This is a genomic window from Flavobacterium sp. ov086, from assembly GCF_900187965.1.
In the GTDB taxonomy this organism is placed as follows: Bacteria; Bacteroidota; Bacteroidia; order Flavobacteriales; family Flavobacteriaceae; genus Flavobacterium.
Genome location: NZ_FZNL01000016.1, coordinates 1 through 115343, shown reverse-complemented (window position 1 = coordinate 115343; position 115343 = coordinate 1). Strand labels below are relative to the sequence as shown.

Genomic DNA, 115343 nt, shown 5'->3' with positions numbered 1-115343 from the left:
TTCATTAACCCTAAATACAATTCATCTTCCATATCAAAAATCTTATTGATTTCTTGTTTTGGAATACAAAGTGTGTGTCCTTTAGCATTTGGATTTACGTCTAAAAAAGCCAAATAATTATCGTCTTCAGCAATTTTATAAGAAGGAATTTCTCCGTTTACTATTTTGGTAAATATGCTCATTGTGTAATCGTTAATTTGGTGAATCGTTTAGTTTCTTAACCGATTAAACAAATAAACGGTTAAACATTAAAAAACTTAGTCTCTTGTGATTTCTAATATTTCGAATTTCAAAACTCCGTTTGGCACTGTGATTTCTGCAACTTCACCAACTGATTTTCCAAGTAAGCCTTTTCCAATAGGAGAAGTTACTGAGATTTTTCCAGTTTTCAAGTCAGCTTCACTTTCGGCAACAAGTGTATATTTCATTTCCATTCCGTTGCTTTGATTCTTAATTTTTACATTAGAAAGCACCAATGCTTTTGAAACATCTAATTGTGATTCATCAATTAATCTCGCATTAGAATACACTTCTTCCAGTTTATTAATTCTCATTTCTAACAAACCTTGCGCTTCTTTTGCTGCATCATATTCGGCGTTTTCAGATAAATCACCTTTATCTCTTGCTTCTGCTATATCTTGAGATGCCTTAGGACGCATTACACTTTTTAAATGCTCCAACTCATCTTTCAACTTTTTTAATCCTTCTGCGGTATAATAAGATACTTTACTCATAACTTCATCGTTTATATAAATACAAAAAATCCCATCGGGACGGGATTTTGTATTACAAATATACTATTATTTTTAATAGTACATAATTATATGTTAATCATATAAATTTCAAACCTAAATAATTTATTTTTGTTTCACTAATTCTTATTAAAATAATGAAAAAAATCTGGCTCATAATCGTATTTGTTTCTGTACTTTTCTCTTGTAGCGATAATAACAAAAGCAATAAAAATCCTAATATCCCTAGTTATTCTATTAATTTGTCTGTAGATATGAATCTGCCGGCTTATTCAAATCTTAAATTTCCGAGCAATGCTGTCATCATTCCTAACTATGGAGCAAAAGGTGTTATTATTTTTAATGCCGGAAGCGGCTATAATGCATTTGATGCTGCTTGTCCAAATCAAGCCATAACAGCATGTACCGCTATGACAATAGATGGTATAAATGCCGTTTGTTCTTGTGATAAATCGTCTTACAGTTTATTTACCGGACTTGGCGGCAAAGAATATCCACTGAAACAATATCGTGTTGAAGTTATAGGAACTGTAATTCGCGTTTACAACTAAACAAAAAAAAGCCTGAAAATTTAAAATCTTCAGGCTTTTTTATTTTCCAGAAATCCTCTAGAATTTCAAAGTCAATCCGGCAAGGAAATTAATTCCCGCCTGAGGATAATAATATGGGTAAACATCCCACATATATCCGTTTGAAACATACTTTTTGTCCAGAATATTATTTACTAAACCAGTAATCATAATTGATTTAAAGATTGATTTCGGCTTAATTTCATAAGAAACATTCAAATCATTTACAAAATAGTCTGCTAGTTTTGCGGCAGGCAATTCAATATTATTCATATATTGTTCTCCAACATATTTTTGCAACAAAGAAAGATGTAAACTTTCAATTGGGCTGTAAACAATAATGTTTCCGGCAATAACCGATGGTGAATACGCAATATTTGTTGTTCCGTAATACTGACCTTCTACTGCTAAATCAACATTTTTATTACTGCTTAAAGTAAAATTAGGTCTTAGAATAAATTTTTTTGAAAGCTTTATTGTAGCATCAACTTCTAATCCTAATCTATAACTTTTTTCAGTATTGGCACGTATTGGAGATCCAACATCATCAAGTCTTCCTGTTAAAATCAATTGATCTCTGTATCCCATATAATACACGTTTGAAGTCAATTGAAATTTCTCAGAATTGAATCTCCAGCCTAATTCAAAATCATTTAACTTCTCCGGTTTTGCATGTCCGCCTTCGTAATCTGTTCTGTTTGGTTCACGATTCGCTCTTGCGTACGAAAAGTATAAGGTACTTTTTTGATTGATCTCGTAGTTTAAACCTGCTTTCGGATTAAAGAAATTAAAATTATCATCAACCACACCCGTTTCTGCGCTATTAGCTTTATATTTTACATTTCGATATTGTAAATCACCATAGAAACTCAGTTTTTCAGTGAATTGATAGTTTGCTTTCGCAAAAACATTACCATCAGTTTTGGTTGAGAAATCATCATAATAATGATCTCCCAATTCAGACTGGTCAGAATATCTTGCCCAAATTACTTTACCATAATGGTCTCCTTCATATTTATTCCATCCTCCGCCAAGGATCGCATCAAATTTTTCGTCTTTATATTTCACAGAAAAAGTTGTTCCGTAAAAATCATTGTCCAACCATTTCTGACGAATTAGATCAGTTCCCGGAACTAATTCTCCCAAGTCATTCTCTACCATTTTAGTTGGCTTAATTGGTCCATATCCTTCAACTGGCTCATTATACTTGTAATTTTCGTAATAACCTTTTCCTTTTGTATAATGTAAAGCTAAGTTCGTACTCCATTTATCTGAAAAAGACTCATTCCAATGCAATTGATAATGATCTTGTTGGTAATTATCAGTTTCGTTATTATAGAAATGAACATTTCCTGCCTCGTCTTTATACTTCCCTGCCGAATTATAAGTACGATCTGAATTTAATGTCTCAGCGTCAATTCCGTTCCAGGATTGGTATGTTTTTTCTGTTCCTCCAAAAACCAATGCTTTAATCAAGGTTGTTTTTCCGATATAAGTTCCCTGAAGAAAATATGATTTTAGATCAGAACTTGCACGATCTATATAACCATCAGATTTAAGGGTAGACAAACGTCCCGCTAATTCAAAATGATCATTTAATAAACCTGTGCTGAATTTTACTGTATTTTTGTTTGAATTAAAACTTCCGTAGGAACTCGATATTTCTCCAGTTGGTTTAGAAGCATAATTATCTGTTAGCATGTTCAAACTTGCTCCAAAAGCAGCGGCACCATTTGTAGAAGTTCCAACACCGCGCTGTAATTGTAAACTCTCTACAGAAGAAGCAAAATCCGGCATATTCACCCAAAAAGTTCCTTGACTTTCAGCGTCGTTATATGGAATTCCGTTTATAGTCACATTTACTCTTGTTGCATCACTACCACGCACTCTGATTCCGGTATAACCAAAACCATTTCCCGCATCCGAAGTCGTTACAACTGATGGCAAATAGTTCATTAAAATTGGAATATCCTGACCCAGATTTCTATATTTAATGTCTTTTTTATCCATATTGCTAAAACTTACAGGCGTTTTGGTAGTAACACGAACTGCTGAAACCAACACATCATCAAGTTTATTGACCTTAGTAGAATCCTGCTCTTGTGAAATGGAAGAAAGAGAATAGAAGAAAGAGAATAGAATTAGGAAAAACGTTTTGTGTTTTTTCGCCTTTGTACTTTTGTACCTTTGAACCTCAGCACCTATAAAAGCACCTTTTAAAATAGTTTTCATCCGTAAAAAATTACGAATAAAAGGGGGAATTATTCTTTTTGTTAAATTAGTAAATGTTTCACAACAAAGTATAGTGTATACACTAAATTTGTCGTTTTTTCCCTTAGCAACATTACTTGCTCAGGTTCTTTGGGTATGATCTCAGCTCGTTATTTAGAGCACCCCTTTGAGACAATGCAAATGTAAAGTTAAAAATTCCAAAAATCAAATTCCAAATTCCAAAAATTACAGATTGAGATTAAATTCAAAAACTATAAATTGGATTTTATTCGGAATTAAGATTTTAATCTAGGTTTGGTTTTCTGCGGGATTGCTTTATTTCAGAAATATTCTTTTTATCCTTAATTCGTTTTTTAATTACCGATTTCGGAATCTTAGTAGCTTTACGAATTTTAGGGACAAACAATCCCTTTTTGATGATTTCAAGGAATCTTTTTATAACAATTTCTTTGTTTTTAAGCTGACTTCTGTCTTCGTCACAATTTAAAATCAGAATGTTTTCAGTTGTTAATCGTGATGCAATATTAGTGTACAAAAGTAATTTTTCCTCATCAGATAAAGCCTGAGAAGTATTTAAATCAAAAGTCAAAACTACCTTTGACGAAACTTTATTCACGTTTTGTCCACCGGCACCACTACTTCTAACAGCCTTAAAACTTAACTCTGATATAATTTTATCTATATCCATTATTGTGGCTGGTGTGCTGGTTTTAATAAATCATTTACAGTTTTTACGGGATTAAAAGTAATCAATGGCACGGCCACAAAGACAGTCAGCCAGTTTGCCATTGCACCATTCCATAATCCTGGCAGTTCGTAGCTTTTTACTGTTTTGCCGTCTACATTTTTCTCTACGATAAAACCTGCATTTTGATCTACAAATTGTAGTAAATCAAACTTTTGGTTTTTATAATTCCTAATCCCGCAAACTAAATCTACCGGATTGAAATGTGTAGCTTCAGCTAAAACTTTTTGTTGCTTTTTACTTTCTATATCAACTTGAGAGCTCTCTACAATTTGAAGACTTACTACGCCATGATCATTCATCACCCAGAATGGGCCTCCGCCAGGTTCTCCTTCATTTTTAACCATTCCGCAAACGCGAATTGGCCTATCCAGCAATTCTTTAATTTTATCAATTTTGTTTTCGAAAGTAAACTTATTAAAATCTTCTGTAATTTCGATATTTAACTTTTTGGTCAAAAACTTAACAATTTCAACTAAAGAATCTTCTTTTATTTCCTGCTTATCAATCGCTTTTAAATAATTAAATACTCTTTGTTGATTTTCTATTAAAATTCCGGCTAAAGCCTTCTTGTATAATGTAGTTTCTTCAATATGATTTTGAATCACATTGTCAATATTCTTTATAAAAATAACATCTGAATCAAGATTACCCAAATTTTCAATCAATGCTCCATGCCCTCCCGGTCTAAAAACCAGATCTCCATTTTGATCTCTGAAAAGTTTATTTTTTGAATCAATAGTAATAGAATCAGTTGCTTTATTTTGATAAGAATAACTAATATCAATTTTAGTTTCTGAATGTTCTTCTACCTTATCTTTAACCAATTCTACAGCTTCTTCAAATAAATTTTGATGTATTTCAGAAACAGTAAAATGCAAGTGAGAAACTTGATTTGATGTTGCATAATGCACACACTCATTCAAATGTTCCTCTATTGGGTTTGCAATATGTGTATTGTATTTATGAAAAGGTAAAACTGCTTTTGGTTTATTAGCAAAATTAAAATAGTCCGAAGACATTAATAATTTTATAAAATAATAGTTTTTATAATTTCTATCTAAAGTTTCAAAATCAGAATAAATCTCTTTTAGCTTCTTATCTATAGCTTCAAAAAACGGAAACTTCTCCATTGCAACAATAAAAATTGGCAATTCTTTGTCTTTTTTTCTGTTGATATAAGCATTTATTGTTTCTTTTTCAACTTCGAAATCATTCAAAAATGATTTCAAAAACTTAAACATTCTTGTTGCTGCACCAGAAGCCGGAACAAATTTATTTAATTTTAAATGCTCTCTCTGGCTGTCAAAAAAAGCTGCTTTTTCTTCAAAATCCACATTTAATAATTCTACAATTCCGTTACCAATAGTTGCCGGACTTATCAAACTACTTTTTAAAATTCCTTTCTTTAAAATCTTAAATTGTTTGATTATATTCTGGAACGGAATTCCATGCTCATAAATCTGAATGAAATCGTCTGATGTGAAATTACGCTCTTTAGCCATAGTTAAATCATTGATAATAGCTGTAGCTTTTACCAATCGACATTCTTTATCTCCGGAAAGTGTTATAAAAGGTTTTTTAGTATTAATAAGTGTTTGTTTAAAAACCGAAAACACACTTTCTCTACCATCCGGAGTATCTCTAATATCGTCCTTTTCCCAAGGAACATCAATATCTGTAAGGAAAAACAAATCGTATTCATGCTCTAAGGCCGCTTCATGTAATAACGGATCTGAGAAACCATAATACATTTCAGAAAAAACCTTAGTAACCATTAAATTAGTATCGCAAAACAAATATTTGTTTGCTGTAGTAAGCTTTTCATTTTCTAATGCAACTTGTCCGTATGCAATAGGCATCATATCATCAGCTACACAAATATGCTGATTCTCTTCCCATTTTTCTTGTAAATAATCACGTGCAAATTCCGGAACCCATTCGGTTTCATAGTATTCTGCAAGTTGTTTTGCCAATGTGGTTTTTCCTGTACTTTCAGGACCAAATAAAGCAATTTTTATGATAGCTGTTTTTTGCTGTCTAAGATCTTTCTCCATTCTAAATAAGCTGAAATAGCCAAAATTGTAAAAATTAAATATTGAAGTGACAACATCCCTAAGCCTCGATAAGCATAAAGTGGCACGACAATAATATCACCTATAATCCAAAGTGTCCAGTTTTCGATTTTTTTTCTGGCCATATACCACATTCCTGCAAAAAATATTCCAGACGAAATCATATCAATATAATTGTCTTTTTTTATCTCGTAATCAAAAAATTTATAAATTCCGAAAACTACAAAAACAGTAACAATAAATAGTACGATTCCAATTATTTTTTCATTAAAATTCGTGCGGGTAATTGGTAAATTATCCTCTGTTGTTCCGCCTTTTCCCCAAACATACCAGCCATAAATACTCATAATCGAGAAATACCCATTGATAATCATATCCCCAATATATCCCGCGACATATAGTAGATAAACGGATATTACTGTGGCGATTAAACCTGTAGGATATACCCAAATATTTTCTTTTTTAGCAAACCAAACGCTCAATATTCCGCAAACAAAAACCAAAAATTCTAAAGCAATATGCCATAATGGTGCGTTTTTATAACTATCGAGAAAAAAATCAATCATTTTGGGTTTGTTTTGGTTGTTGTATTACGATTCAAAAAAATGACTATTGTTTTCAAAAGCAGTTCCTATAACTACTAAATCAGCACCGGCATTGTACGCATTTTGAATTCCGTGCAAATCTACAATTCCTCCTCCAACAATTATAGGAATATTAATATTTTGAGCAATTAACTGTATCATTTCCAGCGGAACGGCATTCTTTGCTCCGCTTCCAGCCTCGAGATAGATTAATTTATTTCCTAACATTTCGCCGGCTTGTGCAGTTGCCAAAGCCAAATCAAAATCTTCTCGATTAAGCGGTTTTGTTTTACTAACCCTTGCAACGGCAGTTTCATTGCCACTTTCGATTAAAATATAACCTGTAGAAATAACTTCGAGATTCGTTTTTTTAAGAATTGGTGCTGCCTGAACCTGATACTCTATTAAATAATCCGGATTGCGACCAGACAATAAAGACAAGAACAAAATAGCATCGGCCTGAGGTGAAATCTGCGACGGATTTCCCGGGAATATCACAACGGGCAAATTGGTGTTTTGTTTTAATTGTGCAATTAAATCTTCCAAGATCGTTGATTCAACAATACTTCCTCCCACAAAAATATGTGTTGCAGGAGATTGATTTATCTTCTGTAATAAATGGTCTAAATTTCCCCAGACAATTTTATCCGGATCTAAAAGTATAGCCAATAATTTTTGCCCATTTCTTTTAGCCTCTAAAATCTGCTGGTGTATATTGCGTAATTTTTGCTGCATAATCGGCGTAAAAGTAAAAGATTTTTAATGTAGAAGAACTATTTTGAATAATTATATTTGTGTAATCTCTTTTGATAACCAAGAAACAAAATTATGATTGCAATTGATTTATTGGAGAAATATGGCGCTCTGAAGAAATTTTTCGCTAAAAACGAAATTATTTTTGAAGAGGGAAATCTGCCAACACATTATTATCAAATTGTTTACGGTGAAGTAAAAATGAGCAATTATAATGACGATGCCCGCGAATTTATTCAAGGAATCTTTTACAAAGAACAGTCTTTTGGAGAACCGCCTTTGTTTTTAAATCAAAAATATCCTGCTAACGCCATTGCGGTTGAAGATGCAGAAGTTCTGCTTCTTCCTAAAAGCAGTTTTATGAAATTACTGGAAGAAAACGCTGCAATTAGTATCAAAATCATCGAAAATCTAGCACAACGCTTGTATTATAAATCGGTTATGGCAGCCGAAATGTCTACACAGGAACCGGAACATCGTGTTTTGAAATTAATCGATCACGGAATTGCCTATTTTAATTTTAAAAAAGACGAAAACGGCTACCTCATCAGTTTTACAAGACAGCAAATTGGAGATTTAACCGGCTTGCGAGTCGAAACAGTAATTAGAACCATAAAAGCTTTGGAAAAAAAAGGTGTTTTGAAGATCATAAACAGGAAAGTATACCGATAAAATAGTTCTTGTTTTATGATTAAAATCATAAAATAGAGCTGTATAGCGCATGTACCTTTGTAGTATAAAAATCTCAATATCATGACACTATATCAAACAACATTCGAAAATTTCAATAAAAATTATATGGGTTCTGCTGCAATGGCTGTAATTGGTCAAAGCTGCTTAGGTGGCGCAGCTGCAATGTATATTCTTTCTCACGGAACCTCTATTGGACAAATGATTCAATTGGCAATTATTGTTTTGGCTTGTGTTTTTGCCAACACTTCTATTTTAGCGCAAATGAAACATAAAGTGGTTTTTAACCTTATTATTTTAAGTGCACTATTAAGTGTTTTACTTATATTTCTGAATAGTTTTATATTATGAGAAAACAAATAGAAAATAGAACTGATGTCGAATTTTTAGTACATCAGTTCTATGCTAAAATAAGAGCCGATGAAGAAATTGGTTTTTATTTTAATACAATGATTAAAGACTGGGATTCGCATCTGGAAAAGCTGACTGATTTTTGGGAAACTAATTTGTTTGCCGTTAAAAAATACAAAGGCAATCCGCATGCGGTGCACAATGAAGTCGACGCACATTTTGAAAACTCAATTACTTCGGTTGTATTTGGGATATGGCTGAACTATTGGGCTCAGACTTTAGACGAACATTTTGAAGGCGAAAATGTAGAAACATTAAAAAGACGTGCCCGAAAAATGGGAACTTTCTTGTTTGTGAGCATGTTTGAACATCGACAAAAGATAGCGGAAGCTTCTCTGAAAACTGACTATGGAAACTGAGACTAAAAAATCACTTCTCAAAAGCATAAACCAAAGTAAAATCCTGTCCTGAAGTACTTGATTTTATTTCTTCATAGTGCACATTAAATTCTATTACCAAATCATTAAAATGAAGACTGGCTTCGGTCTGATTTTTATCTAATGAAAAAGCGTCAATGCTAATATGATCTTTAAAACTGATTCCTTTTTCATTTCTAATTTTAAATATGGCTTCTTTTGCACCCCAGATTACAGTAAGCTCTCTAATATAATCGGCAATGTTTTGAGTTGTTGAGTTTCGGGATAAATAACTGTTTTCGGTATCGACAAACTTATCAGCGATTCTAAGAATTTTTTCGCGTTGCAATTCCATATCTATTCCAACTGTTTCGTCGCTGATTATTATCGCTGCAAAATCATGCGAATGTGTGATTGAAATATAATTATGACAATCAAAATACGGTTTCCCAAACTCATCATAATGCAATTCGTGATCTGTAAAACCCATTTCCTGTATTAACATACGAACGCTCAAAAAAGCACGTTGATGCATTTGTGACTTCATGCCGTCTAGACGAAGCTGCGTTTTTTCTTTTAAAACTACTTTGCTCAATAACTCCTCAAAAGATTCGGTTATTTGCCAAACTAAGATTTTGGTAGTTTCATTGAATTGTATGGTTTGAAATAAAGGCATTCTTTTTTAATTATGAATTATGAGTTTTAAGTTATGAATTATTTTCCTGATTTGAAAATGGAGCTTCTAATTTAACGTCTGGTCTTTCTAGCTCTGATGGTCCCGAACTATCGGGAGGCATCCTTTTTCTGTCCTCCGCGGCGGACAGGAAAAGATATAGCGGACAGCAGGAAATAGCTCCTCACTTTCATGATTAGCTTTTGACAACAAAATTATTTAGCTAAAGTTCAAAAGATTAAGAAATTAAACATTTCACAAATCTTACAGAAAGTAGTCAAAATTAAAAACCTATTCCGTAAATTTGCAAAAATTTTACAATATACAAATATACTATAAATGAGTACTACAACTACGCCTTTTGTGGCTTTCAAAGTAAAAGACATCTCTCTAGCGGCTTGGGGAAGAAAAGAAATTGAATTAGCTGAAGCTGAAATGCCAGGTTTAATGGCACTTCGCGCTGAATATAAAGACGAACAACCTCTTGCAGGTGCTCGTATTGCTGGATGTTTACACATGACTATCCAAACTGCAGTTTTGATCGAAACTTTAATCGCTCTTGGTGCAGAAGTTACTTGGTCTTCTTGTAACATTTTCTCTACTCAGGATCAGGCTGCTGCTGCTATTGCTGCTGCAGGAATCCAGGTTTATGCTTGGAAAGGTCTTGATGAGCAATCATTTGACTGGTGTATTGAGCAAACTTTATTCTTTGGTGAAGACAGAAAACCATTGAACATGATTCTTGATGATGGTGGAGATTTAACTAACATGGTTATTGACCGTTTCCCAGAATTGGTTCCTGGAATTAAAGGATTGTCTGAAGAAACTACAACTGGAGTTCACAGACTTTACGAAAGAGTAAAAGCCGGAACTTTACCAATGCCTGCAATCAACATTAATGACTCTGTTACTAAATCTAAATTTGATAACAAATACGGATGTAAAGAATCTGCTGTAGATGCTGTACGTCGTGCAACTGACTTAATGTTAGCTGGAAAAAGAGTTATCGTTTGTGGATACGGTGATGTTGGAAAAGGAACTGCTGCTTCTTTCAGAGGTGCTGGATCTATTGTAACAGTTACTGAAATTGACCCAATTTGTGCTTTACAAGCTGCAATGGACGGTTACGAAGTTAAAAAATTAAACACTGTAATTGCTAATGCTGATATCATCATTACAACTACAGGAAATAAAGATATCGTTCTAGGATCTCATTTCGAGCAAATGAAAGACAAAACTGTTGTTTGTAACATCGGACACTTTGATAACGAAATTGATATGGCTTGGTTAAACAAAAACCACGGTGCATCTAAAATCGAAATCAAACCACAGGTTGACAAATATACTATCGCTGGAAAAGACATCATCATTCTTGCTGAAGGTCGTTTAGTAAACCTTGGTTGTGCTACAGGTCACCCAAGTTTTGTAATGAGTAACTCATTTACAAACCAAACTTTGGCACAAATCGAATTATGGAAAAATAGTGCTGCTTACAACAATGACGTTTACATGTTACCAAAACATTTAGATGAAAAAGTTGCTGCTTTACACTTAGCTAAATTAGGAGTTGAATTGGAAACTTTACGTGACGATCAGGCTGCTTATATTGGTGTTCCAGTTGAAGGTCCTTTCAAACCAGAATACTACAGATACTAGTAATTTTAAGATTTAAGATTGTAGATCTTAGATTTTTAATACATATTTCAAACCCGATAGTTTTTATAAAACTATCGGGTTTTTTGTTTTAGTTGTTTTTGTGTCAAATTTAAAATTCGAGCGTAACGTCAAACCTGAAACCTGAAACAAAAGAATAATTATCTGGGCGTGCCACCATTTAAAAAAAGGCCTTACTATACTTTACGTTCATTGGCCTTTTCTTAAAAGCTGTCGGGCTATCCGTGCTACTTCGGTAGCTTCCTCCTATCCCTCACGCAAACGTTGCTATAAACCCGACAGGTTTTAAAAACCTGTCGGGTTTATTATATAGAAAACATTTCATCTACATTTCACTTTCTACATCTCTCCTCAAAAACCTTAAAATTAATCAGATATTTTAGCATCCATTTTTAAATATTAAGCATATTTTTGAAAACCAAAACCAAAATATGAAAAACCTATTTATTGTATTCACAGTAATGATTATGCCAATTTTTGCGAATGCACAAAGCTTTAATCCATCACAACAAGTACTACTACATGGAACTGTAATGGGAATAGATGAAAAGGCTCCGCAATTAGTTCAACTACCAACCATGAAACCAATTGTTACTCTAAATCACGTCGAAAAAGCAAAAGCCAAACTAGCAAGAGAGGAACAAAAGCTAATAAAAATAGCAAGAAAAGCCTGGGACAAAGAAGATGATTTGAAAAAAGAACAAGACCAATTAAAAACTCTTGAAAATGCTTCACAAAATAACAATGATGCTGATCATCAAAAAAAGATTGAAGCATTAAAAAAGCAAATCGCTAAATCTCAGGAAAAAGTAAATCAAGCAAAAATAGAAGTCGAATTAGAATCAAAAAAAGTTGAAGATCTCGAAAAAGCGATAGACGACGCAAAATATACAAGACACGACTAAAACTAAATAATAATAAAACAAAACCTTGTAGAAATGCAAGGTTTTGTTTTTGTATACTTCAACAAAAAACATTTCTCTCAAAAAATTGCACGTTTATAAATATCTACTTACTTTTAAGAATCAAAATAAGGATCTATTTCTCAAATACTTAAACAGTACAAACTTGAAAAAAACAACTTATTTAATCATCTTTTTCTTTATACTAAGTCTTCCGCAAATTATTTTTTCTCAGGAAAAGAAACCTAAAGTCGTATTAGTATTAAGCGGCGGTGGAGCAAAAGGAATTGCACATATTCCTCTATTGCAAAAACTCGATTCATTGCACATTGTCCCCGATCTTATTGTTGGAAATAGTATGGGAAGCATCATTGGAGGTTTGTACGCCATGGGATACTCAGGTGATAGTATCGAAAAATTAACCAAAAACATCATTTGGGATAAATTATTTGGCGGAGGTCAATCGTTAAAGTCTGTGAGTGTAGAAGAAAAAAGAGAATTTCAAAGATATTTAGTTGGAATAGGTGTTAAGGACAAAAAACTAAACAGCGTTGGCTCTCTTTTAAATGATCAAAACTTAAGAGAACTCCTTTCTGAATTAACCTACCCTGTATACAATATTAAAGATTTTGACAGCCTGCCAATACCGTTTAGAGCCATGGCTACCGATTTGGCCGAAGGGAAAGAAGTTATTCTAAGCAAAGGCAGTCTTGCTTATGCCATGAGAGCAAGTATGTCATTGCCTGGTATTTTCAAACCTATGACATACGAAAAAACAGTATTAGTTGATGGTGGTGTAATGAATAATTTCCCAACAGATGTCGCCAAAGAAATGGGTGCTGACTTTATTATTGGTAGTGATGTCGGCGGTGGATTGGAACCCATAGACAAACTAAACAATCTTATCACTATATTGACTCAAACGAGTATGTTTCCGAGTAATATCAAGAACCCGGCAAACCGAAAACTTTGCAATATCTTAGTCGATCACCTGCCAAACTTACGTTTTTCTACTGCTGATTTTGCAGATAGCGACGAAATATACAAAGATGGTAAAATCGCAACAGCCGAAAATCTTCCAGCTTTAATTGCATTATCCGAAAAATTAAAAGGATACACACAACGAACTCACGAATTACCAAACATCCCTCAGGAATTTGTTCTTGACACTATTGTTTACAAAAAAATCAGTCCGGAAAACCTTGCTTTGGTATTAGGAAGAACAAATCTAAAAACACATGTCAAATATACTACCAAGGATTTATTAGCAGGCATTAACCGGGCAATGGGTACTAATCTTTTTGATGAGATTACATACAACTATTTTGTCAAAGATGGCGACAAACTAGGCGTTACGATATTTGGACATGAACGTGCCAAAAATCAACTCAACACATCCGTACATTACGATACCTACAGAGGAGTGGGAATCATTTTTAATTATACTGCAAGAAATGTCCTGGCGAGAGCATCTCGTCTTCTTGTAACAGTAGATATTGCAGAGCAGCCAAAAGCACGAATCAATTATCAGAAAAATTTTGGAAAAAACAGAGATTGGTGGTGGTCATCTGAGCTTTATGGAGCCTTTTTAAGGCAAGAGATTTATTTTAACGGCAAAGCTTCAGATAATGTCCTTTACAACTCTTTAGAATTCAGTAATGAGATCAACAGAAACATAAATTCACTAAAAAGTTATTTTGGCTATGGTTTAAACTATCAATACGCTCATTTAAAACCAAAATACGACAGAGAATACAATCCTAACTCGATCGATATCACGAATTACTCCTTAAACACAATAGAATTTAACCTGCATTATTCCTACAATGATATGGATAAAGTTTTCTTTGCTGAAAACGGAACAATTATAAAAGCAAATGTAACCAGATCATTGTTATCGGATGTTTATACCTCTTTTAACGACCCAGATAAAACAAGCATATCTGGTGCAACCAATGGTTATACAAAATTGGGTTTTAACTTTGAAAAAAGAGCTCTTCTAAAAAAGAAAATTACAGGAATCATTGGGTTTGATTCTTATTTTATTTTTGAGGATAAACTTAAAGATAGTCAAATCTCATTTTCTGATTTTGGTTATTCTTCAAAATATTTCTTAGGAGGAATTATACCAAGTTCTGGCAGTAATCGTCTTTCATTTCCCGGCCTGAATGAAGACGAACTCAATGTTTCACAATATATGGGCTTAAAAATTGCTTCTCAAATAAATCTTATGGGAAAAATCTATCTAACTCCCCATTTTAATATCGCAACTGTTGGGTTTGAATCTTTTGACAAATACATTAAGAAGGCCTTTAGTCCAAAAGGAAATTGGGATGATGGCTTCGACCCTAGCCTTGTAATATCTGGAGGAGCCTCGATTTCTTATCAATCCATTTTGGGCCCTATTCATTTTGATACTTCCTGGATAAATAATATTGACAAAGTAAGATTGTTTTTTAGCGTTGGACTATCATTTAATCCATAATAAAAACAACTCAATCCTTTAATTAGGTTTAAAAACCTCTATGGTTTTCTTCTATTGGAAAAGTTAACTTTGTAAAAAACTTGAACATGAAAAACTTCTTCTTTTTGGGAATCGCCATTATATTTGAAATCATTGCTACTTCGGCATTAAAAAAATCAGAACAGTTTACACAACTAATCCCAAGTATTGTAACGATTGTGGGATATTTTGCTGCATTTTACTTTTTGAGCTTTGCAATCAGAACCATTCCTGTTGGAATTGCTTATGCGATTTGGTCCGGAGTTGGAATCGTTTTAATTACTATAATTGGAGCCATTTTTTTCAAACAAATACCAGATTTACCAGCTATTATTGGATTGGCTTTAATTATGATTGGTGTTGTTGTAATTAATATTTTCTCTAAAACTACAGCGCATTAATTTCAACTCTAATGGAAATAAATTTCAGAAAAGCGACAATTTCGGACCTGAAAGAAATGCAGGAATTGTATATCGAAACCATTCACCATATTTGTAAAAATGACTATAATCCACCTCAAATTGAAGCTTGGATTTCCGGAGTTCACAATACAGATCGCTGGCTTGAAGTCATCAATACTCAATTTGTTTTATTGGCAATTTTAGAACATAAAATCATCGGTTTCGGAACTTTAAAAGACGGGAATTATATTGATTTTTTCTATATTCATAAAGACTTTCAAAGACAAGGAATCGCTGATAAAATCTTAACCGAATTAGAAATCGAAGCCCAAAAACACCATACAAAAACCTTAGCATCTGATATAAGTATTACTGCAAAACCATTCTTCGAAAAGAAAGGTTTTAGAGCAATAGCCGAGCAAAAAAATATAAGATTAGGAGTCGAACTGATTAATTACAAAATGGAAAAAGATTTATAGTATCAATTGTTTCAAGTTTCAAGTTTCAAGTTGCTGCAGAACGTGAAACCTGAAACAAAAAAAAACACCGCAAGTTTCGGATTTTATACCCGCAAAAAACAATCGATATTTGCATTATAAAATTGAATGAAAATGAACACACAGGAAAACATCAATTATAATCGAATTGCAGATGCGATTGATTATATCAAAGCCAATTTTAAAGCGCAACCCAATCTTGATGAAGTTGCCGAAAAAGTGCATTTAAGTCCGTTTCACTTTCAGCGTTTGTTTACCGAATGGGCAGGAACAAGTCCGAAGAAATTTTTACAATATATTAGTGTTGAACATGCCAAAAAAATTCTGAAAGAAGACAATCAAGCCACCCTATTTGACGCTGCTTTTGACACTGGTCTTTCCGGGACAAGCCGTCTTCATGATTTATTTATAAACATCGAAGGCATGACTCCCGCCGAATATAAAAATGGCGGTAAAAATTTAGAAATCAATTTCAGTTTTGCCGAAAGTCCGTTTGGGAATATTATTGTGGCTTCTACCCAAAAAGGCGTTTGCTTTATGGCTTTCGCCGAAAGTGAAGAAATTGGGTTCGAAAATTTAATACATAAATTTCCGAATGCAGCATTCTTCAGAAAACTGGATTTAATACAGCAAAATGCTTTATTCATTTTTCAGAACGACTGGAGCAAATTATCAGAAATTAAACTGCATTTAAAAGGAACCGATTTTCAGCTGAAAGTTTGGGAAACCTTGCTAAAAATTCCAATGGGACAATTGTCTACTTATGGTTCTATTGCACAGCAAATCGAGAAGCCAAATGCTTCGAGAGCTGTCGGAACGGCAATTGGCAGTAACCCTGTAGCTTTTTTAATCCCATGTCATCGTGTTATTCAATCCACTGGAACCTTTGGCGGTTATATGTGGGGAAACACTCGGAAAACGGCTATAATTGGCTGGGAAGGTGCTCAAATCAATTTATAATTGAGCAAGAAACGGATTTTATTTTGCTGCCTTCAAAAGTAATTTTGTCTTATAATTTTAACTATTTAAGACATGAAAACATTTATTTTAATTCACGGTTCGTGGCATAGTGCATGGAATTGGCATAAAGTAATTCCAATTTTAGAAAGCAAAGGCCATAAAGCAATTGCTGTTGATTTGCCGGGAATGGGAAGAGACAAAACTCCAATTAGTGAGGTAACATTTCAAAAATCTGTAGAATCAATTTGCAAATTAATCGACAGTTTAGACCCTAAAATTATACTTGTTGGTCATAGCAAAAATGATATTATGATTTCGCAGGCGGCAGAATATCGGTCAGCAAAAATCGAAAAATTGATTTATTTAGCCGCTTATCTAATTCCCAATGGTAAAACTCAAAGCGAATATTCTGCTCAAGACGTTAATGGTGTTTTAAAACCTTATGTAACAAGATATCCAGAACTGAATGCTCATACTTTACAGCCCGAAATTTACAAAGAAGGCCTTTACCATGATTGTGACGAAACAATTACGGAACTGGCAAAGTTATTATTAAGCCATGAATCTGTAGAATCTGGTATTACACCTTTAGAACTATCAGAAGAAAAATATGGAAGTGTTCCCCGGTTTTATATCGAATGTACTGAAGACAAGGCAGTAACTCCCTTTATTCAAAGAAAAATGTATGCTGAAACAATTTGTCAAAAAGTATATCAAATGCAAACCAGTCACTCTCCTTTTTTTAGTAAACCCGAAGAATTATCTTCAATTTTCTGCGAAATAGCAACGTCATAAAAATGCAAAATATACCATCAAAAATTGCTTCTCTTAATTGGGACAGCATCACCGAATCTATGCACGAAAATGGATTTGCAATCATTCCAAATGTGCTTAATAACGAACAATGCGAAGATTTAAAATTTGATTATGATAATCCAAATTTATATCGAAAAACAGTTGTAATGGAGCGCTATCGTTTTGGTTTAGGCGAATACAAATATTTTAATTATCCGCTGCCTGATTTAATTCAAAATCTTCGTTCGGCTATTTATCCAAAACTGGCGCCAATTGCAAACGCCTGGATGAAAGCATTAAATATTAATACTGTTTTTCCTGAAACCCACGAAAAACTGTTAGAAGAATGTCACGCCAATAATCAATTAAAAGCAACTGTTTTAATTTTAAAATATGGTAAAAGTGGTTTTAATACTTTGCATCAGGATTTATACGGAGATATTTATTTTCCTATTCAGATAGTCCTTTTTCTGAACGAACCCGACAAAGATTTTACAGGCGGCGAATTTGTTCTAACGCAGCAAACTCCCAGAGCACAATCAAAGGCAATTGTACTGAAACCTAAAAAAGGTGATATATTGATTTTTACCACAAATTTCAGACCTGTAAAAGGCACAAAAGGGTATTATCGTGTGAATATGAAACATGGCGTTAGCGAGATTCATTCTGGTGAACGACATACATTAGGGATTATTTTTCATGATGCGTTATCTTAAGGGACAAAGGCTCAAAGGTGCAGAGACACAAAGCTGTAAACCTTTGAACCTCTGCACCTTTAAACCTTAAAAAAAGAAATGATTCAACACAACAAAATTTCAGATTCAGATCTCCGAAATAAAATTAAAAATGCGGAAATTTGCTTTGGTGGAAACCAAAAATTAAAAATCTACGGAACTTTAAAATGTTCTTCAGGAAAAAGAATGAAACGAGAAAATCGGGCTTTCTTTTTGTCTGAAAGTGAAGCCAGACAAAACGGTTTCAGACCTTGCGGGCATTGTATGAAAACCAAATATCAAAAATGGAAAAATGGACTTATTTAATCCGCATACAGACGAAACGACCAATTTACTTCCGAAAGACGGAACTGTAAATTATTATGGTAAACTATTTTCAAGAGAAGAATCTAATCGTTATCTAGATGTACTTTTAAATACCATTGAATGGAAAAATGATGAAGCTATAATCTTCGGGAAATTAATTTTGACCAAACGAAAAGTCGCTTGGTACGGTGATTCGGGTTTTGAATATACATACTCGAATACTACCAAAAAAGCGCTTCCGTGGACAAAGGAATTACTCGAATTAAAAGCTGTTATAGAACAAGAAACAGGAGAAACATTCAATTCTTGTTTGCTCAATTTATATCATTCCGGCGATGAAGGAATGGCTTGGCACAGCGATGCCGAAAAGGATCTAAAAAAGAATGGAGCAATTGGTTCGGTAAGTTTTGGCGCTGAACGAAAGTTTGCTTTCAAACATAAAGAAACCAAAGAAACTGTTTCTTTAATTCTGGAACATGGTAGTTTATTGGTCATGAAAGATACTACGCAAACATATTGGTTACACCGTTTACCACCAACAAAAATGACCTCAAAACCTCGGGTAAATTTGACTTTTAGAACTATCGTTGAATAACAATAAACATAAAATTTTAAACCATTAAGAGATTAAGTTTCATTAAGCTTAATACTTAATTTTTCTTAATCTCTTAATGGTAAAATATAAATTACTTCTTTTTTGATATTACATTTTCGTACGAACGTATCAATGCATCTTCAAACATTTCGGGTCTTACTTTTGAAAGTTCAACAATTGTCCAGCCTTGTTTTCCCCATTTATTAGGCACTGGATAAAAAATCATTTCGCTTGAAGCGGAAAAAACAGATTGATCGATTTCATTTAATTTCAAAACTGCCTGATTGTTCTTTTCATCAAAACTCGCGAATATTTTTTTATTGATTCTAAAAGATGTTTTCTCAAAGTGTGGTTCTTCAGTTGCATTTGGATAGGACAATGCCAAAGTTCTGAATTTTTCTATTGAAACCATAATCGCTAATTTCAAAATTAAACTTTAATTCTTACCAGCCTTGATTTAGTCCGTTTTTGAGGACTTCTTCGTATTTATCTTTATCAAACGAATATAAATTTGGCGCTTTGTGTGCGACATTGCTTTTCTTTTCGTCGAGTTTTGTCAGGATTCCGATGTTGGTTATTTTTCGGAGAAAATTTCTTCTGTCCAGCTTTTTATCCAAAATGGTTTCATACAATTTCTGAAGTTCGGGCATTGTAAATTTCTCTGGCAATAAATTATATCCAATTGGCATTAAATTCAATTCAATCCTAAGTGTATCTAAAGCTTTATCCAGAATTTCTTTGTGATCTAAAATAAGTTCCGGAACTTCTTTATGATCAATCCATTCTATTACTTCTTCTTTATTTACAGATTTTGGAATCGTTTTAAAAAAATCGACCAGAGCATAATATCCAATTGTTACAAAACGCTGTGTGAGCCATTTTCCTTTTTCTTCTTCAATTTTTAAGTATTCTAAAACTTCTTTCCCAAAATGCTGGTCGTTTCGTTTTATTTTTCCGAAGGTTGCAAATTGTCTCAGAAAAATTCCCTCTACTCCTGTTCTGCTGTTCAAAACAGTTACTGCCGCTGTATCAATATCCTGATTAATCGGAATAAATCCACCGGGTAAAGACCACTTTTGACTGTGCGGAATCTTAATCAATAAAACCTTAAGCTGATTGTCGTGGAAACCAAAAATTACACAATCTATTGAAAGTCCAGGTTGGTAATTTTGATTATTTTCTACAATGTCTTTTAACATCTACTTTTTATTAAATACAACTTTCCAGTTTTGATTGGTACTGCAATTTAATTCATTTTTATAAAACCGGGGCGTTTTTTCGAAATTCCCACCAAATTATTGTGTCGAATCACTCCAAATACAAGTGTTAAAATCACAATTTTTACTTAAAAATAAAAAACAAATTGAAAAAATAAGTACATTGCGTCATAATAACACATTAGACACTTAGCTTGTTGTTTTTGCAACAAAATGGCATTAAAAAAAGTAATTACAAGGGAAAATATATAATTGATTGTTATTAACACTACAATTCTGTAACATAAGTTAAAACACTATGTCTCTTATATAGATAATATAAATTGGTTTAAATATGAGCATTCCAAACCTAGAACAACTGAACAAGAAGTTTATGAAAAAATTATATTCTTCTTTTGGATTAGTATCCAAAAATGATCTTCTGGAGGCTTCTATAAAATATAGCGAAGAACAGGAGAGAATTTTCAATCAGATGATTGTTGAAACTGAAGCGAAGGATAAAAAAGCAAAACGAGAAGCTTTTGACAAGGCCTTATATGCATCTTATAAAGGGATTGGCGCTATGGATTTTATAAATACGGTTTTAAAATAATTCTGATTTTACATCTTGCTGCTACGTTTTAATCTCTTTTATTTTCTGCAAATTGTAATCTCTTTTGCGTAGTTATTGGCGTTTTTACTACTATTGCCTTTTACAACTTTCTCAATTCTTTCAGAATTTCATTAAATTATCTAAGATTAAACTTCTATATAATCAGATAATAAAATCTTTATTGTAAGAAAACCGAACTTATCTCAATAATCAATCTGCCATTATTAGATATTGTCAAAATTCTATATTTTTGTTTTATACGAAAGATTTTACCTACTTCAATTAAAAGCCTTACTATGGAACAAACTCTTCAATCAGAAAATTATAAAATTCAAAAACCGGAACATTGGGCAAGCAATATTAATGATGCTCAACTTATTGAATATATCAAAGAATCTGAATTCTCTCAAAAACAAGCTGATGAGGGACGTGATTATTGTTATTTTTTAGATAAAATATATTATACAAGTGACACTGAAAATAGTGAATATGCTTGTCTTGCTTATACGCTAAATGAACCTGCGAATTTAGAAAGAGCATCTGTAGTAGATGTTGTTCTGGAAGAAAATGAAACGTATCTTATACATAGAATCAGTGTTTTGAGAGATGGTGTTTTGGTAGATAAAATTCCAGACACTAAAATTAAAACTCTGGACAGCGAAAACCAAAGCGGAGGCGGTGTTCTTAGCAGTAATAAGAAAGTCAATATTACGATAAAAGATCTTCGTCTTTATGATATTTTGATTATGGAGGATTCCAGAGTTAAAGTTTTTACCGATCGTGATTTTTTACGCAAAGAGTTCTCTAAATATGTTTGGATAGGTCCGGATAGTTATTGGGCTTACGGAAAATATAAGTTTACTTTTAAGAACGATCGCGAAAGAACAATTGCCTATAAAAAGACTTTTTTTAGAGATGAAGACGGAAATGTTTTGGAACCGGAAATCAGCTATTTGAAAAAAGGAGAAGAATACTTAATCGAAGAAGACAACTTTATCAATTTTGTAGATTCGAATCGAGAGGTTTCTCCCTTTATTGATTTTGCAACAGATGATAATTGGAAAGAATTATCAAATTATATTGCTCCAATTTATGATACTATTTTTGAGAAATCTTCTCTAAAGGAATTTGCGCCGGACTTAATCGAAAAGCTTGACAAAATTGACAATAAAGATGAGCAGCTGCAATTTGCGATAGAATATGTGCAAAACCATATCAATTACATTTACAATGCAGATGAGATGAACGGTCATAAACCGCAGGAACCGTCTATTACGTATGAGAATAAACAAGGAGATTGTAAGGCAAAATCTGTTTTGTTAAAGGTAATTTTAGATTATATTGGTGTTGACTCTTCAATTATTTTGGTCAATTTCAATACGGACTTCTACATGAAATATTATTTGCCATCGTTACTGACTTTTAATCACGTAATTGTTAAGATCAATTACAAAGATGAAAGTTATTTTGTGGATGCTACTCTTCGTGATGAATTTGGATTTATTGAAAATCGCGGTTTTATCTTCTTTATGCATTATCTGGAGGTTAAACCAAATCTGGAATTACAAATTAAACCGCCGCATCGTTTTCCTTATTATGCTGTTGATGAAAAATCAGAACTTATTGTAGAAAACAATATTGGTAAACTAAAGTTAACAACGAAATACAAAGGAAATCGCGCAAATTATATGCGTAAATATTTCAAGAAAACGAACAAAAGGGAAATCATTGACAGCTGGAATAATTTCTTCTTTCATACGCTAAACTATGTTAACGACAGAAACGGAACGGATCTTAGAAATATATTTAAAGATGCTGCAATTGAAATCGCAAGTGATGATAAAAAGGGGAATGAATTTATAGTTGAATACAAAACAACAATTGAAAATCCATATTATACAGACGCTAAAAACAATCGTTTTTTAATGTATTTTGATGGAAATATTGTCAAAAATACTGCCAGAGATTTTATGCATAAGGACATTACTTTCTGGCATAATTTTGACAGCGAGCGATTTGAAATCCAACTTGTGACGGATCAGAAAATAGATGTTACGGAGAAATTTACAATACAGGAAAGCACTATCAACAATCCGTATTTTGATTATACCAGTCGTAAAAAAATCACCAAAAACGGAGGAACTATCAATATTGATTTTAAACCTTTAATTAATTTAGAAATTCCGGAGAAAGATTTTGAAGATTTCAGAGCTGCACACCACGAAGTTGCAGACAGTAATTTTGGAATTGGGGTTGATATTATTGAAGAAGGTATTTTGAATAAACTGAAATTCAATTTCAAAAAGCACTTTAATTAAAAGCTCCGGAGGAGCGCAATATTTATAGCCAATACAATACATTCGTTCAATTAGCTCCAGCGGAGTAATCAAGAAAGTAATTAGAAAAATCCGTTTTTATCCGTGTTTTCGCTTTAGCGAATCAGTAAAATCAGCGTCTAATTTTAACGCGGATAAAACAGATTTACTCCGTAAAAACGCAGATAAAAACGGATTTGATTTTCTAAAAGCTTAACTTAATGACATTACCCGATGGGACTTATGCACCATAGTTTAATTAAATAGATTTAAAATCATATTTGCTTTAATATAAAAAAGCGGAGTCTTACGACTCCGCTTTTTTGGTTAATTACAGTTTTTTGGAGATTGTAATTTTATAGTAATTCAAAGTTTGATCTTAATTTAATATCTGCTGACGAAGTTCCGATCATTAATTCGAAATCCCCCGGTTCAGCTGTCCATTCTAATTTATCATTATAGAAAGAAAGTTTCTCTTTGTCGATTGTAAATTCGATAGTTTTAGATTCTCCTGCATTTAATTTTACTTTTTGGAAATCTCTTAATTCTAAAACCGGTCTTACTACTGAACCAAATTTATCTTTCAAGTACAATTGCACCACTTCTTCTCCAGCAACCTTTCCAACGTTTGATAATTGAAATGAAACTTTAATGGTTTCGTTACTTTTTATTTTAGTCGAAGATAATTTCAAATCAGCATAATTGAATTGTGTATAACTCAATCCGTATCCAAAAGGATATTTAGGTGAATTTTTTAAATCGATATATGCCGAAACATAATTGGTTTGATTTTCATCTTTCGCAGGTCTTCCTGTACTGAAATGATTGTAATAAATAGGCACTTGTCCTACTTCTCTTGGGAATGTCATTGGCAATTTTCCTGACGGATTATAATCTCCAAATAAAACATTTGCAATAGCGTTTCCTGCCTCAGTTCCTAACCACCAAGTATAAACAATTGCCGGAACATTGTCTGCAGTCCAGTTAAAAACAAGAGGTCTTCCTGCATTTATCAAAACTACAACTGGTTTTCCTGTTGCTTGAATTGCTTTTACTAAATCTTCCTGAACGCCCGGTAAACCAAGATTGCTACGGCTTTTTGCTTCACCGCTCATATCGCGTCTTTCGCCAATACTCAAAATAACAACATCAGCTTGTTTTGCGGTTGCAACTGCTTCGGCAAATCCGTCTTTGTTATCTCCGTCTACTTCGCAACCTTTTGCGTAAAGCAATTTAGTGTTTTTGCCTACTTTATTTTGTAAACCATCCCATTGCGAAACTACCCATTTATCATAATTAACGTCCGGTAATTCTACTGACCAAAAGCCCATATTGGCTTTGTATTCTTTTACCATTGGTCCAATAAATGCAATTGTTTTTACGCTTTTAGAAATTGGTAATGTTTGGTTGTCATTCTTCAATAACACGATACTTTTTTGCGCTACTTCAAGTGCTGCTTTTCTATTTTCAGGATTGCTTAAAGCTTTTTCAGCTCGCTTTTCATCTGAATACCTGTACGGATCGTCAAATAATCCTAATTCAAATTTCTTGCGAAGAATACGTTTTACAGCATCATCAATCAAATCAATAGAAACTTTACCTTCTTTTACCAATTCGGCAAGATTGTAACGGTATGCATTACTTTCCATATCCATATCACTTCCGGCTGTAATCGCAGAAAGTGCTGCGGCTTTAAGATCTTTTGAATAACCGTGTGCTACCATTTCTCCAATCGAACCCCAGTCAGAAACTACGAATCCCTGAAAGTTCCATTTTCCTTTTAAGATATCACGTTGTAAGTGTACATTTGCTGTTGCAGGAATTCCATTTAAATCATTGAATGAATTCATAAAGGTTGCTGCACCGGCATCAAGAGCTGCTTTAAAAGGAGGTAAATAAGTCTCAAGCAACATGCGCTCGCTCATATCTACGGAGTTATAATCTCTTCCGCCAACTCCTGCACCATAAGCTGCAAAGTGTTTTACGCAAGCCATAACCGAGTTTAAATCTCCCAATTTATTTCCTTGAAATCCTTTTACTCTCGCATAAGCAATTTTAGAACCTAAGTACGTATCTTCTCCGGCTCCTTCCATTACTCTTCCCCAACGCGGATCACGACCAATATCAACCATTGGTGCAAATGTCCAGTGTATTCCGCTTGCAGATGCTTCTGTAGCTGCAACTCTTGCCGCCAATTCGATTGCTGCCAAATCCCAACTTGCAGCTTCAGCTAATGGGATTGGAAATGTTGTTTTGTATCCATGAATTACATCCTGACCAAATAACAACGGAATTTTTAAACGGGACTGCATTGCCAATTCCTGATATTGTCTGGTATATTTTGTTCCGATAATATTAAGCATCGAACCTACTAAACCCGCTTTTATTTCGGCTTGTTTGTTTGGGTTTATGGTGATTGGTCCCGTTGCCGAATTATCGCCCGTGTATTGATTAAGCTGACCTATTTTTTCTTCAATAGTCATTTTCTTCAATAAAGCATTTACTTTCTGATCGATTGTTTCTTGTTGTGCGACCGCAAAAAACGATACCATCAACAAGGTAAATGTGGTTATTCTTTTCATATATTTAATTTTGATTACCAAACGTAAGTTGCAACTGCACCAGCGTTTAAAGTAGTTGAAATTTGTTTTTGATTGTATTTAACATTGAATGATTCTGTCGAAGTTCCATCATTTTCTACAATTAGAACAATCTGTCCTGTTGGCGTTCTAAACGCAACATTGTATAAATTATTACTAATGTTACTGCCAATTCTAACAGATCCTTCAGGGACAAATTTTGAAGCATGACCTATAATATAATAGCCAACTTCTCTTTTAATATTCTGAGCCTGATCGATCATTAATGCGCCTTTGCAGGTAGAACATCCGCCTGGTGTAAAGGGTTTGTAATACTCATCATTTGCTAATCCCCATGATAATGCATTTACACTCCAGTTACGCATCGAACCAATAACAACATTTTTTACACTCCATTTCAAATCAGATTCAAAACTGCTTTTTGATCCTGTATATTGTTCTGTAAAATATAAATCTTTCTTTGGATATGCATCGTGAACTGTAGACAATGCACTGATATCTCCTTCGTATAAATGAAACGCTGAACCCGCTACAAATGGCAATGCTTTTGGATCATTTAATATCGTTAAAGGATATTCAGGTTTGTCGCAATTGTGATCGTAAACTATTATTTTGGTTTTGATTTTTGCTTTCGCGAAAGCGGGACCTAAATTCATCTTAATAAATTCTGCTTGCGCTAATGCCGGCATAAGCAAACTTGGATTATTTCCGGGATGCAAAGGTTCGTTTTGAGGTGTTATTGCATCAATTACAATTCCCTGCGCTTTCATTGCCTGAATATATTTTACAAAATACTCCGCATAAACCTGATAGTATTTTGGTTGTAAACTTCCTCCTTTTGAGCTTCCGTTGTCTTTCATCCAAACTGGCGGCGACCATGGAGAACCCATAATTTTGATGTTTGGATTTATCGCCAAAATCTCTTTTAAAAGCGGTACAACATCATTTAAATCCGGACCAAGATTAAAGTGTTCCAGTTTTAAATCTGTTTGCCCTTCGGGCATATCATCATACGAAAAAACTTTTTCATTCAAATCAGAAGCACCAATGCTAATACGTAAATAACTCAAACCAATTGCGTCATTATTTCTGGAAAACAGTTCCTGAAGCAATGCTTCTTTCTTTGCTTTGTCCAGTTTCATGATTGCCTGCGCACTTCCTCCCGTTAAAGAAAATCCGAAACCTTCGATGGTTTGAAATTTTTGAGAAGCGTCAACCAAAATTGTTTGATTTGAATTCGTTTCTGAATTAAAAACCAAATCATTTTGCTTTTGCAATTTTGATGTTTCATCGGTTGTCGTAATCCAAGCTTCGGCTTTACCAGAAGTGGCAACTGATTTTTTTGAAGTCCCACATTTTATTTGAACTGCAATAAGTGGCAGTAAAAGTAAAATTTGAAGTTTTTTGTTGATGTTTTTCATTTTTAATCTATTTCTATTAAGACAGGTAAATGATCCGATGGATATCTTAAATCTTTAGAATCACTTAGTACTGCGTGTTTTTGAATTTTTAATCCGCTATTTTTAGAGATAAAAATATAATCTATTAATAACGTTACTGGTTTATTATGCTCAAAATCATTGAATGTTCCTGATGGTCCAAAAGGTTTTTCTATTGAAATATCTTTCGTATCATCCATTACTTTTTTAATTTCTACAATTTGTTTTGTTTCTGGTTCTGAGTTAAAATCTCCCATTAAAAAAACCGGATATTTTTTTATGTTTAGTGCCGCTATTTTCGAAAGCACCAATTCTACTCCTTTTACTCTTGCCACTTCTCCCATATGATCGAGATGCAGATTAAAAACCCAAAATGTTTTTTTAGTTTTTAAATCTTTAAACAATCCATACGTACAAACTCTATTACAGGCTGCATCCCAACCTCTTGAAACTACATTTGGCGTTTCTGACAACCAAAATGTATTTGATTCCTGCACCTGAAAACGATCCTTTTTATAATAAATCGTACAGGCTTCTCCCGTTCCTTTCTCTTCTCTCCCAATTCCAAACCTGTTGTAATTAGGCAAAGCCGAAGCTATATCTGTAACTTGATTTGGAGTTGCTTCCTGAACTCCAAAAATATCCGGACTATAAAATTGTATTTGAGAAGCAAAATAATCTTTCCGATTTGGCCATGCATTTTCCCCGTCAGACGCAACATCTAAACGAATATTGTAGGTCATCAATTTTAAATTTTGACCATAAAACGAACTGCTTACCAAAAGCAGCATTACCACTAAAACAATTGTATTTATCTTTTTCATGTTAAAAAATTTTATTCCGGTAAAGCTAATGTTTCAAAGGCTTTACTGAAAAAAATCAATTTAAAACTTATGTTAATTCTGTTGTTGTCAACCCTGATCTAATTGTTTTGTCCCTACGGGACAATTTTCTTATATATACCAATATTTTTTTCTACCAACCTTTTTTCTACCAACCTTTAATTCCTAACGGAATATTATCTTTTATTTTTTTCTTTCAGAAAAATCTAAATAATTTAGATTAAAGCCTCCTTTTTCGAAAACTACTTTTATTTTATTTGTTCCCGAATTTAGCTCTACTCCTGATAAAACAACTGTTTTGAATTTTTCATTTCCTCCAGTTGCCGGAAGTGTGATCGTTTCTGATTTTTTACCGTTTTCTGTTTCTAAATGAAGCTTTCCTTTTGAGTTTTCACTTGAATAACGAATTGCAACTTTATATGTATTCTGTTTTGCAACCTGAGTTGTAAACTGAAGCCACTCGCCATCTTCTATAAATGAAACCTGATAACCGTTTGATCCTGCATCTTTACATGGCAAAATATCAACACCATCATTTCTCATGGTATTTCCTTTGTTCCACTCATCAAATTTTCCTGTTTCTGATCTGTAGTTTATAAAATCTTTATCTGAATATGCATGCTCATTTGTTCCTAAATCATATTGAGTTGCCGCAATTTTTCCAGGAATTACATGCTTTTTATAAGGTTTTGTATCGTTTGTTTGTACTTGTCTGAACATTGCGTCGATTACATCCGGCTTAACGGTTACGTTTTCCATTTTGTAATTATCTGCCATTTTCATTAATGTTTTCTTGGCAAAATCTGCACTTGGTTTTTGGCCGCCGTCTTTCCAGTATTTCAGTAAAACATCGTATTCCGGAATTTTGGTTACTGATGTTACTCCCGCAATATTTTCGATTTTTTTCATTGGCCAAAAAGCCCATCCAATATTATTGGTTTCTACTAAAGTCAACGCATCTTTAAACCAAACATTAGAGTTTTCTCCACTTTCTCCCAACCAAATTGGAACATTGTATTGTTGTCTGTAATCCAGCATTTTCTGGATAGAAGCGATTGTGTTGTAATTCCAATATTTATGAAAACTCAACGCCATATTCTCATCCCATAAAGGAAAAATTCCGTTGTAATTATTTCCCCAGCAATTTCCTTCGATAAAAATTAAATGGTTTGTATCAACTTCACGAATGGCTTTTGTTACCTGAACCATCAAATCTCTCAAAGGTCCGTTTGAGTTTTCGTCGCAACCGTTTTTATTGGTTCCGGTAAAATTCCAGTTTGGTTCGTTGATGATATCGTAAGCTCCAATCCAGGGATTATCTCTGTAACGAGAAGCCAGCTTTTTCCACAAAGCAATCATCTTTTTCTGATTGGTTTCACTTTGCCATAAAGATGGTTTTGTAGTATCGTAGTCAGAAATTGCAGCGTCATTTCCTTGTCCGCCGGGAGCTGCATGCAAGTCTAAAATAAGATAGATTTTATTTTCGGCACACCATTTCAGTAAATTATCTGTCATGGTAAAACCTTCTTCTATCCACGTGATTTCACCATTTTTCTCTTGTTCGATTGGCAGTGTATATAGGTTGTAATGCATTGGCAAACGAATAGAATTGAATCCCCATTTTGCTAATGAATCGATATCACGTTTTGTAATTCCGTTTGCTTTATAAGCGGCATAAAATTCTTTTGTTCCCTGTTCTCCAACAACGTCCTCAATTTTCTGTTTGATCACATATTGAGGACTTGCAAAAGGCTGGGTTTGCATCATGTAGCCTTCCTGCACCATCCAGCCTCCTAATCCTAAACCTCTTAGTAGTATGTTTTTTCCGTTTCCGTCAACAATCTTTTGTCCGTCTCTGTGTACAAAGCCTTGTCCAAAAGTTGCAATCGAAACCAGTAATTGTAGCGTAATAATTATTTTTTTCATTGTAAATGCTCTAATTATTTCCATGTATAAGTTCCTACAGCTCCTGCGTCTAAAGAAGTTGTAACCCATTTACCGTCAAATTTTATATTGAAAGCAACATTTGAAGATCCGTCATTTTCAACAATCAAAACTTTTGAACCTGAAGGCGTAATGAAGGCAACATTTTGTAAATTACCGTTGATATTACTATCAATTCTTATAGATCCTGCAGGAACAAATTTTGAAGCATGAGCGATAATATAGTAGGCTACATTACGCTGAAAATTGTCAGTCGAAGTAACCGTTAAAGCTCCTTTACATTCTGAACATCCACCATTTGTGTGAGGTCCATAATTAGCGTTGTTTGCCAAGTTCCATTCCAGAGCATTTCTACTCCAATTGCGCATGGAACCAATCACAACATTTTTAAGATGCCATTTTAAATCTCCGTCAAAACTACCTGTAGAAGAAGTCCATTGTTCTGTAAAATAAATATTTTTGGTAGGATAAGCATTGTAAACATCTGAAAGAGCGCTAATATCTCCTGCATATAAGTGAAATGCTGAACCGTCTACAAAAGGATTTGCTGCTGCATCAGCCAAGATTGTTTTAGGATAATCCGGCACATCACAATTATGATCATAAGTAATGATTTTTGTTGCAAGATTTGCTGCCTTAAATGCAGGGCCCAAATTATTCTTGATAAAATTTGCCTGCTCTAAAGCCGACATTTCCATACTTGGAGTATTATATGGATTTAAAGGTTCGTTTTGAGGCGTTATAGCATCAATTGTAATACCTTCCGTTTTCATTTGCTGAATGTATTTTACGAAGTATTTTGCATAAACATCATAATACTTTGTATCTAATCTTCCTCCTTTGAAACTGTTCTCCGTTTTCATCCAAAGCGGCGCTGTCCAAGGAGTTGCTACAATTAAAATTTTTGGATTGATTGCCAGAATTTCTTTTAAAAGGGCAATTACTCCATTTTTATCTCCATCTAAATTAAATTTAGTCAAATCAAGATCTGTATTTCCTGTAGAAATATCATCATAAGTAAAAGTGGTTGAATGCAAATCTGATGCTCCAATACTAATTCTGATATAGCTTATTCCGATTGAAGTTGCTGATGAACCAAATAATTCCTGCAAAAGAGCTGCTTTTTTTGTTGCATTCAACTGATTGATTACATCTGCACTTCCGCCTGTTAATGTGTATCCAAAACCATCTACGGTCTGGTATTTTTGGCTGGCGTTTACCTCAATATTCGGATAACTATTTACTGTAGTTCCAAAACCTAAAGCGCCTGTTTGTTTTGTTAGTAATGCCGTTTGATCTCCTTTTGTCAACCAAAAATCGACATCGTTTTTTACTACAACCGGCGGTACTACCGGAGGGGGATTTTCGACAGCATCATTTGATGAGGAGCATTTTACCTGAGCAAATATGGCTGTCGCAAAAAATATTGCTTTTATAGCGTTTTTAAATTTTGGTTTCATTTTTATAGTTTTTTAGTTAGACACCGGCTAGTTTATAATAGTTTGCAAAGCATGCGCCGGAATAGTGATCGTGGTTTTTGTATCTTGGTTTATGAGCGTATAAACAACTTCTTTGTCTGATTGGTTCATAACAATGGTAACGATCTTGTTATCAGAATTTTTAAATGAAGTGCTTATTAATGTTTTATCGCTAATGGTTTCGATTATCCTTTTGGCATTAGGTCGGATAAATTTGGAAAAATGACCTATATAATAATACATTGGTGTGTAGATCAATTCATCTTTTGTGGTATCTGCGTGAATTGGCGCAAAGCAAAAATTACCTACATGGTTAGGTCCTCCGTTTTGGTCTAAAAGGATGTTCCAATCTGTCCAACCCACAGTTCCGTTATTCAAATCGTTAATTATATTGAGTCCATATCGTTCTGCATTTCCCCAAAACTGAAATTTTGTGGCGTCAAACTTTTCGATACAGCCTTCTGTAAAAAGTAAATTTTTATTTGGAAATTGTTTGTGAACTTCACCTACTGATTCAAATTTTGGAGTTCCGCCATTCCATGTTTCATACCAATGGAATCCAATTCCCCATGCATATTTTGAAACTTCCGGGTCTGAGAAAACAAGATTGGCTCTTTTTTCTAGCTGGTCTCCACGATTGTGATCCCAGATGATAATGTTTTTAGAAGCTAATCCTTCTTTTTCTAAAGTTGGTCCTAGAAAATTTTTAAGAAAATCTCTTTCGACTTCAGGTGTGTAAATGCAAGATTCCCATCTTTGCTTTGCCATAGGTTCGTTTTGAATGGTTAATCCCCAAACCGGAATACCTTCTTTTTCGTAGGCTTGAATAAATTTAACATAGTAATTTGCCCATGATTGTGCAAATTCCGGCAATAAAACGCCGCCGTGCAAAATATCATTATTGTCTTTCATGAAAGCTGGGGGACTCCAAGGACTGGCAAATAAAGTTAATTTCCCGCCGGCTGTTTCAATTGCTTTTTTTATTAATGGAATTCGATATTTTTTATCGTGCTCAATGTTGAAGGATTCTAAATCTTTGTCTCCTTCTGTTATATAAGTGTAACTGTCGCTGCTAAAATCGCAGCTATGTATGTTGGTTCTGGCTAATGTGTAACCAATTCCTTTGTTTTTGTCGTAGTAGGCAGTCAGAAATTCTTGTTGTTTTTTAGGAGATAATTTGGCAAAAACTTCTGCACTTGCATCTGTTATGGCACCACCAATTCCTAAGAAAATCTGATCTGTTTTTTCAGGATCTAAAACAATAGAAACTGTTGAATTTGTTGCTTTCGAAATTAAATTATTCGAGAGCGATAACCTTAAATTTGTGTTTTCGGCGGTGGTATAAACTTCAATTTTTTTGTTTGATTTGGATGCTGAAACCGCTGAACGACTCACAACCTTTGATGAAGAACAACTTAATTGTAGAACTAGTATTGGTGCTATTAAAATTCTATTGATGATTTTCATTGTACTTTCAAAAAACTTTTAAAGTTGAAATTAAATTGAGGGTCAAATTGGATGATTCAATTCGACCCTCTTCTAATTACAAAAAATTAATACACTAATGTTTGTATGGCATGCGCAGGTATTTTAACTACTGTTTTTTCAGCAGCTATAATTAAATTATAGGTAATCTCTTTATCAGATTGGTTCATGACAACTGTTGCCATTGTTCCGTCAGTATTTAAAAATGAAGTACTTAATAATGCGCTTCTGCTCACGGCAGTACTTACTCTTACTGCGTTTAAGCGAATGAATTTCGAAAAATGTCCGATATAATAATAGGATGGTGTATAAATTAATTCACCGGTAGTTGTGTCAGCATGAATTGGTGCAAAACAGAAGTTTCCAACATGATTTGGCCCGCCATTTTGATCTAAAAGAATGTTCCAGTCTGTCCAACCTGCAGTTCCATTATTAAAATCATTAATCATAGAAATACCATATCTTTCTCCGTTACCCCAAAATTGATACTTTGCAGCATCAAATTTTTCGATACATCCTTCTGTAAACATTAAACCTTTGTTTGGATATGCTTCATGCACTTTACCAACGTTATCAAACATTGATGCTCCGCCAGACCAGGTTTCATACCAGTGAAAACCCATTCCCCAAACATACTTTGAAGCTTCAGGATCTGAATAAATTACGTTTGCTCTGTAATTCATTAAATCGCGATTATGATCCCAAACAATGATTTTTACATCCCCTAACTTTTCTTTTTTCAAAGTTGGCCCAAGGAAATTTTTAATAAAATCTCTCTCGTTTTCTGCTGTATAAACGCAAGATTCCCAAGTTTGAATTGCCATTGGCTCGTTTTGAGTAGAAGTTCCCCAAATTGGAATTCCTTCTTTCTCATATGCCTTTATAAACTTGGCATAAAAATTTGCCCATGTTTGATAATATTCCGGTAATAATGTTCCTCCTTTCAGGACACTTTTATTACTTTTCATAAAAGCATTTGGCGACCAGGGTGCAACATAAGTTGTCAATTTTCCTCCAGCAGTTTTTATGGCTTGCTTTATTAACGGAATGCGATATTGTCTATCATGATCAATAGAAAACGTCTTTAAATCTTTATCTCCTTCTTCGATATAAGAATAGCTTCCACTGCTAAAATCAGAACTTTGTATCGTTGTTCTTAGCAAAGAATAGCCTATCCCTTTTTGTTTATCGTAGTAAGCATTTAAAAATTCTGTTTGTTTTTCTTTCGAAAGTTTAGCAAAAATCTCAGCACTCGCATCTGTGATGGCTCCACCAATTCCCATGAAAGTCTGAAACTTTTTAGAGGGTTCTACAAAAACAGCTGACTCTGTTTCAAGAGGTTGTTTTGATGCCGAGAAAGTTAAATTATCTGTAGATGTTAATCTTAAATTTGAATTTTCGGCAGTTGTATAAACTGTTATCTTTTTCCCATTGGTTGTAAATTCTTTTTTTGTTTTTGTTTGTTGCGCAAAAGCTCCAACCGAAAACAGAAAACATAGAATTTTATAACTATTTTTTCTCATTCTTCTGTAATTATTTTAAATTCTATTTGAAGTTTTTTTAAAGAAACTCTTTATCTATAAAAACACATTCCAGCAGCTTAAGGATTTAAAAATAGCCCATACTCATAGTGATTATGGGCTATTTACAACCAAACTTAAACTTAACTTTATTTTCTTATTTTCGACGTAATTCAACGCCTTAATAATACTATTATCACAAAGCAATTAGGGCATTGCTATGGTTTTTTCATCATAACTATGTAGTGCTCCTAATGCTAAAAACAGCATTAGGTTTACACTTCATATTTAGATTTCTATTTGTGTTTTTTTACCCGTTAGTTCTTATTGATAATTAGGGTTTTGTTTCAATTTAGTACCATTAAGTTCTGTGTAAGGAATTGGTAAGATCTCATCTGTTCCTGCATCAAAACCTCTGTCAGATAATGCAGCAGCAGCATCTCCCCATCTTACTAAATCAAAAAATCTATGACCTTCACCAGCTAACTCCATTCTTCTTTCATTTTTAATAGCTGCTAATGTAACCGGTACAGAAGGTAAACCAACTCTGGTTCTAACTGCGTCAAGTAAAGCTTGCGCTCTTGCTCCTGAACCTAAAGCTTCTGCTTCCATCAAATAAGTATCAGCAAGTCTGATTACATAAGAATTTTGTTTGTAGTTTAACTCTTGATTACCACCACCTGTACGAACATCTGTTGCTCTTGGAAGATATTTGTTCAGGAAATAACCTGTATCCTGATAAGCAGGAATGTAATCTGCTTTACCAGCTGCTTTTAAAGCTTTAATATTAAGAATAGTAGCTCCTAATCTTGGATCGTCTTTCATGGCATCAAATAATTTTTGAGTTGCCGGGTTGAAAGCCCATCCTGAAGGAAGATCCGGTGCATCAGAACCTTTTGGTCTTGAATATCCTCTTGGTCCAATCATTTGATTTAGAGAGTTTCCTTCGTCTTTACCTTGTCCCCAGAATGACCAGTCAGTATTACCTGCACTACTATGAGATACTTCTAATATTGACTCTGCATTAAATTTATTTGTAGTTACCCATAAATCACTAAATTCAGGCAGTAATTTATTTCCGTATTGATTTGTTGCTCCCGGTGTGCCATTTACTTGCGCTAAAACAGCAGCAGCATCTGCATTTTTACCTTCAAACAAATATACTTTTCCTAATATTGCTTGTGCAGCTCCTTTATTAAGTCTTCCTGATTCTGTTTTTGCATCAACATTATTTGGCAAAGCAGGAATAGCTTCTAATAAATCTTTTTCTATTTGTGCATAAATCACCTCTGGTTTAACTTGCTCAGGATCATAAATAGTCTGAGCTGTTAAAGGCACTAAAACCAATGGAAGGTTTTTAAACATTCTCACTAAGTTAAAATAGTAAAGTGCACGTAATGCTTTAGCCTCTCCGGCAAATCTAACTTTTGAAGCTTCACTCGTAGGAGATCCAGGAAGCTTTGTCAACAACATATTTGCTCTTGCCACACCTTGAAAATGATCACTCCAGAAACTACCGGGAATACTGATTGAAGTAAGAGAGTGAGTAGAGAAATTTTGAATTCCTGTTCCATCAGTAGAACTTCCTCCACCTGCATAAAAATCATCAGATCCTGCATTTAACATCGCCACCATGTTCTCGAAACCTCCGGTATTTTTTCTCAACGGATCGTAAACTCCAATTAGAGCAGAATAACATTCTTGTTCGCTGGAAAAGTAAGTACTTGAATCAAATTTTCCTTTTGGGTCAATGGTTACAAAATCTTCAGAGCAAGATCCCAGAATAGACAATGCTATAGCAATGTATATATATTTATATTTTATAGTTTTCATAATTCTTTAATTTTTAAAATTGAACGTTAGCTCCTAACAGAATAGATCTTGCTTGTGGATAAACTCCTTTATCTACACCATAAACCTGACCTCCAATTTCAGGATCATATCCCGTGTATTTTGTAATAGTAAATAAATTTTCTCCTGTTAAGTAAAAACGAATTTTATCTGAACCAATTTTAGATGATAAACCAGTTGGAAGTGTGTATCCAACCTGAACAATTTTCAAACGTAAATAGTTTCCGTTTTCAAGATAAAAATCAGACATGTTAGTGAAATTTTTATTTGGATCATTGTTAGTCAATCTTGGATAATCGTTTGTGCTTCCTTCTCCAGACCAGTGACCTAAAGCACTTGTTTGATAGTTTGCATTCAAGATATCAAGTCTTCTCAAACCTTGGAAAATTTTACTTCCTGCTGATCCTTGAGTAAATGCCATAAAATCGAAGTTTTTATAGTCTAAGTTAATCGTAAGACCAAAAGTATATTTAGGGATGTTAGTTCCTAAAAATTGTTTATCATCATCAGTAATAGTACCATCACCATTTGTATCTGTCCAACGGAAATCTCCTGGCTTAGCATTTGGCTGAATTAAACCTCCTGCAGCATTTTTGTAAGCAGCAACTTCGGCATCATTTTGGAAAATACCTGCAGTTTTAAAACCGTAAAACTCGTTGAATGAATGACCAACTTGTGTTCTTGTTACTGGTCCCATAGATTGGAAACTAGCATCTCCAACAATATAGTTTGTAGATGATCCTACATAAGTGATTTCGTTTTTCAGGTAAGCAACATTTGCATTAACTCCTAAATTAAAATCTCCTAATCTTTTCTTGTATCCTAATTCAACCTCAAAACCACTATTATTCATATCAGCAATATTCGCAGATGGTTTATCAACAACCCCTACATATCCAGGAATAACAACGTCTCTTAAGATTCCTTTTGTTCTCTTTTTGTAGTAGTCTAAAGCAAGAGTAAAATCATTAAAAAGTTTTGCATCAAGACCAACAGTAGTTTGAGAAGTTTCTTCCCATCCTAAATCTGCGTTTGGTAAAGTAGAGTTTCCGTAACCTGTTGTGATTGAACCTGTGTTTCCAACAGAGTAATTATATCCTCCAACAACTAAACCTCTATATTTGAAATCATCGATATTATCGTTACCAACAACTCCATAACCTCCACGTAGTTTTAAAGTGTTAACCACATTATTTTCTTTCCAGAATCCTTCTTTCGAAATAACCCATCCTAAAGAGAATGAAGGGAAAACTCCGAATTTCTTATTTTCACCAAAACGAGTTGATCCATCACGACGAACAATTCCTGTGAAAAGGTATTTCTCTAAATAATCATAATTTGCACGTAAAAACAATGAAGCTAATTTATGTTCTACAAAATCCTCTGAAACGTTTACTCTGTCAGTTTGAGGAATGTCAAAATTGAAAGACGCATCTTTATAACTTGTGATTGGCAGACCAAACATAGTTACTCCAATTTTACCACCAATGTTTTCAACATAAGCACCTTGACCTGCCAAAATATTTATGCTGTGATCACCAAATTTATTAGCATAAGTTAAAATGTTTTCAAGAGTCCATGAAAATGATTTATTATTATTCTGGCTATAGCTATTTTTATCCGCTTTCATGTTTGGATTTAAGAAGAAAACCGGAGTGAAGCCCTGGTCTCCCCAATAAGCTAATTTACCACCAAGTGTAGTTCTGAATTTTAAATGACTAGTAATATTAGCCTCTAAATAAGCATTTCCAACAAAATCGTCTGACCAGCTGTATCCTCCTAATCTAGTTTGAGTATAAGCCAAAGGATTTGTCATCTCTTGTTGTACTAAAGAAGAAATTCCGTAAGGATTTCCGTTTGGATCTCTTACAACATTTGGATTTGTATAGAAACCAGTACTAGCAACTGCAGGATCTGTAACCACCAATGGAGTTAAAGGATCTAAGTTAATTGCAGAACTTAAAGGTCCTCCAAATTCACTGTTTGTATTTCCAATACCTTTAGTTTTTTGGTGTGTGTATCCAAAAGTTTGTCCAAAAGTAAAATAGTCAGAAATTTTGTGAGTTGAGTTTAAACGGAAATTTTTCTTTGTATAGTTTGAAATTTCTGTTGCAACAATACCTTCCTGATCTTGTATCCCGAAAGAAGCATAAAAAGTAGATTTTTCACCACCACCACTAATACTTAACTCGTGTGTATATCTAAAAGCATTGTTATTGAAGATTGCATCTTGCCAATCTGTACCTTTACCTAATGAAGATGGATTAGGATATTTAATACCTCCACCGTCTGCAAGAGACTTATCATTCATTACTGAACCGTATTGTGAAGCATTCAATAAATTTAATTTTTTAGCCGGGCCAGAAACACCAGCAAAACCATTATAGTTTACAGAAATTTTTCCTGATTTTCCTTTTTTAGTTGTAACCAGGATAACTCCGGTTGCAGCACGAGTACCATAGATTGCAGCAGAAGCGGCATCTTTAAGAACCTCGATAGATTCGATATCACTTTGATTGATAAAACCAATTGCGTTTGCATCTACAGCAATACCATCAACAACCCATAATGGATCATTACCACCTTCTCTAAAAGTAGTTATACCTCTAATACGTACCTTTGATTTTTCACCAGGCTGTCCAGAAACAGCAGCAACAGATACACCCGCTACTCTACCTTGTAGTGATTGCTCCACTCTACCATTAGGAACTTTCTCAAGATCGGCAGCTTTTACACTAGAGATTGCTCCTGTAACTACTGATTTCTTTTGAGTACCATATCCTACAACCACAACTTCATTTAAGGATTGTGATTCCGGTTTTAATTGAATTGTAATTTTTGTTTTCCCATTTACAGCTTCCGTAACTGGAGCATATCCAATAAAAGTAACTGTTAAAACACCTGTTGAAGGCGACTGAATTTGGAATTTACCATCAAAATCTGATGCCGTTGACTTAGTTGTTCCTTTTAATACAATAGTTGCACCTGGAACTGGCATTCCACTTTCATCTGTTATTACCCCGTTTACCGTGACATCCTGAGCCACAGCGATAACCGAGAATAACAAAGACGAAACACAAAAAATAAGTAATTTTGTTAATTTCATTTTTCTAAAAATTTTGGTTAATTAATTAGTAATTTGATGCAATAATAATCTTATTTTTTTACTATCAGCAATTAAAATTCATTACAAAAACACATCAAACTAAATTTTATTACATTACAAAAACACATCATTTTTTTTATAATACACTAAATAACAACACGTTAAAAAATAAATATTAAATGTTATCAAAATGTTAATTGCAAAAATAAACACTACACTAGTATAAGATTGCTTATTTTTAATAAATAATTACCTTTCTACAACGAGATAGTAGACACAAATAGAGTGTAAACAATTAAAAAACAAGCACTTATATTTAAAATTTTATAACAAATAGAAAAATTCATGAAATTGATAAAATCATATTTTTATATTACTTTTTTTACATTATTCACAATCTCCTTTTTTGGGCAAGTAAAAAACATTGGGCTTCCCGATGTAAGAAATTACAAGCGAAACGAATATAAAGGAGGCACTCAAAACTGGAATATTGGTCAGGATAAAAACGGAAATCTGTATTTTGCCAATAATAATGGTCTTTTGCAATTTGATGGTTCTTCATGGCGCTGCTATCCACTACCAAATCTTACTTCTGTCAGATGTTTAAAGATTGATGACTCCGGAAAGATCTTCGTTGGAGGATATAATGAATTCGGTTATTTCCAACCTGACACTAAAGGAAAACTTCGGTACACATCCTTAGCAAAACATGTAGATAAAAGCAAAATCAAAATAATTGACTTTATCTGGAAAATACATTCTTTTAACAATCAAACCATTTTTCAGTCTTTCGCCAGAATATACATATTCAAAAACGGAAAATTATCAATATTACAAGCCCCTAAACGATTTCAGTTTTCGTTTGTAGTCAATAATAAGCTTTATCTACAAGATGTAGAAAAAGGAATACTGGAATATAAAGACGGAAAACTATACACACTACCCAATACAACCAGTCTAAATAACACGGAGATATGGGGAATGTATTCTCTCGCTAAAAACAAGACCTTAATAATAACATTAGAAAGAGGTTTGTTTATTTATGAAAACAACAAAATAACGCCTTGGGATACTGAAGCCAATAATTTTGTCAAGAAAAACAATTCGCTTGGGGGCGTTACCATAAACAATAGTTTCATTGTTTTAAACACTGTTTTGGACGGTATATTAATTTGTGATTATAACGGAAAGATAATCCAGCATATCAACAGAAAAAAAGGACTACAGAACAATACTGTTTTAACCTCTTTTATAGACAACAAAAACAATCTCTGGCTGGGTCTTGATAATGGTATTGCTTTTGTCAACGAGAGTTCTCCTTTTACTTATTTTGGATTTAGTTATGATATTAGTACCGTATACGCCTCTGTGATTCACGACGGAAATTTGTATGTTGCCACAAACCAGGGTGTTTTTTACCACGCCTGGAACAATAGTTTTAAGGAAGATGTTTTTAAACTTGTTGAAGGAACTACTGCACAATCGTGGAATGTTCAGGTAGTAGACAACGAACTTATCTGTGCAAACAATAGAGGTGCTCTAGTTATAAAAGGCGGAAAAGTAACTCATATAATAGATCCAAAAGGTTATTTTGGCTTTAAGAAAATACCAAATCATCCGGGCTTTTTTATTGGTTCAAATTATGTTGGATTTGCTATATTTCAAAAAACACCAAGCGGATTAGTTTTTAAAAATCAGATTTCAGGTTTTGATAAATCATCAAATAGTTTTGAACTTGATGAATCGTATCTATGGCTTAAAAAAGATGAGTCTATTTACAGAATGTCTCTTAGTGATGACTTGACAAGATTTGCTACAATCAAAAAAATTGATCATTTAACTCCTAAATTTAAGAATATTGGAAGTCTTCAAAAAATAGACAATCGTATTTACTTTCAAACCAACAATCATTTTTACAAGTATTCTAAAGAACAGGATTTGTTCTTTGAAGATAAGAACCTTACCAATCTATTTAAAAACATACCTGTTATTAGTGCATTAAGCGAAGATTCGCAATCTAATTTATGGTACGCATTCAATGAATCATTAGGCGTTTTAATGAAACAAAACAACAAGTACAAGAATATTGTAGCACCATTTTCAAACCTTACAGGTAATTTGGTAAGTAATTATCTGTCTGTAAATACAATTGACTCAAAAAACATATTTATTGGATTAACAGACGGATTGGCGCACTATGATTCGCAATTTCTGAACAACTTCGTAACAAAACCAAAAGCTTTTATTCGTAGTTTCTCGTTTCCCGGCGACACGATTACTTTAGGAAATAATCAGAATAAAATTGAAAATATCCGTATTCCATATTCTTCAAATCATGTTCGGTTTACGTTTTCTTCCCCAACATACGAGAACTTAGAAAATGTCGAATTCTCCTATCAATTAGAACCTTTTGATGACAAATGGAGTAATTGGTCTACCATATCTCTAAAAGAATACACCAATCTTCGTGAAGGAGAATATACAATGAATGTAAAAGTTCGAAACAGTTACGGAATTCAGTCCCTGCCTGCAAAACTGTCTTTTACGGTTTCTCCGCCTTGGTACAGACACTTCCTGGCTTTCATGCTTTATTTTGTATTAATCGTTATAGGAATTTATTTGATTTCTACCCGAATAAAGATGAAGATCCGCAAAAACAAATATTATGAAACTATAGAACAACGAAGACTTTATCTGGAAAAAGAATCAAAAATCAGGCAAGAGCAATATGATCTTGAAAAAGAAATCGAAAAATTAAAAAACGACAAGCTTCAAATAAAAATCTTGGCAAAAGACAAAGAACTGGTAAACAACTCTTTGCAAGTGGTTAAGAAAAATAAGATCCTAAACGGAATCATCCATAAACTAAAAGAGATTGACGTTGAAGCACTCGACGATTCAACAAAGTTTCAGGTTAGCAAACTAAACAAAAGCATTGTAAAAGAAGTAAACACAGATAAAAGCTGGAAAGATCTTGAAAAACACATTAAAAACGTGCATTTTGAATTCTTAAAACGATTAAAAGAAAAATATCCTACGATCTCACCTCGAGAACTCGATTTGTCTACCTATTTATTAATGAATATGTCTACGAAAGAAATAGCCGAGATCATGAATATTTCAACCGGAGGAGTTGAATTAGCCCGATACCGATTAAGAAAAAAACTCGGCTTAAATAAAAAAGAAAATCTAATTGGTTTTCTGATGAGTATCTAGTAAAGATTTTAGATTGGCGATTATTGATTGTTGATTGTTGATTGTTGATTGTTGATTGTTGATTGTTGATTTTCCGCGATCTAGACGTTGCGTTGAAACAAAGCATTACCTAACATAAAAAAATCCGCATTAATCAGCTGAAAACATATTGTTGTGGAGAAACATAAAATATTTTGTAGCTTTAATTATTTTAAACATAAAAATCGTTAGGTTTTCTCTCGAAGATTTTGCAGATAAAGCAGATATATTTTAATCTGCGTAGATCTGCTTAAATCTTTTTAAATCTGCGTGAAACATAAATCCGCATTAATCCGTGTTTTCGCGATAGCGAATCTGCTTCATCTGCGTTCTTACTTCTTACTTCTTACTTAGATTACTTTGTGGCTGCTTTGTACAAAATGGCACACGGATAACACAGATTAAGCGGATTTTTTTTAACCCGACAGATTTTTAAAATCTGTCGGGTTTATTGTTTTACCAAATCCTGTCTTTAAATTTTTATTTAATGACTTTACTATACCTGCAAATAACCCACAGTCAGTCACTTTAACTTTTCTTTGAAGATTAATTTTTTTTTGTATGCTTAAATTTCTCTCCTACTCATACTTGTAAAAAATCACTTGCAAATATCTTATTCTACCAGTTTTAAAACTTTTATTGGTCACTATGAACTAGATATCAAACGGATCTTTACCCCCTCAAACAAATGAAGTTTGAAAGTTTGCAGCTAATATTAATTAAACTCAGGGACTATGAAAAAATAAAAAACAGTATTAACACTTGCAGCACTACTGAATTTAAGCATCTTACCTGCTCAAATACAAAACAGGTAACGAGATTATCAATATTGATACCTGGTGCAATTAAACAGTAATTCTGCAGCAAAAGGTAGATCAATACCAAAGTTTACTTTGCAAAAAACAGCGAATTAAGATTCCTATTACAAAAACTCTTGCAAAAAAACTTTTGATTTACAATACAGCAGCCATCAACGATGTTGTTCCGGGATTTTATTACCGTAATAGTGCCAAATTGGCAAAAACATCAACAGAAAGTGATTCTGCTGCAGGTAAATATTGGGGTACAAGGCAATTAAACAAGTATTGCCAGATGACTGCACTATTGTAGCATCTGGATTAGCAAACAATATTACAATGCCTTTACCAGCGATAGTCTTATAAGTTATTACAATCTGATGAAACGAACTGGCATGTAATTTCATCTTTTCAACTAATAAGCCTCAAACATTCAAAGCTATGAAATTGGACTGGCATCCATTTCATAGTTGTAAGCATCATTACACTCTTACAAGATTTTAAACAATTTAATTATTAAATAATGGAAAAAAAATTATTTTATATATGGCTCTGTTTTGCAGCCATGTTATTTTCAGTAAACATTAATGCACAGGCCTCGATAGGCAGCAAAAAAAATCCCGAGGCGTTTTCTGTGTTAGAGCTTGCAAATATTGGCGGGCTTAGACTGCCTCAAATGACTACAGCCCAGCGTAATGCTTTTGCTGTAAAAGGCAATGCGCTTGGTAATGGTCTTACCATTTACAATAGCACTACCGGTTGTGTAGAGTATTGGAACAGCAGCCGCTGGGTGAGTTTATGTGATGGTACATCACAAACCACTATCAGCCCGACACCTTGTATTGGTGTAGCTGCAGACGGATCTGGCTGTAACCAGACCTTTACAGTAGCAGACGTAGATTGTCCTACAGGGCCATTTACTATCACTATAGTAGCAGGCGGTGATTATGCTGCCTTGTATGATGTAGATAATGTGGGCGGATCATTTAAAGTTGCTTTTAATGAAAATGCAAACGTTAATGCCCGTACTATTTTGGTACGTGTTACAAGTACTTGTACAAGTATGTACAAAGAATTTTTATTCTCTCAAAACGGGGTAAACTGTACTTCTATGTCTTATGCGGTGCCAACAATAAGCCCGGCAAGTACTAACCTGTCATTATGTGCCGGAGGATCTGCTTATTTAGCAGTTCCTGCAACAACAGCAAATCTTGATAAATTAATCTGGACCCGTAACGGTGTAGAGGTAGCTCGCGGCGTTTCTTTTTATATCGCTAATTTGGCTGGTAAATACAATGTTTCTATGGGAGCTGTTGGTTGTAATACCAATGCTGCAAATGAGCGTAATGTTACCACATCTGCTACAGCAGCATCTGGGGCTACATCAATTATTGCTTCTAACAATGGCGTTCTTTGCGGAAGTAACCCTGTAACGCTTACAGCAACAGGAAACACTGCAAATGTAGTATGGTTACAAAACGGTGTAGAAAAACAATCTGGAGCAACAATAAGCTTAACAGGTGATTCAAGTGTAGGAGAATGGTTTGCGGCTATAAAAGACGGAAGCTGTTATTCTAAACCTTCAAATAGTATTACTATTACTAAAAGTGCAGCAACAGGACAGGTAACCCTTAATGATTCTGATGCACTGGTAAACGGAAAGGCTTTAAGCACTTTTAATTCATTTTGTGCAGGCGGATCATTAGATTTAAGTGTTGCCAACCAAAAGAATGGTATTACTTATACCTGGTACAATGGTAATGATATTATCAGTTCTAATCCTTTTATAGTACCAACTAACTTAACTAAAATTACGTTACGTTTAGTGGCTACAGATAATAGCGGTGCAACTTGTTCTAAAGAGGTAAATGTAGTAGATAAAAGTGTTACAACAGGCGGTGCACCGGCGCAGCCTAATATTACAGGAAACTCTGTACTTTGTGCAGGTACTACAGATTTAACTTTGGTGCCGGCTGTGGCAGGAACCTATACCTATACCTGGTATAAAGATGGTATAAAAATGGCTCAGACTACACCAACAATTACTGTAACTACACCAGGTGTAGTATATACAGGTATGGTGACTACTCAGGCTGGATGCTCAAGTACTGTGGCTACAAAAACAATTGCAGCTAATGTTTCTGACTTACCGGTGCTTACATGGGTTTCAAAACCTCCATCAGGTAATTATGGAACTTCTGTTAGTTTGCAGACTGCTATTGAGTTTGGTCCTGCAGTATCTTATACATGGACTGCTGACAGCGGAGCTGTGGTTACAGGTTCAGGAGAAAGTGCTTCAGTCAAGCTTCCTGCTTCAGGAACAAGTGGTGCAACTTTAACTGTTAAGGTAACTGCTGTAAACAGTTGTGGTAAATCTGTTGAAATAGCAGCAACAATTACCATGAACAATGCATGTCCTCAACCTGTGCTTACAGCACAGTCTGATCTTTCTCAAACAGTAACTGCAGGATCAAGTGCTGTTGTATCAGTATCAGTATCGTCTGCGGTAAACGAAACATACCAATGGTACAGCAATGCAACAGCAAGTACTACAGGCGGTACCAAGGTAGGTACTAGTTCAAAAACATATACTTATACTCCGTCTGGAGCAGGTACAACTTATTTTTATTGTATCGTGACTAATGGTTGTACAGGTAACCCAACAGGAACTTCATCGGTATTTACGGTAACAGCAAATGCTAACCCTGCTACATTACCAACAGGTGCAGGAACATTGAGCGGTAAAACATGTTTTGATATTACCGAGAGCAACGATGGTGGTTCTTGCGGACTATTAACATCTCGTGCATCAACTAAGGCAGATTTTAACCAGACAGCTACTAACACGCAAACCTATACGTTTACACCAAGTGGTGCAGTAAGTAAAATTCGTTTTGCTTATGTAGAATCTTTAGGAGGAACTATTGTAAAATCGCTTACTAATAATGGCAGCGAATCAGCTCTTAATGTAACAGCAACTGTTACCGCAACGATGGTATACAAAAATACGTTGAGCAGTACAAATGGTGCTGGTACAGGTGCCGCTTTTGGAAAAACAACAGCTAATGCTCTATCGGTTGATTTGTATGTAATTTATAATGACAATGCTGCAGGTACAGGTACAGATAAAACCGTAAAACTAACAGCAAAAATACAGGATTGTGCTTGTTGTGGTGCTTTTGTAGCTCCAAGTGTTTGGAAAAACTTTATGTGTTATAATCTTGGTGCTAACGAAAGTTTAGACCCTATGGTGCCTAATCCTGGTTTAATTGGAAATTATTATATGAGAGATTTTAAGGAGCCATTTGCAAACGCTTCAGCATTAGTTCCGCCACCTACTGTAACGCCTTGGAATGGTAATCCTCGTACAGTTGGTGACCCTTGTCCTGCAGGTTATCGTCTAGGAACTGCTGCCGAGTGGAAAGGAGTCTTTACTTATAATACACTTACTCCAGTTGGTACTAATACTGCCTTGGGAATGGCATTTACAAAAACAACAGGGATTAAAATTGGTGATACTATGATGTTGCCAAGTAATTATTTCTATGATGTTAGTACAGGTAAGTATAAGACTCAGGTTGATAATATTATAATTGAGTATGAAGCAGCGATACATTTTGAGAATAGTAGTTATTACGTTTATGGAAAAATGAAGAATAGTAGTACTATATCAACTGGCCCTAATAGCGGCATAGTTTTTTCAAGTGCTGAACCTGTGCGTTGTATTTCAATTAATTAGAAAGGTATTTTATTAAAACCTAAATTAAAATTTGGAGTTGTTTTACTCCTTCAAATCAAGATAGGATTTAATTTTTCTAAAGCAAAAAATAAATAAAAGTCATGCGCTTTTCATGTCCTGCAATCTGGCAGGAATGAAAAGTGAGTGATTAAAGAATCCATTGTTTGTTATATTGTTTTGTGTAAGAGAATGCCAGCTATTCCTTATTTACATGATATTTCAAATAAGCAGCCAACAGGTCAAAAGCCTGTTGGCTTTTTTTTTATACCTATATGAAATACTTTGCGGTCACTTTGTGCAAAATGGCACACGGATAACACAGATTAAACAGATTTTATTTTAATCAAAAACACTTGTAAACAGTACTGTTTATATAGCATTATTTGCAAGTACCTTATTCTGCCACTCTAAAAACTTTTATTAGCAATTAAGCTTATTCTTTAAACTCATTTTTATTCCTCAGATAATACTAATTTAAATCAGAGAGAATGAAAATAAAAATACTTTATACACCACTCTTTTTTGCAGTCCTGTTATTTTTATTTTCAGTAACCATTAATGCACAAACAACCATTAGCCCGACACCTTGTATTAGTGCAGCGGCAGAAGGAACCAAAATGCTTACAGCAACAGGGCAGACAACCCTTAACGAGGAAGCCGATGCATTGGTAAACGGACAGGCTTTAAGCTCTTTTAGTACATTTTGTGCAGGCGAATCACTGGATTTAAGTGTTGCCAACAAAAAAGATAATGTTACTTATACCTGGTACAATGGCAGCGATATAATCACCTCTAATCCTTTTGTAGTACCAGCCAGCCTGACTGAAATTACATTACGTCTGGTAGCTGTTGAATGCCCTGCACCTGGCCTTGCGGCACAGTCTGATCTTGTTCAAACAATAACTACAGGATCAAGTGCTGCGGTTTCAGTATCTGTATCATCCGGGGTAAACGAAACCTGCCAATGGTACAGCAATACAACAGCCAGTACTACAGGCGGCACACTGGTGGGCAGCAATTCAACTTCGTATTCTTATACCCCATCTGAAGCAGGTACAATGTTTTTTTATTGTATCGTGACTAATGGTTGTGTGGGTAACCCGAAAGCAGTTTCACCAATATTTACGGTAACAGCCGTTAACCCGGCTGTACTGCCAATAGGCGCAGGAACATTGAGTGGTAAAACTTGTTTTGATATTGCAGAAAGTAATGATGGCGGTAGTTGTACACCATTAAGCGGGCGTTTAGCAACTAAGGCAGATTTTAGCCAGACAGCGACTAACACGCAAACCTATACGTTTACACCAAGCGGTGCAGTAAGTAAAATTCGTTTTGCTTATGTAGAATCTTTAGAGGGTGCTATTGTAAAATCGATTACTAATAATGGTAATGAAGCCGACCTTTATGTATCTGGAGCAGTTACAGCAACGGTTGTATATAACAACACTTTGAGCAGTACCAATGGTGCGGGTACAGGTACCGCTTTTGGTAAAACAACAGCAGATGCTTTAACAGTTGATTTGTATGTCATTTACAACAATAAAGCAGATGGATCAGGTACAGATGAAAGAGTAAAACTAACAGCAAAAATACAGGATTGTGCTTGTTGTGGTGCTATGATAAGCCCAACAGTATATAAAACGTTTATGTGTTATAATCTTGGTGTAAGTGCAAGTTCAAATTTAGATCCTATGGTGCCTAATGCATATATAAGAGGAGACTATTATGGTTATGGGAAACAAACTCCAGCTATGTTTGGTTATATACCGGGAGATAATCAGGGAGCCTACTTGCAATATACCGCCAGCAGTTGGGGTAATGGAGTTAAAACGGCTACTGACCCTTGCCCTGCAGGTTATCGTGTACCTAGTAAAAGTGAATGGCAAGGAGTAGTTGCAAACAATACAAGAACTGCAGTTGGTGGTGCTCGATCAGGTGATTGGGGATATCTCTATACAGGAGTTAAGTTCGGAAATTTCATGATGCTGCCTACAGCAGGAGCATATAACTATGTAAATTATAATATGTATTTATCTAAAAATGCTAGTCTTATGTATATGTCAAGTACTTCTGCTTCTTTAGAAGGACCTTTTAGTGCCTTAAGTGATGGTAGTTATGCTGGCTCTTCTGCTACGGTGACTGAAGTTGGGTATAAGACTTTTGGAAGCGTACGTTGTATATCAGAGAATTAAAAAAAAACTACAGCAATTAATTAGAAAAATCCGTTTTTATCAGCGTTTTCGCTTTAGCGAATCAGTAAAATCAGTGTCTAATCTGGACGCGGATAAAACAGATTTATTTCGTAAAAACGCGGATAAAAACGGATTTTATTTTTTAAAAGCCTAACTTAATGACAATATCCAATTCCGAAGCTTCGGGACGGAACGCAAAGCTTTGTATTGATCTAGCTTTGCGAACTTAATCACCACAATATCATGCAAAAAACTTTGCGAACTTTGCGGTAAAATTTTCTTTAGATCAGCAATATTAAATATATTCTAATGTTCGCTCCAGCGCCATGCCTCGCGAGCCTTTTATTAAAATTGTATTCTCGTTAAAATGGATCGTTTTGAGATATGCTGCAAAAGCATCAAAAGTTTCGAAAAAGTGAATGTTACCATTAGAGACTCTGTTCTCGTAAAAATATTTTCCAATTAAATAACAAACAGATTTTTCCTGATTTGATAAAGAATCAACAATAATCTTATGCTCTTCATGGCTTTCGTCTCCAAGCTCAAACATATCTCCCAGGATCATTACTTTGTTCTGATTTTCTAATTGCAGAAAATTAGTAATCGCCACAGCCATACTACTCGGATTAGCATTATAGGCATCCAGAATAATTTGATTGGATTCCTTTTTTAGTAATTGCGATCTGTTGTTTTCAGGAATATAGTTCTCGATAGCTTGTTTTACATCAGTTTCAACAACTTTAAAATACTTTCCTATCGCAACAGCAGCATTAATATTATTAGCATTGTAAAGCCCTATTAAATGCGATTCTACGATAAAATTATCATAGTCGACAACAACAAATGGATTTGCCTGAATACTTTTGATATTAAGATTGGATTCCTCTTTATTTACCCCAAAAGTAAACGTTTCAATTCCTTTAGATTTCTCAATCTGAATTGGATCTTCAAGATTAACAAAAGCCAATTTATTGTTTTTTAAGAGATATTGATACATCTCGCTCTTACCCTGAATAACGCCTTCAACACCACCAAAACCTTCTAAGTGTGCTTTTCCAAAATTGGTTATATAACCATAATCAGGCTGAGCAATTTCACACAAAAATTCAATTTCTTTTTTGTGATTCGCCCCCATTTCTACAATTCCAATTTCAGTTTCCTTTGAAAAAGACAGCAAAGTCAATGGAACTCCAATATGATTATTCAAATTTCCAACGGTAGCTTTCGTTTTAAATTTCTTAGAAAGCACTACATTAATAAGTTCTTTTGTAGTTGTTTTTCCGTTGCTTCCTGTAAGTGCAACAATAGGTAATTTCAAATAAGAACGATGAAATTTTGCCAATTCCTGCAATGTTTCTAAACTGTTCTGAACCAGAATAGTTCTTTCGTCTATCGCATAAGCCGCATTGTCAATAATAACGTACAAAGCTCCTAATTCGAGCGCTTTTGCGGCAAAAGTATTAGCATCAAAGTTCTCGCCTTTTATAGCGAAAAACATAGAACCTTTTTCAATTTTTCTTGTATCAATTGAAACGGAACTACTTTGTAAAAACAAGTTATGAATCTCCTGAATATTCATTTATATTTTATTTTATTGATCGTAAAAGTAGAAAAAAAACAATAAAAAAATTCCAAATCCCAGACTGAAATAATCAGCTTTTGGAATTTGGAATTTTTTATTAAAATTTATTTCTAAAACCTAGTTTCTAGGTGATTTTCTTTTTTCAGATTTTGCACCTACTCTAGACATTGCACATCTAAATCCGATGTAATCAGTTGCCATATCCTGAGGGAAATATCTTCTTTGAGCCGGATCTAACCAATAAGCTCTATCTCTCCAAGAACCACCTTTGTAAACTCTTACATTATCATCGATTAACGTAGTACGTTTACTTGAGCTATCATATTTTCTAGTCATCTGACCTAAACTATCTGTTGTGATATTATGTTTAGGAGAGTTGTACATTGCCTGATCAGCTTTTGGTCCTGACTCAGAATCTCCAAAGTCAAAATATCTTGAAGATTGTTTGTCACCATCTCTGTAGTTGATATTGTCACTTGTACTAAAGTTAGTTCTTAAGTAAGTTTCATTGTCATCAACTGGAACCTGAGCGATTTCTCCCGGTAAGTTTGTTGCTACTTTTTTACCATTACTTAATGTTTTGTATTGAATATTATCTTTAGTGATAATTTCAATTTTTCCATCTTTACCAATTTTGTTTTTAGCATATTGATTTCCTCTAAAATAGTTGAAATCATTTGCTTCATTGTCGATAATAGGTCTGTAAACATCGGCAACCCATTCGGCTACGTTTCCAGCCATATCGTATAATCCAAAATCGTTGGCAGCATAACTTTTTACTTGATTTGTAATATCTGCACCATCATCTGACCAACCAGCAATTCCACCGTAATCACCGTTTCCTTGTTTAAAGTTAGCCAATTGATCTCCTTTGTTTTTACGTTTAGAAGAACGTGTATAATCTCCGGACCAAGGATATTTCTTTTGTCCTTTATATATATTGTATTCTCTTTGTCCAACATCTGCTGCAGCTGCATACTCCCATTCTGCTTCAGTAGGAAGTCTGTATTCTGGCAAGATAACTCCGGAAGAACGTTGTGCATAAACATTTTTCTCTTCAGGAACTACTCCGTCTTTTCCGGCTTTTGGTCTTTTCCCACCTGGGTTTTTCTTCAATACAATCTCTTCACTACCTCCACGTGCAGTACTAGGAGACATTAAATAAGCTTCAGTATTAAATGCATTATCACCAGTAACATCGTTGGTTTTAGCACCTTTTTGAAGGTATCCGTTCTTTTCCAAAACAGCTTCATTAACACGGTCTGTTCTCCATTTAGCAAATTCAACAGCCTGAATCCAGTTCACACCAACTACAGGATAGTTTGCATAAGATGGATGTCTCAAATAGTTGTTAGTCATCGTTTCGTTATATCCTAAACGATTTCTCCACACCAATGTATCTGGCGATGCTCCTTCGTAAATGTTTTTGTAATTTTCTTCTGTTGGAGGGAAAACTTTCTTTAACCACTCCAGGTATTCTAAGTACATACCATTCGTAACTTCAGTTTCATCCATATAGAATGACTGAACGTGTTGTTGAGTAGGTGTGTTATTCCAATCATGCATAACATCATCCTGTACTTTACCCATAGTAAACGTACCTCCTTCAACAAAAACTAAACCAGGACCAGCCTGTTGTTTTTTTCCTGCATTTCTAGCAGCCGTTCCATTCTGACTATCTACATCCCAACCTGTTGCTCTTGAAGCGTGACTGGAACTCGATTTTTTGCTACAACTAGCCGTGCCTAACATCAATACCATTGACATCATTAATTGCAGGGCTACAATTTTGTTTACTTTCATACTCATTCTTAGGTGATAAATTTAGGTGCTGCAATATAATAATTAACATTTAATTAGCAACATCTGTTCTAATAATTTTATTTAGCTGTTTTTTACCAGAAAATAACCTATAGTTACGAACGCAAAAATATACTTTTTATTATTTACTATAACATGAAATACTATATTTTTACTTACTAAAATATTTTTAAATTAATCCCGTCTTTCCAACTGATGAAACAAGCCTTAATCTTATACCTTTTTTTAATTCCATTTATCTCATTTTCCCAGATAAATGGCAGCTTAACACTAGATTGGAAAAATAAAAAAGAGATAAGTTTCGGTGAATCAAAAACAACAATTCCGTACTTTTCAGGAAACAGTTTTCGTTATAACACTACAAAAAAAAACATAACATTATTACTTAACCTGAACGAAACAGGTGCTTCAGCCGCCAATTCAGTACAAATCTCAAATGTTATCTACGAATCAATCTCAATCGCAGACTTAGGAGATTTATCAAAAGAAAACATCCCTGAAAAGCCAAATGAAACCTTAAAAACAACTATTTCAAGAGACAAAACACAAGCTTTCCTTTCTCTTTCTCCTATTATAAAGGAAGGAAACAGTTATAAACGAATCAAATCATTCACTTACTCTTCCGGTAATATAGCATCAAAAAGAACCAATACATCCTCTTTTCGAAAATCCGCTTCAATCTACAATTCGGTTTTAACAAGTGGAGATTGGTATCGTTTCTACGTAGAAAAATCAGGCGTTTACAGAATCTCAAAGTCTTTTTTACAAAGTTTAGGATTTGACCCAAGTAAAGTAGACCCAAGAAGAATTAAAATTTATGGAAATGGAGGAAGAATGCTTCCACTAGCCAATAACGTTTATTATCCGGACGACTTGATCGAAAATGCCATCCAGATACCAGGAGAAAGCGACGGAACATTCAACAATGAAGATTATATTCTTTTTTATGCTGAAGGAGTTAACAACTGGAGCTCAGAAAGCCAAACCAATCTGAATCTATACGACACAAAATCGTACTATTATATAACAGCTACCGGAGGTGACGGAAAAAGAATTTCACCACTAAACCAACCAACAGCAGGCAGCACTCTTGAACTGAACACGTTTGATGACTATCAATACCACGAAATCGACCAAACAAATATTGTACATCTGGGACGCCGCTGGCTTGGAGAATCATTCGATATTAATCAGGAACAGGAATTCGAATTCAACTTCCAAAATCTTGAAACCTCCGTTCCTGTAAAAATACAGCTCAATGCAGCCGCAGCCGCCTACACTCCTACTTCATTTGCCGTTTCTGCCAATGGACAAAATATTGGCACACTAAACTTTAAAGCTTTAACTGCCAGTTCTGCTACAAAATACGACACTTTACTTTCTCCGTTTAAAAATACATTTACCGGAACCGATAATATAAAAATCAAACTTGTTTATAACAATAATGGCGTTCCCGGATCTAAAGGATATCTGGACTATATTAATTTAATAACCAAAAGAAAACTAATAGGCACTGGAAAACAATTTAAATTTCAGTATGATTTAGCCGGTTCTACTCCGGGAGTTGTAAATTACACTATTGGAAACGCTCAGGGCATTTCTCAAATTTGGGACATTACAGACCTATATAATGTATTAAAAATTGAAAACCCAAATCAGACCTCTTTTAGCTTCAAAGCAAATTTGGGAGAAATTAGAAAATACATTGCCATTGACGCTGCCGATTATTTTACTCCTTTAAAAGAAAGTCAGTCAAAAATCGCCAATCAAAACCTAAAAGGAACCTTATTTAAAAATACCCAGAATAATTTTCAGGATATCGATTATGTAATTATCACTCCAAAATTTTTAGTTTCTCAAGCAGAAAAACTAGCCAGTTTTCACCGGACTTATTCTAATTTAAACGTAAAAGTAATTGCATTAGAAAACATCTATCAGGAATTTTCATCAGGGAAACAAGATATTGCAGCCATTAGAAATTGCATTAGATACATTTATGAAAATGCCTCATCAACCGAAAAAAAGGTAAAATTTTTAAATTTATTCGGAGATGCTTCCTTCGATTATAAAAGCAGAACTCTAAACAACAATAATATTGTACCTATATATCATGCTTTATGCAGTAACACTGTTGGGGAAGAATCTTTTGCCTCAGATGATTTTTATGCACGCATGGATCCCGACGAAGGAAATGATAATTCTTCTTTTGGAGGAATTGACATTGCAGTTGGAAGAATGTTGGTTTCTGACAATGCACAGGCGTCAGAAATGATCAATAAAGTTATAGAATATCATGATGGAAAGTCCTACGGAAATTGGAGAAATAACCTTGTTTTGCTAAGCGATGATTCTGACCAGAATTCAGACTCCTCATTACAAGCGCGTCAAAACACATTAGCAGATCGCATTGCAACTGAAAAGCCGTTTTTTAATGTTAGTAAAATTCTTTTAGATTCCTATACACAAGAAGCATCCGCCGGAGGTTCGAGATATCCGAAAGCAAGATCAGATTTTTTTAATGCCTTTGAAAAAGGCGCCTTAGTTTTTAATTATTTAGGACATGGTGGAGAAGACGGTTTGGCAAGCGAAAGAATTTGGGAAAAATCAGACGGACAAAATTTAAGCAATCAATACAAATACCCATTATTCATTACCATTACCTGTGAATTTTCAAGATTCGACGACCCTACAAGACCAACTGCAGGAGAATATGTCTATTGGAATCCTAAAGGCGGAGCAATTTCTTTACTAACAACAATTCGCGAAATCGGACAACCTACTGCAGAAAACTTTAACGATATTCTGAATAAAAACTTATTTTCTTACGGCTCAAATCAATACGCTGCCATTTCAGAAGTACTTAGAAACTCCAAAAACGAAAGCCCAAGTTCAGCAAGCAACGTTATTTTTTATATTGGAGATCCGGCTTTAATGCTGGCAATCGCAAAACCGAAAATAAATTTAACAAAAGTAAATGATGTTGTGATTTCTCAGACAATTCCCGACTTTAAATCTTTGGCAAAAATCAAAATCACAGGAGAAATTACAGATGAAAACAATGTGCTTTTAAGTAATTATAACGGCGAATTAGCAACTGCGATTTTCGATAAACTACTCACAAATTCCACCTTAAATAATGATGGATATAGCCCTGCAATGTCATTTAAAACCCTTGGAGAAACTATATTCAGAGGAAATGCATCTGTAACAAATGGTCAGTTCGAATTTAGCTTTGTTGTACCACGAGACATTCGAATTCCGGTAGACAATGGACGCATTAGCTTTTATTCGAAGAAAAATGGAACATTAGAAAATCAATCAGGCTACAACAGCATTATTAAAATAGGAGGAATAAATGAAAATGCACCTCAGGACAATATTAGTCCAAAAGTTAAGTTATATATGAACGATGAAACTTTTGTACCAGGTGGAATCACAAACGAATCGCCTTTTTTATTGGCGTTTCTTGAAGATGAGAACGGAATAAATACAGCAAGCGGAATTGGACATGATATTGTCGCAATTTTAGATGGAGATGTAAGCAATCCGTATATTTTGAATGATTACTATCAAACAAAATTAGACGATTATACTAATGGAAATTTACGTTTTCCGTTAAGAAATTTAGCTCCGGGATTACACACCATAAGCTTTACCGCATGGGATGTTTATAATAATCCGGTGACAAGTGAAATACAATTCACAGTAGTTGGAGACGATTCTTTAACCTTAACACACGTTCTTAATTACCCAAATCCTTTTTCGACTTATACCCAGTTTTGGTTTTCCCATAACAGACCCTACGAGCCTCTGGAAGTACAGGTTCAGGTGATGACTATTACAGGAAAAGTAGTGTGGACAAAAAACCAAATAGTCACAACAGAAGGCTTCTTGTCAAGAGAAATAACATGGGACGGAAGAGATGATTTTGGAGATCGAATAGGAAAAGGAGTTTATATCTATAAACTTACAGTTAAATCTAATTTAACAAATAAAAAAGCAGAAAAATACGAAAAGCTTGTCATTCTATAATAATATATATATTTGCAATAAAACTACATTAATCCCAAATGAAAAAAATATCACTTTTATTAACTTGTTTTTTAATTATTTCATACGCTAAAGCCCAGGAACTTGTTAGACCCATCACTACAGGAGTCCCATTTTTATTAGTTGCAGCAGATGCCAGAGCAGCAGGTTTAGCAGATCAGGGAGTAGCCACTTCTTCTGACGTTTTCTCTCAACAATGGAATCCTGCAAAGTATGCTTTTGCAGTCGACAAGCAGGGATTTTCACTTAGCTACACTCCTTATTTAACAGATCTTGCCAATGATATTTCTCTTGGTCAGGTAACGTACTACAACAAAATCAATGAGCGAAGTGCCTTTGCAGGAACTTTTCGTTATTTTGGTTTTGGAGATATCGAACTAAGAACAACCGGAGATCCAAGCGAGCCAACAAGAACTGTATCACCAAATGAGTTTGCCTTAGACGGATCTTACTCCTTAAAACTGAGTGAAACATTCTCTATGGCAGTTGCAGCACGTTTCATTAATTCAAATCTAAAAATCGCATCTGAAGAAGTTGACGCATCATCTGCAAGTACTTTTGCAGTAGATATCGCCGGATTTTATCAATCTGAAGAAATTGCTTACTCTGACTTTAACGGAAGATGGAGAGCGGGTTTCAACATGCAAAATTTAGGTCAGAAAATAAGCTACGATAATGACGATCTAAGCACAAACTTTTTACCGGCTAACTTAAGAGTTGGAGGAGGTTTTGATTTTATTTTTGATGATTATAACAAATTTGCACTTAGTGTGGAATTCACCAAACTTCTTGTACCAACTCCTCCGGGACCAGGAACTCCATATGACGCAAATGGAGATGGAGACTTTACAGATCCGGGAGACATTTCTCAACAACAGGCAAATTCAATAAACTACAAAAACTACAACGACATTGGTTGGGTTTCGGGAATTTTCAAATCATTTGGAGATGCTCCGGGTGGTTTTAGCGAAGAATTAAAAGAAATCACCTATAGTGTTGCCGGAGAATATACCTATCAGGATGCTTTTGCAATGCGTTTAGGATATTATCATGAAAGCCCTGAAAAAGGAGCAAAAAGATTCTTCTCTCTAGGAGCAGGTTTCAAATACAATGTTGTAAAAGTTGACGTCTCTTATTTATTTTCAGCATCAAAAGTTAAAAATCCGTTAGAAAATACACTTCGTTTTTCTTTAACGTTTAACTTTGGCGACAAATATGAAGTTTACTAGATCCTAAAAATTAAAAAAATAATAACAATCCAAATTTCTATCTATTTAGAAATTTGGATTTTTTTTCCCATAAAAAGAAATGAAAGAAATAAGCGTTACATCATCATTTAAAGTTTTTGACAGCATAAATGAACTATCAAAAGACACACAAGACCTAATGACCGAAGCTATCGAAATCCGTAAAAAAGCTTACGCACCCTACTCACAATTTAGAGTTGGCGCCGCTTTATTACTCGATAACGGAAAAATAGTTCTGGGATCAAATCAGGAAAACGCAGCTTATCCATCAGGATTATGTGCAGAACGTGTTGCTATTTTTCACGCCGGAAGTATTTATCCGGAAGCAAAAATTTTAAAAATGGCTATCACGGCAGCTTCAGATACAAATCAAACTAAAGCGCCAATTCCGCCGTGTGGCTCTTGTCGTCAATCAATTGCAGAATACGAAATAAAACAAGATACCCCTATTGAAATCTTTTTTATGGGAGAAATTGGAGAAGTTTACCAATCAGCATCCCTAAAAAATTTACTTCCTTTTATGTTTGATAAAAAGTTCTTGTAAAAAAAAGCCAAAAAGTAGCTTTTAAATTTTACTTCTTAATAGGAATGTCTTATTTTTGCATCCCGACCTTTCGGGCGCAAATTTGTGGGAGGAAACTATTTTGCGTTATAGGCAACAATTGATAACACAAACAAACTTTAGCAAAAGAAAGAATTCAGATGAAAGAAGTTACAAAAGAAGTATATTTAAAGTGGTACGAAGACATGCTACTTTGGAGAAAGTTTGAAGACAAACTTGCAGCATTATACATTCAACAAAAAGTTAGAGGTTTTCTACACTTATATAATGGTCAGGAAGCTGTACTAGCGGGCGCTTTGCACGCTATGGACCTGACCAAAGACAAAATGATTACTGCTTACAGAAACCACGTACAGCCAATTGGTATGGGAGTTGATCCTAGACGTGTAATGGCTGAACTTTTAGGAAAAGCAACTGGAACTTCTAAAGGTATGGGAGGTTCTATGCACATTTTCTCTAAAGAACACCGTTTTTACGGAGGTCACGGAATCGTAGGTGGACAAATTCCGGTAGGAGCTGGTTTAGCTTTTGCTGATAAATATTTTGAAACTGGCGGAGTTACTATGACTTATTTTGGTGATGGAGCTGCAAGACAAGGTTCATTACACGAAGCTTTCAACATGGCAATGTTATGGAAACTTCCAGTTGTATTTATCGTTGAAAACAACGGTTATGCAATGGGAACTTCTGTAGAAAGAACTGCAAACCACACTGATATCTGGAAACTTGGTTTAGGATACGAAATGCCTTGCGGCCCAGTTGACGGAATGAATCCTGTAAAAGTTGCTGAAGCAATGACAGAAGCTATTGACAGAGCTCGTCGTGGTGACGGACCAACTTTCCTTGAAATGAAAACGTACCGTTACAGAGGACACTCAATGTCTGATGCACAATTATACCGTTCTAAAGAAGAGGTTGAAGAATACAAAAAAATTGACCCTATTACTCAGGTTTTAGATGTAATTATGGATCAAAAATACGCTACAGAAGAAGAAATTGAAGCAATTGACCAAAGAGTTAAAGACTTGGTTGAAGAATGTGTGAAATTCGCTGAAGAATCTCCATATCCTGAATTACAACAATTATACGATGTAGTATACGCACAAGAAGACTATCCATTCACACCTCATAAACTATAATATATCATGGCGATAAAAGTAACAATGCCTCGCTTGAGCGATACTATGACGGAAGGAACGGTAGCGACTTGGTTAAAAAAAGTAGGCGACAAAATTAGCGAAGGAGATATCCTTGCTGAAATTGAAACAGATAAAGCAACAATGGAATTTGAGTCTTTCAACGAAGGAACTCTTTTACATATCGGAATTCAAGCTGGAGAAACTGCTCCTGTTGATTCATTATTAGCAATCATTGGTAACGAAGGAGAAGATATTTCTGCTCTTTTAGCTGGTGGTGCTGCTCCTGCCGCAGAAGCTCCTAAAGCGGAAGCTGCTCCGGCTGCGGAAGCAAAAACAGAAACAGCTGCTCCTGCAAAAGCTGCAACTGAATTACCAAAAGGTGTTATAGTAGTAACTATGCCACGTTTGAGTGATACAATGACTGAAGGAACTGTAGCAACCTGGTTGAAAAAAGTAGGTGATACTGTTGCTGAAGGAGATATTTTAGCAGAAATTGAAACTGACAAAGCGACTATGGAGTTTGAGTCTTTCAATGCCGGAACATTATTATACATTGGAATTCAAGAAGGAAATACTGCACCTGTTGATAGTTTACTAGCTATCATAGGACCTGCTGGAACTGACGTTTCTGGAATTTCTACAAATTATACTGCCGGAGGTACTGCAACTGCAAGTGCTCCTGCAACTGAAGAAAAAGCTGCTCCTGCTATTGAAAAAGCAACTGAAGCCGTAGCTGAAACTTCAAACGGAGGAAGAATTTTAGCTTCACCATTAGCTAAGAAAATCGCTTCTGATAAAGGAATCCAATTAACTCAGGTTAAAGGTTCTGGAGAAAACGGACGTATCGTAAAAAGCGATATCGAAAACTTTACTCCATCTGCACAAGCAGCACCTGCTGCAACTGCAACTTCTACCGCACCAAAAGCTGACACTGCTCCTGCTGCACCAAAAGTATTTGTTCCTGCCGGAGAAGTTTTCACCGAAGAGATCAAAAACTCTCAAATGCGTAAAATTATCGCAAAACGTCTTGCTGAATCATTATTTACTGCACCTCACTATAACTTAGTGATCGAAGTAAGCATGGATGATGCAATGGCTTCAAGAGCGACAATCAATACTGTTCCGGATACAAAAGTATCTTTTAACGATATGGTAATTAAAGCTTGTGCTTTAGCATTGAAAAAACATCCAAAAATTAACTCTCAATGGAAAGAGGATGCTATCATCATCAACCACCACGTTAATATTGGTGTTGCCGTAGCTGTTGAAGACGGATTAGTAGTACCTGTATTGAAATTTACTGATGCTATGAGTTTATCTCAAATTGGAGCTTCAGTAAGAGATCTTGCAGGAAGAGCTAAAAACAAAAAACTTGGACCACAAGAAATGGAAGGAAGTACTTTTACAGTATCTAACCTTGGAATGTTTGGTATTACTGAATTCAATTCAATTATCAACCAACCAAACTCTGCCATCCTTTCTGTAGGTGCAATTGTTGAGAAACCAGTAGTTAAAAACGGTCAGATTGTAGTTGGAAACACAATGATGTTATCATTAGCTTGTGACCACAGAACAATTGACGGTGCAACTGGCGCTCAATTCCTACAAACATTAAAACAATACATCGAAAGCCCAGTTACAATGTTGGCATAATTTTCATTGTCAGCCTGAGCGTCCCGATCCCGAAACTTCGGGACGGGAGAAGGTAATTCATAATAAAATCCCGTTTTGTTTATTCAAAACGGGATTTTTTGTTTAATTTTCATCCTTAAATTCAACATCTCTTAAAAATGAAAAAAATAATCCTTGTAACTTTATTCCTGATAGCGCTGGCGTGTCAGAAGAAAGACCAGACAGAAAAAACTACGACTGTCAAAGACGAGCACTCCTATTCTAAACCAGAATTGGCCGTTGTTAAACATTTAGATCTTGACATTAAAGTCGATTTTGACACCCAAACCATTTCAGGAAAAGCTTCCTGGTTGATTGACAATATCAGTAAAGGAAATGAAATTATCTTCGACGAAAATACCTTAAACATTACTAAAGTAACTTTAGGTGACGACGAAAAAGAAACTAAATTTGAACTTGGTGCAGCCGCTGAATTTCACGGAAAACCTCTTAAAATTACTATTGAACCAAATACTACAAAAGTAAACATCTACTATAGCACCACTAAAGATGCTGTTGCATTACAATGGCTAACTCCGGAGCAAACCGCAGACAAAAAGAAACCTTTTGTTTTTTCTCAAGGAGAAAGTATTTGGTCACGTACCTGGATTCCTTGTCAGGATTCACCAGGAATTCGTTTTACTTATAATGCAAAAGTTACAGTTCCTAAAGATTTATTGGCTGTAATGAGCGCATCGGTAAATCCGCAACAAAAAAATGATACTGGCGTTTATACTTTTAAGCAAGACAAAGCAATTCCTTCTTATTTAATGGCAATTGCCGTTGGAGATATCGAATTTAAAGCCATAGATAACAGAACCGGAGTTTATGCAGAACCTTCTTTAATTAAAAAAGCAGCTTGGGAATTTGCTGAATTAGGAAAAATGGTTGTTGCTGCCGAAAAACTTTACGGACCATACCGTTGGGGACGTTATGATGTATTGGTCTTACCTCCAAGTTTCCCTTATGGCGGAATGGAAAACCCAAATTTAACTTTCCTTACTCCTGGCGTTATTGCCGGAGATCGTTCTTTAACGAGTTTATTAGCGCATGAATTAGGTCATAGCTGGAGCGGAAACTTAGTTACAAACGCAACTTGGGATGATATCTGGCTTAACGAAGGTTTCACAACTTATGTAGAACACAGAATTGGTGAAGAAATTTTCGGGAAAGAAGAAGCCGAAATGCAAGATGTTCTAACCCGCAAAGACCTAGACGATAATATTGCTGAATATGGAGCAACAAGTCCAGATACAAGATTAAAAGTTAGCCTTACAGGAAGAAATCCTGATGATGGAATTAGTCAAATTCCGTATGTAAAAGGATATAACTTCCTTAAAGTAATTGAACAAGCTGTTGGACGCGAAAAATTCGATCCATTCATTAAAAATTATTTTGATGCACACGCCTTTCAATCTATTACAACAGAGGATTTTGTAAAATATATCAACGATAATCTTATTAAAGGAGATAAAACTCTTGCTGATAAAATCAAACTGGAAGATTGGATTTACAAACCGGGAGTCCCATCAAATATCACTTCAGTTCATTCTGATGATTTTACCGCTATTGATAACATTCAAAAAGAATGGAGAAAAACAGGCGTAAAAGGATTGAGTCAAAAAATAAAATCGACTACAGAAAAACAACATTTTATTGATTATTTACCTGCTGATATAACTGCTGAAGAAATGGCTGCAATTGATGCCGAATTCAGTTTTACTAAAAACGGAAACTTCGTAATCAAACGTCAATGGTTTGTTCAGGCAATTCGTCACGAATACAAAACGGCTTATCCTGCAATAGAACAATTCATGATCGCAACCAGCAGAACCGGATCTTTAATGACTCTTTATAAAGAACTTGTTAAAACTCCAGAAGGAAAAACCTGGGCGAAACAAATTTTTGATAAAGCAAAATCAGGTTATCACGCGACAACCGTTCAAGCTGTTGGAGATTTATTGAAATAGTTTTCAGTCACAGTAAATAGTTTACAGTTTATATCCCCGATTATCCATATCGATAATTCGGGGATTTTTTTATCCCGTAGGGCAATGTCATTAAGTTAAGCTTTTAGAAAATAAAATTATTGCAAATCAAATCCGTTTTTATCAGCGTTTTTACGAAGTAAATCTGTTTTATCAGCGTCAAAATTAGACGCTGATTTTACTGATTCGCTAAAGCGAAAACGCTGATAAAAACGGATTTTTCTAATTACTTTCTTGATTGAACTATTAAGTAATTTTATAGATTTCCCCTTAACTTAATGACATTGCCCTACGGGATAAAACTATTCGATTTGATTTACAGTACGGGAAAATTATCCATTACATAGCGTAAATTCTCCATGTTCTAAAACTCGTGATCGTCGCACCTTTGTAATATCAAAAGACAACAAACAAAATCAACTTTAAAAAATTAAATAAGATGACACGATTAACAGCATTAAACCCAGAAGAAGTAACCGGAAAAACAAAAGATTTATTCAACGCTGTGCAAGCCAAACTAGGAGTTGTTCCGAACATGATGAGAACAATGGGAAATTCTCCTGCGGTATTAGAAGGATATTTAAATTTAAGCGGTGCTTTGAGCCACGGAAAATTAAGCGCAAGAACTGGCGAATTATTAGCCTTGACAATTTCAGAAAAAAACTCATGTGATTATTGTGTAGCCGCTCACACTTTTATTGGAGAAAAATTACTAAAAACTGATCCACAAGTTTTACAAGATGCAAGAACAGGAAACTCTGGTGACACAAAAACAGAAGCTATTCTTCAATTTGCTAAAACATTAGTAAGCAAAAACGGATTGGTAAGCAATGAAGATGTAAATGCAGTTAAAAATGCAGGAGTTTCAGATGCAGAATTAGCAGAAACTGTAGCGCATGTAGCCTTGAATGTTTTGACAAATTATTTCAACAATACTGCTAACACAGAAATTGATTTCCCGGCAGTTCCAAGTTTAGAACTTCAAAAGTAATTCAAACAAAAAACAAGGTATAAAGATAGTTGTGAATTTATTCATAACTATCTTTATATTATCAAAAAACAGTTATTATGAGCAATCAGAATGTTTTTACTTTAATAAATCCGCAAACTGGTAATCTGACTTTCAAACTACTTCCTTTTGGTGATAATAGCCACTTTGATCATTTGCAGCGCAATAATTTTTTCTCTTTAATTTGGGTTACCAAAGGAAGAGGAAAGGTAAAAGCTGATTTTTCCGAGCATCATTTTGAAGAAAACTCACTCCTCGCCTTTTCACCTTATCAGCCTTTTATGCTTTGCGTAAACGAGCCAATTGAAGGAATTGCGATTCACTTTCATCCGGATTTCTATTGCATACACATGTATCAAAAAGAGGTTTCCTGCAGCGGCGTTTTATTTAATAATGTATATCAGCCGCCATTTGTCAAAATTACCGATGAAGCATCAGCTACTTTCAAAATGGTTTTAGACCAGATGAAAATAGAAATTCAAAATACAAATCTTGCTCAATATGAATCGTTGGTTTCGTATTTAAAGATATTTTTGATTACAGCTTCGCGATTAAAAAATCAACAATTAGAAGAAATGAAATCGGTTCCAAATAGTAAAGAACCTTTTATACTTCAAAACCTAAAAGACGCAATCGAAGACAATTTCAAAACCAAACATTCTGCCGGAAACTATGCAGATCTATTGAATATTTCAGCGAAAGCCTTAGCCAAAATATCCAAAAATTACTTCAACAAAACCTTAACCGATTTAATCGCCGAAAGAATCATAATTGAAGCGAAAAGAGAATTATACATGACCAATAAAACGGTCAAAGAAATCGCTTATGAATTAGGTTATGATGATGAACATTATTTTAGCCGATTTTTTAAAACAAATGCCGATGTTTCGCCACAATTGTATCGCGAAACGGTAGGTTTTGGAAAAATGGAAGCTTAATTTTTATTTTTAGCTTCGATCCATTTTGCCATATATTTAGTGCTTTTTAAAGTATGATGCTGAAGCAAACTTCCCATAAAATTTTGCAAACGATGACTTTCTGAATCATTCACTAACGAATTTATCTTTGCTACTAAAGCTGTAGAATATTTACTTAGCTGATAACATTCATTAACAATTGCAACTCCGTTTTTTTGTGATTGTTTCCACAAACTTTCGTCCTGATACAACTCAACTGCTTTCTTGGCAAACGTCTCAATATCATCGGTAATAAAACCGTTCCAAGGCAAATCTGCATGCATTGCTTCAGAACCAATTGTAGAAGTCATACTTGGAGTTCCGCATTGCATCGCCTCTAATAATTTCCCTTTTAAACCTGCTCCAAAACGAATTGGCGCCAAAACTACTCTGGCATTTTTAACAACTTCATTTGCATCCGCCGCTCTTCCTTTAATGAAAAAACCATTTTTAGACTGATGCAATTGTAATACTTTCTGCGAAGGATAAGCACCATAAACTTCCAAAACTGCTTCGGGAAATTGCTGCCTGATTATAGGCCAAATTGTTTCTTTTAAATATTGAACAGTATTCCAATTGGGTTCATGAAGAAAATTCCCGATGAAAACAAAATTTTTACGCTCTTCAAACAATGGCAATTTCAGAAGATCTAATTCAGACATTTCATAAACCAAAAATGGCAAATAATACAATAGATCTGAATCGATTTTAAAAACCTCTTTTAAAATTTTCATTTCAAATTCCGAAATAATAAAAGACAAATCACATCTTAAAATACTGGCGATTTCTCGTTTTGCAACTTCTTCAGATAGCAAATCAATTAATTCGAAAGTTCTGTTTTCTTTAAAAGCTTTTTGTCTCGCCGTTCTTAAACAATGCAAATCCTCAGTATCCAACAAACGAATCGCTTTTGGACAATTTTCGGCAACGCGCCAGCCAAATTGCTCTTCAATCATGAAACGATCGAATAAAACAACATCCGGATTTAACCCTAAAATAAAAGTATCAAAACTGGAATTATTCAATTCAATTGATTTCTTTTCTATTCCAAATTCAGACAAATCAACCATAAAATCACTATCCATAGCCGGACTTGCAAATGTAATTTTAAATCCGTTTTGCTTAAATATGGAAATTAATTGCATCATTCTACCGCCAGCCGCAGACGAATTTGGTTCGGGCCAGACAAAACCAATAATTAACAGTTTTTTCGTTTGATTCATTTTCATTGTTTTCAATATACAAAATAATGCTTTTTTACGCTCATTTGCACGATATTTCCTGATTTTTGGTCAGAAAAATGACTAATTTTGCAGAATACAAATTTCTGATAAATTATGTTAGGATTAAAATTAGCGACAGACCCTCGTTGGGTAAATATTGTGGAGTCGAATATCGAAGAGATTTTAACAGATCACGCTTGGTGTGAGCAAAAAGCAGCTTCAAATGCAATAAGTTTAGTTACTTACAATTCTGAATTGGAAGAATTAGTAACTGAAATGCTTGTTATTGCCAGAGAAGAGCTAGAGCATTTGCAAATGGTGCATGACATTATCAAAAAAAGAGGTTTGACATTGGGGCGCGAAAGAAAAGATCATTATGTAAATGAACTTTTTAAATTCATGAAAAAAGACGGAAGCCGAAAAGATGCACTTTGCGATCGTTTATTGTTTTCGGCCATGATTGAAGCCAGAAGTTGTGAGCGTTTTAAAGTACTTTCAGAAAATATAAAAGACGAAGAATTAGCAAAATTCTATCGTGATTTAATGATTTCTGAAGCAGGACATTATACTACATTTTTAGGATTTGCAAGAAAATACACTGACAATATAGATATCGATAAACGCTGGAAGGAATGGATTGAATACGAAGGTTCTATTATTACTAATTACGGAAAAAGCGAAACCGTACACGGATAATACTCCTATTAAATTCAATTTCCATTTTTTACCTATAAATACCACAACTTGTTATGTCTACAAATAAAATAAAGTCTATTTTACTAAAAACGGCTAAATACCTGGGAATTACTTTTGTTGTTATTATAGGATTATTATTCCTTACTCCTATTATTTTTGCAGATACAATTAAGGAGCAAATTAAAAAAATTGCCAACGAGAAACTAAGTGCAGAATTGAATTATTCTGATGTTTCTGTTTCGTTTTTTCAGCATTTTCCTTCTCTGACTTTAACTTTAAGCGACTTAAACCTTAATGGATCAGCTCCGTATAAAAACGATAAATTCATCACAGCCAAAGAGATTTCTTTTGGAATAAATGTAGCAAGTTTAGTTTTTAGCAAAGAGGTAAAAATTGACCAGATTTATTTATCAGATTCGTTTATTAATGTAAAAGTAAATGAAAAAGGAGAAGCAAATTACAATATTTACAAATCATCATCACAAGCCGAAACTTCGAAAGACAGTTCTGAAACTGCCTTAAAACTGGAAAAAATTGAGATTCTAAACAGTAAAATAATTTACGATGACAAATCGACCAAAGTTCATTTTGACGCTTTTGGATTTGATTATTTAGGAAAAGGAGATTTGAATAAAGCTGTTTTTGACTTGTACTCAAAAGCTAAAATCGAAAAATTAAATATTGTCTACGAAGGCGAGCCTTATTTAATGAACAAGAAAGTCGATGCCGATTTGATTACCAAGGTAAACGTAAACTCGTTATCTTTCTTTTTCCAGCAAAATAACCTAAAAATCAATCAGCTTTTGGTTGATTTTAAAGGAAAATTCAACTTCTTGAAGGACGGCTACAATATGGATTTTGTTATAAAATCAGACAATAGCAACTTACACGACGTTTTTACGGCTCTTCCTCCAAAATACATTACCTGGCTTTCTAAAACTGAAATAAAAGGAAATACTAATTTGCTTTTTACTTTAAAAGGAGATTACATTGCGGCACAAAATATAGCTCCGGATCTTAATCTGGATGTAAAAATAGACAGTGGATTTGTCAACTATAATAAAAGTGCATTTCCAGTTTCGAATCTTAATTTAGAAGTTAAAACCAAAGTTCCGTCACTAAATCCGGATCTTCTTATTGTCGATGCTAAAAATCTATCTTTAAACATCAACAAAGATTATTTAAAGTCGAAGTTCTATGTTAAAGGCGCAAACACTCCTGACATCAATGCCGATTTTAAAGCTAATATTGATCTTGGGAAATTAATGCAGGCACTTGGAATTCCGAATATTGTTCTAAAAGGAAATTTAGCCGGAGATGTAAAAGCAAACGGAAAATTTGATCCAAAAAACAAACTTCTTCCAGTTACAAATGGAGTTATTAATCTGGAAAATGGCTATTTAAAAACTCCATATTATCCAAATCCGATCACAAATATTACGATAAAATCTAAAATTGAGAATCAAAAAGGAACTTTTGATGATTTAAAAGTAAGTATAAAACCAACTCAATTTACTTTTGAAGGAAAACCTGTTTTTGTAGAAGCAGATTTGAGTAATTTCAATGATTTGACGTACAACATCAAAGCAAAAGGAGAATTGGATGTCAATAAAATCTATAAAGTTTTCTCTCAAAAAGGACTTGATCTAGACGGTTTTGTAAAAGCCGATTTAGTCATGAAAGGAAAACAAAGTGATGCCGAAAAAGGAAATTATCGTAAACTTTACAACAAAGGAACACTTGAACTTCGAAACATTGGTATAGCATCTGAATATCTTCCTAAGAAATTCATCATTAAAGAAGGTATATTCAAAATCAATCAGGATAAAATGTCGTTCAATAACTTTTTGGCTGCATACGGTCAATCAGATTTCAGAATGAATGGTTATCTACAAAACGTTTTTAATTATGTAACCACAAATACGGGTGTTTTAAAAGGTTCTTTTAAAGTTACGTCGCGATATATTAATGCTGATGAGTTTATGTCGAGCACTCCGCCAAATACATCTGTTACAGAAAACAAAACAGAGACTCAACCACAAACTCAACCGGTACAAAAAGGAGTAATTATCATTCCAACCAATTTGAATTTAAAATTTACAGCAAATGCACAAAAAGTATATTTTGACAAACTAAACCTTCTAAATGCAGTTGGAAACCTAAGCATGAACAAAGGCAAATTAAGCATGCAAAACACAGGCTTCAATTTAATTGGCTGTGCAGTTTCTATGAATGCGAATTATCAGGCTGTAACTCCTAAAAAAGCAAATTTTGATTACGCTATTAAAGCTTCTGATTTTGATATCAAAAAAGCTTATAACGAGATTGATGTATTTAGAAAAATGGCTAGTGCTGCCGAAAAAGCCCAAGGAATCGTTTCTGTAGATTATCAATTAAAAGGTCGCTTAAATGCTAATATGGATCCCGTTTATCCATCACTTGTTGGCGGAGGAACACTTTCTATAAAAGATGTAAAAGTAAGAGGTTTAAAAATGTTTAATGCCGTAAGTAAAGCAACAAGTTCTGAATCAATGCAAAATCCGGATCTTTCTAAAGTTGATATTAAAACAACTATCAAAAACAATATAATGACCGTAGAGCGCTTTAAATTTAAGTTTGCAGGCTTCAGGCCAAGAATCGAAGGCACAACAAGCTTAGACGGAAAATTGAACTTAAAAATGCGTTTAGGCTTACCTCCTCTTGGAATCTTCGGAATCCCATTAACAGTTACTGGGACGCAAGACAATCCAAAAATAAAAGTGGGAAGAAAATCTAATGATTTAGAAGAAACAAAAGATACTGAAGAGTAAAAAATTTAAATTCCAAGCTTAGAAATTCCAAATTCCAATTTTGGATCGTGATTTTTTTTTACAACAAAACTTCTTAAACCTTTGTCAGAGTTAAAACTTTGACAAAGGTTTTTTCTTTATTTAAGATTCCAATCGCAATCTTGTCATTTCGACCGAAGGGAGAAATCACACTTGTTAACACACCGTTGAGAACATATTGTTATCTAATATTGAATACCATTTCTCCTTATCTCAAATAAACAAAACAAACCTTATATTAAACATACATTATCCCCGAAACATATAAAATACCTTTCGCCAATAACCATAATAAAACCGCCATTCCTAAAAATCCCCAAGTAGATGTTTTACTTCTTTTCCAGCTAATAAAAAAGGTTGGAATCTCCCAATATTTGATAATAATATAAATGCTTATTCCCACTAAAGAAGCCCAAATCATCTCACCAGAATGGATATAAAAACTATAAAACAATACTGCAACAAGAAAGAGAACGGTAATAAATTGCAAATAATAGTAATTCTTATAGTTGTGTTTGAAATTTTCTTTAAGCGACAATAGTAAGAACGAAATAATAAGTAAACTTGTCAAAGCAACTATTACATACGAAAAAAGCGAATTATTTATCCCTATAAATAAACCATTAATAATTAAGCCCAGAACAACACAAGCCGCCAGTGAATAAATACTTCTTTCGATAAAAGAATCTTTGTAAGGGATTAAAATTGGAGAAATATAACGCTCTAAACTACGCCAAACCGGCAAAGCACAAATAACCGCCATAGCAGAAACAACAATCTCATAATTATACAATGCATCACCAGGAATTTTATACAATACATACAGAAGAGCTATTGTAACAATAATCGCAGGAAGGCAGATTGTTTTAACCACTTCCCACTTATTGCTTCCCCAGAAAGTATTTCTTATTTCAAAAATATACTTCTTAACTAAATATTTCTGAGTGAAAATAGCCGTTGACTGACTCCATAACAAAAACAAACCTATATGAATTACTACAGTACGCAATGTCATTTCTTCTATATAACCTGCACAAACAACAAAAATAACTCCGAGAAAGAATAATTCGTAGGTTAATAAAATTGCCGAGAACAAAAGTCTGAATATTGGTGCAAATTGTTTGATTAGGACATCAATAAGCAAACTCCAATAATTGCGCAATAAACCAATTATAGCACATATTGCAATAAATGCAGCAAGATACAACATCCAATTGGTGAGCGATTGCGTCTGCATCCATAATTGAACTGCAGAATCTTTTACAGGAGTATAGACCACATGAGAGTTAAGATATATTTCATTCGCCAGTTGATCTCTTAGCGTGTCGCTAATTGCAGAAAACTGATTTTTATGTTGCTTCCAATATACATTAGCATCAGAACTACTATTTCGTAAAACAGCAAATTCATATAAAATCTTTTTTTGAGAATCGCTTAATGATGCAACTTGTTCAGTAGGATAAATTTCTTTTGCGAATAGGCTTGCACAAAAAAGAAATAAAAGGAAAACTATTTTTTTCAAGGTTTAAGTAGATTAATCTAATCAAAAATACAAATAATAAATCTACAACTATGGAACAAAAAAAAATGAATAAAGAGAAAATACATCCTTCTATAATAAATCAAGAAATTCTACCGTTTATTTAAATTATATAAGCCGATAATTAATTTCAATTTACAAAAAACAAAAAACCCGTTCGCCAAGGCGAACGGGTTTTTTAATAAGTAGTCTAATGATTATGCTTCGAATGGAAGGATAGATACATAAGATTTGTTATCTTTTTTCTTTTGGAACTTAACAACTCCAGCTACTCTTGCGTGTAGTGTGTGATCTTTACTGATGTAAACGTTCTCACCTGGATTATGTTTTGAACCTCTTTGTCTAACGATGATGTTCCCAGCAATAGCAGCTTGACCTCCAAAAATCTTAACGCCTAAACGTTTTGATTCTGATTCTCTACCATTCTTCGAACTACCGACACCTTTCTTGTGAGCCATGACGTATGAGTTTAAATATTGTTATTATTCTTTAGTAGCTTCTTTTTTTGCTTTTGGAGCTGCTTTTTTAGCTTTAGGAGCTTCTACTTCTTCAGTAGCTACTTCTTCTGCCACAACCGCTTTTTTAGCTGCTGCTTTTTTAGTTCCTCCTGCTGCAGTAATACCTTCAATTACAATTTGAGTAAGATATTGTCTGTGACCATTTCTCTTTTTGTATCCTTTTCTTCTTTTCTTTTTGAAAACGATAACTTTATCTCCTTTTAAGTGTTGTAACACTTTAGCTTCTACTGAAGCACCTTCTATAGCTGGGGCGCCTAAAGTTACATTTCCATTATCATCTAATAAAAGAACTTTGTCAAAAGAAATTTTTGAACCTTCTTCATTAGCCAAACGGTTAACATAAACCTTTAAGTCTTTGCTTACTTTGAATTGTTGCCCTGCTATCTCTACGATTGCATACATACCAAATTGATTTATTGATTTTTAAGGTTGCAAATATACAATTAAAAATTTACTGTGCAATCTCTTATTCCAAAAATATTTATTTAGCATTAAAGTCTGTTTTTCAAGGCATTTCACCCATTAAAAAAAGTCAATCAGATGTAAAATACTGTTAAAGTATCATCAAAATAGAGCCGAATCCCTAAATGATAATTAAAAAAAGTTATTTTTGATGTAACGATAATCAACTCTTTGCTACCTATTTATTAGGTAAATATAAATTATTAATCTTTATGAAAAATTCAATAATGATGTTAAGTGCAGCTCTTATGCTCGGCGGAGTAGCTCATGCTCAAAAGGTAGCTTTTGAAGAATACAATTTAGATAACGGTATGCATGTTATTTTGCATAATGATCCATCGGCTCCGGTTGTAATAACCTCTGTAATGTATCATGTAGGCTCAAAAGACGAGCGTCCTGACCGAACGGGTTTTGCACATTTCTTTGAACATTTATTATTTGAAGGAACACAAAACATAAAACGTGGTGAATGGATGAAAATCGTCACTGCAAATGGAGGTGTGAATAACGCCAACACAACCGATGACAGAACTTATTATTATGAAGTTTTTCCATCAAACAGCCTAGAACTGGGTTTATGGATGGAATCTGAAAGATTAATGCATCCTGTAATTAATAAAATAGGAGTTGACACGCAAAATGAAGTTGTAAAAGAAGAAAAAAGAATGCGTTACGACAACCAGCCTTACGGAAACATCCTTCCTGAGGTCAAAAAGAACATGTTCAAAAATCACCCTTATCGCTGGACAACTATTGGCTCTATGAAAGATTTGGATGCTGCAACCCTCGAAGAATTTCAAGCCTTTAATAAAAAATTCTATACTCCAAATAATGCTGTTTTAGTTGTTGCCGGAGATTTTGACAAAACCAAAACAAAAGAATGGATTCAGAAATATTTTGCAACAATCCCAAGAGGTGAAGATGTAAAAAAACAAACTTTTGTAGAAGAACCAATCAACCAAACTATAAAAGCGACTTACGAAGATCCGAATATTCAGATTCCGATGATTGTTGCTTCTTATAGAACACCTTCAATGAAAACAAGAGATGCAAGAGTTTTAGACTTAATCTCTTCTTATTTAAGTGATGGAAAAAGTTCAAAATTGTACAAAAAAATAGTTGATGACAAAAAAATGGCGCTTCAAATTGGAGCTGTTGGTTTTAGTCAGGAAGATTACGGAATGTACATTTTATATGGTCTGCCAATGGCGCCAAATACTACAGCCGATATCCTGAAAGAAATGGATGAGGAAATCGTAAAAATCCAAACCGATTTAATTTCGGAGAAAGATTACCAAAAATTACAAAATAAATTCGATAATAATTTTGTGAATGCGAATGCCAGCGTAGAGGGAATTGCAGAAAACCTGGCTTCTTATTACCTTCTTTATGGAGATGTAAACTTGATTAACACTGAGATCGATCTTTACCACTCTATTACAAGAGAAGAAATTAGAGAAGTTGCTAAAAAGTACTTAAACCCGAACCAACGTTTAATCTTAGATTACATTCCTTCAACCAAAGCTCAAAACTAAGTCTATCGAATCATGAAAAAATTACATACATTTTTAATCCTTTTATTCCTGACTGGAATTATGCAAGCACAAGATCGTCCACAACCAAAACCAGGCGCTTCGCCAGTAGTCAACATCAAAAAACCACAGACTTTTGTATTGGCAAACGGTATGAAGGTTTTGGTAGTTGAAAATCACAAATTACCAAGAGTTAGTTTCAATCTTACCTTAGACAACGCTCCTTTTACAGAAGGAAACAAAAAAGGTGTTGATGAATTAACCAGCAGTTTAATTGGTAACGGAACTAAAAAAACCGCTAAAGAAGCCTTTAATGAAGAGATTGATTTTTATGGTGCAAACATCAATTTCACCTCTTCTGGCGCTTATGCAAGTTCACTTTCTAAATATTCAGGACGTGTTTTAGAGCTTTTAGCCGAAGGCGCTTTACAACCTAATTTTACACAAGCTGAGTTTGATAAAGAAAAAGCTAAACTAATTGAAGGACTTAAAGCCGATGAAAAAAGCGTTCCTGCAATTGCAAATCGTGTAGTTGACGTTTTAGCTTTTGGAAAAAACAATCCATCTGGAGAATATCTTTCTGAAGAAACCGTAAAAAACGTTACTCTTGCTGATGTTCAGGCAAATTATGCAACTTATTTTGTTCCTGAAAATGCTTATCTAGTAGTCATTGGAGATATTAAATTTAAAGAAACAAAAGCAGCAGTAGAAAAACTTTTTGGCGGATGGAAAAAACAAGCTGCTCCAAAAAATACATATCCAAATCCAGAGAACGTTTCTAAACTTCAAATTGATTTTGTTGATGTTCCAAATGCAGTTCAATCTGAAATTTCATTAGTAAATACGGTAAATTTAAAAATGAGTGATCCTGATTTTTTCCCTGCTGTAATTGCAAATCAGATTCTTGGAGGAGATTTCAACAGTTACTTAAACATGAATTTACGCGAGCAACATGCGTGGACATATGGCGCAAGTTCAAGTATTGGAACCGGAAAATACACGACTAAATTCAAAGCTTCATCTGCCGTTAGAAATACCGTTACAGATAGCGCAGTAGTTCAATTTATAAAAGAAATTAAAAGAATCAGAACTGAAAAAGTTTCTGAAGATGTATTGAAAAATGTAAAAGCCGGATATATTGGACGATTTGTAATGCAGGTTGAAAAACCGCAAACTGTTGCCCGATACGCCTTAAACATCGAAACAGAAAAACTTCCTGCTGATTTCTACGAAAAATACATTCAAACTATAAACAACGTTACCGCAGACGATATTAATCGTGTAGCCAACAAATATTTCTTATTAGATAATATGAGAATTGTAATTGTTGGAAAAGGTACTGATGTTATTCCTGGTTTAGAAAAAACACAAATTCCTATTTACTATTTTGACAGATACGGAAACCCAGTTGAAAAACCTGCAACTTCAAAAGAAGTTCCTGCGGGAGTTACAGCAAAAACTGTTTTCGAAAATTATCTAAAAGCAATTGGCGGAGAAAAAGCCGTTTCTACTGTAAAAACATTGGCGATGAACGGAACAACAACGATTCCACAAGCTCCAACTCCTTTAACTTTTACTTCTAAATTAGATTCAAAAGGAAAAATGATGGTTTCTCTGGCAATGGGAACTATGAATTTAATGAAACAAGTTGTTAACGATAAAGGTGCTTATATAGAACAACAAGGACAACGCAAAAATCTTGAAGGCGATGATCTTAAAGAAATGAAAGCAAACGCAGCTCCTTTTGAAGAATTACAACTGGTAAAAAGAACAGATTTGAAAGTTGAAAAAATCGAACCAATAAATGGCAGCGATGCATATGCGATAAAAGACGGTAAAACTACTTATTTCTACGACGTTAAATCTGGCTTAAAAGTAGCAGAATCTAAAGTTCGTGAGCAAGGTGGAAAATCAGCAACACAAATCACAAACTTCAATGACTACAAAGAAGTAAAAGGTATAAAAGTTCCTTTTAATCTGGTTCAGAATGTAGGCTTTGAATTAGATATTAAAATGTCTGATATCAAGATCAACGAAGGAGTTTCTGACGCAGATTTTTTATAGGAAGGTTTGTAGAAAGGTTCAAAGTTTCAAAGACTCAGAGGTTCAAAGATTCTGAATCGCTGAGTTGCCAGGACTTCTAAAAGCTTTGTCAAAGTTTAAAACTTTGACAAAGCTTTTTTTTATGTATTTTTTTTGTCAATTTCGACCGAAGGGAGAAATCGTACGCGTAACTCCGCACAGAATTGGGTTTACATTGCGAATGATGGATTGATCCCGAAGCTTCGGGATGAGAGGAAATCCTTTAGTGTCCGCCACGGCAAACACAAAAGATTGAAACGGATTGCTTCGCCAGTTCGCACTTTCAGGCTCGGGTGCGGGATTAGCTCCTAAAAAATATTAGAATCCGAAATGATATTTCACAAAAACCATTTCATATTTCACAACCAAAAACTACTTTTTAGCCGATAAATAAACTCCAATCAAAATAATAAAAGCTCCAAAAAACTGAATTGGCGTGAGCATTTCGTTGTCTAATAATCCCCAGAAAAATGCAACTATCGGAATTAAATATGTCACCGATGTTGCAAATACAGGTGATGACATTTGTATTAGTTTAAAAAACAAAACATTCGCAATTCCGGTTCCCAAAACACCTAAAATCATCACGAAGAAAATAGAATGTTGTGTAGCATCAAAACTGATTCTTTGCGGAATATCTGTTGTGCTTAAAATGATTAATGCAGGCAGAAGCAGAACAGCAAAGTTTCCTGTTGTGATACTAACTGAATTCAAATCAGACAAATATTTCTTGATTAAATTGACGTTTATAGCATAACAAAGCGTAGCAATTACGACCAGAATAACATAATAATAATTTTGCCCCGGATGTGATGAAGCTCCGCTTAAAACCAATAACAAACAACCAACTAAACCCACAAAAACTCCCAGAACTTGTCTTCTTTGAAATTGGATTCCAAATATAAGAATTCCTAAAATCAGTGTGTTCAAAGGTGTAAGTGAATTTAAAATAGCGACTATCGAACTATCAACTTCGGTTTCGGCAATAGCAAAAAGATAGGCTGGAGTAAAAGTTCCAAAAAGCGAAGTTATGGCAACAAATTTCCATTGGCGACGCGAAATTTTCTTCAAACTTTTAAAACCTACAATCAATAAAAACAGGGCTGCAAAAATAATTCGGAATGAACCTACCTGAACGGCAGTTAAACCCACTAATCCTCTTTTGATAAGAATAAAAGAACTCCCCCAAATTAGCGAAAGAACCAATAAATAAGTCCACTTTAATTGTTTTGCATCCATAAATACTATTTTGATGCAAATTTGTACTATTTTCATGAACTAACCTCTTGTTTTTTGCTAATTTTGCAATCAACATTTTTTGATAACTAAAATCATATACAATGAAATTTACAAAAATCGTAGCATCATTAGCAATTGCAGGCTTAGTATTCGTAAGCTGCAAAAAAGAAGAAGATAAAAATTTGGCGAATATAAAACCCGTAGCAGACGTTTCAAAAGAACACAAAGCAATTGCAGCCGAAAATGTGCAAACTGCAAGTTTCGAAATCGAAGGAATGACTTGTGCAATGGGATGTGCAAAAACAATCGAAAAAGAATTATCAAACCTTGACGGAGTTGAAAAAGCAACTGTTGATTTTGATAAAAAAACAGCTACTGTTGTATTTGACAAAACAATTCAAAACCAAGAGAACCTAACTAAAACGGTTCAGGCAACTGGAGACGGAAAAACTTATAAAGTTTCGAATATAAAGTCGTAGTCCGAAAAAAAGATTCACAACAAATATATTTTAACAGTAGTAAACTCAAGCTTACTACTGTTTTTTTTTGCGAATGGTTTTCAAAACTTTATTTTAGCCTATAATAACATATGCAAACAAAAACAATGGACCTTAAATTTAGTCACATCGATATTTTAGTCAACGATCTACAAGTAGCCTGCGACTATTATGCTAAAATTCTTGGAGCAGAAATATCCAAAAAATTTATCTGGCAAAGAGACGAACTCCATGTTACATATGCCGTTGTGAGAATGGGACAAGAGAGATTTATGCTTGTTCAGCCCTTTTCCGGAAATTTAAAAACGTTATTAGACACAAAAGGCGAAGGAACTATTTATCGACATTGCTATTCAACTCCTGATATTGAAGCTGCTTTTGACGAATTGGTAGCTTCGGGCGCTCAGCCAGAAGACGAAAACGGAAATCCTTTATCAAAAGAAAGCCTTAATTCCCCAAGTGGAGTTAGAATTATTTGGCTTCCAAAACGTTTTGGAGAATTCTCGATTGAGATACTAGAAGAAGCAGGACTTCAGGATTTTATTACCGACGCTTTTTCGGCTTCTTAAAATAAGAATTAGAGGATTTAATCCTTTATCAAACATAAAAAAGGCACTGAAAATTGAATGCCTTTTTATGTTTTTATTTTTCTATTTCCATTTCAGGGTTTCCATAATCCTTTGCATATCATTTTTGATATAACTCGCCGCTGGCATAACGGAGTCAAAATTAGGTTTAGCATAAAAGTAAACCGATCCTGTTATAAAGTGTTTCGTACTATCTGTTACGTAAAATTGCGAGTTTGTAGCCGCATTTCCATCAACTTGGTAAAACATTCCATAAACCTTTTTTTGCGGGTTTAAATATGGCTGTTCTAATATATCATCAGCCTTAATAACGTGTTCGTAAGTTAATTTCTGAGCATCTTTAAGCAACTTCTCAATATCTCCATTCACTGGTTTATACGTCAAATAAATAGTTGCTTTCATTTTAGGATATGTAATTGCAAAACCACAGTCTTTTTCTCCTTTAATAACTGCATTTTCGTTCATTTCGAAACTAAACGGACAATTGTTTTCAAAATTAGCATATTTGGCTTCCGGATAATCTAATCGCAGAAAACTTGCCGGTTTTGGCACCACATCATCTTTACAACTCAAAACCGTTAATGTTAGTAAAACTGTCGCTATCGAAAGTATTCTTTTAAGCATTTTAATCTATTGTTACTTTTATTTGTTTTATACGCTTTTTATCAACTGTTTCTATTGTAAATATGCAGTTTTCAAAAGCTACTTTTTGATCTTTTTTAGGAAAATTACCCAGAATTTCCAGAATAAAACCTGCTAATGTTTCGGCTTCTCCTTTATGTGATTCAAAAGCATCTTCGTCAACATCAATGATTCTGTAGAAATCCTTCATGTTGATTTTCCCTTCAAAAAGAAAATTTCTTTCGTCGATTTGAGAAAAATTCAAATTCTCATCATCAAACTCATCACTTATATCTCCAACAATTTCCTCGATTACATCTTCTAACGAAACTAAACCTGATGTTCCCCCATATTCATCCACCACAATTGCCAAATGGCTTTTAAGGCTCTGAAAATCCTTCAACAAATTGTCTAATTTTTTATTCTCAGGGACAAAAAATGCTTCACGCATCAAGGTTGTCCAGTCAAATTCTTCTTTATCAATATGAGGTAATAAATCCTTCACGAATAAAACTCCTTCTATCTGATCTATATTATCACGATAAACAGGAATTCTCGAAAACCCCTTATCAATTATTTTCGGATAAATCGAAGCGAATGATTCTGATATTTCTAAGGCAAAAATATCAATCCTCGGACTCATAACCTGCTTTGTATCTGTGTTTCCAAAAGAAACAATTCCTTCTAATATTTTTTGCTCCTCGCTTGATGTTCCTTCAGAATCTGTTAATTCTAAAGCCTGAGAAAGCTGATTTATCGAAAAACTATTCTTTTGTTTCCCTAATTTATTCTGCAAATAAAGCGTAACACTTCGCATTGGCAAACTTATAGGTGAAAGTAATTTATCTAAAACTGCGATTGGATAAGCAACGCGTTTTGCAAACTTTATATTGTTTCGGCTGGCATAAACTTTAGGTAAAACCTCTCCGAATAACAAAATCAGAAAAGTAACTAAAATTACTTCCAGGATAAATTTCAAAACAGGCGAAGATATTTGTTCAAAGATATTTTGCCCAATAAAGGAGAACAAAATAACTACTCCAATATTCAGGAAATTATTAGCAACAAGCAATGTTGCAAGCAATTTTTTTGGTTTATCTAAAAGATTTGAAATGATTTTTCCTTTCGGAAGATTCTCATTTAAAGCATCATCGATGTCTTTTTGAGATAGTGAAAAAAGCGCCACTTCGGCACCTGAAACGATTGCCGACAGAAACAGCAAAATAAATATTCCGACAAAACCAATAATTAAATTGATGTCTAGTGTGGTATTAAAAAGTAAACTGGGCTCTGGGTCCAAATTAAAAAAGATTAGTTAAACAATCAAAAAGGCAAGTCATTAATAGGCAATCCTTCGTTAGACGCGTCAAAGTTAGTACTTTTTGTGGATTCTGAATCGTGATTTGGTTTATGATTTCCAGTTTCTTTTTTGGTTGTCAGGAAAGTAAACTCGGTAACCTGAATTTCTGTGGTATATTTAGTAGTACCGTCTTCAGCTTGCCACTGACGTGATTTTATACGTCCTTCAACATATATTTTATCTCCTTTAGACAAATATTTTTCACAAATTTCAGCCGCTTTATTGCGCACAACTAAATTATGCCATTCTGTTGAAGTTATTTTTTCGTTAGTCGTTTTATTAATATAAACTTCATTTGTCGCCAATTGAAAACGCCCGATGCAATTCCCTCCATCAAAATAATGCATTTTTACATCATCACCTAAATGTCCAATTAGCATCACTTTATTTAATGTTCCGTTCATAGTTTTGTAGTAGTATTTCCCTCAAAGATACATTTTTTTAGCAATTTATTTCTTGCTTTTCGATAAAATTATAAATCACAATAGGAAAAGGAAATTTCTTCAAATCAGTGGTATTCAAACCGTTATCAATTTTTTCGTTAATTTTAACTTTCCAGAACTGAATATGAAGATGTTGATGCGAAAGTTTATGAATTACAGCCGTTTCATTACACTCTTCTATACCTACTATAGTATAGGTAGAAAAAAGATCGTTTTGAATTGCATTTGAAACAAAATCAAAACCAACAATTTCACTCGTCTCCAGAAGAGGAAACTCATATAAGTTATGCCAGATCCCTTTCGCTGTTCTCTTCTGAATTAAAGTATTCCCTAAAACATCTTCGAAAATCAAATAATTAAAGAATCGATTTGTCACTTTTACCTTTTTAGATTTCACAGGTAAAACCGAAACTTTCTTCTTTTGCAAAGCAAGACAGCTATCATTAAAAACGCAAACCGAACAATCAGGACTTTTAGGAACGCATTGCAAAGCACCAAATTCCATTATCGCCTGATTAAAAACCGCAGGACTATCTTTTGGCATTAATTCATAAGCCAGCTCCGCAAATTCTTTTTTGGTTGCAGGTGCGGCAATATCAGATTCTATATTAAAATAACGAGAAAGTACTCTAAATACATTTCCGTCTACAACAGGAACTGCTTCATTATAAGAAAAAGAGGCAATTGCTGCAGCGGTATATTCACCGACACCTTTCAATTTTAATAAGTCTTTATAGTTAGTCGGAAAAATTCCATTGAGCTCATTTGCGACATATTGAGACGTTTTATACAAATTTCTGGCGCGAGAATAATACCCTAATCCCTGCCAAAGTTTCAAAACTTGCTCTTCTGAGGCATTTGCCAAATCAAAAACAGTAGGAAATTCCTCCGTAAAAGCGAAAAAATATGGCATTCCTTGCGCAACTCGAGTCTGTTGTAACATAATTTCTGAGAGCCAAATATGGTAAGGATTGGTCGTTTTACGCCACGGCAAATCACGTTTGTTTTGTAAATACCATTTTATCAATATGTTAGAAAAATTCATCGCAAAATACTTAGAATACAAAAGTAAATGTTTATGTAATTAAAATTTAACGAATTAGCTTGATTAATTATTTTTTTAATTCCTATATTTGCAAACTCAAAAAAATAGTACACCATTTATAAAATAAAATAGGAAAGAAAATGACGAAAGCAGATATCGTAGCGAAAATTTCAGAGAAACTAGGTCTTGAAAAAGGAGATGTTCAAGCAACAGTAGAAACTTTTATGGAAGAAGTTAAAACTTCATTAGAAACTGGAGACAATGTTTACCTAAGAGGATTTGGTAGTTTTATTGTAAAAACCAGAGCTGAAAAAACAGGTAGAAACATTTCTAAAAACACCACTATCAAAATTCCAGCACACAACATTCCTGCGTTTAAACCTGCAAAAGTTTTTGTAGAAGGAGTAAAGACGAATAACGAAGCAAAATAATACTATTAATTAATCATAAAATCGACACGATATGCCAAGTGGTAAAAAAAGAAAGAGACATAAGGTAGCTACTCACAAACGTAAGAAAAGAGCGAGAGCTAACCGTCACAAAAAGAAAAAGTAGTTTTAAACTACTTTTTTCTTTTTAACGTTCATTGAAATTGAAAAAAAGATGAAAGAGAAAAGGAAATAAAATATAGACGTAAAAAATCTATCCTCTCTATTCTATTCTCTATTAATCTTATTTTCCCCGGGTTCAATACCTGTTAAAAAATATTGTTTAATCCATCTGTAGATAAGATTTTAGATCTTAGATTTTAGATTTTAGATTTTTTTTAATCTATGCTCTTCTATCTATACTCTATTTTCTGAAAAAACAGATAAAAATTTACAGTGTGAATAAAGAATTAATCATTAGATCTAGTTCTGAAGCCGTAGATTTTGCCTTATTAAAAGATGGAAAACTAATTGAATTACACAAGGAAGAAGAGAAAAGCAACTTTCAGGTTGGTGATATTTTTATTGCCAAAATACGAAAACCCGTTGCTGGACTTAACGCTGCTTTTGTGAATGTAGGCTTCGAAAAAGATGCCTTTTTACATTATCACGATTTAGGACCTAACTTAGCTTCCCAACTGAAATTCATAAAACTTGTAAGCGCAGGTAAATTAAAAGATTTCTCCCTAAAAACCTTTCAGTTTGAAAAAGAGATTGACAAAGATGGCATCATTACTGATATTTTAAGTGCCAATCAATCTGTTTTAGTTCAAGTTGTAAAAGAACCTATATCGACCAAAGGTCCAAGAATAAGCGCTGAGCTTTCATTGGCAGGAAGATTTATTGTTCTCGTTCCGTTTTCTGACCGTGTTTCTATTTCACAAAAAATAGAAGACAAAAAGGAAAAGGATCGTCTAAAAAAACTTGTTCTATCGATCAAACCTAAAGGATTTGGTGTTATTGTTCGCACAGTAGCCGAAGGCAAAAACGTAGCCGAATTAGAAAAAGATTTGCAGAACCTGCTTGGCAGATGGACTGCAATGTGTAAAAAATTACCAACTGCTCATCATCCCTCAAAAGTATTAGGAGAACTCAACAGAGCTTCTTCAATATTAAGAGATGTATTCAACGATACCTTTAGCGGTATACAAATAGATGACGAAGAGTTGTACCATCAAACGAAGGAATATCTGCAAGAAATTGCACCTTCAAAACAATCGATTGTTAAGTTTTATCAATCAAATGACACTCCAATTTTCGAGAAATACAATATAGAGAGACAAATCAAAACTTCTTTTGGACGAACAGTTTCCATGAGTAAAGGCGCATATCTTATTATAGAACACACTGAAGCTCTTCACGTTATAGACGTAAACAGCGGAAACCGTTCAAATAAGGCGACCAACCAGGAAGACACCGCCATGGAAGTAAATATGATTGCTGCCGCTGAAATTGCCAGACAACTTCGTTTGCGTGATATGGGCGGAATAATCGTAGTTGATTTTATCGATATGTCTAATCCTGAAAACAGGAAGGTCCTGTTCGACTTCTTGCGAGAAGAAATGAGCGACGATAAAGCAAAGCATAAAATCTTACCGCCTAGTAAATTTGGTTTAGTTCAAATTACAAGACAACGCGTGAGACCCGAAGTTAATATTAAAACTAGAGAAGAAGATCCAAACAATGAGCATGGCGAAATTGAAGCGCCAATTTTAATCATTGATAAAATCACCTCTGATTTAGAAAGAATTTTAAAAACCCACAATAAAGTTGTACTAAACACACATCCGTTTGTGGCTGCATACCTCAGTAAAGGTTTTCCATCATTACGTTCAAAATGGTTTTTTGAACATAAGAAATGGGTGAAAATCATACCTCGTGACGCTTACACGTACTTAGAATACCATTTCTATGATAAAAAAGGAAATGTTATTTCAGAATAAAAAATCAAAACCGCCTCTCGAAAGATTGGCGGTTTTTTTATGCTTTTTTTGCCACGAATTGCACGAATGAACACGAATTATTTTTAAGTTTTAATTCGTAAATTACTTCGTCTATTCGCTATCGCTCGGGTCATGGCTATTTTTTAGGAGCTATTTCCAGCTATGCGCTTGTATCTTTTCATCCGCAAAAAAGCGGATAAAAAGGATACCGCTTCTATTTGGGCTAGGCAGCAGTTTCCATAAGTAATTTTATCTTTTACAAGATCTTTTTAGAAATGTAATTTGTTTGAATAAAGTAAAAATTAGTAGCGTTTAGATTTTAATCTACTCAATGTTTCTTGTGAAATATTCAGGTAAGTTGCTACGATTCTGTTTGGTAAACGCTGAATTATTTTCGGATTTATATCCATCAACTGTTTATATCTTTCTGTTGCATCAAGAGTTAAGAAAGACATCAACCTATTAGTATTCGTTACATAGGCGTGTTCTAAATAATCGCGATAAAATTTTTCCCATGCCGGAATATTTTCAAGTAGATAATAAAAATCCTGACTCGAAATATACAGTAATTCCGTTGGTTCTAACGCCTGAATAAATTCTAACGATGGCTCGTTTGAAATAAAACTACACAAAGCAGTGGCAAAATTATTTTCGAATGCTAAATATCGCGTTGCTTCTTGTCCGTTTTCGGTAATAAAATATATTCGCAAGCAACCTGAACCCACAAAAAAGCTTCTTTGATTCATTTGTCCCTGAAGCACTAATGACTCATTCTTTTCCACCTTTAACGGTTTAAAATAAGAAAGAATTAGGACTAACTCTTCATCTGTAACTGTTATAATGCTTTTAATGTAATTGCCGAGTTGCTCTTTCATTTATCAATTTCTAATAATTACGAATATACAAAAACCTATTCCGTAAATTATGATTTAGCGGTTGTTCTTTCAGCCAATTTCCTAGCATTCGGAATAATAATAAACGCTGCCAAATAAGCAACAGGTAACATAACACTCCAGGCTTTAAGGAATTTCAAAAACCAATCTTCCCCAAAACCATAATTACGCATTAGTCCAACAAAAGCCATAATTAACGTCATTGGAATCACAACAAACAATGTGTTGATGTACTTAAAATACTTTTTCTTCATTTTTAAATTTTGTTTAATAATTAATTCACTGCAAAGGTCTATAAACAAAAAAGTAAAAATTTTGATGTAAATCAAAAACGGTTATTTAGGCTAAATTATATTCCATTTCAAAAAAGTATTACTCCCTGATAATTTCAATTTTTCTCCTAATTTCATTCCCAAAAGCATCGACAACCGTTATATAATGGGTTCCTGAAGTTGGCGCAATTGGTAATTCATGAAATGTTTTTGTAGTAGCTTTATAAACATTATCAACGTACCAAAACAATTCCCGATCACGTTCTGAGTACGCCACTTTAAGAATCACAGGCTGAACTTCGCTATTAAAATTCTTCGTTAAATAGATTTTACTATTCGTTTTTGGGTAAATAAAATCCATATTGACTGATTGTGTCCCCTGACAATCTTCCTTAAAAGGCGGCAAAGGCAAGTATTCAATATGCTGACTTTTGTAATACCAAGCCATAACCGGCGGCAAAACAAACCAATTTTTAGTCACTATATTATCAATGCTTTCGCAACTGCTATTCACCTGAAATTTTTCTGTTTTATCTAAATGTACCGTTTTATGATACAGGCAAACTACAGTCGATTTTCCTTTTTTAGAAACCCATTGCTTGATTTTCGGACAACCTTCTTTTGCCAGATAACCACTTAAACGACAAACCTCAACTTCTTCTAAATCTTTATAAGGCGTCTGAAACCATTTTTGTCTCGGTAACAAATTAAAAACATCAAATAAAATTGGCGCAGCACTTGTAACTCCTGTCAAAGTAGGTCTCCCCTCACCTGTTGCATTTCCCACCCAAACTCCAACCACATATTTAGAATTTGTTCCAATTGCCCAGGCATCACGATTTCCAAAACTGGTTCCTGTTTTCCAGGCAATTTTTAATGAACTGTCATAAAACTTCCAGGCTTCGTCTCCTTCCGGCCTATTAACTTCTTCCATTGCATTATATGTCAACCAAATTGAACCTGCACCTACAATATTTTTCTGATCCGTTTCAGAGCCAAAATCAGACTCAAAATCATTTTTATAATTCAGTTCTGTAAATTCATTTGTTCGATATTTTGCCTGATTTTTAGCATAATAATTTAGCGTAGAAGACAAATTTGCATACGTTCGGCATAAATCCCACAAATTACTTTCGGCACCGCCCAAAATAAGCGACAATCCGTAATGATCCGGTGTTTTATTAATATCTCTTAATTTGAATTTCTGCAATTCCTCATAAAATTTATTCACGCCAAAATCCTGCAGCATCAAAACAGCTGGAATATTCAAAGATCGTGATAAAGCCCGATGAGCAGGAACCGCACCGTCAAACGTGAGATTGAAATTTTGCGGTGTATAACCTGCAATTTGTGTTGGAATATCCGCAACTAAAGTATTCGGCAATATTTCGCCATCATCAAGCATTCCGGCATATAACAGCGGTTTCAAGATACTTCCTGTGCTTCTTGGAGCATCAATAATATCAACATCTTTTTGATGATCTTTATCTGTTGGCGCATTACCCACATAACTCATGACGTTTCTGTTCGAAACATCAATCACCAAAATCGCCAGATTGTTTACCTCATTTTGTTTATACTGATTGTAATAATATCTCGCAATTTGATTGACTCTGTTTTGTAAAGCATAATCAATTGTCGTTTTTACTCGCGTTCCTTCTTCATTTTTAGCCACTCTTTGCAATAAATGAGGTGCAATTTGAGGTAAATCATAAGGTTTTTGAGGTAAAGGTTCTTCAACCGAAAGTTCGTATGTCTGTTGGTCAATTACCTTTTCTTGACGAAGTTTTAATAAAAGTCGGTTGCGTTTGCTCAGTAATTTTATCTGATTCTTTCCCGGATAAATCAAACTAGGCGCATTGGGCAAAACCGCCAAAGTTGCATTTTCAGCCCAAGATAATTGATTTGATTGTACGCCAAAATAACGCCACGAAGCCATTTCTAACCCAACAACATTTCCTCCAAATGGTGCGTGAGAAGCATATAATTCGAGAATTTCATCTTTAGAATATCCCAATTCTAATCTAGTTGCCAGAATAATTTCTATGATTTTTTCAAAGTAAGTTCTTCTTTTTCCTTTTCGGGATAAACGGATAACTTGCTGTGTCAATGTACTTCCTCCTCTGACTACTTTTCCTGCTTTTCTGTTTTGCTTGATCGCATTTACCATCGCAACCGGATTAAATCCCAGATGTTTATAGAAATATTCGTCTTCAAAATAAACAATACATTTCTTGAATTTATCAGGCACACTGTCTTGTGCAGGAAAACGCCATTGTCCGTCATGAGCAATTTTTGCTCCTAATAATTCGCCTTCTTTGCTTTCAATCACCGTAGAATAAGGCTCCTGAAACAAAGTTCGAGGCAATGAGAAATAATAAATCAGCAAGAGCAGAAATGCAATTGCTGATTTTATTTTATTCTTTTTTATCCAATTTATAATGCGTTGTGAGAACGCTATTAATTTATTTTTCAATTTAATCTTACTTATTTTTTCGTATCCTAACAGGTTTCCAAAACCTGTTAGGTATCTTTTGGAAATTTGCTATTTAAATATAATCCTTTTCTAATCTTACTTAACAATACCTAACAGGTTTTCAAAACCTGTTAGGATACGTAAACTATGATAAATATTATTTTACAACCTCAACCCAAAATCCTTTCGTTCTTGCCAGAAATGTATTATCATACATGGCTTCACATTGTAATCCCGGTAAGTAATAATTTCCTAAATACGATGCATTTAGCAAGATTCTAAAGACTTTTGTTTCTCCGGCTTTTATTCCAAAATAGAAATTAGTTCTATCGTCACGAATATCAATATAATCGGCGATATTGTTTGTTGCGTCGCCATAATCTGTAAAACGCGTATTTACAATTTCGAAACCTGAAGGTAAAATTTGCGATAAGGCTACGTTTTGAACACTTTCATTTCTTTGGTTTCTGATAGTAACTTCGGCAATAAACTCCGTTCCCTGACTAATTTTCGAAACATTAATAACGCCGCCTTTTCTATTTTTGAAAACAATAGCAGCAGAAACATCACTTTGAATTGCATTTTCCTGTCCGATAGGTAATATTCCGGTATTTAAAACACGCACATAAACGGTGTTATTTTTAAGGTTTTTCAGTACAACACTATTAGCTCCTGTTTGAACAACCAAACTTCTGTCGGCAATTGTTTTTTGCGTGTTTATCGTTTCGCCTTTTCCACTTTTGCTAAACTGAAGATTAATTCCTTTTGTACCGTTACTAATAGCGAATTTCGACATTGAATACAAGCAATAAGCCGTTGTTTGTGTGCTCATCCATTGATTATTTGACATTTCTTTGGCTAATTTTGTTGCCATTGTAAATGCTTTTTGTTTCTGTCCTAAAAGCAACATAGTTTCTAAAGCCATTGCTCTGTTTCTTTCGCTTGAACCGTAATAGTAATAATTGTAATTACTCGATTCATTATCAATACTAGTACTTAATAATAGATTTTGTCCAGCTGATTTTTGTCCCGCCAAAACATAAGCTGCAGCCAAACGAAGTTTACTTTCATTCGAAATATCTTTAGTTTCGCGCAATCTGTTCATTGAAGAAAGATCAGCATTTCCGGCTAAAGCCAATGTATATAATCTGTACGATTGTGCTAAATCATTGCCATATTTAGGTTCAAAACGCCATTGTTTCGCTTCTTTTTGCTGATACGAAATCCATTTTGATTTGAAATTAATTGGTAAAACATATCCTTTTTTCTCCGCTTCAATCAAGAAATGTCCTGCGTATGAAGTTCCCCAATCATCTGCAATCGTATTTCCTTGCCAGTAAGCCACTCCTCCGTTTGACAACTGGAAACTTCCTAATCTCGTAATTCCTGCCGTAATATTCTTTTGAATAATTCCTTTTCTGGTTGCATCTAAATCGACAACATCGTTCAAAAACAATTGAGGAAAAACAGACGAAGTTGTTTGCTCTACACAACCATGCGGATATTGAATAAGATATTGCAATCTTCCGTTTAAATTCATCGTTGGCATTGACGAAACTTCCAATCTGGCTTTATTACTTCCTGAAACACCAAAGGTTTTCCATGAAATCGTTTTGGTACTATTTGGCGCCAAAATAACATCGGTAAAAGTATTCGTAACCGGATTTGGATTCGTCATATCAATTTCGACATCATAAACCGATTTCTCTTTTCCCGATGTAGCAATTACCTGAACTTTGGCAATTCCTGTTGCAGAACCAACCACTAAATTAAAATACGCCATTTTCTCATCAGGTTGTGCAAACGTCAAAGATTGAGTTGCGCTTCCCATTACTTGTAATCCGTTACTGGTTTTTATCTGAATAGAAACATTTTTAATATTCTTTTCAGTTGCAAAAACCGTAACCGGAATCGTCACTTTTTCTGAAGGCGAAATTTTTCTCGGCAATGAAGCCAAAACCATTAACGGACTTTTAACCGGAGTTGCTTTTTCAACACTTCCATAAGCACTTGTATTGGCATCACCGGCAACAATCATAGTTCGAACTGAACCAATGTATTTTGGTAATTTTAATTGATGTGATTTTGTTTGTCCTTTTTCTAATTTAAATGGGCCATAATACAATACAACTGGTTTGAAACGATTGGCTTTCTTGGCTTTTCCACCACCTAAATCCTGGTCACCACCAATACTAAAAATCTGATTTATTTTTCCGCCATACGCGCCAATTACATCATCGTAAATATCCCAGGTTTTAACGCCTAAAGCTTCACGAACATAAAAACTATCCCACGCATTTGGTGTTTTAAAACGGGTTAAATCCAATAAACCTTCATCAACAACTGCAATCGTATACGTCATTTCTTTACCTGTTTTTTCACCTACTTTTACTGTGAAAGCTTGCTCCGGTTTTAAAACATCCGGCATTGAAAGTGTTGGCGCCAGAATCGTATTTTTATCTACAACTTCAATTGGAACAATTCCGTACATACGAATTGGCGAATCGTTTTTAGTCGAAGCATGTGGCTGTAAAAGTGTTATATTAAAATATACGTTTGGTGCCATTGCTGCCGTAATTGGAACTTCAACTTTAGTCTCTCCTTTTTGTGTTTTTGCCCAAATTGTCTGCACTACTTTTGATCCGTTTTCAATAGAAATCAAAGCTCGTCCACCTTCACTTGAAGGGAAAGATATCTGCGCTTTTTCTCCAACAGCATAATTCTTTTTATCGGTAGAGAACACTAACATATTTGCTGTAGAAGCATCTCTATTACGTGTTTTCCCAGACCAGATTGGCCAGTCGATATTTACGGTTAAAGCTGTTGCATGACCATTTGGATTGTCTGAAACTCGAATTAAATAACGTCCCCATTCTTCATCGCTTAAAGCAAACTGAAAACTTCCTTTTCCGTTCGCACCTGTATTAATTATAAAGGTTTTATACGATGTCGTTGCATTTGAAGAATTGTAATTCGATAAGTTATCTGTTGACGCATCCCACCACCAGCGCCATTCTACTTTATACACTTTTACTTCCAGATTTCGTACCGACTTTGGTCTTCCATTTTCATCAACCGTTACAACCTCAAAACGATTATTGGTTCTGGTTTCCAACATTCCATATTTATTAGGTTCCGGCGATTTTATACCAACATAAGTTTTATAAGGCGAATAAGTTGTCGAAATAACATCTGTGCTAAAATCTCCACCTTCTTCATAGACTTTTGTAATGAAAGAAGCACGAAGCATTCCCGGTGCTTGCCCTTGTAATTTAGGTTCAATATTTACCGAAGCTTTTCCATTTTCATTTAATTTTCCGGAGAAAACATTTATTTCTTCGGTACTAAATTGACGTACTAAATCATCAAACGTAAATTTTTCATATCCTTTAAAAGTCGTTGCTTGTTGCGAAAACTTCGCCTGCATTTCTACATTCAGATTTTTAGCAATAGCACCGTGAAGCCACGTAACTTCAAGATTACTGGTATTTGGATAAGAAGAAGATAAAACAGTTCTCTGAAAAGTATTTTTAATTTTTAAACGATTCGGTTTAATGGTTTCGATTTTAATGCTTTTGTAAAACTTCGCGCCACCAACGCTTATCATTGCTTCCCAATTTCCTGTAGGTGCATCGGCACTTGTTGGAACTGTAAAACTGTAATGATTTAATTCGTTTGTTTTTTGAATCGTCTGATACGTTGTTTTACCGTTTGGATCATTTAGTCTGAATTTAATCGGATGTGATTTTGGCAATTTATTCGACGCATCATTTAAGATAAATGACAAATACAAATTATCTCCCGGACGCCAAACGCCACGTTCTCCATAAATAAATCCTTTAAGACCTTTTTGTAAAGTCTCTCCGGCAACATCAAAATTACTTACAGACAATGAAAGTCCATCGTCAAGCTTTACGTAAGTCGATTGATCGCCAAGGGTAACAATAGCAAAATAGGCGAATTTATCCAACTGAAAAGAAGCAATTCCTTCGCTGCTTGTTGCACCTGTAGTGATTTTTTGTTGTTGGTAATTGTACAAATCAACGCGTGCATTCGAAATTGGTTCTGTCGTGACAATATTGTTTACGGCAAACAAATACGATTTATTCTCACCTCTTTTGGCAATAACACCTACATCTGTCGCTAAAATATTAGTCGCTATTCTGGCATTGTAATAATAAGAATTGGTACATGGATCCTGACTTTCTCTCCATTCATAATCGTCATAATAGTAATCATCATAGGAGTTTCCGCTGTAGTTTACGTCATTTTCATCAACCTCTTCTTCGTCACCTTCGCTCTCATTTTCTTCTGAAGATTCACATTTGTATAATGAATATTTCTTTTTGTAAACAAATTCTACTCTATAGATTGCACCTGGTTCCGGCGTGATTATTTTAGATAAATCTAATGCAAATGTGTTCCACTTACTCGGATTTATTAGTTTGCTTTCACTTAAATTTAAAGTAGTTTTTGCGACGGGCTGCGCTACTTTTTTGAGGTTCTGACTACCATTTAATTCATTGTATTGAAGAAATTGCAGAATGTTATTTTTGTAGATCTTATACACTTTTACATCTACAGCACTTAAATTTACGGCTTCAAAATTCAATTTTAAATTATTTGAACTTGGTAAAATTGTTCCGTTTTTAATGAAACGAACGCCAGGTTTTATTTGATCAAAAGTGATTTTCTCTGTGTAATTGGAATCCATTTTTTTACCGTACTGACTTTCGATTCCCTGAAAAACTTCAATCAATAAATCTCCTGACAAAATTTGTTCCGGCTTATCTTCTTCATTCTGAACAACCTCTACGGCATCATCAACTACCGCCACTGCACTATCAACAACAATTGTAGAAGAATCTACAAGTGAAACCGCTGATTCTTCGACTGCAACAGGAACGGGTTCTTCTTTTTTGGCTGGAGCTTCATTACTAAAATAGACTTTTAGTAAATTTCCCTGTGTTGAAAATTTCAAATTATTAGCATTCTGAATCGAAACTAAACCTTTAAAATCCTGCCCTTTTTCTAAAGGTTCTGAGAAATTAATCAAAACCGATTGATTGCTTCCATCGGGAACTTCAACTTTTACGATTTTAAACTCATTTATATTCGTAATCGGAACATCTAATTGTCCTTTTTGGTCAATATCAAAGTCACTTCCGTCATACAAAATTTCAAGATTTGTTGCTTCTGAATAACGCTGAATACTATCTATTATAAAATGGAATTCTTTTCCGGAACCTGATTTTTTTTCGAATTTAATTTTAAGATTTTTCCCTTTTTGTTGGGCTGAAACTAATTTTATAGCGGTTTCAATATCAATATTATCTGCTGTTTTTAAAACGCAGTTAAAATACTGATATTCTTTACTGTACGACTGAATATCGGCAGTATTGATCGTAAAATCCTGTTTGATTGTTTTAACGGTAAAGTTGAATTCTGAAAGTTCTTTTTCTTTCTCTTTAGGAATTTTGATAAGTTTATCCAACTTCAGGGTTACTTGATATTCTGTTCCCGGTTTTAGCTTTTTCTCGGGAATAAACGCAATTGTATTGGTCGAAAGTGCCACAACTTTTCCATCTACGCTTGGCGAAATATCAAATAAATCGCTGTCTAAAACCTGATTGGCTTTCCATTCTTTTTTATCGAAATTTAAAACTACCCGAATATCAGATTCCGATGAGACTATTCCTCCCGTAAAACTGACTATATACTCTTTAAACAATGAAAAATCAGAATTGAAATCTGCAGCTGATTTTCTACCGCAAGATTGAAAAATAAAAAACACACAAAACACGAGAACTAATCCTTTTGCTTTCACTTTTATTTAGAGTTAATGGGTTACAGGTTTTGGAAAATAACAGGGTATTTAACATTTCATAGTTAAAGGCATAACTAATGAGATATCAATTATATTGTAGTAAATGTAAAGTATTTTTCGAAATATTTTAAGAAGAAAATTCGTCAGGAATGATTATTTAACTTTTGTTGAAGCTTTAGAAAAATCGATTAATTAATATATTATATTTCGCTCGTTTTAATAGCTCTAAAAACGCAGAATAACCTGTATAACTATTCTATTAAAAATGCATTTTATAATATAATATGCTTTAACTCCTTTATGGTATTTGTATGTCTTTACATGACTTATTTATTCTAATACAATAAAAATAGCTTTTTATCAGAATCTTTAAAGCTCTGTTCCAAGCTTAGACAAAACCTTATCCATTTCGACAAAATGTTCATTTATATTGGCAGCATAAAATAATTGATTGCCATCTATGATTATGATTACATCGTCGCTGTAATTACCATAAAAACTTATTCCGCCAAGCCATTGCTTAAAAGAGAATTCTTTATTTTGAAAATTTTCAGCAATAAAATTTAATTCCTGTGGTTCTAATTCATAGAATGTATTACAAGGATATTCCAATGCATAACCTGCCTGAAGAAAAGCCATTGCGGTAAAAAAATCAGTCAGCGTTTCGGTCTCCAACTTCCATTCTTTTCCGTCTTCACTCATGTAAACGGGAGGATTTGCTTTTGACAAATCATCTTTATGAATTCCCCAAACGCAAGCTCTCTGATTTTCAGAATAAAACACCAAATGATCAATTTGGTTATAATATTGAAAACGTTCTGGTACAATTAGTAAATCTTGTGTATGATTTAAGTTTTCAATATTGCCCAATTCAGTATAATAATCCTCAAATACCTGAGGAAGGTTGCCAAAGATATCTTTAACAATTTGGATCTCATCATTCGTAAAACCATTAGGTTCTGTAATATGATATAGCTTTTTTATTATTGAAAAATCTGTCATTATTTATCTTACCAAAAATTTTACTTTCGCCTTTCTATAAAAAAGCGTTTCATTAAATCGGCTGCTTCATTTGCCATAATTCCAGAAACTACAGTTGTTTTTGGATGTAATTTTGTTCCCATTATCATAAAACCGCGTTGTTCGTCACGCGCTCCAAAAACAATCTTAGAAATCTGACTCCAATACAAAGCACCTGCACACATTTGGCAAGGTTCGAGCGTTACGTATAAAGTACAATCTTTCAAATATTTTCCGCCTAGAAAGTTTGCTGCAGCGGTTATGGATTGCATTTCGGCATGAGCCGTAACATCGTTTAATAATTCGGTTAAATTATGACTTCTTGCAATTATTTTGTCGGCAACAACAATAATAGCTCCAACAGGAATTTCGCCTTTATCAAAAGCCATTTCAGCTTCCTGCAAAGCTTTTTTCATAAAGTATTCGTCGGTGAAGGGATTTATCATAATTGCAAAAATACTCTTTTCGTATTTATTTTTTATTACATTTAAATACTGAAATTCAAAAATGGAAAGAAAACTCAAAATAACAATTCCAGAACCATGTCACGAAAACTGGGATCAAATGACTCCAAAAGATAGTGGTCGCTTCTGCATGAGCTGTTCCAAGACTGTTACAGATTTCACAACTATGCTGCCGGATGAAGTACAACATTTTTTTATTCAAAATCAAAACAAAAGTATCTGCGGACGATTTAAAAATGAACAATTAGAGACAGTAACAATTCAAATTCCGAGTCAGGTTTTATATACTCAAATCAATTATCATAAAATGTTTTTATTGGCATTGTTCATTGCTATGGGAACGACTTTGTTTAGTTGTGCAGATAAAGATGGGAACAAAAACAGAATTGATAAAATCGAAATTGTTGATAATACAGAGCAAGATCAAAATGAGGCTACTTCCGTATGTTATGGACATGAGATAGAATCTAAAAAAATACGCTCAAAAAAAGCCCCTCAAAGGTTTACAATGGGAAGTCCAATTGCTCCCAATTCTTTTGAAACGGGAACTTTTCAATACAATATTATATACAATTCAAATGATTTAGATGTTTCACCAGTTCCAGAAAATGGAATGAAAAAATTCTATACTTTTTTTAGCAAAAATTATGTTGCTCCAAGCAAAACAGAAAAATTTCAGGAAAAACTCAATATCATTTTTGTAGTGGAAAAAGATGGCAGTTTGAGTAATTTCAACGTACCTAAAAATACACCAATAGAAATTGAAGAAGAAGCTATTAGAGTTTTAAAAACAGCTCCAAACTGGATTCCCGGAAAACTAAAAAATCGTATTGTCCGCTCCTCTTATATTTTACCGATTACAATTAAATAATGAACAGAAAATACAAAATAACAATTCCTGAGCCATGCCATGAAAACTGGGATAAAATGACTCCAAAAGAAAGTGGCCGTTTTTGTTTAAGCTGTTCTAAAACTGTTATAGATTTCACAACTATGCTGCCTGAAGAGGTACAGCATTTTTTTATTCAAAATCAAAATGAAAGTATTTGTGGGAGATTTAAAAAATCTCAACTTGATACGATAACAATTCAGATTCCAAGTACCGTTTTATATACGCAAACACATTATCATAAAATGTTTTTATTGGCATTATTTATTGCTATGGGAACAACCTTGTTTAGTTGTCAGGATAAAAATGGAAATAAGCAAAAGATAGACAAAGTTGAAGTTGTTGAAGAAAATGTATTAGAAAAGAATCTAACTAAAGGAAAAGCGCTGAAAGGAGAAAACGAAAATCCGCCTCCACCAAAAGTTGATCACACAAAATCGGTAAAACATAAAAACCTTTCGAAATTTAAACGTAAACATCGATATTCTTCTAAAAAAACAAATCCACAAGAAGTATTGAATGAGACCAGGATTTATGAAGAAGATACCACCGTCTACGGATTTGCCGGAATTGATATAAATCCCGACTATCCTGGAGGAATCGAATTGTTTTATGATATTTTTAGAAATGAATACAAAATTCCAAAACAACTTAAAAAATCAACAGGAGTTATTAAAATGTCTTTCACAATCGAAAAAGACGGAAGATTAGATGAATTAAAAATCGTCGAAGATCTTGGTTTTGAATCTGGTGACCAAGCAATTCAGATTTTAAAAAAATCGATAAAATGGACTCCGGGAGAAATTAATGGACGAAAAGTCAGAACCTATTATAATTTGCCTATTACATTTGAACTAGATACTCTTAATCCAAAAAGAAGAAAACGAAAATTTTCAAAAATTACATCTATGCAAATTATTAAGACTGGACAGAGTAATGAACAAACAGATTTAAATTTAAAACCGTAAATTTGCTTTTTACCTTACAATGAAAAGCAATTTACTTTCAAACATATTCAATCCTGCCGATTTACGTCTTTTAAAAGAAGAACAACTTCCTGAAGTCGCACAAGAATTACGTCAATTTATTATTGATATTGTTTCTGTGAAAGAAGGACATTTGGGTGCAAGTTTAGGCGTAATCGAATTGACTATTGCTTTGCATTATGTCTTTAATACTCCCGAAGATTTATTAGTTTGGGATGTTGGACATCAGGCTTACGGACATAAAATCCTGACGGAAAGAAGAGAAATTTTTCATACCAACAGACAAATTGGAGGTATTTCGGGTTTTCCTAAAAGAAGCGAAAGTGTTTATGATACTTTTGGTGTTGGTCATTCTTCCACTTCTATTTCGGCGGCATTGGGAATGGCGATTGCTTCAAATCTAAAAGGTGATTTCGACAAGCAACATATTGCAGTTATTGGTGACGCTTCTATCGCATCCGGAATGGCTTTTGAAGGTTTAAACCACGCAGGAGTTACTGATGCTAACTTATTGGTTATTTTAAATGATAATGCTATTGGAATTGATCCTAGTGTTGGTGCACTCAAAAAATATCTTACTGCTGTAAAAGAAGGAAAAAATCCGAAGAAGAATAACATGATTAAGTCTTTGAATTTTGATTATTCAGGGCCAATTGATGGTCATGATCTTCCAACTTTAATCAAAGAATTAAATCGATTAAAAAATATAAAAGGTCCTAAATTCCTTCATATTGTAACTACAAAAGGGAAAGGCCTGCAACAAGCTGAAGAAAATCAGGTAAAATATCATGCGCCCGGAAAATTTGATGCTTCAACGGGAGAAATCATTTTAAAATCGGAAGAAAATTTACCTCCTAAATTTCAGGACGTTTTTGGTTTAACCATTTTAGATTTAGCCAAAAAGAACGAAAAAATTATCGGAATCACTCCTGCTATGCCATCTGGTAGTTCTTTAAAGTTTATGATGGATGAAATTCCAGAACGTGCTTTTGATGTTGGAATTGCAGAACAACATGCCGTAACGCTTGCAGCCGGAATGGCAACTCAGGGCATGATTGTGTATTGCAATATTTATTCTACTTTTTTACAGCGTGCCTACGATCAGGTTATTCATGATGTAGCGCTACAAAATTTACCCGTCATTTTTTGTCTAGACCGGGCCGGTTTGGTTGGTGAAGATGGCGCAACGCATCACGGTGTTTTTGATATTGCTTATTTACGCACAATTCCGAACATGATAATTTATGCGCCAATTGACGAAATTGCGCTTCAAAATATTTTATTTACGGCACAATTAGGCTTAAATCATCCAATCGCAATTCGATATCCGCGTGGTCGAGGCGTTTTGCCAAACTGGGAAGTAGAAAATTTCGGACAATATGAAAAAATTAATATAGGACAGGCTAGTGTACTAAAATCCGGAACAAAAACAGCCGTTTTATCGACTGGAACTATCGGAAATAATGTGATAGCAGCTATTGAAGAATTGAATAATCCTGAAACAATTGCCCATTATGACTTTCCTTTCATTAAACCATTAGATATTAAATTGTTACATGATATTTTTTCTTCTTTTGAACGAATAATTACTATAGAAGACGGTGTCATAAACGGTGGTTTTGGAACTGCAATTTTGGAGTTTTCGGCGGTAAATAATTACAAAAATAACATTGAAATTTTGGGCATTCCTGATGTGTTTATTGAGCATGGAACGGTGAGTCAATTACAACAATTGTGCAAAATTGACGTTAAAAGTTTGGTAAATCTTTTTTCAAACGCCACAAAATAATTATTTTGCACTACCAAAAAAAAAAATTAAAATCAACCTAATGAAATTATTGCGTTCTACCCTTTTGCTTCTATTGCTATTGTGTACTTCAAATAACTTTGCTCAAATTATACAAACGACTTTAGACCCTAATCAATTACCACAACTGCCATCAAACTGGACTAAAAAAAATCAAATAGGTTTTGACATTTCAGAAATAGCTTTTGTCAATTGGAGCGCGGGGGGAACAAGTTCTATCTCGGGTTTATTTAAAGGCGAATTTAGCCGAACGTATCAAAAGGGAAATCATAAATGGGTAAATGAACTTATCATAAAATATGGTTTAAACAAGCAAGACGGAATCGAGCTTCGTAAAACGGATGATGCGATAATGCTGAACTCAACTTATGGTTTTAGAAAAGACACGGTATCAAACTGGTATTACTCTGCCAAATACAACTTTAATACGCAATTTACCAACGGATACAATTACCCAAACAGGGATATTGCAATCTCTAAACCTTTTGCACCGGCATACATCTTTCTGGGAGCCGGAGCTGAGAATTCAAACAAAAAGAAAAACAGAGTCTTTTACTTCTCTCCAATAACTTTAAAAACAACTTTAGTTCTAGATCAGGATTTGGCTAATCAGGGATCTTTTGGTGTTAGAAAAGCCATTTATGCACCTGATCCTAACGATCCTAATTCGCAAATTTTGATTAAAGACGGACAAAAAATAAAAGCTGAGTTTGGTATTCTATTTACAGGATATATGAAAAGCGAAATTTTTAAAAATATCTTTTACGAAAACCGATTAAGTTTATACACCGATTATCTGAATAAATTTGGGAATGTCGATGTTGATTATGATACTCGTCTTGATCTTGTTGTAAATGCTTATGTAAAAGCCAATATTGGTGTTCATTTAGTTTATGATGATGATATCAAAACCAAAATAGATGTTGTTGACCCAACTACAGGAACAACTTCGCAAGTAAACGACGGGCCAAGAACCCAGTTAAGACAAGTTTTGGGCGTAGGTTTGGTTTATGCTTTTCAGTAAAAAAATCTTATTTTAAAATATTGTAACACATAGAAATGTATGTTTCTATGTGTTTTTTTTATTTCTAAAGTAAAAAGATCAGATTAATTCCCTTTTCTTCCGTTTATCGTTTCGAACAATTCCAGTGCATTTCCGTCTGTTAAAAGTGAAACGAAATGACAAATATGTAACAATCTCTCGTACAGATTTGTTTTGTCTAAATGATGTTTTTCCGGAAGCATTTTCAAAATCAATTTGTCGTAGTTTGAAGCTGTTCCATCGTATTTATTATTAAAAGCAGTTATAAATTTATCCAGTAAAGTCTGAATGATTTGATAACCTACAATTTCCTTTTCTACAACTTCACGGCTTTGGTAAATTTTCGAAACACTTAATTTGATAATGTCATCCATTTGCGCTTTGTACTTGCTTTTGTCCGTTAAGGCAAAAGGAAATTTTCCGGCAAGGATCGCTTCTTCATTTTCAACAAAAACATCAACGGCATCATTAATTAAAGCGCCAATTGCCAAAGCACGCAAATAACTAATTCGGTCTTCTTTGGTTTCTAATAATTTATATTTAGAAACTCCAATATTATCTTTTACCAGCTTAATTAGATATTCTAAAGCATAATCTTCAGAAACTAAGCCAAGATTTATTCCGTCTTCAAAGTCTATAATAGTATAACAAATATCATCTGCAGCTTCGACTAAATAAGCCAAAGGATGTCTTTCGAAACCAATATCATCTCCTGATTTATTGGCAATCATTCCCATATCATTGGCAACTTCTTCAAAAAATGTTTTATCCGTCTGGAAGAAACCGTATTTCTTATCGGCAATATTTGAAGTTGGTTTTTTCGGCAAACTTTCTTTCGGGTATTTCATGAAAGCTCCTAAAGTTGCGTACGAAATTCTAAGTCCGCCTTCGATTCCCGGACGACTTGCTGAAAGTACTGAGAATCCGTTTGCATTTCCTTCAAAATCAATTAAATCCTGCCATTGTTTGGCTTTTAATTGATCTTTATATTTTAGTCCGTTTCCTATTGAAAAATATTCTCCAATCGCTTTTTCACCAGAATGTCCAAAAGGGGGATTTCCGATGTCATGCGCCAAAGAAGCTGCTGCTACAATAGCGCCAAAATCGTTCAGATGATAACCGTGAACTTCTTTTAAATGCGGATACTTTTCGATAATCTTTTTTCCTACCAAACGCCCCAAAGAACGTCCCACAACCGAAACTTCTAAACTGTGCGTTAATCTTGTGTGTACAAAATCTGTTTTTGAAAGCGGAATTACCTGGGTTTTATCCTGCAAAGAACGAAATGCTGCCGAAAATATAATTCGGTCATAATCAACTTCAAATCCCAAACGCGTATCATCTTGTTCTACACGTAATCTTTTGCTTGTATCGCCTTGGCGTTTTAGTGATAAAAGTTGTTCCCAGTTCATTTTGATTTTAGATTGTTGATTAACGATTTTAGATTGATGATCTAAATCGATGATTAAGACCTCAAAAATACATTTTATTTTAGGATTATATGGAATAAAAACATGCCACAGATTAATTTGATTTAAAAGATTTAATGTTTTTTTAGCCACGAATTTCACAAATTTTCACGAATTAATTTAAACACAATGATTTGCGTTAATTCGTGAAATTCGTGGCAAAAAAACTAAACATCAATCATAAAAAAAATCATTATAATCTGTGCAATCTGTGGCGAAATATTGTCTTAAAACTCTAAAGCTGTACTATGTTTTATTTCTCCCATTACAAAAATACTGTTCGTGTTTCCAATGTTTTCAATGGTTGACAATTTATTCATTACAAAATCCTGATAACTAGACATATCCTGAACAAGTATTTTTAGCATAAAATCATAATCTCCGGCGATATTATAACACTCTATGATTTCAGGAAGTGCAACAATATCTTTTACAAAATTACTTCCTACGTTTTTTGCGTGTTCTTTTAAGCGCACATTACAAAAAACCGTCATTCCGCGATTCATTTTTTTTCGGTCTAATAGCGCCACATATTTAGTAATATATCCATCACGTTCCAATCTTTTTATACGTTCATAAACGGGCGTAACAGTCAGGAATAATTTGCTTGCCAGATCTTTTGTATTAATATTTGAGTTCTCCTGAAGGTGTTTTAAGATCTGTAAATCGGTGTTATCTAGATTTTCCATAGTATTTTTTACGGCAAAAATGCCTTTTAAAAGATTTTATCAGTAATATAATCTTCTTAAATCTATATCAACAAGACTATTTACTTAAATAATAGTCAAATATAAGTTTTAAAATCTAATACAATAAATTTGTTCAGTAAAAAATACTGAATCAAAAATGAAAACAAATAATTTAGGTTACCCACGAATTGGCAGCAACAGAGAGTTAAAAAAAGCCTCAGAATTATATTGGGCAGGAAAAATTTCTGTTGATGAACTTATCGAAACCGGAAAAGATATCCGTCGCAGAAACTGGCATTTACAATCAGAAGCCGGAATAGATTTGATTCCGTCTAATGATTTTTCTTTTTATGATCAAGTGCTTGATTTGACTTTGACTTTAGGTGCGATTCCGGAACGTTACCATGAATTGGCAAAAACAAATTCGGCTATCGATTTATATTTTGCAATGGCAAGAGGAGCTCAAAAAGACGGTCAGGATGTTGTGGCAATGGAAATGACAAAATGGTTTGATACTAACTATCATTATATTGTTCCTGAATTTACAAAGAACCAAAAATTTGAATTGTTTTCAGAAAAAGTAATCGATGAATTTAAAGAAGCAAATGCTTTGAACATCGCTACAAAACCAGTTTTAATTGGACCAATTTCGTATTTACTTTTAGGAAAAGAAAAAGAAGAAGGTTTTCACAGAATTGATCTTATTGACAAATTACTTCCGGTTTATTTCGAAATTTTCGAAAAATTACAAGCCGAAAATGTTGAATATATTCAGTTAGACGAACCTTTCTTAGCTTTAAATTTAACGGATAAAGAAAGAAATATTTTCACACAAGTGTACAACGAAATCAACATACGTTTCCCGAAAATCAAAATTATTCTGGCTAATTATTTTGATTGTTTTGGAGAAAACCTAGCAACAGCATTGGCTTTGCCAGTTGACACTTTCCACTTAGATTTAGTACGTTGTCCGTTGCAATTGGATGATGTTTTAGAATCAGGAAAATTAAACGCAACCGTAAATCTTTCATTAGGAGTTGTTGACGGAAGAAATATCTGGAAAAATGATTTTAAAAACTCTTTAAACCTGATCAAAAAAGCAACCGATGCTTTGGGAGAAAACAGAATTCTAGTTGCGCCATCTTGTTCTTTAATTCATAGTCCTTGCGATCTAGATTTAGAAACAAGCGATGCTACTCTAACTCCGGAAATTAAACAATGGCTGGCTTTTGCTAAACAAAAAATAAATGAAGTTGTACTATTAAAGAAACTAGCTTCTAATGAAATTGATTTTAAAAATTCTATTGATTTTGAGCAAAATACTATCGCAAATGACAATCGTAAAACTTCAAAATTGATTCATAATAATGAAGTTAAAACACGAGTTGCTAATATTACTGCTTCTGACGATAAACGTAAAAGTACTTTTGCTATCAGAAGAAAAAGCCAAATTGAAGCTTTAAATCTTCCTTTATTCCCAACAACAACTATTGGATCTTTTCCTCAAACAGCTGAAGTGAGAAGCTGGAGAGCAAAATTCAAAAAAGGAGAATTAACAACAGAACAATACAACGATTTAATCGAAAAAGAAACCGAAGCTACGATTCGTTTTCAGGAAGAAACCGGAATCGATGTTTTGGTTCACGGAGAATTCGAACGTAACGATATGGTTGAATATTTTGGAGAACAATTATCCGGATTTACTTTTACAAAAAATGGATGGGTTCAGAGTTACGGAAGCCGTTGCGTGAAACCTCCGGTTATTTATGGTGATGTTTCAAGACCAAACCCAATGACGGTAAAATGGTCGAAATATGCGCAATCTTTGACTCCAAAATGGGTAAAAGGAATGCTTACAGGACCGGTTACTATTTTGCAATGGTCGTTTGTTCGTAATGATCAACCCCGTTCTGAAACTTGTACGCAGATTGCTTTGGCGATTCGTGACGAAGTTGTAGATCTTGAAAAAGTGGGAATCAAAATCATTCAAATTGATGAGCCTGCAATTCGCGAAGGATTGCCTTTAAGAAAAGAAGAATGGGCAAATTATCTGGATTGGGCTGTAAAAGCGTTCCGTATTTCGGCAAGTGGCGTTCATGACGATACACAAATTCATACACATATGTGTTACAGCGAATTCAACGATATTATCCAAAATATTGCTGATATGGATGCTGACGTTATCACAATTGAATGTTCGCGCTCGCAAATGGAACTTTTGGATGCGTTTGCCAACTTTAAATATCCAAACGAGATTGGGCCAGGAGTTTATGACATTCACTCGCCACGTGTGCCGTCAAGTGCAGAAATGGTTCGTTTGTTGGAAAAAGCTTCAGCAGTTATTCCTGTAGATCAATTATGGGTAAATCCGGATTGTGGTTTAAAAACACGTCATTGGGATGAAACCAAAAAGGCTTTAATCGAAATGGTTGCAGCAGCTCAGGAAATGAGAGCAGCCGTTGAAAGCCCTGTAAACTAACATTTTTAATTAGAATATTTTTGTTTTTTAGTGTCAACAAGTGGAGTCGGAATTCTTGTAGTTAGGATTTTTTTCGACTTCACTAATGTTGGCGTTTTTTTGCGTTTTGCTTTTTTTGAAGCTTATGAAGAAAATAAAAAACGTTGTGAAAGGTTAGTACAAGCTGAAAAAAGACAAAAATGAATATTTAAAAAAATTACTAGAGAAGACATAAGCTTTTCTAAAAAGACATATTAATTCAGAAAGTCGAAAATTAAAAAACTCCAGTGGAGTATAATTTTTATAGATTTATCATTTTCTCCATTATAAAAGCTCCAGTGGAGCGATATATAAAATTTTATTACTAATATTTCACCCCGATGGGGCTCCGCGTAGTGCAATCACAACTTTCTATAAATATAATGTCCCTCTGGGACTTTTTTTATAACTCCGCTTTTGCGAGAAAATTTAAAACACAAAAAAAAAGCATCCGCCATAGCGAATGCTTTTCTGAAATTGAATATAAAACTTAGATTAGAAGTTTTTAGAAATTCCGATACTTGCTGTTTTACCGAAGTTAAAGTAGAAACTACTGTTATCTCCACCATTATTCTCAACATCCATTGTTTCGTAACCTAAACCACCAATGCTGAAGTTTAAACCAAAACCTTTTTTCATGTTGATGAAAAGCGCTGGAGTAATACCTACATACATACCATCTGCTTTAGATTTTCCGTAAGCATCACCAGGACCATAAACTTTTCTTTTTGCATTTTGAAAACCTGCACCCATATCTGCAAAAACAGAAAAAGTTTGGCTCAATGGCACTGAGTAACGAACAAATGCTCCAACTTTGAAACCATTGTCTTTTACTTCTCTTGCTCCATCATCATCTTTAGATGAAGATACTGTAAATTCACCCCCTACAGTCCAGTTATCATTAAATTGGTAACCTACTTTAGGAGAAAAGCTAAAAGTATTTGTTTTTGTTTCTCCAAATTGAAATTCAGTTTTATCTGAAGTAAAACCAATACTTCCACCAACTAAGATTGTTCCTTTTTGTGCATTTGCAAAACTGCAGATAGCTAACGCAGCCATCACTAGAATTTTTTTCATGGTATTTATTTTTTAATTTACTTTCCTTTTAACAATAACGGTGCCGTAGCTGTTGGCTTTTAAGTTTTTTTTATGATTCCATTAAAAGACAAAAATTGATAAAGCAAGACTATTTCTGTTTACTTTTGTAGCAAATAAAAAGTCATGTCGATAGAAGTAAACAACATATCAAAAAGTTACGGATCTCAAAAAGCCTTAAACGGAATTTCATTTTCTATTGAGAAAGGAGAAATCGTAGGATTTCTTGGTCCAAATGGAGCAGGAAAATCTACATTGATGAAAATTTTGACCACATATTTATTGGCAGATAGTGGCTCAGCCCTTGTAAATGGTCATGATGTCATGACAAACACAAAAGAAGTTCAACGTTCTATTGGATATTTACCGGAGCATAATCCGCTGTATTTGGATTTGTATGTTCGTGAGTATTTGGCTTTTAATGCCGATGTTTATCAGGTTTCAAAATCAAGAATTGAAGAAGTTATTCAACTGACAGGCCTGTCAGGCGAAAGTCATAAAAAAATAGGACAATTATCTAAAGGTTATCGCCAGCGTGTGGGACTTGCCAACGCTTTATTACACAATCCGGATGTTTTAATTCTGGACGAACCAACTACAGGTCTGGACCCGAATCAGTTAATGGAAATTCGAAATGTAATCAAAAATGTAGGGAAAGATAAAACAGTTTTTTTATCAACTCACATCATGCAGGAAGTTGAAGCCATTTGTAGTCGTGTCATAATTATTGACAAAGGAGAAATTGTTGCCGACAAAAAATTAGATCATTTGGTTTCTGAAGGAAAAGAACAAGTTATCGAAGTAGAATTTGACTATCAGATTCAGGAACAACTTTTGGCTAAACTTGAAAATATTACTTCATATAAAAATATCCACGATATGACTTGGGAATTAACTTTTGTTGCCGACAAAGATATGCGTCCGGCAATATTTGATTTCGCCAACGAAAATGGATTAAAAACATTACAACTGAATCAGAAAAATAAAAACCTCGAAGCTGTTTTTAGAGAAATTACTAAATAAGTTTTCAGTCTCAGTCTCAGTTTATAGACAAAAAGCAATTTATTCTATTTTGGAATGAATTGCTTTTTTTATGAAATATCATTTCTCCTTTTACTTTTCTCACTTGTTTTTTCCGAAGCTTAAGTCTTATTTTTACTGGCTTTGTTGCCAAAATTCTGCTTTTATTCTGCTTTTTTTACCTTTTTACGAAATCACGAACTGTTAACTATCAGCTCGTTAGTATTTCTTGATACAAATTTCAACTATATTTATTTAGACTTATTATAAATAATATTATATTTGAACTCTGAAACTTCAAATATCACGCATATGTTAACTGTATTCGACTTCATAAAAATCAATCTTTCCAAGCTATTTAATCGTCTCTTCCTTCTTCTGAATATACTTTCTGATAAACTTGAACAACTGGTTTTACAATAAAAATTTCTGTTTCCTCCCCGAATAGTAAAACTTACAAATCACATTAAAAGCCTTATCCCAAAAAAATCAAATCCAGAATATCATGAAGAATTTTATAACATCCATTATGCTCGCATTTTCAGTCTACGGATTCTCGCAAACGGAAAAAGAAAACGACAGCATTGTCGAAACCTCGATCAATGTTTTGAATGAAATTGTTATTACAAAAAAGAAAGTTTTATATACTCAAAAATCAGACAGATTAGTTTTTAATGTAGAGAATAGTATTGTTTCTGAAGGCGGAACGGCTTTGGATGTTTTATCTCGTGCCCCGGGTGTCGTTGTGTCTCAGGATGGTGAATTATCGATTCGCGGACAACAAGGTGTTGGCGTTATGATAAATGGAAAACTAACGCAGCTTTCGCAAAAGGAACTGGCAAATTATTTAAAATCTACTACCTCATCAAATATCAAACAAATCGAAGTTATTACGAATCCTTCGTCTAAATATGACGCAACAGGAAAAGCAGGAATTATCAATATTGTTTTAAAGAAACCAAATGCCGGTGGACTTAAAGGAACAGTTTTTACCAATTACGGAAGAAGTCGAAAAAACAGAACAAATTCTGGTGTAAACTTAAATTATAATAAAGAGAAATTTGGCATTTACGGAAACTACAGTTACACTTTTAGAGGTGAAGAAGAACGTAAGGAATTCGACCAGAATCAATATACAGATGCAACACGTCAAACCATTTCGACAAAGAATCATCAAACGGCAACAACTGACGAACCTTTGACTTCTAACAATTTTAAGATTGGAACTACTTATGAGGTTTCTCCTAAAACAAATCTGGAAGTTTATATTGATGCAAAAATTGGGCGTTATGAAAACATTGCCAATGGTAGAAATACATTGGTTAATGCAATGGATCAAGTCCAATTTGATACTTCAACTTACAATGACAGTAAAGAAAAATGGAATGATTATACGTATGCTTTTTCCGGAGTACATAAATTTAATACAGAAGGGAAAAATATGTCTTTTGATTTTGATTATGAAACTTCAAAATTCAGATCGAATCAGTTTCAAAGTGCTGTAAATATCGATCCTTCTAATGCAAATGCTATTAATGACCGAAGAGGTTTTATTCCGTCAGAATTGCGAGTTTTTACCGGAAAAATTGATTTCACTAATCCATTAAAGGAAAAGCAATCTATCGAATGGGGATTTAAAGCGAGTGTAAAAAACAACGATAATCCATCAGTCTATGAATATAATGACAATAATCAATGGATTATTGATCTTAATTCGACAAATCATTTTGAATACAAAGAACAAATTTATGCGGCTTATGCCAACTATAAATATCAAATGGAAAAGTTTAATATTCAGGGTGGTTTAAGAACGGAATATACGGCGATAAATATTTTGCAGAAAACCTTAAATGAAGAACATAAAGACGATTATTTGAAATGGTTTCCGAGTGTTTCTATGAAATATGAATTGAGTTCCAATCATTCGCTGCATGCTTCTTATAGCAAAAGAATCAACAGGCCAAGTCAGTTTGATTTGAACCCGTTCCGTTTCTATGATGATTCGTTTAACTATTCTCAGGGAAATCCGAATTTGGTTCCTGAAATTACGCATTCAACAGAAATTGGATATTCCTGGAAAAGCGCTTTTATGGCTTCTTTGTATTTTAGTAAAACCAAAGATGTATTTACAGAAGTTTATGTCTACAATCCAACAAATAATACGACAGTAACTTCGCAAATTAATGTAGACAAATCATACAATTATGGCGTTAATATTACCAATACTGCCGAAATTTATAAATGGTGGTCTGTAAATACACTTTTCAATGTTTTCGAAAATAAATTTATGGGAAATGTTGTGAATACGGATAAAATAGACCCAATCGTAACGCTGAATTTAAGTGTTCTAAATTCATTTACAATTACCGAAAGCTGGAAAGCTGAGGCAAACGCACAATATCAATCGAAATCTAATCTTGGTATTTATGAAAGAGATGCTTTTTTTGATTTCAGTATTGGAATTTCAAAACAAGTTCTCTCGAACAAAGGAAATATCAAATTGAATATTACTGATATTTTCAACACTAATAATTTTCACATCAATTCGGTTATAGCACAAACGAGCATCAATAAAAGATATGATCTTGATAACCGCATTGCAACAATAGCCTTTACTTATAGGATTTAATATTTTGGATCTTTAGTTTCCTTGTTTTTGTTTTTTTTTGAATGAAAGAGCCTGTTTGTAGTTAGCAGGCTCTTTTTATTTTTGTTTATGCAGACGTAAAGGTTTCTAAGAATGGCACGCGGATGACACGGATTTAAACGGATTTAAACGGGTTTATGCTGGTTTATTGTTTTTATTTTTGTGATTTACCCCAAATATTGTAAGACTTAGTGACATTGATTTTTTTTGTGGAATCACTTTGCGGGACTTCGACTTCGCTCAGTCTGACAAAACGCATTCGACTTTGCTCAGTCTGACAAATAAATTCGACTGTCTTAAAATTATATAGCTTTAGATTGATCTTTTCTTTATTTGCAGAACAAAAAAAGCCTTTTGGAGAATAGTACTTCTCGCAAAAGACTTTTAAAACTAACTAAACAAAACATAAGTAAAATGAAACCAAATTTTATGCTCTTGGTTTCTGCTTTTTCTTTCTTCCCCACCAGATATAAAATCCGGTAACGGGTAAACTGGCACAAATTAAACTGGCAGTGAAATATATAATTTTGGTTGAAATCCCTCCTATCGCGCCAATATGAAGGCTATAATTGGATCGCATTAACCAATCTGAGAAACGTTCGTTATTAATGTGTTTTTGAGAATTTGGAAGCAATTCAAGTGTTTTAGCATCAAAATATAAATCTCTCCAAATTCCTTTGTGCATATCTGTACAGGCATAAATATCTTCTTTTGGATCATCCGGAAAATTAATGATTACTGCTTCTTTATTTTCCTTTGCAATTTCCGTTCGCACTTTATTCCAAATAAAATCGGCTGCAGCCAGCTTATCAATTTGCTGTTTGGATAAAGTGTCTTTTTTAACCGAAGCAACTTGTTCTTTTTTGTCTTTTTCGTCTGCCCAACCTCCACTTATCCAATAGGTACTTTCTCGAAGCCAATGAAAACTCATTAATAATCCTGTAAAGGAAATTAGCACCGCCAAAATGAGTGCGTAAAAACCCATTACATTATGCAAATCATAATTGAGGCGTTTAAATTTGGCATCCCATTTTATTTTAAAACTATTATTTCGGGTTGTTTTATTCCATTTTTTCGGAAACCAAAGTATAAGTCCGCTTATGAGCAAAAAGAAGAAAATAAACGTTGCCCATGCCGTTACTTGTGATCCTATTTCCCGATCCAGCCAAAGATTACGATGTCCTTCGTCCATAAAATGAAAGAAATCTTCATGATGTACCATTCCGGTAATTTTACCGTTATACGGATTTACATAAATCAACGAATCCGATTCGATATCGACTTTAATTGATTTATCTAAACCATTATACCAAACTCCATGAATTTCCTTATTGGGTAGTACTTTATGAACCGCAGCATAAATTTTTGAAGGCGGTAATAATTTATCGGGACTTTGAGCTTCAACATTTAACCAAGGCGATGTCAACTGTTTTATTTCTTGTTCAAAAACCAAAATACAACCTGTAATTGCCATTATAAAAACAATTATTCCAGAACCCAATCCGAGCCATAAATGCAGCCAGGCATTGATTTTACTAAAACGTGATTTTCCTTTATTAGGTGGTTTACTTGAACGGCTTTTAAAAATATTCATTGCAATTATAATTTAAAAAACAACATTAGATTTATATAAAAAAAGGCTCGAGGATTATCTGCATAATACCTCAAGCCAATTATAACATATTGATTTAGTAAGTCAGTTTACCAATAGATGGCAAATAAAGACCTTCTTTGATAAGTGCACCGGCTTTTGCTGTTCCGGTTGCAATATCTATTTGATAAACACGAGCTTGCTCACCTGTAACAAAACTTTTGTATGCTTTTCCGTTTTCCACGAATAAACTTCCTAGTCCGAAGAATTCATCTCCACCATGATCAGGTAATCCCGTAACTGCTAAAATTGTCTTAGCCGATAAATCAAGAATTGCCGATTTGAAAATTGGATTTGGATTAAGGAAACTATACACAGAACTAACTTTATCTACATCATTAGGAATATAAGAGATAAAAACTTTTTCTCCGCCTAACGGATATGCTGCTAGAACTTTTCCTTTTAAAATACTTGCTTCAAGATCGAAGAAATAACCAGGGTCAAATTTTGCATCTCCTTTTTTAATGCGCAATACCCCAGAAGTAGCAGCTGTAACAGGATAACCTCCGGCACGAGCATTAGACGAAAATGTATAAACATCACCTGATTCTGTTTGTACAATTCCGGTATTCGTATAATACATTCCGATAGCAGTTGTTCTGGTATCTTTTATTGTAGTAACATAGTCTAACGAAGGATATTTGTAAATTCTCACAGTAGCATCAGATGATAATACTTTATTGGTTCCGTCAGTTACATCTTTAGTATATACGGGAACAAAAAGTTTATCTCCTGAAACTGCCGCTCCTGTTGGCCAGTATAATACTTTTTTGTTTGCAGGATTCACACTAAAATCGTTGAATTTTCTACCATCAACAGAAACTGTTTTTGGATTGTAAATCATCAATTCATAATCAGATGAACTTCCATCCCAGGTTGCACCAATATTGATCATTCTTTTATCATCAGTATAACCTACTGCATACGAAGATTCAAAAGCAAGTTTACCTCCTGATGTTAATTTTCCTGCGTTGTTAAGATGAAATGATACTGATCCTTCATCGTCTGTACTTAAGGCGAAAAAAGTATTTTCTACAGGAAAACAACTTCCGTTTTGCTCGATACCAACTCCTTTTGCACTGATTTCTCCAGTCATTAATTGATCTGTAGAATTAAAATCTAAGATATACTGCGTATAATCGGCCAACCAATAAGAGGCAACGTATTTAGTATTATTTACAGTTGGTGTTTCTTCTTTTGGGGCATCATCACTACTACATGAAAAAATAGATACCGACAGAAAAGCCAATGCAAAGCATTTTGCGAATTTGTTTACAAACATGATTATAATTATTAAGGGTTATTATTAAAATTAAACTACTGAAGAAAGTATCTGAACTTTACAGAAAAAGCACGTCCGGGTTTTTGAACCTTAAAATAGTCGTACACTTTTACATCAGTAATATTTCGGCATTCAAAAGCCAGATTGTATTTCCCGTTCAAAAAAGAATAAGCAACCATTGCATTTTGAGTAAATTGTTCGGGAATTGATTTTTTAGTTTCTAAACTTCCTAAAACTGGCCATGTCAGATAAAAAGCATCGATATAGTTTGCACTTACATTTAGAGAAAGTCTGTCGTCTTGGTATTTGATATTTTTAAAATTAAAAGTCAAATCAGCGTTTCCATAAAAGATTGGAACGTTTGGCAATTGCGCATCATATAAAGCATCCGGACTTGTAGTTCCTGTTTTGTATTTATTTTTATTTAAACTTTTTTGATACGTTCCATTTACTTCAAAAGTCAATAAATCTTTATATCCATATTTAAGAACACCATCAATTCCTGTTATTTGTACATTTTGAAGGTTTTCAAAAACAGTTTTATCTCCGTCTTGTTTTTCGCGGATAAAATCTTTGGCTTCTCTATAGATTAAACTTGTTTCGGCACCAAACTGATTTTTATTTTTTGCACTAATAAATGCCAATCCTAAGTTTGCATTGTCGCTGCTTTCCGGTTTCAGCCCAATGTTGCTGTTGATCGTTAACCCATCTCCCAACATTTCTGTAGCGGATGGCAAACGATACGTATGTTCATAAGATCCTTTTATCTGAAGTTTATCCGATAAATGATAGGCTGCCGTAGCTCCATAACCATAGTTAGTTGATGAAGTAGATTGCGCTAGATTATTAGAAATCATCTTGGTCGATAAATCGAACATTTTTCCAAATCCCGAAATAGCCAATCGGTTGTCTAAACCACTAAAATTGTATCCTAATCCTAAAATGTTTTTATCAATACTTGGTTCACCAAGTTCTACTACTTTTAAATACTCATCGGTTGCTTTTCGTTTATAACCTAAATAAGAGTAATTTACAGCAATTGAATGTTGTTCATTTAGCTGATATTTTAGGTTTGTTGTTACTTGCGAATTTGCTTCATCATAAACATATATCGTTTTGTTTCCTAGTTCACCTTTATCATTCGCACCGCCAAATTGCCTGTATACATAATTTCCTGTCCAGTCATAAACCCTTGAAGATGTATCTACAGAACGGTTATTTACTAAAGCATAAGTTGTATTAATATTCAATGTTAGACCTTTTGTAAAAAGATCACTTTTTTTGAATTTCAAAGAAGTAATAAAACTTTCACTATCTGTAAAGGCCTGCCCAACGACTTTTTGCATTGTTCTTCCTTGCTGAATTTCTTTTTTATTACCCGCCATAGCAAAACCAACAAGCAAATAATCAGCAAAACTTCTGTTTTTAAATCCGGCTTCTGCCATAATAGTTCCAGACTTATAACCATCGTGAAAGTGTTTGTATTTTTGCTCCGGTAAAAACTTCGAAGTATTTTTATCTACAACACTTACATCTACTTTATAATCGTTGTCTGAGTAATTTGCAAAAGCATTAATATTAGCAATAAAACCATCTCGACCCGAAAATCTTGTATTGACCGCGGCTCTGTGTGTATTAAATGAACCATAACTGTAAGACGCATCAATGTAACGATTCACATTTTTATTGGTTACAATATTCACTGCGCCACCCAAAGCATCTGCACCCAATTCTATAGGAACAACTCCTTTGTAAACATCAATTCTTTCGGCCATATTTACCGGAATATTATTCAGCGTAAGTGCAGATCCGTAACTATCCATTGGAACTCCGTCAAGAAAAAACTTCACCTGATTACCAGAAAATCCATTCAACGAAAAATTAAATGCCGATCCTAAACCTCCATATTCACGAATACGAACTCCGGTTGTTTTGTTCAGAACCTGATTCAAATCAGCAGATGTATTGTATATCTTTTTAAGATCAATTGCCGTAATATTATACGCTTGTTCACGGACTCTTTGCACTTTAGATTTTCCGGTTATAGCAACTTCATTTAAAGCCGCCATATCTTCTTCCATTGTAATATTCTGAGTAGATTTTGAGCCTTGTTTTAGAAAAATTGCTTTCTCTGTAGTTTTATAACCAACATGAGTAACAAACAAAACATAATTCCCTGCGTCTGCACTGATTTTATATTCTCCTTTTGAGTTTGTCAAAGTCGCATATTCTGTTCCTTTTAACGCTACCGAAACTCCTTCAGCAGGTTTTCCAAGATTTGTTAAAATAATCCCTGTTAAGCTTGCTTTGTTTTTTTGTGAATACCCTTGAACTGAAGTGAAAAGAATTGTAATCAAGAGCAATAATCTACTTATTTGCATCATTTAAGTTTGGTTTGAAAATTAAATTAGCAACAAAACTAGGCTTTCCAAAGAGTTTTTCCAAACTATTTTTAATTATTCTAAATAAATATAATTATTAACTTTTAAATCAAAGAATCAATAAAAAATAACACCTTCCTTAATAAACAGTTAGCTTTAACTTAAGGTTTGATTAAAATTCACTATTTATAAAGTAAGAATATTTAGGCTTTATTTTATGTCTCGTCCTAAAAAAACGACACTGATTATTAGATAAAAATAATTAATTAAACAGTTGCAAGAACGTTCTTGCAACTGTTTTTGTTTTTA

At 34.0% G+C, this 115343-nt stretch carries 85 protein-coding genes (1 of these 85 running past the window's edge); 43 read left to right on the top strand and 42 right to left on the bottom strand.

Annotated features, from left to right (window positions below; all coding sequences use genetic code 11):
* Both CHB81_RS17235 and greA read right to left on the bottom strand, forming a co-directional pair.
* A protein-coding gene (locus CHB81_RS17235) for an HIT family protein (RefSeq protein ID WP_089353084.1) crosses the window boundary here: on the bottom strand, nucleotides 1-182 show its 5' portion. Its footprint begins 205 nt before the window's first position; the window shows 182 of its 387 coding nt (coding positions 1-182); it begins with the start codon at nucleotides 180-182; its stop codon lies off the left edge, out of view.
* A gap of 75 nt (nucleotides 183-257) precedes the next feature.
* Nucleotides 258-734 (bottom strand): transcription elongation factor GreA, encoded by a 477-nt coding sequence (gene greA / locus CHB81_RS17230; RefSeq protein ID WP_089353083.1) that lies wholly within the window; start codon nucleotides 732-734, stop codon nucleotides 258-260.
* A gap of 155 nt (nucleotides 735-889) precedes the next feature.
* On the opposite strand from greA, the gene CHB81_RS17225 reads away from it, so the two are divergent.
* Nucleotides 890-1303 carry a hypothetical protein gene (locus CHB81_RS17225; RefSeq protein ID WP_089353082.1) on the top strand — a complete coding sequence of 138 codons (414 nt, stop codon included), beginning with the start codon at nucleotides 890-892 and terminating at the stop codon, nucleotides 1301-1303.
* A 57-nt stretch (nucleotides 1304-1360) separates the two neighbouring features.
* Here the strand turns inward: CHB81_RS17225 and CHB81_RS17220 are convergent, their stop codons facing one another.
* The 5 genes from CHB81_RS17220 to CHB81_RS17200 all read right to left on the bottom strand — a co-directional run bounded on the left by CHB81_RS17220 (nucleotide 1361) and on the right by CHB81_RS17200 (nucleotide 7692).
* The gene (locus tag CHB81_RS17220) at nucleotides 1361-3553 is read right to left on the bottom strand and encodes a TonB-dependent receptor (protein WP_089353081.1); all 2193 of its coding nucleotides are present in this window, start codon (nucleotides 3551-3553) and stop codon (nucleotides 1361-1363) included.
* 283 nt (nucleotides 3554-3836) lie between these two features.
* Nucleotides 3837-4241: an alternative ribosome rescue aminoacyl-tRNA hydrolase ArfB gene (arfB, locus tag CHB81_RS17215; RefSeq protein ID WP_089353080.1), complete on the bottom strand. Its 405-nt coding sequence runs from the start codon at nucleotides 4239-4241 to the stop codon at nucleotides 3837-3839.
* On the bottom strand, nucleotides 4241-6355 hold the full coding sequence (locus CHB81_RS17210; protein WP_089353079.1) for a DUF4301 family protein: 2115 nt from the start codon (nucleotides 6353-6355) through the stop codon (nucleotides 4241-4243). The genes arfB and CHB81_RS17210 overlap by 1 nt, the downstream gene beginning before the upstream one ends.
* Entirely contained in the window at nucleotides 6316-6939 is a 624-nt protein-coding gene (gene pnuC / locus CHB81_RS17205; protein WP_089353078.1) for a nicotinamide riboside transporter PnuC, read from the bottom strand. Before pnuC ends, CHB81_RS17210 begins: the two co-directional genes overlap by 40 nt.
* 24 nt (nucleotides 6940-6963) lie before the next feature.
* Nucleotides 6964-7692 (bottom strand): geranylgeranylglyceryl/heptaprenylglyceryl phosphate synthase, encoded by a 729-nt coding sequence (locus CHB81_RS17200; RefSeq protein ID WP_089353077.1) that lies wholly within the window; start codon nucleotides 7690-7692, stop codon nucleotides 6964-6966.
* A 93-nt stretch (nucleotides 7693-7785) separates the two neighbouring features.
* Between CHB81_RS17200 and CHB81_RS17195 the strand changes: the two genes are divergently transcribed.
* From CHB81_RS17195 to CHB81_RS17185, 3 genes are all read left to right on the top strand, one after another.
* Nucleotides 7786-8382, top strand: coding sequence for a Crp/Fnr family transcriptional regulator (locus CHB81_RS17195; protein ID WP_089353076.1), 597 nt, complete (start codon nucleotides 7786-7788; stop codon nucleotides 8380-8382).
* Between the two features lie 81 nt (nucleotides 8383-8463).
* Nucleotides 8464-8751, top strand: coding sequence for a hypothetical protein (locus CHB81_RS17190; RefSeq protein ID WP_089353075.1), 288 nt, complete (start codon nucleotides 8464-8466; stop codon nucleotides 8749-8751).
* A complete protein-coding gene (locus tag CHB81_RS17185) occupies nucleotides 8748-9170 on the top strand; it encodes a group III truncated hemoglobin (protein WP_089353074.1) in 423 nt (140 codons plus the stop codon). Before CHB81_RS17190 ends, CHB81_RS17185 begins: the two co-directional genes overlap by 4 nt.
* 10 nt (nucleotides 9171-9180) lie before the next feature.
* Here the strand turns inward: CHB81_RS17185 and CHB81_RS17180 are convergent, their stop codons facing one another.
* Nucleotides 9181-9843 (bottom strand): 4'-phosphopantetheinyl transferase superfamily protein, encoded by a 663-nt coding sequence (locus tag CHB81_RS17180; protein ID WP_089353073.1) that lies wholly within the window; start codon nucleotides 9841-9843, stop codon nucleotides 9181-9183.
* Between the two features lie 336 nt (nucleotides 9844-10179).
* On the opposite strand from CHB81_RS17180, the gene ahcY reads away from it, so the two are divergent.
* The 10 genes from ahcY to CHB81_RS17130 all read left to right on the top strand — a co-directional run bounded on the left by ahcY (nucleotide 10180) and on the right by CHB81_RS17130 (nucleotide 19207).
* A complete protein-coding gene (gene ahcY / locus CHB81_RS17175; protein ID WP_041516432.1) occupies nucleotides 10180-11496 on the top strand; it encodes an adenosylhomocysteinase in 1317 nt (438 codons plus the stop codon).
* Between the two features lie 449 nt (nucleotides 11497-11945).
* The gene (locus tag CHB81_RS17170; protein WP_089353072.1) at nucleotides 11946-12419 is read left to right on the top strand and encodes a hypothetical protein; all 474 of its coding nucleotides are present in this window, start codon (nucleotides 11946-11948) and stop codon (nucleotides 12417-12419) included.
* A gap of 163 nt (nucleotides 12420-12582) precedes the next feature.
* Nucleotides 12583-14901 carry a patatin-like phospholipase family protein gene (locus tag CHB81_RS17165; protein WP_089353134.1) on the top strand — a complete coding sequence of 773 codons (2319 nt, stop codon included), beginning with the start codon at nucleotides 12583-12585 and terminating at the stop codon, nucleotides 14899-14901.
* Between the two features lie 86 nt (nucleotides 14902-14987).
* The gene (locus CHB81_RS17160; RefSeq protein WP_089353071.1) at nucleotides 14988-15320 is read left to right on the top strand and encodes a multidrug efflux SMR transporter; all 333 of its coding nucleotides are present in this window, start codon (nucleotides 14988-14990) and stop codon (nucleotides 15318-15320) included.
* 11 nt (nucleotides 15321-15331) lie between these two features.
* Entirely contained in the window at nucleotides 15332-15799 is a 468-nt protein-coding gene (locus CHB81_RS17155; RefSeq protein WP_089353070.1) for a GNAT family N-acetyltransferase, read from the top strand.
* A 132-nt stretch (nucleotides 15800-15931) separates the two neighbouring features.
* On the top strand, nucleotides 15932-16777 hold the full coding sequence (locus tag CHB81_RS17150; RefSeq protein ID WP_089353133.1) for a methylated-DNA--[protein]-cysteine S-methyltransferase: 846 nt from the start codon (nucleotides 15932-15934) through the stop codon (nucleotides 16775-16777).
* A 72-nt stretch (nucleotides 16778-16849) separates the two neighbouring features.
* On the top strand, nucleotides 16850-17572 hold the full coding sequence (locus CHB81_RS17145) for an alpha/beta fold hydrolase (protein WP_089353069.1): 723 nt from the start codon (nucleotides 16850-16852) through the stop codon (nucleotides 17570-17572).
* 2 nt (nucleotides 17573-17574) lie between these two features.
* Nucleotides 17575-18288, top strand: a complete 714-nt coding sequence (locus CHB81_RS17140; protein ID WP_089353068.1) for a 2OG-Fe(II) oxygenase — start codon at nucleotides 17575-17577, stop codon at nucleotides 18286-18288.
* A 78-nt stretch (nucleotides 18289-18366) separates the two neighbouring features.
* The gene (locus CHB81_RS17135; RefSeq protein ID WP_089353067.1) at nucleotides 18367-18612 is read left to right on the top strand and encodes an Ada metal-binding domain-containing protein; all 246 of its coding nucleotides are present in this window, start codon (nucleotides 18367-18369) and stop codon (nucleotides 18610-18612) included.
* A complete protein-coding gene (locus CHB81_RS17130) occupies nucleotides 18599-19207 on the top strand; it encodes an alpha-ketoglutarate-dependent dioxygenase AlkB (protein WP_089353066.1) in 609 nt (202 codons plus the stop codon). The genes CHB81_RS17135 and CHB81_RS17130 overlap by 14 nt, the downstream gene beginning before the upstream one ends.
* 91 nt (nucleotides 19208-19298) lie before the next feature.
* Here CHB81_RS17130 and CHB81_RS17125 read toward each other — a convergent pair whose 3' ends face one another.
* Both CHB81_RS17125 and CHB81_RS17120 read right to left on the bottom strand, forming a co-directional pair.
* Complete coding sequence (locus CHB81_RS17125; RefSeq protein WP_089353065.1) at nucleotides 19299-19619, bottom strand: MmcQ/YjbR family DNA-binding protein; 321 nt, start codon at nucleotides 19617-19619, stop codon at nucleotides 19299-19301.
* Nucleotides 19620-19650: 31 nt separating this feature from the next.
* Nucleotides 19651-20406 carry an NUDIX hydrolase gene (locus tag CHB81_RS17120; RefSeq protein WP_089353064.1) on the bottom strand — a complete coding sequence of 252 codons (756 nt, stop codon included), beginning with the start codon at nucleotides 20404-20406 and terminating at the stop codon, nucleotides 19651-19653.
* A gap of 391 nt (nucleotides 20407-20797) precedes the next feature.
* Here CHB81_RS17120 and CHB81_RS17115 point away from each other — a divergent pair, with 391 nt between their 5' ends.
* Complete coding sequence (locus CHB81_RS17115) at nucleotides 20798-21016, top strand: hypothetical protein (protein ID WP_233209723.1); 219 nt, start codon at nucleotides 20798-20800, stop codon at nucleotides 21014-21016.
* Nucleotides 21017-21312: 296 nt separating this feature from the next.
* Complete coding sequence (locus CHB81_RS17110) at nucleotides 21313-23334, top strand: hypothetical protein (protein WP_089353062.1); 2022 nt, start codon at nucleotides 21313-21315, stop codon at nucleotides 23332-23334.
* 353 nt (nucleotides 23335-23687) lie between these two features.
* Here the strand turns inward: CHB81_RS17110 and CHB81_RS17105 are convergent, their stop codons facing one another.
* The 9 genes from CHB81_RS17105 to CHB81_RS17065 form a co-directional block, all read right to left on the bottom strand.
* Nucleotides 23688-25913, bottom strand: coding sequence for a glycoside hydrolase family 3 N-terminal domain-containing protein (locus CHB81_RS17105; protein ID WP_089353132.1), 2226 nt, complete (start codon nucleotides 25911-25913; stop codon nucleotides 23688-23690).
* A 14-nt stretch (nucleotides 25914-25927) separates the two neighbouring features.
* Nucleotides 25928-27352: a glycoside hydrolase family 30 beta sandwich domain-containing protein gene (locus CHB81_RS17100; RefSeq protein WP_089353061.1), complete on the bottom strand. Its 1425-nt coding sequence runs from the start codon at nucleotides 27350-27352 to the stop codon at nucleotides 25928-25930.
* Between the two features lie 2 nt (nucleotides 27353-27354).
* A complete protein-coding gene (locus CHB81_RS17095) occupies nucleotides 27355-28194 on the bottom strand; it encodes an endonuclease/exonuclease/phosphatase family protein (RefSeq protein ID WP_089353060.1) in 840 nt (279 codons plus the stop codon).
* 201 nt (nucleotides 28195-28395) lie between these two features.
* Nucleotides 28396-30138: a cellulase family glycosylhydrolase gene (locus tag CHB81_RS17090; RefSeq protein ID WP_089353131.1), complete on the bottom strand. Its 1743-nt coding sequence runs from the start codon at nucleotides 30136-30138 to the stop codon at nucleotides 28396-28398.
* Between the two features lie 14 nt (nucleotides 30139-30152).
* Nucleotides 30153-31616 (bottom strand): glycoside hydrolase family 30 beta sandwich domain-containing protein, encoded by a 1464-nt coding sequence (locus CHB81_RS17085; protein WP_089353059.1) that lies wholly within the window; start codon nucleotides 31614-31616, stop codon nucleotides 30153-30155.
* A 27-nt stretch (nucleotides 31617-31643) separates the two neighbouring features.
* Complete coding sequence (locus CHB81_RS17080; protein WP_089353058.1) at nucleotides 31644-33101, bottom strand: glycoside hydrolase family 30 beta sandwich domain-containing protein; 1458 nt, start codon at nucleotides 33099-33101, stop codon at nucleotides 31644-31646.
* A gap of 86 nt (nucleotides 33102-33187) precedes the next feature.
* Nucleotides 33188-34642: a glycoside hydrolase family 30 beta sandwich domain-containing protein gene (locus CHB81_RS17075; protein WP_089353057.1), complete on the bottom strand. Its 1455-nt coding sequence runs from the start codon at nucleotides 34640-34642 to the stop codon at nucleotides 33188-33190.
* A gap of 321 nt (nucleotides 34643-34963) precedes the next feature.
* Nucleotides 34964-36472, bottom strand: a complete 1509-nt coding sequence (locus tag CHB81_RS17070) for a RagB/SusD family nutrient uptake outer membrane protein (RefSeq protein WP_089353056.1) — start codon at nucleotides 36470-36472, stop codon at nucleotides 34964-34966.
* A gap of 13 nt (nucleotides 36473-36485) precedes the next feature.
* Nucleotides 36486-39596 carry a TonB-dependent receptor gene (locus CHB81_RS17065; RefSeq protein ID WP_089353055.1) on the bottom strand — a complete coding sequence of 1037 codons (3111 nt, stop codon included), beginning with the start codon at nucleotides 39594-39596 and terminating at the stop codon, nucleotides 36486-36488.
* Between the two features lie 345 nt (nucleotides 39597-39941).
* Between CHB81_RS17065 and CHB81_RS17060 the strand changes: the two genes are divergently transcribed.
* The 4 genes from CHB81_RS17060 (at nucleotide 39942) to CHB81_RS17050 (ending at nucleotide 49558) form a co-directional block, all read left to right on the top strand.
* Nucleotides 39942-42812: a triple tyrosine motif-containing protein gene (locus tag CHB81_RS17060; protein WP_089353054.1), complete on the top strand. Its 2871-nt coding sequence runs from the start codon at nucleotides 39942-39944 to the stop codon at nucleotides 42810-42812.
* Between the two features lie 966 nt (nucleotides 42813-43778).
* On the top strand, nucleotides 43779-43940 hold the full coding sequence (locus CHB81_RS26920) for a hypothetical protein (protein ID WP_176427541.1): 162 nt from the start codon (nucleotides 43779-43781) through the stop codon (nucleotides 43938-43940).
* Between the two features lie 210 nt (nucleotides 43941-44150).
* Complete coding sequence (locus tag CHB81_RS17055; protein ID WP_089353053.1) at nucleotides 44151-47366, top strand: hypothetical protein; 3216 nt, start codon at nucleotides 44151-44153, stop codon at nucleotides 47364-47366.
* Nucleotides 47367-47854: 488 nt separating this feature from the next.
* The gene (locus CHB81_RS17050; protein ID WP_089353052.1) at nucleotides 47855-49558 is read left to right on the top strand and encodes a hypothetical protein; all 1704 of its coding nucleotides are present in this window, start codon (nucleotides 47855-47857) and stop codon (nucleotides 49556-49558) included.
* Between the two features lie 295 nt (nucleotides 49559-49853).
* Here CHB81_RS17050 and murF read toward each other — a convergent pair whose 3' ends face one another.
* Both murF and gldJ read right to left on the bottom strand, forming a co-directional pair.
* Complete coding sequence (gene murF / locus CHB81_RS17040; protein ID WP_089353050.1) at nucleotides 49854-51137, bottom strand: UDP-N-acetylmuramoyl-tripeptide--D-alanyl-D-alanine ligase; 1284 nt, start codon at nucleotides 51135-51137, stop codon at nucleotides 49854-49856.
* Nucleotides 51138-51257: 120 nt separating this feature from the next.
* A complete protein-coding gene (gldJ, locus tag CHB81_RS17035; protein WP_089353049.1) occupies nucleotides 51258-52943 on the bottom strand; it encodes a gliding motility lipoprotein GldJ in 1686 nt (561 codons plus the stop codon).
* 213 nt (nucleotides 52944-53156) lie between these two features.
* On the opposite strand from gldJ, the gene porU reads away from it, so the two are divergent.
* The 8 genes from porU (at nucleotide 53157) to CHB81_RS16995 (ending at nucleotide 65565) form a co-directional block, all read left to right on the top strand.
* A complete protein-coding gene (porU, locus tag CHB81_RS17030; protein WP_089353048.1) occupies nucleotides 53157-56993 on the top strand; it encodes a type IX secretion system sortase PorU in 3837 nt (1278 codons plus the stop codon).
* Nucleotides 56994-57031: 38 nt separating this feature from the next.
* A complete protein-coding gene (gene porV, locus CHB81_RS17025; RefSeq protein ID WP_089353047.1) occupies nucleotides 57032-58240 on the top strand; it encodes a type IX secretion system outer membrane channel protein PorV in 1209 nt (402 codons plus the stop codon).
* A gap of 79 nt (nucleotides 58241-58319) precedes the next feature.
* Complete coding sequence (cdd, locus tag CHB81_RS17020; RefSeq protein WP_089353046.1) at nucleotides 58320-58802, top strand: cytidine deaminase; 483 nt, start codon at nucleotides 58320-58322, stop codon at nucleotides 58800-58802.
* Nucleotides 58803-58960: 158 nt separating this feature from the next.
* Nucleotides 58961-59959, top strand: coding sequence for a pyruvate dehydrogenase (acetyl-transferring) E1 component subunit alpha (pdhA, locus tag CHB81_RS17015; RefSeq protein WP_026983801.1), 999 nt, complete (start codon nucleotides 58961-58963; stop codon nucleotides 59957-59959).
* Between the two features lie 6 nt (nucleotides 59960-59965).
* On the top strand, nucleotides 59966-61612 hold the full coding sequence (locus tag CHB81_RS17010; RefSeq protein ID WP_089353045.1) for a pyruvate dehydrogenase complex dihydrolipoamide acetyltransferase: 1647 nt from the start codon (nucleotides 59966-59968) through the stop codon (nucleotides 61610-61612).
* Nucleotides 61613-61749: 137 nt separating this feature from the next.
* A complete protein-coding gene (locus tag CHB81_RS17005; protein WP_089353044.1) occupies nucleotides 61750-63600 on the top strand; it encodes a hydrolase/aminopeptidase in 1851 nt (616 codons plus the stop codon).
* 457 nt (nucleotides 63601-64057) lie between these two features.
* Nucleotides 64058-64609, top strand: a complete 552-nt coding sequence (locus tag CHB81_RS17000) for a carboxymuconolactone decarboxylase family protein (RefSeq protein ID WP_089353043.1) — start codon at nucleotides 64058-64060, stop codon at nucleotides 64607-64609.
* Nucleotides 64610-64686: 77 nt separating this feature from the next.
* Nucleotides 64687-65565, top strand: coding sequence for a helix-turn-helix domain-containing protein (locus CHB81_RS16995; RefSeq protein ID WP_089353042.1), 879 nt, complete (start codon nucleotides 64687-64689; stop codon nucleotides 65563-65565).
* Here the strand turns inward: CHB81_RS16995 and CHB81_RS16990 are convergent.
* Entirely contained in the window at nucleotides 65562-66806 is a 1245-nt protein-coding gene (locus CHB81_RS16990) for a glycosyltransferase (protein WP_089353130.1), read from the bottom strand. The genes CHB81_RS16995 and CHB81_RS16990 overlap by 4 nt on opposite strands.
* A 114-nt stretch (nucleotides 66807-66920) precedes the next feature.
* Here CHB81_RS16990 and CHB81_RS16985 point away from each other — a divergent pair, with 114 nt between their 5' ends.
* Entirely contained in the window at nucleotides 66921-67502 is a 582-nt protein-coding gene (locus tag CHB81_RS16985) for a tRNA-(ms[2]io[6]A)-hydroxylase (protein WP_035685975.1), read from the top strand.
* 53 nt (nucleotides 67503-67555) lie between these two features.
* Entirely contained in the window at nucleotides 67556-70312 is a 2757-nt protein-coding gene (locus tag CHB81_RS16980) for an AsmA-like C-terminal region-containing protein (protein ID WP_089353041.1), read from the top strand.
* A gap of 256 nt (nucleotides 70313-70568) precedes the next feature.
* Here the strand turns inward: CHB81_RS16980 and CHB81_RS16975 are convergent, their stop codons facing one another.
* The 3 genes from CHB81_RS16975 to rplU form a co-directional block, all read right to left on the bottom strand.
* Nucleotides 70569-71852, bottom strand: a complete 1284-nt coding sequence (locus CHB81_RS16975) for a hypothetical protein (RefSeq protein WP_254921149.1) — start codon at nucleotides 71850-71852, stop codon at nucleotides 70569-70571.
* Nucleotides 71853-72067: 215 nt separating this feature from the next.
* Entirely contained in the window at nucleotides 72068-72328 is a 261-nt protein-coding gene (gene rpmA / locus CHB81_RS16970) for a 50S ribosomal protein L27 (protein ID WP_017497241.1), read from the bottom strand.
* A gap of 24 nt (nucleotides 72329-72352) precedes the next feature.
* Nucleotides 72353-72790, bottom strand: a complete 438-nt coding sequence (gene rplU / locus CHB81_RS16965; protein WP_089353040.1) for a 50S ribosomal protein L21 — start codon at nucleotides 72788-72790, stop codon at nucleotides 72353-72355.
* A gap of 272 nt (nucleotides 72791-73062) precedes the next feature.
* On the opposite strand from rplU, the gene CHB81_RS16960 reads away from it, so the two are divergent.
* On the top strand, nucleotides 73063-74385 hold the full coding sequence (locus tag CHB81_RS16960) for a pitrilysin family protein (RefSeq protein ID WP_089353039.1): 1323 nt from the start codon (nucleotides 73063-73065) through the stop codon (nucleotides 74383-74385).
* Between the two features lie 12 nt (nucleotides 74386-74397).
* Complete coding sequence (locus tag CHB81_RS16955; protein WP_176427540.1) at nucleotides 74398-76446, top strand: pitrilysin family protein; 2049 nt, start codon at nucleotides 74398-74400, stop codon at nucleotides 76444-76446.
* 390 nt (nucleotides 76447-76836) lie between these two features.
* Here the strand turns inward: CHB81_RS16955 and CHB81_RS16950 are convergent, their stop codons facing one another.
* A complete protein-coding gene (locus tag CHB81_RS16950) occupies nucleotides 76837-77703 on the bottom strand; it encodes a DMT family transporter (RefSeq protein ID WP_089353037.1) in 867 nt (288 codons plus the stop codon).
* A gap of 101 nt (nucleotides 77704-77804) precedes the next feature.
* Between CHB81_RS16950 and CHB81_RS16945 the strand changes: the two genes are divergently transcribed.
* Both CHB81_RS16945 and CHB81_RS16940 read left to right on the top strand, forming a co-directional pair.
* Complete coding sequence (locus CHB81_RS16945; RefSeq protein ID WP_089353036.1) at nucleotides 77805-78182, top strand: heavy-metal-associated domain-containing protein; 378 nt, start codon at nucleotides 77805-77807, stop codon at nucleotides 78180-78182.
* A 125-nt stretch (nucleotides 78183-78307) separates the two neighbouring features.
* On the top strand, nucleotides 78308-78769 hold the full coding sequence (locus CHB81_RS16940) for a VOC family protein (protein WP_089353128.1): 462 nt from the start codon (nucleotides 78308-78310) through the stop codon (nucleotides 78767-78769).
* An 81-nt stretch (nucleotides 78770-78850) separates the two neighbouring features.
* On the opposite strand, the gene gldD is transcribed toward CHB81_RS16940, so the two are convergent.
* The 4 genes from gldD to mutY are packed head-to-tail and all read right to left on the bottom strand — an operon-like array spanning nucleotide 78851 to nucleotide 82256.
* Nucleotides 78851-79411: a gliding motility lipoprotein GldD gene (gldD, locus tag CHB81_RS16935; protein WP_089353035.1), complete on the bottom strand. Its 561-nt coding sequence runs from the start codon at nucleotides 79409-79411 to the stop codon at nucleotides 78851-78853.
* A 1-nt stretch (nucleotide 79412) separates the two neighbouring features.
* Nucleotides 79413-80708: a gliding motility-associated protein GldE gene (locus tag CHB81_RS16930; protein ID WP_089353034.1), complete on the bottom strand. Its 1296-nt coding sequence runs from the start codon at nucleotides 80706-80708 to the stop codon at nucleotides 79413-79415.
* A gap of 23 nt (nucleotides 80709-80731) precedes the next feature.
* Complete coding sequence (locus CHB81_RS16925; protein WP_089353033.1) at nucleotides 80732-81172, bottom strand: single-stranded DNA-binding protein; 441 nt, start codon at nucleotides 81170-81172, stop codon at nucleotides 80732-80734.
* Between the two features lie 37 nt (nucleotides 81173-81209).
* Entirely contained in the window at nucleotides 81210-82256 is a 1047-nt protein-coding gene (mutY, locus tag CHB81_RS16920; RefSeq protein WP_089353032.1) for an A/G-specific adenine glycosylase, read from the bottom strand.
* A 140-nt stretch (nucleotides 82257-82396) separates the two neighbouring features.
* On the opposite strand from mutY, the gene CHB81_RS16915 reads away from it, so the two are divergent.
* Both CHB81_RS16915 and CHB81_RS16910 read left to right on the top strand, forming a co-directional pair.
* Nucleotides 82397-82687 (top strand): HU family DNA-binding protein, encoded by a 291-nt coding sequence (locus CHB81_RS16915; protein ID WP_007805026.1) that lies wholly within the window; start codon nucleotides 82397-82399, stop codon nucleotides 82685-82687.
* A gap of 395 nt (nucleotides 82688-83082) precedes the next feature.
* Nucleotides 83083-84627: a ribonuclease E/G gene (locus tag CHB81_RS16910; protein WP_089353031.1), complete on the top strand. Its 1545-nt coding sequence runs from the start codon at nucleotides 83083-83085 to the stop codon at nucleotides 84625-84627.
* 302 nt (nucleotides 84628-84929) lie between these two features.
* Here the strand turns inward: CHB81_RS16910 and CHB81_RS16905 are convergent, their stop codons facing one another.
* The 6 genes from CHB81_RS16905 to CHB81_RS16880 all read right to left on the bottom strand — a co-directional run bounded on the left by CHB81_RS16905 (nucleotide 84930) and on the right by CHB81_RS16880 (nucleotide 95561).
* Entirely contained in the window at nucleotides 84930-85502 is a 573-nt protein-coding gene (locus CHB81_RS16905) for a Crp/Fnr family transcriptional regulator (RefSeq protein WP_089353030.1), read from the bottom strand.
* A gap of 47 nt (nucleotides 85503-85549) precedes the next feature.
* Nucleotides 85550-85774 carry a DUF2798 domain-containing protein gene (locus CHB81_RS16900; protein WP_089353029.1) on the bottom strand — a complete coding sequence of 75 codons (225 nt, stop codon included), beginning with the start codon at nucleotides 85772-85774 and terminating at the stop codon, nucleotides 85550-85552.
* A gap of 118 nt (nucleotides 85775-85892) precedes the next feature.
* Nucleotides 85893-88268: a penicillin-binding protein 1C gene (gene pbpC, locus CHB81_RS16895; protein WP_089353028.1), complete on the bottom strand. Its 2376-nt coding sequence runs from the start codon at nucleotides 88266-88268 to the stop codon at nucleotides 85893-85895.
* 157 nt (nucleotides 88269-88425) lie between these two features.
* On the bottom strand, nucleotides 88426-94095 hold the full coding sequence (locus tag CHB81_RS16890; protein WP_089353027.1) for an alpha-2-macroglobulin: 5670 nt from the start codon (nucleotides 94093-94095) through the stop codon (nucleotides 88426-88428).
* 369 nt (nucleotides 94096-94464) lie between these two features.
* Nucleotides 94465-95097 (bottom strand): hypothetical protein, encoded by a 633-nt coding sequence (locus tag CHB81_RS16885; RefSeq protein WP_089353026.1) that lies wholly within the window; start codon nucleotides 95095-95097, stop codon nucleotides 94465-94467.
* 20 nt (nucleotides 95098-95117) lie between these two features.
* A complete protein-coding gene (locus CHB81_RS16880) occupies nucleotides 95118-95561 on the bottom strand; it encodes a nucleoside deaminase (protein WP_089353025.1) in 444 nt (147 codons plus the stop codon).
* Between the two features lie 61 nt (nucleotides 95562-95622).
* Between CHB81_RS16880 and CHB81_RS16875 the strand changes: the two genes are divergently transcribed.
* From CHB81_RS16875 to CHB81_RS16860, 4 genes are read left to right on the top strand one after another with little or no spacing between them, the layout of a single operon-like run.
* The gene (locus CHB81_RS16875) at nucleotides 95623-96450 is read left to right on the top strand and encodes an energy transducer TonB (protein ID WP_089353024.1); all 828 of its coding nucleotides are present in this window, start codon (nucleotides 95623-95625) and stop codon (nucleotides 96448-96450) included.
* The gene (locus tag CHB81_RS16870) at nucleotides 96450-97436 is read left to right on the top strand and encodes an energy transducer TonB (RefSeq protein ID WP_089353023.1); all 987 of its coding nucleotides are present in this window, start codon (nucleotides 96450-96452) and stop codon (nucleotides 97434-97436) included. Before CHB81_RS16875 ends, CHB81_RS16870 begins: the two co-directional genes overlap by 1 nt.
* A gap of 19 nt (nucleotides 97437-97455) precedes the next feature.
* Entirely contained in the window at nucleotides 97456-99243 is a 1788-nt protein-coding gene (locus tag CHB81_RS16865) for a 1-deoxy-D-xylulose-5-phosphate synthase (RefSeq protein WP_089353022.1), read from the top strand.
* Between the two features lie 40 nt (nucleotides 99244-99283).
* Complete coding sequence (locus tag CHB81_RS16860; protein ID WP_089353021.1) at nucleotides 99284-100285, top strand: DUF3078 domain-containing protein; 1002 nt, start codon at nucleotides 99284-99286, stop codon at nucleotides 100283-100285.
* 83 nt (nucleotides 100286-100368) lie between these two features.
* Here the strand turns inward: CHB81_RS16860 and CHB81_RS16855 are convergent, their stop codons facing one another.
* Together CHB81_RS16855 and CHB81_RS16850 are read right to left on the bottom strand one after the other, a co-directional pair.
* On the bottom strand, nucleotides 100369-101715 hold the full coding sequence (locus tag CHB81_RS16855) for a deoxyguanosinetriphosphate triphosphohydrolase (protein WP_089353127.1): 1347 nt from the start codon (nucleotides 101713-101715) through the stop codon (nucleotides 100369-100371).
* 284 nt (nucleotides 101716-101999) lie between these two features.
* Nucleotides 102000-102461 carry an Lrp/AsnC family transcriptional regulator gene (locus CHB81_RS16850; RefSeq protein WP_089353020.1) on the bottom strand — a complete coding sequence of 154 codons (462 nt, stop codon included), beginning with the start codon at nucleotides 102459-102461 and terminating at the stop codon, nucleotides 102000-102002.
* Nucleotides 102462-102618: 157 nt separating this feature from the next.
* Here CHB81_RS16850 and metE point away from each other — a divergent pair, with 157 nt between their 5' ends.
* Complete coding sequence (metE, locus tag CHB81_RS16845; protein WP_089353019.1) at nucleotides 102619-104940, top strand: 5-methyltetrahydropteroyltriglutamate--homocysteine S-methyltransferase; 2322 nt, start codon at nucleotides 102619-102621, stop codon at nucleotides 104938-104940.
* Between the two features lie 513 nt (nucleotides 104941-105453).
* On the opposite strand, the gene CHB81_RS16840 is transcribed toward metE, so the two are convergent.
* Nucleotides 105454-106035, bottom strand: coding sequence for an outer membrane beta-barrel protein (locus tag CHB81_RS16840; RefSeq protein ID WP_089353018.1), 582 nt, complete (start codon nucleotides 106033-106035; stop codon nucleotides 105454-105456).
* Between the two features lie 144 nt (nucleotides 106036-106179).
* Here CHB81_RS16840 and gldA point away from each other — a divergent pair, with 144 nt between their 5' ends.
* Entirely contained in the window at nucleotides 106180-107076 is an 897-nt protein-coding gene (gene gldA / locus CHB81_RS16835) for a gliding motility-associated ABC transporter ATP-binding subunit GldA (protein ID WP_089353017.1), read from the top strand.
* 502 nt (nucleotides 107077-107578) lie between these two features.
* Nucleotides 107579-109702, top strand: coding sequence for an outer membrane beta-barrel family protein (locus CHB81_RS16830; RefSeq protein ID WP_089353016.1), 2124 nt, complete (start codon nucleotides 107579-107581; stop codon nucleotides 109700-109702).
* A 445-nt stretch (nucleotides 109703-110147) separates the two neighbouring features.
* Here the strand turns inward: CHB81_RS16830 and CHB81_RS16825 are convergent, their stop codons facing one another.
* The 3 genes from CHB81_RS16825 to CHB81_RS16815 all read right to left on the bottom strand — a co-directional run bounded on the left by CHB81_RS16825 (nucleotide 110148) and on the right by CHB81_RS16815 (nucleotide 115037).
* The gene (locus CHB81_RS16825) at nucleotides 110148-111314 is read right to left on the bottom strand and encodes a PepSY domain-containing protein (RefSeq protein WP_089353015.1); all 1167 of its coding nucleotides are present in this window, start codon (nucleotides 111312-111314) and stop codon (nucleotides 110148-110150) included.
* Between the two features lie 94 nt (nucleotides 111315-111408).
* Nucleotides 111409-112653, bottom strand: a complete 1245-nt coding sequence (locus CHB81_RS16820; RefSeq protein WP_089353014.1) for a DUF4374 domain-containing protein — start codon at nucleotides 112651-112653, stop codon at nucleotides 111409-111411.
* Between the two features lie 35 nt (nucleotides 112654-112688).
* On the bottom strand, nucleotides 112689-115037 hold the full coding sequence (locus tag CHB81_RS16815; protein WP_254921148.1) for a TonB-dependent receptor: 2349 nt from the start codon (nucleotides 115035-115037) through the stop codon (nucleotides 112689-112691).
* Between the last annotated feature and the right edge of the window lie 306 nt (nucleotides 115038-115343).

Coding starts and splice junctions, on each gene's coding strand:
- CHB81_RS17155 (WP_089353070.1), top strand. CDS start 15,332: ATGGAAATAAATTTCAGAAAAGCGACAATTTCGGACCTGAAAGAAATG.
- CHB81_RS16950 (WP_089353037.1), bottom strand. CDS start 77,703: ATGGATGCAAAACAATTAAAGTGGACTTATTTATTGGTTCTTTCGCTA.
- CHB81_RS16990 (WP_089353130.1), bottom strand. CDS start 66,806: ATGAATCAAACGAAAAAACTGTTAATTATTGGTTTTGTCTGGCCCGAA.
- CHB81_RS16880 (WP_089353025.1), bottom strand. CDS start 95,561: ATGATAAATCCCTTCACCGACGAATACTTTATGAAAAAAGCTTTGCAG.
- CHB81_RS17145 (WP_089353069.1), top strand. CDS start 16,850: ATGAAAACATTTATTTTAATTCACGGTTCGTGGCATAGTGCATGGAAT.
- CHB81_RS16960 (WP_089353039.1), top strand. CDS start 73,063: ATGAAAAATTCAATAATGATGTTAAGTGCAGCTCTTATGCTCGGCGGA.
- rpmA (WP_017497241.1), bottom strand. CDS start 72,328: ATGGCTCACAAGAAAGGTGTCGGTAGTTCGAAGAATGGTAGAGAATCA.
- CHB81_RS17140 (WP_089353068.1), top strand. CDS start 17,575: ATGCAAAATATACCATCAAAAATTGCTTCTCTTAATTGGGACAGCATC.
- CHB81_RS17065 (WP_089353055.1), bottom strand. CDS start 39,596: ATGAAATTAACAAAATTACTTATTTTTTGTGTTTCGTCTTTGTTATTC.
- CHB81_RS17200 (WP_089353077.1), bottom strand. CDS start 7,692: ATGCAGCAAAAATTACGCAATATACACCAGCAGATTTTAGAGGCTAAA.
- gldA (WP_089353017.1), top strand. CDS start 106,180: ATGTCGATAGAAGTAAACAACATATCAAAAAGTTACGGATCTCAAAAA.
- porU (WP_089353048.1), top strand. CDS start 53,157: ATGAAACAAGCCTTAATCTTATACCTTTTTTTAATTCCATTTATCTCA.
- CHB81_RS16905 (WP_089353030.1), bottom strand. CDS start 85,502: ATGAAAGAGCAACTCGGCAATTACATTAAAAGCATTATAACAGTTACA.
- CHB81_RS16825 (WP_089353015.1), bottom strand. CDS start 111,314: ATGAATATTTTTAAAAGCCGTTCAAGTAAACCACCTAATAAAGGAAAA.
- CHB81_RS17070 (WP_089353056.1), bottom strand. CDS start 36,472: ATGAAAACTATAAAATATAAATATATATACATTGCTATAGCATTGTCT.
- CHB81_RS17085 (WP_089353059.1), bottom strand. CDS start 31,616: ATGAAACCAAAATTTAAAAACGCTATAAAAGCAATATTTTTTGCGACA.
- CHB81_RS17100 (WP_089353061.1), bottom strand. CDS start 27,352: ATGAAAAACATCAACAAAAAACTTCAAATTTTACTTTTACTGCCACTT.
- CHB81_RS16885 (WP_089353026.1), bottom strand. CDS start 95,097: ATGACAGATTTTTCAATAATAAAAAAGCTATATCATATTACAGAACCT.
- CHB81_RS16815 (WP_254921148.1), bottom strand. CDS start 115,037: ATGATGCAAATAAGTAGATTATTGCTCTTGATTACAATTCTTTTCACT.
- porV (WP_089353047.1), top strand. CDS start 57,032: ATGAAAAAAATATCACTTTTATTAACTTGTTTTTTAATTATTTCATAC.
- CHB81_RS17115 (WP_233209723.1), top strand. CDS start 20,798: ATGAAAAAATTATATTCTTCTTTTGGATTAGTATCCAAAAATGATCTT.
- CHB81_RS16840 (WP_089353018.1), bottom strand. CDS start 106,035: ATGAAAAAAATTCTAGTGATGGCTGCGTTAGCTATCTGCAGTTTTGCA.
- arfB (WP_089353080.1), bottom strand. CDS start 4,241: ATGGATATAGATAAAATTATATCAGAGTTAAGTTTTAAGGCTGTTAGA.
- CHB81_RS16925 (WP_089353033.1), bottom strand. CDS start 81,172: ATGAACGGAACATTAAATAAAGTGATGCTAATTGGACATTTAGGTGAT.
- CHB81_RS16860 (WP_089353021.1), top strand. CDS start 99,284: ATGAAATTATTGCGTTCTACCCTTTTGCTTCTATTGCTATTGTGTACT.
- CHB81_RS17190 (WP_089353075.1), top strand. CDS start 8,464: ATGACACTATATCAAACAACATTCGAAAATTTCAATAAAAATTATATG.
- CHB81_RS17010 (WP_089353045.1), top strand. CDS start 59,966: ATGGCGATAAAAGTAACAATGCCTCGCTTGAGCGATACTATGACGGAA.
- CHB81_RS17135 (WP_089353067.1), top strand. CDS start 18,367: ATGATTCAACACAACAAAATTTCAGATTCAGATCTCCGAAATAAAATT.
- CHB81_RS16995 (WP_089353042.1), top strand. CDS start 64,687: ATGAGCAATCAGAATGTTTTTACTTTAATAAATCCGCAAACTGGTAAT.
- CHB81_RS17090 (WP_089353131.1), bottom strand. CDS start 30,138: ATGAAAAAAATAATTATTACGCTACAATTACTGGTTTCGATTGCAACT.
- CHB81_RS16915 (WP_007805026.1), top strand. CDS start 82,397: ATGACGAAAGCAGATATCGTAGCGAAAATTTCAGAGAAACTAGGTCTT.
- CHB81_RS16980 (WP_089353041.1), top strand. CDS start 67,556: ATGTCTACAAATAAAATAAAGTCTATTTTACTAAAAACGGCTAAATAC.
- CHB81_RS17000 (WP_089353043.1), top strand. CDS start 64,058: ATGACACGATTAACAGCATTAAACCCAGAAGAAGTAACCGGAAAAACA.
- pdhA (WP_026983801.1), top strand. CDS start 58,961: ATGAAAGAAGTTACAAAAGAAGTATATTTAAAGTGGTACGAAGACATG.
- murF (WP_089353050.1), bottom strand. CDS start 51,137: ATGAATATTCAGGAGATTCATAACTTGTTTTTACAAAGTAGTTCCGTT.
- CHB81_RS17160 (WP_089353071.1), top strand. CDS start 14,988: ATGAAAAACTTCTTCTTTTTGGGAATCGCCATTATATTTGAAATCATT.
- CHB81_RS17005 (WP_089353044.1), top strand. CDS start 61,750: ATGAAAAAAATAATCCTTGTAACTTTATTCCTGATAGCGCTGGCGTGT.
- CHB81_RS17105 (WP_089353132.1), bottom strand. CDS start 25,913: ATGAAAAGAATAACCACATTTACCTTGTTGATGGTATCGTTTTTTGCG.
- CHB81_RS17125 (WP_089353065.1), bottom strand. CDS start 19,619: ATGGTTTCAATAGAAAAATTCAGAACTTTGGCATTGTCCTATCCAAAT.
- CHB81_RS16870 (WP_089353023.1), top strand. CDS start 96,450: ATGAACAGAAAATACAAAATAACAATTCCTGAGCCATGCCATGAAAAC.
- pnuC (WP_089353078.1), bottom strand. CDS start 6,939: ATGATTGATTTTTTTCTCGATAGTTATAAAAACGCACCATTATGGCAT.
- ahcY (WP_041516432.1), top strand. CDS start 10,180: ATGAGTACTACAACTACGCCTTTTGTGGCTTTCAAAGTAAAAGACATC.
- metE (WP_089353019.1), top strand. CDS start 102,619: ATGAAAACAAATAATTTAGGTTACCCACGAATTGGCAGCAACAGAGAG.
- CHB81_RS16940 (WP_089353128.1), top strand. CDS start 78,308: ATGGACCTTAAATTTAGTCACATCGATATTTTAGTCAACGATCTACAA.
- CHB81_RS17060 (WP_089353054.1), top strand. CDS start 39,942: ATGAAATTGATAAAATCATATTTTTATATTACTTTTTTTACATTATTC.
- CHB81_RS17095 (WP_089353060.1), bottom strand. CDS start 28,194: ATGAAAAAGATAAATACAATTGTTTTAGTGGTAATGCTGCTTTTGGTA.
- CHB81_RS17055 (WP_089353053.1), top strand. CDS start 44,151: ATGGAAAAAAAATTATTTTATATATGGCTCTGTTTTGCAGCCATGTTA.
- CHB81_RS17180 (WP_089353073.1), bottom strand. CDS start 9,843: ATGCCTTTATTTCAAACCATACAATTCAATGAAACTACCAAAATCTTA.
- gldJ (WP_089353049.1), bottom strand. CDS start 52,943: ATGAAAGTAAACAAAATTGTAGCCCTGCAATTAATGATGTCAATGGTA.
- CHB81_RS17130 (WP_089353066.1), top strand. CDS start 18,599: ATGGACTTATTTAATCCGCATACAGACGAAACGACCAATTTACTTCCG.
- CHB81_RS16850 (WP_089353020.1), bottom strand. CDS start 102,461: ATGGAAAATCTAGATAACACCGATTTACAGATCTTAAAACACCTTCAG.
- CHB81_RS17220 (WP_089353081.1), bottom strand. CDS start 3,553: ATGAAAACTATTTTAAAAGGTGCTTTTATAGGTGCTGAGGTTCAAAGG.
- cdd (WP_089353046.1), top strand. CDS start 58,320: ATGAAAGAAATAAGCGTTACATCATCATTTAAAGTTTTTGACAGCATA.
- CHB81_RS17225 (WP_089353082.1), top strand. CDS start 890: ATGAAAAAAATCTGGCTCATAATCGTATTTGTTTCTGTACTTTTCTCT.
- CHB81_RS16900 (WP_089353029.1), bottom strand. CDS start 85,774: ATGAAGAAAAAGTATTTTAAGTACATCAACACATTGTTTGTTGTGATT.
- CHB81_RS17185 (WP_089353074.1), top strand. CDS start 8,748: ATGAGAAAACAAATAGAAAATAGAACTGATGTCGAATTTTTAGTACAT.
- greA (WP_089353083.1), bottom strand. CDS start 734: ATGAGTAAAGTATCTTATTATACCGCAGAAGGATTAAAAAAGTTGAAA.
- CHB81_RS16830 (WP_089353016.1), top strand. CDS start 107,579: ATGAAGAATTTTATAACATCCATTATGCTCGCATTTTCAGTCTACGGA.
- CHB81_RS16955 (WP_176427540.1), top strand. CDS start 74,398: ATGAAAAAATTACATACATTTTTAATCCTTTTATTCCTGACTGGAATT.
- CHB81_RS17080 (WP_089353058.1), bottom strand. CDS start 33,101: ATGAAAATCATCAATAGAATTTTAATAGCACCAATACTAGTTCTACAA.
- CHB81_RS17075 (WP_089353057.1), bottom strand. CDS start 34,642: ATGAGAAAAAATAGTTATAAAATTCTATGTTTTCTGTTTTCGGTTGGA.
- CHB81_RS17150 (WP_089353133.1), top strand. CDS start 15,932: ATGAACACACAGGAAAACATCAATTATAATCGAATTGCAGATGCGATT.
- CHB81_RS17210 (WP_089353079.1), bottom strand. CDS start 6,355: ATGGAGAAAGATCTTAGACAGCAAAAAACAGCTATCATAAAAATTGCT.
- CHB81_RS16985 (WP_035685975.1), top strand. CDS start 66,921: ATGTTAGGATTAAAATTAGCGACAGACCCTCGTTGGGTAAATATTGTG.
- CHB81_RS16945 (WP_089353036.1), top strand. CDS start 77,805: ATGAAATTTACAAAAATCGTAGCATCATTAGCAATTGCAGGCTTAGTA.
- gldD (WP_089353035.1), bottom strand. CDS start 79,411: ATGCTTAAAAGAATACTTTCGATAGCGACAGTTTTACTAACATTAACG.
- CHB81_RS17170 (WP_089353072.1), top strand. CDS start 11,946: ATGAAAAACCTATTTATTGTATTCACAGTAATGATTATGCCAATTTTT.
- CHB81_RS17110 (WP_089353062.1), top strand. CDS start 21,313: ATGGAACAAACTCTTCAATCAGAAAATTATAAAATTCAAAAACCGGAA.
- CHB81_RS16820 (WP_089353014.1), bottom strand. CDS start 112,653: ATGTTTGTAAACAAATTCGCAAAATGCTTTGCATTGGCTTTTCTGTCG.
- CHB81_RS17120 (WP_089353064.1), bottom strand. CDS start 20,406: ATGTTAAAAGACATTGTAGAAAATAATCAAAATTACCAACCTGGACTT.
- rplU (WP_089353040.1), bottom strand. CDS start 72,790: ATGTATGCAATCGTAGAGATAGCAGGGCAACAATTCAAAGTAAGCAAA.
- CHB81_RS16855 (WP_089353127.1), bottom strand. CDS start 101,715: ATGAACTGGGAACAACTTTTATCACTAAAACGCCAAGGCGATACAAGC.
- CHB81_RS16865 (WP_089353022.1), top strand. CDS start 97,456: ATGAAAAGCAATTTACTTTCAAACATATTCAATCCTGCCGATTTACGT.
- CHB81_RS16875 (WP_089353024.1), top strand. CDS start 95,623: ATGGAAAGAAAACTCAAAATAACAATTCCAGAACCATGTCACGAAAAC.
- CHB81_RS17195 (WP_089353076.1), top strand. CDS start 7,786: ATGATTGCAATTGATTTATTGGAGAAATATGGCGCTCTGAAGAAATTT.
- mutY (WP_089353032.1), bottom strand. CDS start 82,256: ATGAATTTTTCTAACATATTGATAAAATGGTATTTACAAAACAAACGT.
- CHB81_RS17050 (WP_089353052.1), top strand. CDS start 47,855: ATGAAAATAAAAATACTTTATACACCACTCTTTTTTGCAGTCCTGTTA.